Raw genomic sequence first — 115,343 nt, forward strand, 5'->3', positions numbered from 1 at the left:
TTGAAAGAACAATTCTTTCTTTTTGTGCCCTTAGCTCAGCTGGATAGAGCGTTTGACTACGAATCAAAAGGTCGGGAGTTCGAATCTCTCAGGGCACGCCATCATTATAACGGGAAGTAGCTCAGCTTGGTAGAGTACTTGGTTTGGGACCAAGGTGTCGCAGGTTCGAATCCTGTCTTCCCGACCATTTAAATATGCCGGTATGGCGGAATTGGCAGACGCGCGCGACTCAAAATCGTGAGGGAAACCGTGGGGGTTCAAGTCCCTCTACCGGCACCATACATAATCAAAACCTCGAGACGATGTTATCATCTGTCTCGGGGTTTTTTCCTTTTATGCCAACTGTATACTTATAAAAATATTCGCACATATAGATTGAACCTTAGGTAGTAGTATGGTACATTCGGTCATGGTAGAGTCATTAAGATGGAGTGATTACACGTGATTGGATATACAGAAGAGATGAAACAAAAAAATAAGAAAGCACTACAACAACGAGTGGAGCAGTTAGGTCATGTGGCACTGCTCATGCGCCAAAATGGTGATGAGACGCAAGCACTTAAAATAGAACAGCTTGTGACAAAAGGAAATGCTGAAGAGATGAGCATTGCTTTTTGTGGACACTTCTCTGCAGGAAAATCTACAATGATTAACACCATACTTGGACAGGAGCTATTACCTTCGAATCCAATTCCAACAAGTGCAAATGTAGTAAAGATTCGTGGTGGACAGCCTGCTGCTAATGTATATACGCGTCATAGCGGAGTTCTTCATTTTGATCCACAAACGAACTTGGAGGAATTAAAAAAATTTGCTGTAGATGGTGACCAAGTAGAATGGGTAGAAATATGCTATCCAGGACTGTTTCTTGATGAGAAATCAAGCTTATTGGATACACCGGGAATAGATTCCACGGATGCCGCACATAAAGTAGCGACAGAATCTGCTTTGCATTTGGCAGATGCAGTGATATATATGATGGATTACAACCATGTGCAGGCAGAAGAAAACTTTAATTTTACCAAAATGCTTACAGATCGTAAGAAGCCTGTCTATCTTGTCATTAATATGATTGATAAGCACGTTGATTTTGAATTGGATTTTGATGATTACAAGGACAGTGTAGAAGAGGCATTTGCCACTTGGAATATTAAACCAAACGGGATCTTCTATACCACTCTAGCTGAACCAGAGCATCCGGAAAATCAATATGAGAAATTCCGAGAAAAATTGATTAGCTTATATCATCACCGTACAGAATTGCTGGTAGACAGTATCCTACATGCGTCTCTTGCCTTGATTGAGGAGCATATTCGCTTTTTACGCCGTGCTAACCAGACCCAGCTTGAAGAAGTAATGGAGCAAATAGATAATGGCTTATCAGCTCTACAGGAAAAAGGATACGACGTAACAAATGAAGAGAGTCTGATGCAATTACTAGCTTTGACTGAAAAAGAATGGTCTCGCTTACAGCAAAATAAACAGCAAGCCTATAATGAAATGGAAAAGGAGCTTACAAGCTTATTACAAAACGCTCGCTTAACCTACTATAGTACAAATCAGGCCGCTGAAGCTTACGTAGAAACGCGCAAGCCGGGCTTTAAGGTAGGGTTCTTGTTTACAGCTAAAAAGACGGAAGAAGAGCGACAAGCAAGGCTACAAGCGTTGCTGGATGACGTAACAGAAAAAGTAGCCGGTAATCTCGACTTCCACTATAAACAACTACTGTTAGCCTTTGCTGATCGTTATAACATTCGTGATGAGGCTTACAATAAAGCTGTTCACGCTAATCAGATCGAGCTTACCTCCGAGTGGCTTGCTTCTCTAGTCAAAGAAGGAGCAGGAACTAGCGAGTATGTCATGAATTACTGTCAGGATATTTCTGATAGCATTAAAGCAAAGTATCGAAAACAAGCTCTATCATTCATAGATCAATTAAATTCAAAACTGGCTGAACAAGCGATCACTGAGGAAACCAAGGTAAAAGAACGTCTGGATGAAGTAAGAAAATTAGAAAAAGCGTTTAAGCAACAGAAGACTTATCTCGATCAGGAAACGAACACAAAACAAAAACTAACATCGTTGTTAGCAGGAGACATATAAAGGAGACCATTATGAACCAAGTAAAACAGATGTTACGTACAAGTGCAGGCAAGTTACGTCACGCAAGCGAGTTAATCAATCAGATTACTGGGTTAAAGCAACAGGCGCAAGCAATGACTGAGCGTGCGCAGCGTATGGAGGAAAATCGATTTACAGTTGCTTTATTCGGTGCGTTTAGTGCGGGAAAATCATCCTTTGCAAATGCATTAATGGGAGATATGGTACTGCCTGTCTCCCCCAACCCTACTACGGCAGCCATTAATAAAATAATGCCGCCAACCGATGAATATCCACATGGAACTGTACGAGTTGTGCTAAAATCACATGAATCGATCGAGCAGGATGTTCTGCGCTCGTTAGAGGTGTTTGGTAAGCAGGCGCATGACTTGACTAGTGGATGTGAGGCGGTGTCTTCCATTGACATATCAGACATCGCTCCAAATGCCAAGCCTCATTACACCTTTTTAAAGGCAGTAATAAAAGGGCTGCCAGAGATTGAAAAGCATCTCGGTCAGGAGCTCTTGGTAGATGAAAAAGAGTTTAAAAAGTTTGTTGCTAAAGAGGAAAAAGCATGTTTTGCCGATTATATTGAGCTGTATTACACGTGTCCGCTGACGGAGCAGGGAATGGTATTAGTAGACACACCAGGAGCTGATTCTATCAATGCCAGACACACAGGAGTGGCCTTTGAATATTTAAAAAATGCAGATGTAATTTTATTCGTGACTTATTATAATCATGCATTTGCCCAAGCTGATCGAGAATTTTTACTACAAATGGGTCGCGTAAAGGATACGTTTGAGTTAGATAAAATGTTCTTTATTGTCAACGCGGCTGATTTAGCCCAAAATGATGATGAACTACAAGACGTTCTTACGCATGTGGAGAAAAACCTGTTATCCTGTGGCATTCGACATCCGCGAATTTATCCGGTATCGAGCCAGACAGCATTGCTTGCACACCTGCATAAAAACGGGAAGCTCACCGCCTCTTCTGAGAAAATTTATCGACAGCGTATCGGCGTCAACGAAAGTGAATCACTGCCTGATTTTCACGAAGGATTAAAATTATCAGGCTTGGATAAATTTGAACAGGATTTCTTACAATTTACAATAGATGGTTTGGCTCATATGGCTGTAGCCGCAGCAGAGGGTGAGATTAACCGCGCTCGCACGATCTTAGCAGAGTTTCTAGACCTGTCGCAACAAGGAGAGACAGTCAGAGAAGAGAGACGTGCCCACCTTGAAGAGGAAAGAGCGACTGTAATCCAACGCGTGCAGGCAGCTCAAATAAGCTCAGTTTCTCGTTATATGGAACAGGAGCGAGTTGAACTTTTATATTATGTGAAGCAACGTCTATTTTTACGGTTGTCGGAGTTATTTAGTCAAGCATTTAATCCCTCTGTCTTAAAAGATGATGGTCGTAATCTGAAGAAAACGGCTCAAGCATGCTTGGATGACTTGCTGCGTTCGATTGGGTATGATTTAGCACAAGAGATGCGAGCTACCTCTCTACGATTAGAAAAGGTATTGCATAAGGAAGGAAATAAACGAGTACAGGCTTGGCAGCAGGATGTGAAGGAAACCTTTCACGGCTTGTTACTTGCCCCGTATACCCAACAGCAGATTGAAACACCAGCAGTGCCTGAGCAAATGAAAGAAATATCCACTCAATACTTTCAACCTGCCTTACAAGCTTTTAAAAACCCACGTGATTTCTTTGAAGGGGAAGGCAAAACCAGAATGCGAGAAATCATAGAAAAATTATTGCAGGAACCAATAGATCAGCAGCTTGCTTGGGGAAACCAGATTTTAGAGGGCGTGTTCACAAAAGCTGTAGAGGATATGTGGCAAAAGGAGCAGGCCAAAGTGGAAGAGCAAGTGGATGAATACGTGAACGGTTTGCTGGCAGCGCTAGATAGTAATATTGATATAGCCAAGCTTCAAGCTGTACAGGCAGAGCTTCTTAGCATTTCAACAGAGTCTGCAAGCTAGCTACTTCTTCATGCAAAGATTGATAAGAACAAGCTAAAGAACACCGCTTCTTATAAAGACGAAGTGAAATTTTCTTGCTTTTCCGTAAGCATTTGGGGAGATGCCTGCATAACATGCCAAGAAAGCATTTGTTGCTTTACTGATTGATGGTAAGGGAGGCATTTTTGAATGCAAGGAAAAGTAAAATGGTTTAACAAGGAAAAAGGGTATGGATTTATTGAAAGAGAAGACGGTACGGATATTTTCGTTCACTATACCGGCATTAATGGTACAGGGTTCCGTAATCTGGAGCAGGGTGAACAAGTAACATTTGATATTGTGGAGGGGCAGCGTGGTCCACAAGCAGCCAACGTTGAAAAAATGAATCCATAATGCTACACATAAATCACGACTACTTTTGCCTTTCGGGGCTTAAGTGGTCGTTTTACTTTTTGATAAGACTTTCGTATTGCTCATTGGTTTGTTATCATCAGAAAAAAGAGACAAAAGAGGAGTAATTGCTATGACCAGTCAAGTTGGAATGCCCTTAGGTGCATATTTGAAGGAATGCTTTACTCAAATGGTGGAGTGGCGCCGTCACTTACATCAATACCCTGAGCTGTCATTTAAGGAAGAGAACACACCTGCAATGATTGCCAGCATCTTACGAGAAATGGGCCTAGACCAAGTACGTGAAAAAGTGGGCGGTCGTGGTGTTGTGGGAACTCTGATTGGAGGAATGCCAGGAAAAACGGTTGCGATTCGCGCTGATTTTGATGCATTGCCCATTCAGGATCAAAAAGATGTCGAATATAAATCCAAGATTCCAGGTGTCATGCATGCATGTGGGCATGATGGTCATACGGCAGGCTTATTAGGACTTGCTAGTGTTTTAGCACAGCATCGTGAAGAGATTCCTGGTACTATCGTATTCTTGTTTCAATTTGCTGAGGAAGAGAACCCAGGTGGAGCAACCTATATGGTGCAGGATGGAGCTATGGACGGAGTAGATGCAGTATTTGGAGCGCATCTCTGGGCTGATTTTCCATATGGTAGTGTAGGGATTGCACCAGGTCCAGTAATGGCTAATGCTGATGATTTTACGATTAAAATTCAGGGCAGGGGTGGGCATGGTGCCATTCCACATCAAACAGTGGATTCTATAGTAATCGGCTCACAGATTGTCAATAACATTCAAACGATTGCTAGCCGTAATGTGGACCCATTGGAGAGTGTTGTTGTGACGATTGGAACCTTCAACGCTGGAGATAACTTTAATGTGATCGCTGACTCTTGCAAAATGACTGGTACTCTACGTACGTTCTTGCCAGAAATCCGTGATTTGAGTGAACGTCGATTAAAAGAAATCGTGGAAGGTACAGCTACTATGATGGGAGGAACCGCTGTTCTAGATTATGATAGAGGCTATCCAGCCGTTATCAATACAGCAGCGGAAGCAGAATTGGTACGTCAAGCGGCTATATCAGCGGTTGGGGAAGAGGGACTTATCCCTTTAAAGCCGACCATGGGCGGAGAGGATTTTTCATACTATTTACAAAAGGCTCCAGGAGCTTTCGTTTTTATTGGAGCAAGGAATGAAGAGATTGGCGCTTGTTATCCTCACCATCATCCACGTTTTGATATTGATGAGAGAGCCATGCTAGTTGCCGCTGAAGTATTGGGACGGGCAGCATTAGCTTTTCTACATGATCATCAGGGATAATTGGGGTAGGATGAATGAATATTGATAGATAACAAAATAGTGGGGGGAATTTATTATGCAACAAGCTTTTATGTTGCCTCTTGAAGACTCTTTTGTGATACGCGGAGATGTGCATACTACAGCGGGTCCAGGAGAAAAACAGCCTGTTTTGATTTTTTGCCACGGATTTAAAGGCTTTAAGGATTGGGGTAGCTTTCCTTATGTAGCAGATACCCTAGCCGCAAAAAATATGACAGTCATCCGCTTTAATTTTTCAGCAAATGGCGTTGGGGCGAGCCTGACTGAATTCGATGAGCTAGAAAAATTCGGAATCAATACGTATGCACGTGAGCTCGCTGATCTGCATGTACTCATGAGGGCGATACTAGAACGTGAGCTACCTTTGGCAGAGCATTTTGATACTGAACAAATTTTTGTAATGGGGCATAGCAAGGGCGGCGGTGATTCTGTTTTATTTGGAGCGGATCATCCAGCTATCAAGGGAATTATTACCTGGAACGGCATAGCCAACGTCAATTTATTTGATGAAAATGTACGTCAAGAAGTAAAGGAGAACGGCATAGCTTATATGATAAACGGGCGAACTGGACAAAAAATGCCAATCACGCCTGAGGTGATTGAGGATGTCGATCAGAATGCAGAGGCTTATGATTTGGTTAAAAAAGTGTCCCAGCTGGATAAATCTCTCTTGATTGTACAAGGTGAGAAGGATTCTGGCCGCCTGGTACAAGGCGCTAAACGATTGAAAGAAGCCTATCCGAAAGCCATTTTGCACTGGATTCATGAAGCGGACCATGTAATGAATACAAGACATCCGTTTACGGGAACGAGTGCGGAATTGGAAGAAGCGATTGAAGTTACTGCCCAATTTGTCCTACAAAATACTCAACTGTAATCAAGTAGTGGGGGAAGTCAGCGTTACATGTTTATTTTCGATTTCCCCTGCCATTCCCTTTCATTTTTAAAAATCTTGCTCGATTCATTCAAATGTCGATTGTTTTTCCGATAAATGCCTTTTTTTCGCTCTTTTGCTTATGATATACTGATAGGCAAAATAGAGGGCTTGGATTGGAGAATGATTTTTCTAAAAAATCAAAATAAAAAGATAGAGGATGGAGAGGGATCAGAATGAAGGGGAAAAAAATCTATCTGTACGATACAACCTTACGGGACGGTACCCAGGGAGAGGGCATCAGTCTATCTGTGGAGGATAAGGTTAAAATCGCTGTACGTTTGGATCAGTTTGGAGTCGATTATATTGAAGGCGGTTGGCCGGGAAGCAATCCTAAGGATATGGCTTTTTTCAAAAGGATGAAGGAGATAGGGCTAGAGCATTCGAGACTGACAGCCTTTGGTAGCACCTGCCGGCCTAATCTTCAAGCTTCTCAGGATGATAATTTACGCGCAATTCTGGAAAGTGGTGTGTCTGCAGCTTCAATTTTCGGAAAAGCTTGGGATTTACATGTATCTGACGCACTAAAAACTACGTTAGCCGAAAATCGACGTATGATTTATGATTCCGTAAAATATTTACATGAAAACGGGCTTGAAGTCATGTTTTTAGCAGAGCATTTTTTTGATGGATACAAAGCGAATCCTCTATATGCTTTGGATGTATTACAAGCAGCAGAAAAGGCTGGTGCAGACTGGATCGTTTTATGTGATACAAATGGCGGAACGCTTCCTCACGAAATGAAAGAGATTGTTATCCAGATAAAGGAAGCCTGTAGTAAGCCGATTGGAATTCATCCTCACAACGATTGTGAGTTGGCTGTGGCCAATGCGATTGCAGCGGTTCAAGCTGGCGCAGAGCAGGTTCAAGGAACGATAAACGGGATTGGTGAACGATGTGGAAATGTAAACTTAGTTTCTGCTATTCCTAATCTACAGGTGAAATTAGGCTATCATTGCGTATCTGATGATCGTTTAAAGCAGCTAACCAGTCTTTCTCGCTATGTTGCCGAAATAGCTAACATTACGTTGGCAGTTAATCAACCGTTTGTAGGTAATAGTGCTTTTGCTCACAAAGGCGGCATTCATGTGAGTGCCGTTATGAAAAACACAGCTACTTATGAGCATATTGAGCCGGAAGTTATCGGGAATCGCAGACGAATTCTTGTTTCGGAGCTATCAGGACAGAGTAATTTAGTAGCAAAGGCAGAAGAATTACAATTACGTTTTCATGAAGAAAAATCAGTGTCAAAAGAAGTGGTACAGCGTCTAAAGGACAAAGAGTATGCTGGTTACCAATACGAGGGTGCAGAAGCTTCTCTTACCCTCATGCTCTTACAGGAATCGGGGGAAGAATCTGAGCTATTTCAGTTAGAATCCTTTAAAGTATTTATGGAAAAAAAGCCAGATAAATCCATTGTCTCTGAAGCGATGGTTAAGTGTAAGATCAGTGGTCAAACCGTACATACGGTCGCAGAAGGGAATGGGCCGGTCAATGCGCTAGATAATGCATTACGAAAGGCATTAGAGCAGCACTTCCCAACTCTTAGTCACATGCATGTAAAGGATTATAAGGTACGTGTATTAGATGAGAGTGAAGCGACATCAGCTAAAGTGCGTGTGCTAATTGAATCCACTCATCAGGGGGAGAGCTGGAGTACAGTGGGAGTATCAACGAACGTGATTGAGGCTAGCTGGGAGGCACTTACAGATAGTATTCGGTATCTATTGTGGAAGCAAGGGGCAGAAGCTCTGGAGCTTGAGCAGGAAGAGGCACGGATAGGCATTGTTAATCATTAAACATACATCCAAGACACGACCTATTGCTTTTACGTAAGTCGTGTCTTTTTTTAGTAACATGCTTGAAAGTGCATGTGTGTTGTGTAGCTACATTATGAACATGAGGAGGAATGAATATGGTGACCAGAAAACGAAAGATGACTGCGGAAGATTTGTTGCGTTTTGAATGGTTGGAGGACCCGCAAATATCTCCTGATGGGAATAAAGTAGTATACATAAAAAGAACGATTGATTCTAACGGAAAATATATTTCTAACTTGTTTATCCGTTCTCTAGTAGACTCTTGGGAACAGCAGTGGACGTATGGTAACCATCGGAATTCTCATCCCAGATGGTCACCAGATGGCAATTGGCTTGCATTTGAGTCAGATCGTTCTGGAGATACACAGGTATGGCTCCTTTCTGTTAAGGGAGGAGAAGCTCGTCAGCTAACAACTAACGGACATGGTGCAGCAAAGCCAGTTTGGTCGCCAAATAGTGAAAAACTGCTAGTTCAAGTAAGATTATCTCCAAATGAAACGCTACATGAAACGCAGGAAAAGGAAACGACAGCTCCTGAGGGTTCACCACGCAGCTCTTCGCATGCTAAAACAACAAATATACCTGTCTTATCATCGGCATCGGATAAAGACAAAGGAAGCAATAGCGGGTCTAACCAGAAGGAAAGCATAATCAGCCCGTTACCCGCATTACAAGGAAAGCCAGTTTTACAGGTGGATTATATTCGTTATAAATCTGATGACGCTGGTTTTTGGGATGGAAAGTACAGTCAACTTGCAGTTTGCAATCGAATCAGCGGTCAATTGCATCAAATCACGAATGAAGAGCAGGACCATTCGATGGCCGCCTGGTCACCGGATGGCAAGCAGATTGTCTGTTGTGTTATAGAGCGCAAAAGCGAACGATTTTATCCAACCTGCGATTTATGGCTGCATTCAGTAGAAGATGGCTCTTGGAGTCATTTGTCTGGTTCAACGGGAACGTTCATGTATCCGACCTGGTCACCAGACGGCAAAACGATAGCGTGTGTAGGCTACGAGCGGATATTTGAACAGGAGAAATTAATGCATGTGTGGCATTTTCAGTTAGATACAGGGAATCGGTGCTGTTTGACTGAAAAATGGGATGTACACTTTTCAGATGCAATGGTTGGGGATATGCGCAGTAGGCACGTTCATCCAGGTGCTGTCTGGAGTGCAGATGGTCAGGGCAACTATATTACGGTTTCAAAGCAAGGTAGAGTGAGTCTTCATTATATTTCAGTCACGGGTGAGAACATTCCTATTGTAAGCGGTGAGCACCATGTATATGGATGGACTCTCCATCCTATGAGCGGGAAGGCTGTCGTGGCAATAAGCGATCCATTGACTCCTGGGGATTTGTTTTATATTGATATAAAAAAAGGAAAGAGCAAACGGCTAACAACAAGTAATCAGTGGTTAAAAGAAGTGGAGCTATCCAGCCCTGAGATGATTACCTACCAAACCGAAGACGGATGGGAGATACAGGGGTGGCTGCTAAAGCCGTCTTTTTATCAAACAGGTAAAACCTATCCACTGATCCTGCAAGTTCATGGCGGACCACATACAATGTACGGCTATACATTTTTTCACGAGCTACACTTTTTAGCAGCTAAGGGCTATGCTATTTTGTACACGAATCCACGCGGGAGCCATGGATACGGTCAAAAGTTTGTCAACGCAGTTCGTGGCGACTATGGAGGAAAAGATTATCAAGACCTGATGGATGGGGTTACTTATGTATTAACCCATTACGATTATTTAGATGAGCAGCGGATGGGGGTAACTGGTGGGAGCTACGGTGGTTTTATGACGAATTGGATTGTTACACAGAATAAACGGTTCAAAGCGGCGGTAACTCAGCGCTCTATTTCGAACTGGATCAGCTTTGCTGGAGTAAGTGACATAGGCTATTATTTTGCGAAATGGGAAATTCATGGTGATTTGGTTACGGACCCAGATAGGCTCTGGCAGCATTCTCCTTTACGCTACGCTCAAAACGTTGAAACACCCTTGCTCATTTTACATGGTGAACGTGATTATCGATGCCCTATTGAACAGGCAGAACAATTTTTTACTGCTATTAAACAGCATAAAAAAGCTTCTGTACGTCTTATGCGTTTTCCAGATGCAACACACGAATTGTCGCGAAGCGGTGACCCAGGACATAGAATTATCCGGCTACAAGCGATTGCTGGATGGTTTGACGAATATGTCTAAATGCTTATAACAGAAAAGGACCACATCCCTAGGAGACGTGGTCCTTTTGTTGTCTCATGCCGTTTCGGCACTAGTTACTGCATTCTAATCTGTTTTACGCATGCTACCTAACTCTTCAACAATCGCGGTCATTTCATTCACGCTAAAGCTGGTTTTCTTTTGCACCATGTTATAGAGATATAACAGGTCCTCATAGCTATCCATTTTAAAATCCTCTGGACGCATTACTTGGGTATTTGCCATGTTTAGCTTGCTTTTAATTCCCTCGATAATAACAGTCAGGTTTTCTAACGTTGCTTCTTGCAAATTGGCCATGATCTACTCTCCTTTGTTTTCAACTGTTTTGTCTATTTGGTTAGTTGTCCGCGTGTTACACCAAGCTGATTGGTTGCTTTTAACGTCTTCCAAACCTTTGTGCCAGAAATCTCTCCGCGTAGAGCTTTGCGATATAAGTGAATCACTTCTTGTACGCGAGAAGGTTCTTCCTCTAAAAATTCTATGCGGTATGCCCCTACTCCTAATCGCTTAAATTCTGGCAAATATTCGGCACCAGACTGGTCAATCGCATTATAAACCGTATTACGGCAGCCAGTATCTACACGGACTGGATGAGAGAAGCCTACGCGATCTCGCAAGGAAGCACGTGATGTTTCACAAGGAGTACCACAATTCGTGTGATCTGTCCCTTCACTCATGAATGTACAATAGATGCAATGCTCGGTATGGAACATTGGCAAATGCTGATGAATAACTAATTCTAACGGAGCGGCATCTGCATGTTCAAGCATGTCGACCATTTGTTGAATATTTAAGTCATAGGATGGTGTGACGCGCTCAAGACCATAGCCCATGAATAATTCAACAGCTTTATGATTAGCAATATTTAAAGAGAAGTCACCGATTAACGGAATCTTTATTTCATCACGGCGTGAGAGATAGTAGTACAATGCCCCTGTGTTACGGACTAGGATAGCATCTGGCTTACTTTTTGCAATGAGAGCCAGTACGCCATTTTCATCCGGCATATGAATACGCATAGTAGCAAGTCCAATTTTTTTTCCGTACTGATGTGCTAGTTTAACTGCTTGCGGATATTGCTTTACAAATTCGAAGTCTGCATAAATAAAGTCAACGTCGGTTTTTGCAGCCGCTTCTATCTGTTCCAATGAACGACAAAGCACAGTTAGTAGGGGATTTTCCACTGGTTTATTTTTTGCTACACTAGCATACACGTCTACTGGATTTTTTTTATAAACAGGCGGTTTACGGCGAAGATAAAGCAGTTGCTCGCTTGCTTCACGGCGCATTCGATTCAGCTCACTGACAGGAATGATAACCTCACCCTCCAAGTCTAAGGAGAGACGCTCCTCTGGCAGATGGAACAAGGTTCCTCCAAGTCTGCTAAATTGATCATATAAGGAGGCATGGGTCATTGGTCGCTTCATCGCTTGCTCTAAAGGCATTGCAGAAGCAATCGTTACCGCATGATTAGCCTGCTCATCGATCCACACGGTTTGTAGTGGCTCTCCTACGCGTCCAGAAACATGCAGGGCTACTGGGAAGGTTGTATAAGGCTTTTCGGTTTCAAAGGTTTTACGCAGACGCTTGTTTAATTCAGGATCATTCGTTTTCCACACTCGATCACCTACATGGATACGACCTAGCTTTACATCGTTTCGACCCATGACAATTTCATATAAACCTTCCTGCACCTGACCTTCTACTTTGTCACCATGCACTAAAATATCGTACACACGACCGCCTTCTTCTTTCTGAGTCGGATCACCTGCATCAAATACGATGCCATCTCCACGTTTTAAAGGAGAAGTAACTTCTACTAAGAGTGCGTGCTTTAACACCTTCTTTACAGTACCAAGGTAGACACCTCGGCTTTTCGGGAAGCTGCCGTCTAATAAGAGGCGGTTATTTGTTCCCTCAAGAAAACCATGAGTAAATCCGCGTGAAAAGCTTTGTTGTAGCTCACGAATTTCTTCCTTGTTTGGCTTAGCGTTATCTCCAGCAAAATATCTATCAATAGCTGCTCGATACTTGCTAACTACGTTGGCTACATATTCTGGTGTTTTTAAACGTCCTTCAATTTTAAAGGAAGTGACTCCTGCCTCAATTAATTCTGGCATGATATCAATCGCAGCCAAATCCTTTGGAGAGAGTAAATAAGCGATATTACCCATCTCTTTTTGGATTCCATCTACCATTAAATCATAGGGCAGACGACAGGCCTGTGCGCATTCACCACGGTTGGCAGAGCGACCGCCCCACATTTCTGAGGTAAGACATTGACCAGAATAGGAAACACAGAGGGCTCCGTGAACGAATACTTCCATCGGTAATTTTGCCTTTTCACCGATTTTCCTGATTTCTTTTAATGAGTTTTCACGACCTAATACGACTCGTTCCATGTTATATGGTTTAGTAAACTCGACAGCTTCTGGAGAGGTGATGGTCATTTGGGTAGAACCGTGAATAGGGAAGTCGGGGCTGATTTCACGGATTAGCTTGACCAAGCCTAAATCCTGTACAATTACAGCGTCTACACCAGCTTCAATACAGGCATCAATTAACTCTTTTGCATCTTCTAATTCATTTTCAAAGACAAGAATGTTAAAGGTAAGAAAGCCCTTCACCCCGTACATATGCAGGTAAGCCATAATTTCAGGCAGTTCTTTCATCTGAAAGTTTTCGGCACGAGCGCGAGCATTAAACTTCTCTACACCAAAAAAGATGGCGTTTGCTCCGTTGGCAACAGCGGCTTTTAGACAATCCCAATTACCTGCCGGTGCTAGCAATTCAATATCTTCTCGTCTGATTTGATTCTTCACGAATGGTAACCCTCCAAACAAATATGACGCTCTTTTTCATAGGATGAAAAATACGAAAAGAGCAATTGAGAATAGCAAAACAAAGCATGTAGTAAAAAACAGACATTTGCTTTTTGTTCGTAAGGCAAATGTCTTTGAGTCTGCGATATTATCGTTTCTTCAATAGGGATTAGATTTATTTTGCCCATGTCCTCATAAGGCTTAGACAGGCACAAATCTAGCAATCTAGAAAAAATCTCTACCCTCCATCATAGGAGAAGATAGATTGAGTCGCAAGAAAAAGATGTGCTGAAGAAGAAATTGGTCGTTGTTACTGCGCGTGATTATAATCTCTACTCATTCATTCGGCAAAATATAACATAAATTTACATTTTATTCACTTTTTTGTTTGTAATTTGTGGTAAACTTAGTATATTGTTGGTAGATAGTAAAAAAGGAACAACGGCGGTTCGTAAACACCTATTGTTCCTTATCTATTTAGCCCGCTTATTTTTTACTTCAACACTAATTCACGTTCATCGGCAGATACGTTCATGTGTAAAAATTGCTTCACATCAAAAAGTCCCATGTCAGTCAGCTTCAGTGCAGGGATGACGGGGAGAGCTAGAAAGGAAAGCGTCAGGAATTGAGAGAATTCCTGAGATGCCCCAATACGAAGTAGCGCTTGGTCTAATTGGTGGAGTTCTGCCATCACACGTTCTGCTGGACGTCTTGTCATTAGACCAGCAATTTCTAGCGAGAGGGAAGCTAGTACCTTTCCGTTTTCAACAATGACAAGCCCACCCTGCATCTCTTCTAGTGCTTGAATTGCAATCAGCATGTCCTCATCGTTAGTTCCGACAGTAATAATATTATGGGAATCATGTGCAATCGTAGTAGCCATTGCACCTGAGCGTAAGCCAAAGCCCTTTACAATCCCTACTCCGATATGACCTGTTTGGTGATGGCGCTCCACTACAGCCATTTTAGCCAGATCACGGTCGATGGAGGGCTGGAAAAATCCGTTGGAGATGTCTACGTCTTCAATCAGATGCTCGGTTACAATGCTATTAGGAATGACACCAATTATATGTGCTTTCTTCCTAGTAATAGGCAGTTGAAGCTCGCGTTTTGTCACCGGTTTGATACGTACGCTGTTGGTGATCGCAGGTGGTACATTTGCAGGAGAAGTGATATTTCCTTCGTAGCGACCATTTTTAGCAACCTGCTTACCATTTTTCCAAACATCGGTGATACGAACTTGTTCTAGGTTGTCCATGATAACTAGATCGGCTATATAGCCGGGAGCAACAGCGCCTTTTTCTGCAAGACCGTAGCATTCAGCAGCAGTAAGTGTAGCCATGCGAATTGCCGTAATTGGATCAACACCGAATTGAATAGCAAGACGTATGCTGTAATCTATGCTGCCTTCTTTAAATAGATCATCTAAATGCTTATCGTCAGTACAGAACAGACAACGCGCTGCTGTACGTTCATTTACTATCGAAATAAGATTCTTCAAGTCTTTGGCAGCCGATCCTTCACGAATGAGTAGGTACATTCCTAATTGAAGACGCTCCTTGGCATCTTGCAAGGACACCGCTTCATGATCTGAGCGGATTCCCGCTGTCATGTATACGTTAATTGCATCCTTGGAAAGTCCAGCGAGATGTCCGTCCAGTTTTTTACTACGTTGTCTGGCATCAGCGATTTTTTGAACCATATCTTCATTGCCGCTCATGACAGCAGGATAGTCCATGACTTCAGCTAGGCCAAGCACACGGGGATGATGATAAAAGGGAGCAAGGTCCTTGGCATACAGCTTCGCACCTGAGTGTTCAAAGGAAGTAGCAGGTACACATGAAGGGAGCATCACATATACATCAAGGTCAAGGCCTTCTGATGAATCTAGCATGTATTGAATACCAGCGGCACCTGATACATTGGCAATCTCATGAGGATCGCAGACTACAGTAGTTACTCCATGAGGGAGGACAATTTCGGCAAATTGAGCAGGTGTTACCATAGATGATTCAATGTGAACATGCCCGTCTATGAAGCCTGGAGCGATATATTTACCTGTAGCATCCCAGACATCCTTACCTTCATAGGCTCCGATCCCAATGATCATACCATCTGTAATGGCGACATCTGCCTCGACAATTTCTCCAGTGAAGACATTTATGATTTTGCCATTTTTAATAACCAAATCAGCTTTCGTGTGTTTGGAGGCTGCTTGGATACGTTTTTGTAAGGCAGAAGGTTGAATGTTCATTTGAATCGCTCCTCTAGTAATTAAAGTTTTTACATAACGAGAAAAACCCCAGGAATCGACCTGGGGCTCTATGAACACAGAAGCACGTGATAAGACGTGAAGGATGCAGGGGATTTGTTACAGGTATAACAAAATAAACCGCTAGATCATTCGCAGTCTTATTGGTATCATCCGCGTAGTCAGGCTATTTACGGTAACCCGGTAGAGACTTATAGGCCATATTCCTATGATTATACGTGGCTATCATGTTTATTGTTGTAAAGGCATTTATTGAGATCTTTTTAATATAGATATTGTTTTGTATTGTAGTAGCACAAGAAAGATAAGTCAATATAATTTATGGTTCGTTAAGCAAGGGAGCTATTGGAAGGGGGGGACTGCTATTTGATACAGAAATGAATAACATAAACAAACCGGCTACCACAAAGCTTCGGGTAACCGGTTCACTAGAAATCACTATTCTTATGATTGGGCAGATACATCAAGTCCTTCAAATACAATCGAGACCTTTTCTTCCATGATCTCTTCCAAAGGCCAGCCACCATCGCTACGTACCCAATCATATAAGGCATTGTAATAGATGTTTTCCAGCATATTGGCCGCAATTAATGGATTAATTTTACTTTTCAGTCTCCCTTTTTCTTGGGCATCTTCAATCAAATCAGCAAATAATTCTCTTAGCTCAAAGTACATATTTTTCTTCTCTGATTCCAGAACCTTACGATGCTTCATAGAGGATTCAATCAATACTTTCAGAAAATCATAGTTCTGTATATTTACTTCGTTTAGGATTTTATAAATGCGTAGGACGCGTTGTTTGCAACTATCTCCAAAATCCCATTCTTCGCGCCTATCTTCAATTTCCTGCAAGCGTTCATAGCCCCAATTGGCAAGAATCGCTTCTTTTGAGGTGAAATGTAAAAAAATGGTCCCTCGCGCCACATCCGCTTCCTCGGAGATCATATCAATTGTGGTCGCTTCAAAACCATATTCTTTAAACAATTTAATAGCGGCATTAAAAATACGTTCCTTTGTTTCACGCTTCTTGCGCTCTCTGCGAGTAATCAAGCTAACACCTCCTGGTAGAAGTATATCATAATCTTGCTGACTCACTAGGGAATCATCAAGAAAATTGTGCGATTATTTCAATAAAAAACACTTTACGTTGGCATAGTTTGAATGTATATTTATTATTAATTATGTATTTTTATACGTTACGAGTGGAGGAATAAAACCATGAGTATGACAGGTACACTGGTAATTCGCCAGGCAACTATAAACGATGTGGATCAAATGTTGGAAATTATTAATCATTTTGCCGCAAAAGGCTTAATGCTCCCCCGTACGAAGCTGTCCATTTGTGAGCATTTGCAATCTTATATCATCGTACATGATGGGCAAGGCGTAATGGGTATGGGTGGCCTGCATATTTTATGGGAGGATTTAGCGGAGATTCGTTCGCTTGCAATGGCTGAACGAGCGCAGGGAATGGGAATTGGGAAGAAGCTTGTGCTGGCTTTGGTAGAAGAAGCGGGAAAATTGGGAATTCGGCGAGTCCTGTCCCTTACGTATCAGGTTGAGTTTTTTCACAAATGCGGCTTTCAGATTGTTCAAAAAGAGGCCTTGCCGCAAAAGGTATGGAAGGATTGCATCAATTGCTCCAAATTACCGATGTGTGATGAAATTGCTATGGTACGCATATTAGAGCCAACTGAATATGAATAAATGAGGAGCAGAGCGGGAAGAATGTGCCAGACCTAATGGTGGCAGCTTTTTCTCGCTTTTTCACGCTTAGGATATACGTGAATAATTAATGTGTTTACATAATGTTGTAAGGGCTTTCAAAAGCAGGATATTCCTTATTACCTGTTGAATAAATATAAGGACAAGGAATCCAAGTCGGAGGGAAAAACGTGCAAAAAATGGATTGGGACTTGTATCTAATGCCTTATGAGCAAGCTGTAGAGGAACTAAAGGTTAAATTAAAAAATATTCGTAATGAATTTAAAAAACGGAAAGTTCACTCGCCGATTGAATTTGTTACCGGTCGAGTCAAATCAATTAATAGCATTTATAACAAAGCGACTCGCCTACATTTTCCTATCAATGATAATATTGCATGGGAAATTCGAGACATTGCTGGATTAAGAATTATTTGTCAGTTTATTGATGATATATCGTTTGTCGTAGATATGCTACGCGAGCGCAAGGATATGAAGATTTTTCTGGAAAAGGATTATGTGACACAGCCTAAAGAGACGGGATACCGTGGCTATCATCTAGCAGTGGAGTATCCGATCATGACCATAGACGGACAAAAAACCATACCTGTTGAAATACAAATTCGAACGCTGGGCATGAATTTTTGGGCCACGATTGAGCATTCCTTACAGTATAAATACGAAGGAATTATTCCAGAGGATATCAAGCTGCGTCTGGTTGAATCAGCCAAAGCTTCCTATACGCTAGATAACGAGATGAATAAAATTCGTGATGAGGTTAAGGATGCCCAGATTGAATTTACTAGGAAAAAGGAGTCCCCGATTGACCCATTACTAAGCATTGTGGAGCTTGATTTAGACGTGGACACTGAATCGGTCTATTTTGATGAGAAGCAAATCGAACTGCAAGAGGACAAGGAGGAAGAAAATGAACACAATTAATTGGCAGCAGGAAGTGGAAAAACGAAAAGACGAATTAATTGCTACGACACAGCGTTTTTTGCAGATTGATAGCGTGCTGGACCCAGATACGGCTGGGGAAGGGGCTCCATTTGGCAAGGGAGTTCAGGCAGCGCTGCAATTCGCTTTGCAAACATGTGAGGATGCAGGTATGACTGTCAAAAATATTGATGGATACGCTGGCCATGCTGAGTTTGGACAGGGTGACGAGTGCATTGGCGTTTTAAGCCACGTAGACGTAGTCCCTCCAGGGGATGGCTGGACGATTCCTCCGTTTGCAGCAGAGATCATTGAGGGAAAAATAATCGCACGTGGAGCCTTGGATGATAAAGGACCTGCTATGGCGGCTATTTTTGCTGCCAAAATAATTAAGGAGCTTGAGCTTCCTCTTCAAAAACGGATTCGATTGATTTTTGGTACGGATGAAGAGTCGGGCTGGGATTGTGTAAAACGTTATTTTGAATCTGAGGAAATGCCGACTATGGGATTTACTCCTGATGCTGACTTCCCGCTCATTTATGCTGAAAAAGGATTAACTCATCTAGTTTTACGCCAAACAAATGAAAGCTTTGCACAATTGACGAATCTGGCTCAGACGACTAGCAGTCAGGAAGGAACTGCGAAGCTTCTCTCCTTCCATGCTGGCATGCGTGTAAACATGGTGCCAGAGATAGCGGAAGCGGAGCTAGCCTGCTCGCCTGAACAAGCCGCGGCATGGACAGAAGCATACCAACTTTATTTGGAGAAAGAACAGTGTCGAGGTCATTTCACACAAACAGAGAAAGGGATAGCATTTTGTTTACAGGGAGTTTCTGTTCATGGAATGGACCCAGCGAAAGGGGTAAATGCAGGAGCTTATCTGGCCCACTTTCTCCAAAAATGTGATTTGGATGTACGGGGACGTGCATTCGTTGATTTTATAGCCAGTTATTTGTTCCAGCAGCATGATGGCGAGGCATTTGGAATTAAAGCAGAAGACCAGGAGATGGGAGCGCTCACGTTGAATCCTGGAATTTTTCACTATATAGCTGATGAGGACGTACGTTTTGATCTGAACATTCGCTATCCTCATTCTATTTTGTTTGAACAATGGAAGCCAAGACTTGAACAAGTCGCAGCTCAGCATGGTTATCTGTTGGAAATCATTACTCATAAAAAGCCGCATCGTGTAGACCCGGCTCATCCTTTAGTAACAACTTTACAGCGCGTCTATACGGAGCAGACCGGTGAAAAGGCTGAATTGTTAGCAATTGGCGGGGGAACATACGGGCGTGCCCTAGATGTTGGCGTTGCTTTTGGGCCGCTATTTCCTGGAAGACAGGATACAGCTCATCAACGAGATGAATACCTGCTAGTGGAAGATTTATTGAAGGCGACAGCAATATACGCACAGGCAATTTTTGAATTAGCCAAAGACTAAGCCATATCTTTCTTGTCTTTTAGGAAATACTTATATTACTATAGAGAAAGTGTCTTCTAGGACAAACATGAGCGAATAGGCTGGTAGATCCAGAGAAATTGGTAGCAAACTGGATCAGACAGTACGGTTTTCGTTAAGAAGGAAGTGAAAAGATGGCTAAGTTCGAACAATTTGGTTTGCGACCGGAGATTATGCAGGGGATTTCCGACCTGTTTTATAAAGAGCCGACAGCTATTCAAGAAGAAGCGATTCCATTGATTTTGGAAGGTAAGGATGTCATCGGACAAGCTCAAACGGGTACTGGGAAAACAGCAGCGTTTGTACTGCCGATCCTCCAAAAGCTACAGGAAGGAAAAAAGGATATTCAGACATTGATCCTTACTCCAACCCGTGAGCTTTCGATTCAGATTGCTAGTGAAATTGAGAAGCTGGGGAAACACCTGAACGTGAGTGTTTTATCCTTGCATGGCGGTACAGATATTGAGCGTCAAATGAATAAGCTAAAAGGGACTGTTCATATCGTAGTGGGAACTCCAGGACGCGTACTTGATCATATGCGTCGTGAAACACTACATTTTGGCCGCATTCATACGTTGGTATTGGATGAGGCTGACAAGATGCTAGAGATGGGCTTTTTAGAGGATGTGGAAAAGATTATTGTTTCCACGCCAAGCAGCCGACAGGTATTGCTATTCTCTGCGACTATGCCTGATATGGTAAAGAAGCTGGGACAACGTTTTATGAAGCAACCGCCGCATATTAAAATTGAATCAAAGCAAAAAACGGTTGCTAATATCACACAAGAATATTATGTAATCAATCAAACAGATAAAATCGATGCGCTTCTTGATCTCATTGAGGTCACTAAGCCATTCCTAGGTATTATTTTTGCTAACACACAACAGCGCGTAAAGATCTTAACAACACGTTTACAAGAGGCTGGCTATGATGCCAAGGCGCTATACGGTGATTTGTCTCAAAAGAAACGCGAAACCCTGATGAAGGATTTTCGGAATATGAAATTCCAGTTCCTTGTAGCTACCGATATTGCGGCTCGCGGACTTGATGTCGAAGGGGTTACTCATGTATTTAACTACGATATCCCAAGCGATGTAGAAAGCTATATTCACCGTGTTGGACGCACGGGACGCGCTAATCAGCTTGGAAATTCTATTTCTTTTGTGACTCCACGCCAAAAAAGCGTCATGGCTCGCTTTGGTTCTGCAACAAAGGCGAATATCGAAGAAAAATTACTTACGCATACTCGTCACTTGGATGCAGGGCGCAAAGCACGTGCAGCAGAGCGTGAGCAGCATTATGCTGAGCTCAAAACCGAGAAGAAGAAACAGCAGGAAATTGCAAAAGCAGAAAAAGAAGCTCCACTTAAAAAGGCTCTTGTGAAAAATAAAAAGGTAAAGCCTGGTTATAAGCGCAAGCTGAAGCAAGAAATGGAAGAGTGGAAAACACAATACGACCGTAATCAAAAGCGTGAAGAAGCAAAGAAAGCTGCTAAAGCAAATAAAGGTAAAGCAAAACCTCGTTCCGGAGGACAGTCATCGGCTGGTCATCCGGGACAGGCGCCAAGCAGACCTGGAAAACGCTTTGGCAAATAAGCGTCTTTTCGCTCGGACAAAGTAAAATAACGCAATGGAGAAGCTCTTTTCCTATTTATGTAACGGGACTAGGGCTTCTTTCTGTTACAGAAAAGGATTTTGACGAAATATGGCGAAATGTATCGGGTGTAGAGTGAGGTGAAAAGCATGAAAAACTCCCGATCAGAAAGACATCGAATGCGCCGCCGAGCTGATCGAGATGTGAGCCGATTTTGGATTATGGGCTTCATCTTTAGCTTAATAGTCTTAAGCGTCGAATTTTTTGTTACCATACCTGCTGAAGCAACGTGGCTGTTAGAAATGGAAATGATTTTGTTTAGCGCCAGCTTTACATTGCTTGCTTTTTATCTGCTGGGCTTAACCTTTGTTTTTTCCAAACAAGGTGAAGCTGGTGGGGTTAACCATCAAGTGATTATTTATGTGTGGTTGGGAGCTATTTTGTACCATTTGTTTGTACTAGTAACCAATATAACCAATCAGCATGTATATAAAGCAGGGATCATTCTTTTTTTAGGTCCTCTATTTTTAACAATCTATCATTTTATTACGTACCTGTCTGCTTTGCTTCAAGCACGGCGTGAGGAAGAACAAACTTCGGTAGCTGCTTTAGAACGATCTGCCTATCAACTAATCAGTGAAGCCACGAAATTATATGAAGAGATACGTAGGCTCAAAACGGAATTCCCAGAAGTAGAACAGATGCTTAATGCCAATCAATTTGCACACAAGCTCGAAAAATACACGCTTGAGATGCAACAGTATTTACAAGTTGATTCGTTCCAACGAAGAGATTTGGAGTTTCTGGAAGGGCATTATCTATTCATCGAAAATATTTTAATCATTGTAAAACAGCACCCCGGTATTTCAGAATCACGTAAATATCTAGCAAGAGAAAGAGTGCTATAACCCAAAGAATGGGCCGTGAACATACGGTCCATTTTTCGGTTTTTTTTTATTTGCAGATAGGAAAAGTGCATTTTTATTAAAAAATTTGTTGCATAAAATTTTTCTCTCCCCTATATTATTTCGTGTACGAAATTTTCGAGTGCGAAATAATAGTAGCGATCGCGAATATATGTAAGAGGTGGTACGAGGTGCCTAAAGGGCTGATCATACGTGATGGGGTAAGACAACTTAATAAAATCATTGGAATGATGATTACACAGGAGCTTAGCGAGGTAGGAATTACGATGCCTCAGATTAGTGTGATGCGCAAGATTAAGGATGGACCTATGACGATTGGCCAATTAAGCAAGGACCTCTATCTCTCTTGCAGTACAGTTTCCGGGATAGTCGATCGCTTAGAGAGGGAGGGGTACATCGAACGTGTACGAGATACTGCTGATCGGCGCGTAGTCTGGATTCACATCACAAACAAATTCGAGGAGATGGCTAATTCCATCCCGGTGATGCAAAAGGAATATTTTACAGAACTAATAAAAGACTTATCGGAAGAAGAGATAGACAAAATCGTCGATGCCCTGCAACTGCTCATTAGACAATTTGAGAAGAGGATTGAGGAGAGAACATGAAAAAGAAATTTATTCTATCCACCATACTATTGCTTATGGTTGTAGCAGGTGGAGGAATCGGTTATTACTATTGGTACCAAGGTACCCATTACGTAACTACGGAAGATGCTCGTGTTGCGGGTGATACGTATCGTGTAATGCCGCGGATATCTGGCAAAATAACTTCGCTAGACCTGGCAGACGGTCAAAGCGTCATAGCAGATCAAATTGTGGGTCAACAGGATACAACAAATATCGCTGGCAACATGTTAGATAATGCTACTTTGCGTGCTCCGATTACTGGTACGGTGTTAAAGGTAACGGCTAAAAGTGGAGAAGTGGTAGCTCCTGGTCAGTCCGTTGCAACGATTGTGGATATGAACAAGCTCTACGTGTCAGCTAACATTGAAGAGACAGATTTAGGCCGGATTCATGTGGGGCAACTTGTTGAATTCACCTTAGATTCATTTAAAGGTCAGACGTTTAGAGGACAGGTTTCCGAATTGGGAACAGCGACAGCCTCTACGTTCTCTTTGTTGCCTGCAACTAGCACAAGTGGTAACTTCACAAAAGTAACACAGCGAATACCAATTAAAATTTCTATTAACGATAAACAAAACAGCCGCATTTTACCAGGTATGAGTGCTGTGATTAAAATTCATTTGAAAGGGAATTAGGGTGAAGAGTATGAATAAAAGACAAAAAGGGATAGCAGGTACTTTTGCCATAATGGCGTTGTTGCTCGGTGGCTGTAGCAACAATAGCGACAATGAAGCAGCAAATGCTCCCATTGTACAAACGATGAAAGTTGTAGCTACTACGAATTCATCTGGCTTGATGGCATCTGGCAAAATTGTACCTGATCAACAGGTTCAAGTGGTTTCCAAATTGTCCGGTCGAGTAGCAAATGTCAACGTAAAAGAGGGCGATCGTGTCAAAAAGGGAACGGTGTTAGCAACTCTTGAAAACGCGGAGCTAGTACAACAAGTACGACAAGCTGAAGCTGGCATTGTAGCGTCTCAAGCAAAATTAAATGATACCAAGGCAGGTGCGCGTCAACAGGATTTGGACCGGCTAAACAGCGCCTTACAGCAAGCAAAAGTGGGATGGGATGTCGCTCAAAAAACATATGATCGCATGAAGGCTTTATTTGATACAGGGGCCGTGCCTCAAGCTGAATTAGATAAAGCATCGCTTGCATTAGAACAAGCTAAATCAGGATATGAGCAAACGAAAGCACAGCTTGATTTAGCCATAGCAGGTGCAACCTCCAATTCTATAACAGCTCTGCAAGCGGATGTAACGCGTCAAAAAGCAGGTTTGGATTTAGCGAAGACAACATTATCTAACTCAACGATCACATCACCAATCGATGGAATGATTGCGATTCGCAATATCGAGCCGGGGGAAATGGCAGCGCCTAGTATCCCGCTAATGACCATCGTCAACATGGATACAGTAGTAATAAAAGCGAGTGTTCCTCAAGAACAAGTAAATCATTTGAAAAAGGGACAGACGGTACAGGTTGTAGTAAATAAGGATAAGAAAATGGCAGGAACCATTGATTTTATCAGTCCTGTATCTGATGCAAACAGTACGACTTTCCCTGTTAAAATCAGAGTGAAAAATGACGGTTCGTTATTAGCCGGAATGATTGCTGAGGTCTATTTTGGCACAGATGCTCAAGTAGCTACAGGAGTTGAGATTCCGAAAAGCTCTGTCATTGATCAGGATGGTAAAAAATTTGTTTATAAAGTAGATGGAAATACCGTTCACATGACTCCTGTTGAAGTAAAAGAGAAAAATTCTGATTGGTTATATGCAAAATCAGGTGTTGCTGCTAATGATCAGATTGTTACACAACCAGCTAAAGATCTGCATGATGGTAGTCAGGTCCAAATAAACTAGGAGGCGATCAATTTGTCTGCTTCTAACAACAAGGAGAACGCTTCTTATAAATGGTTGGCGTTGGCTGCTATTGTAATGGGGACTTTCGTGGCCGTCTTAAATAATAGCTTAATCAACATTGCCCTGCCTAAGCTGGTAGCTGTATTTGGTTCCACCACTGACACCATTCAATGGGTGCTAACAGGGTATATGCTTGCTTCCGCGGTTGTGATTCCCATGAGCGGTGCGCTTGGAGATAAGTTTGGTTATAAGCGGGTATTCGTAACCTCACTTGCTTTTTTTACAGTCAGCTCAACGTTTTGTGGATTTTCATGGAATGATAGCAGCATGATTTTTTTCAGAGTGGTGCAAGGGTTAAGCGGTGGTTTCATTATGCCGATCGGGATGTCTATCATCTACACGATTATGCCACGGGAACAAATAGGGACAGCGCTTGGCTTATGGGGGATTTCGGCCATGGTAGCTCCTGCTGTCGGCCCTACGTTAAGCGGGTACGTCATTGAATATTTCAACTGGCGGTTTCTCTTCTTCATGGGTGTGCCAGTAGGAGTTCTAGCGGTAATTATGAGTAGCATGATTTTAAAAGAAACACCACTAAAAAAGGATTTAAAATTTGATTTTCCCGGGGCCATCTTATCTATCATTGGTTTTGCTTCGTTATTGCTAGCCTTATCAAAGGGACAATCAGAGGGTTGGACATCATTGTACATCGTTAGCCTATTATTTGTGGCTGTGTCTAGCTTAACGTTATTGGTCTATGTAGAGCTAACTACGGAGCAGCCATTGATTGAGCTCCGTATTTTAAAGAATGGAACATTCTCACTTAGTTTGCTGATTGTTAGTTTTCTTACTATGGGAATGTTCGGTGGTATTTTTATGATGCCGTTGTATATGCAGAATATCCAAGGTTTATCTGCCATGCAGACAGGTATTCTATTGATGCCCCAGTCAATTGCCATGGCATTAATGATGCCGTTAGGCGGTAAATTATTTGATAAATTCGGTGTTGTTCCATTAGGATTGATTGGATTGACGCTCGCGGGGATAACCACCTTCGAGCTCCAAAATTTAGCTCAGGATACTCCCCATCGTTGGATTGATGTGTTATTAACCATTAGGGGCTTGGGAATGGGGCTCTGTATGACGCCACTTTCAACAGTGGGGATGAACGCCATCGAGAAATCTATGGTTGGTCGTGCTTCTTCGTTATCTAATCTGATTCGGCAAGTGATGGGCTCCTTTGCTATTGCTATTTTGACAGCACTGATGAGTAATCGGCAAACCTTCCATGCCGTGCGGATCAGTGAAAATGTGCAAGTGACTAACGATACAGCAAATCAAATGCTGAGCATGCTATCAGAGGTATATGCACAAAGCGGGGTAGACTCCGCTACTTCAATGGGAGGCGCTTCTGCCATACTAGCTGGTTTGATTCAGAAAGAAGCCTTCACGAGAGGGATTGCCGACACGTTTATGGTATCGGCGTTGCCAATTCTTTTTTGCATTCCATTGGTGCTGTTTTTCCTAAAAAAACGAAAAGCGCCAGATGATTTCGTAGCAGCAAAAAGAGTTCCTGTTGAAAAACCAGCAGGGGCAACACCTCAAACCTCAGGTACTACCTCACCTGTGGAGGGATAAATGTAAATACTGGCTGCCTCAGTTCGTTTTTGCTAACTGAGGTCTTTTTTTTGAGGGGGAACAGAAAGAGAGAACAGCTTCTTCTAAAGGTAGAAGGTAGCTGTTCTCTCCCTTGCGATGGATACAGTTTACTGCTCTGCACTTGTTGGACAAGCTGTTTTCTTACTTAGTAGGCAATGCCCTTCACGCTGTCCCTTTTACTTTATTCAAGAATAGCTAAAACATGTACAGGACAACGTAATTGATTTCGAAATTCTTCAAGTAGCTCAACTGCCGCTGAAAAGATCACACAAGTAGAAGGGCCGCCAGATTGCTTCAGATCAAGAGGAAGAGGAGCGGTGGGACGATATGTAAGCGAGGCACTTGCAGCTAACTGCTCCATTTCATAAGCGATTCCTTTTGAGCCAACGGGCAACAGATCATGGACACCAGGATGAGCACGTAGTTGGATTAAGTCAGCTAGGGAAAGCATCTCGGGATCGTCTAATCGAACCTCATGCTTGGGGCCGCTTTTTGGAATACCCGCACACATGATAGCTTCTTGAGGCTGGGCTGTTCCTGGGGAAAACTGAGCTTGCTGTACCAGCCCAAGTACGGTTATACCAATCCCTGTCTGCGTGGTTGGAATGTTTTCCTCCGTACTTCCTGTAAACTGTATATCCTCTGTGACGCCTGCTTCTTTCGCGTATTCCTTAATTCCACGGAGAATTTCTTCCCCGTAGCCCTCAAGCTCTACCGCTAGCGTATCGCATATCATAAACGGAGTGGCTCCACAAGCAATCAATTCAAAAAGCGGTACACGAACAGCAAACCGTCCTAACAGATCGGGTGCTATTTGGACGATATCCTGTGGTTTGGTGCCGATGCCGCCATCTGAATCGCAGGCGATAACGATGCTTTGTGCTTCATTGATCCGAAGTAGCGTCAGATCACGTACCTTTTGCAAATGGTGTAATGGATTTGTGAGATAGGGTACTTGCATAGCTGGCTCCTTTACAAAATGAATGATTTGTTTAGAGATCTGGGTGCTTACGTAAGGCAAGCAAGGTTATAAAACTGACTGCTTCACGTAATTCCATGCTCAGAGAATGAGCGAGGTCAGGAGAGAAATCGTCTTTATACACATGTGATTCCTTTTGCAGAAAAAATCCATTCTCCTGTGCTAGCTGTTTTGCTTCCCAGGGCATGATCGTGTTCTGGATAGTGGTTTTCCCATACAAACGTGGGTAGCTGTGTGCCCGCGGGCCTGCTGTGGGTCCCAATACCCCCAGTAGCAGCAATCCGTCTGGTTGCAGGATGCGTCGAAATTCTTGAAGGACAATTAGGGGAGAGGAAGTAAACTCCATCGCGTTAATTGATAGGATACCTGCAAAGGATTGATCTGGATATGGCGTAGCAGAAATATCTCCCTCCATAAACTGTAAAGAAGTAGAATCGGTAAGCCGTTTGGCCTGCTTGGTGGCATAGGCTATCATTTCTGAGGAAATATCCAAGCCTGTTACATCATACCCTACAGAGGCTAGCTTGAAGCTAGCATATCCATCTCCACAGCCAGCATCCAGTATTCGACCCTTGCTGGCAGGAAGAAGCTCTGTAAATAAAGGTAGGATCGTTTTCCGACTGCCCTGTTCCCACATTCCCTTGCTTCGCTCATGCCAATCACCTGCCATTTGATTCCATTGCTGTGAAACAAATGTATTCCACTCCTGCATCGCACTTCGCTCCCTTCAACTATCCTTTTACCTATCATAACTGATTAGAGCAGATAGACAGAAGACTATTATTGATACTGCATGAAAGCGTTTAAGCGTTACTCCATATTCTTGCATGAAAAAAACAGACCATGTAATCTCAAATAAATAGGTTTAAAAATTCAGAATAGTCGGAGGTTGAGCGGTGTGAGCGTAACAGACTTTTTCCCTATTCAAGATTGGGACTATGTTGAGTTGTATGTAGGAAATGCGAAACAAGCAATGTACTATTACGCAAAGGCATTTGGATTTGAGCCGTATGCTTATCGTGGTTTGGAAACAGGGAGTCGCACTCAAGTCTCTTATGCGTTAAAGCAGAATCACATTCGTTTGGTGTTGACAGGAGCATTAGAGCCTGATCATCCGATTACTGATTTCATTAAGCTACACGGAGAGGGAGTTAAGGACATTGCTCTTCGCGTTGAAAATTGTGAAAAGGCTTACCAGGAAGCTATTTCCCGTGGCGCTACATCTATCATGGAGCCTACGGAATTTAGTGATGAGCATGGAACCATAAAAAAAGCAACGATTGCTACTTATGGAGAAACAGTCCATTCCTTTATTGAACGAAAGGATTATAAAGGAGTGTTTTATCCAGGCTTCCAACCTTATCAAGCTCCTTTTGCCTGTCAGTCTACAGGACTAATTGGTATCGATCATATCGTAGGGAACGTTGAGGTTATGGACGAATGGGTTGGATTCTATGAGAAAGTTATGGGCTTTACGTCTTCCCAAAACTTCAGCGACGATGACATTTCTACTGAATACTCCGCGCTCATGTCCAAGGTTATGCAAAACGGTACTGGGCGAATTAAATTTCCAATCAATGAGCCTGCGGAAGGCAAACGCAAATCGCAAATCCAAGAATATCTGGAATTTAACAAAGGACCAGGGGTTCAACATATCGCTGTATTGACTAATGATATTTTGACAACCGTTTCGCAATTAACGGCAAACGGGGTTGACTTCTTAAGTGTACCGGACACCTATTACGAAAATTTGGCGGAGCGTGTAGGGGCAATTGAAGAGGACATAGAGAAATTAAAAGAGCTAAAAATTTTAGTGGATCGCGATGATGAAGGCTACTTATTGCAATTGTTTAGTAGGCCAGTAGTAGATCGTCCGACATTATTCTTTGAGATTATCCAGCGTAAGGGTAGCCGTGGTTTTGGAAATGGCAACTTTAAAGCGTTATTTGAAGCACTGGAGCGAGAGCAGGAGTTGCGTGGAAATCTATAACAATCCCATAACTAAATAAGCAGGAAAGCCACTTTTTATGTCGATATGAAAAGTGGCTTCCTTTTTTATAATCAGCTATTTTTTGAAAAAAATGTATATTTTTCTAAAAAAAGCTTTTCAGCTTATCTACAAGTAAGGTATCATAAAAAAAGGTTCTGGTTATTTTATTAAAAATCAGATAATTTAGATTATTGTTATGTGTCTTACATTCTGAAAGGAGGAGCACTTTTTATGAAGCGAAAGATACTTTCCATAATCATTTGGACAGTCATTTCTGCATTAGGAGGCATTGGATTTGGAGCGTTGGCTTTATCCAAGGGAGAACAGGTAAGCTCTTTTTGGTTATTAACGGCTGCTTTATGTACATATGCAGTAGGTTATCGGTTTTATAGCCGTTTTATTGCCCGTAAAATAATGGGCTTGGATGACAGACGAGCTACTCCCGCCGAAATACATAACGATGGCAAGGATTTTGTGCCAACTAATAAGTGGGTTTTATACGGACATCACTTTGCGGCCATTGCAGGTGCAGGGCCGTTAGTAGGACCTACATTGGCAGCTCAAATGGGATATTTACCCGGTACAATCTGGATTATTGTAGGGGTTGTATTGGGGGGAGCAGTGCAGGATTTTATTATTCTATTTGGTTCGATGAGACGCAATGGAAAATCATTAGGTCAGATTGCCAAGGAGGAGATCGGGCCTATTGGGGGCGTCCTTGCGATGATTGGAATACTAGCTATCATGGTTATTCTTATTGCTGTATTGGCGCTTGTTGTTGTTAATTCTCTTACTCATTCTCCATGGGCAACCTTTACGATTGCCATGACGCTACCAATTGCTATTTTGATGGGGTTGTACATGCGCTATTTCCGACCGGGAAGAGTGCTGGAGGCCTCTGTTATCGGAATTGTGCTGTTGTTTGCATCTCTTTACTTTGGGCAAGCAGTGGCAGAATCGCCTACCTGGGCCCCATTGTTTGATTATGAAGGTACGCAGCTTGCTATTATGATTATTATTTATGGTTTTATCGCCTCTGTTTTACCAGTATGGTTTTTATTAGCACCACGAGATTACCTCAGTTCTTTTTTAAAAATTGGTACAATCGCTTTTCTAGCCATTGGCATTGTTTTCACATTACCTAACCTACAAATGCCGGCTTTAACAAAATTTATTGATGGTACTGGGCCGGTATTTACCGGTAACCTTTTTCCCTTCCTCTTTATTACGATCGCTTGCGGAGCCATCTCCGGCTTCCATGCCTTAGTCGCTTCAGGCACAACACCAAAAATGATTATCAAGGAAAGCGACGCTCCTTTAATTGGCTATGGGGCAATGCTGACTGAGTCTATGGTTGCTATCATGGCGATGATTGCGGCCTGCGTATTAACACCAGGCTTGTATTTTGCAGTAAATGCACCAGCATCAGCAATCGGAACTGACGCAGTAACAGCGGCAGCTACGATTACCAACCATTATGGCTTCCCAATCACTCCGGAGCTATTAACGGAAACAGCCAAGGATGTAGGAGAGACAAGTATTTTATCTCGAACAGGAGGGGCTCCTTCCTTCGCTTTGGGAATGGCACATATTTTTTCAGGTTTTATCGGCGGAAAAGCCTTTATGGCCTTTTGGTATCATTTTGCAATCCTGTTTGAGGCAGTGTTTATCTTAACTACCATTGATGCTGGAACACGCGTTGGCCGTTTCATGGTACAGGACATGCTGGGAAACGTGTTCCCAAAATTAAAACGCATGGACTACCTACCGGGCAATCTAATCGGGTCTGCTGCTGTGACAGCGGGATGGGGCTACTTTTTGTATCAAGGGGTTATTGATCCATTGGGCGGAATTAAAACACTTTGGCCATTATTCGGTATTGCCAACCAAATGCTAGCGGCCATTGCTTTTGTAGTTGGTACCACACTCATTATCAAAATGGGCAAGGCTCGCTACGCTTGGGTTACGTTAGTTCCAATGGCATGGCTTTCATCGGCCACCTTGTATGCGGCTTGGCAAAAGATTTTTTCTAATGATATTACGATTGGATTTTGGGCGCATGCAAACAACTTCAAGGAGACTTTAGCGTCAGGGCTGCTGCCAAAAGGAGTAACATCTGTCGAAGCAGCCGAGAAAATGATCTTTAATGATATGGTAGATACCATTGTCTGTGCGATCTTTTTACTTATTACAATTGCCATTATTGTCGATGGAATACGTCTATGGCTCTCTATTGCGAATGGAAAGAGATACGAGCTTAAAGAGGAACCTTTTGTGCTAACCAAACGTGATCATAAGGGGAATCTAATCGCTTAGCTAGACCAATAAAAAAGCGAAAAACCGCCCATGTGCTGGTTTTTCGCTTATCTTTAGCTTCGAAGGCTTGTTGCCAGTCCGCTTTCAGAACTGTTCAAAAAATGCTGTGAAGGAGAACTGTAGGGGTGCGTTTTAACGCAGTTTGGGATAAAGTTCTACACTTTAGGAACAGAGAGCGGACTGACAACAAAACTAAGAAAATGCTCAATCTATATCATAAAACAGTCTCAACAAAGAAATCTATATGTTTACCAAAAGAAACTTCAAAAAATATAGTAAAAAATAATATTTTTTAGTAGTGGAAATGTTTAATAAAGTTACGTTGTATAAAAAATAAACATGGTCAATCGTGGATATTATGTTGAAAAGTGAGGTGTGTAAGAATGCGAAAGAAAATAAGATACTGGAAACGGCGACTCAAAAAGGTGCGTTCCATCATTAAAACGATTTTTGGCATGCCCGATTACGATCGTTATCTGGAGCATTGGTATACAACACACGGAGTCCCTGGAATATTTCCGATGACAGAGAAGGAATTTTATCTTTTCGCATTAAAAAACAAATATGAAAGCGGCGAAGTGAATCGCTGCTGTTGATGGAGAATAGAGCTATGTAGCAAAAGGCGCTACTACACTAGTCCTATTTATTTTTATGCCAAAAAGAACGCAGGAAGATATGTGCCTGAGTCTCATCCTTGTGCAAGACTTCTACATAGGAGAGCCTTTTGTTCGTAAAAAGATGGTGATCTTCAAACAAAGTGGCGGGTACAGAATTACGAATTCGACAGCGAATACCCTGCTGGTGTAAAAACGTATATAATTCAAATGCCTCCCATTCAGGTCCCTCATACACCATGTGATATCGATAAGCACCTATCATGTCCATTATTTTCAGGCTACTAAATAGTACGACTATCAATACAAAAAAGGTCAAGTATAATCACTTCCGTTCTAATTATGTCGCGAAATGGAGATAGTATTACTAGTGTAGCATTTATGATAGATAAACTATTCATCGCCGTTGTTTAGGAATGTAAGGTGTAGGAGTAGGGAAAATATGATACACTAAAGAAAATTGGATGGGTTGGGTGGCGATATCTTTGCAACCGAATGAACTGGAACAGTGGAAAGAATTGGCGATCACATGCGCCAAAACAGCCGGTAAGCTAAGTTTGGAGAAAATGAATCAGCCCTATACAGTCAACTATAAAACCTCTGCCTCTGACTTAGTCACAGCTGTAGATGAAGAAGTAGAGCAGATGGTTATTGATATGATTCTTAAGCAATATCCTGAGCATGGCATTTTGGGTGAGGAAAATCGTTTTCAGGGGATGGCCCCTTCTGAATATGATACCCTGTGGATTATTGACCCTATTGATGGAACAACTAATTTTGTTCATCAGCAAATTAATTTTTCGGTTTCAATCGCCGTGTATCACAAAGGGGAAGCAGTTGTTGGTGTTGTCTATGACCCATCACGTGACGAGCTGTTTTATGCAACGAAAGGTGGAGGGGCTTATTTAAACGATCGACAGCTACGTATTCACCGTCAAGTAAAATTAGAGGAAGCCTTACTTTGTACAAGTGTGTTTTGGAATAAACGCGCTGAGCAGATAGGCATCGATGTTATTTTCAAAGAGTTAGCGGGTAAAGTTCGCGGTATGCGCTTGTTAGGAAGCGCGGCCTTGGAGCTATCTTACGTAGCAGCAGGACGACTGGATGGTTACGTCAGCTTGCAATTAAACCCATGGGATTTTGGAGCAGGCAAGCTTATTATTCAGGAAGCGGGCGGTACTGCTACCACAATGGAAGGCAAGGAACTTCCATACGATGCGAAAAGCAGTGTAATGGGGTGTAATCCGACGTTCTATGAAGAGTTACAACAGTTTATTCGCAGTAACATGAACCTGATTCGTTCCGCGCAAGATGCAAAAGATCATACATAGGTATTTTTCCATAGCAATCTGCCTTTTTTTCACTTTTCTATGCGCTTATCCAAGCATCACGTGACCGAAATTCATAGGGTACTAGCAGGAGTTTGTGAGTCTATGCATTCTCCGCTACTAGACCGTGAGAAGGAGGAAGGATCATGGGATGTGGTAGAAGAGGTGGTGTATTCGGCTTTAATGGCGGCTTTTTATGGATTATCATTCTTATTGTAATATTGGTGTGTTTCTGTAATGATTAATCACACGTAGTTTGCAGAAATAAAAAAGCCTTACCCTTTTTGGGGTAAGGCTTTTTTTTCTACTATGCTCTGTATGCGTAATTCGTTGAAACCCGCTCGTCAGTGCAGTCTTTAGAAGCTGTGGATAACTCCCATACATGAGCAGAATATTCCATCTCGACAATCATACGATTTATCTCTGCGTACAGGCAGCCAACCTCTCGTAAAGAGGAGATGCCGGCTGTTTCTATTGATGTGATGAACTGCTGAGATTGTTGTTGTTTTATCCTGTATAACAGATTCAGTAGCTCCTGATGAGCCTCTGTGGACGGATTTGCAACAAAGGCGCCGTATGTTGAAATGGCGGCACTAGCATCAAGCAAAGGCTGATCAAGAGTATGCCGAAGAGTGGGGAGATATTTTAATTCCTGAGCAGTATATAGGATACTGCATATAGAGATCAACATCTTTTGAACAGAATCAATTTGTTGTTCCAGATAATAGAGCGTATTAAGGTCTTTTCGGCAAAATACATTATATTTTAGGCTTTTCTTTGCATGCTTTAATGAAGCCTCCAGTTCATTATTCCATTTTAAAAGGGAGGCGGGATCGACAATCGGAGTAGTTGCACCATCAGAGTGATTATTTAGTGCAGTGGCCATAATTGTTAATGTCTGTGCTAATTGCTTACAAGATTCGGCATGTTTCTTTTGAACAGTAGGAACATAGTTCTCTGGTCGAATGACCATTTGAATGAAAACAGCCACGATTGCTCCGATAATGGTTTCTAAAATCCTGCCAGTCGAATAACCTTGCATTTGTTGAAAGGTCATTACCATCACAGAACTAACACCGATTTGTGAAATAATTTGTGGATTTAAGCGTAAAGCGGTAGCGGTACCCATACCTACCAATAGAACCAGGACGAGACCTAGTATTCCATTTTCAAAATAAGGAAGAATAATAATGCTAGAGACAACTCCGCCAATGACACCAATTACACGATAAATTCCCTTTTCCAAAGTGTCTGCAATGGTAAGTTGCATGGTTAATACCGCAGCAAGCGGAGCAAAGTAGGCAAAATGATTGCCGAACAATAATGAGGCGATCAACAATGACAAGCCGGATGCTAAGACGGTTTTACACACATGAAACGTGAGACCAAAGCGAGCGCACCAATTCATACTGCGCTGCACCATGGAACTCACCTCCTTGTTTTTCTAAGCTGTTTTAGTGTTTGTTACAACCATCATGGTAAACCAAAAATGTTGATACAAAAGCTTATAATTTTGACAGATTTTCGATAAAGTTCTTCTTTTCACAATTATAAGGGTTTGTTCATAAATGAAAGCGAATACATTTACAAACATGTACATTCTTCGCATTTTTGTACAGGAGAGCTTGCTTCGATATGCTAAAATAAAGGATATCTTTTGACAATCAGTCTAAAATGAAATAAGCAGAGTCGAAGATAATATCTGTTATTGATGTTGGATTATTTTGAACAATATTACTTTTATAAGGTTGAACATAATTGATAAAGGGGCGAGGCGATTGAACGATTGGCGCATGTACACAGATGAACGCAAAGAAGAAAGAAAACATGTGTCTTGGCACGAGGTGCTGCGAGAAATTGCGAGCTTGGATGGAAAAATGAGAACGTTGGTACATGCTGCCTATGGCGACCATGTTGATTTGGTTGTGTCGGGCGGTGATGAAGGATACGTCTTAGTTCAATGGAAAGAGTATGCGCGTGACATCAGTCATTATGTACTAACCACTAAGCAGGTTGATGCGGAAGTGGCGGGAAGAATCATCACCGTAGAAGGAGAAGGGCTGCCAGTACCAGCAGATTGGGCTATTTCACTTGAAAAGGCCATTCCTTTACTTGGGGATTTGTTGCAAACCTGCGAACAAAAAGAGAACGCAGATTTGCAATGGTTATTACTGGAGACAGAACCTGGGCAAATGTCATAGGAGCATCAGACATAAACATTGAATTTCGCCATACTATTATTGTAACAGGAGGGAAATTCGCTTGACCCTTGCACCATTGTTCTCATCTGTGGGTATGATGGCTGTCATTATTGGAATAGGGGCAATGATTGGCCGGATGAAACCAGTTACTGCTGAGGCTCGCCAATTGTTGATTACCATTGTTATCAATGTAGCCGTTCCATGCATCATTCTCAACGGAATTTTTCACACACAGATGAACCAGCAACTCCTGCATCATATTTTTCTCATCTTTTTTATTGCTGTTGGTCTAAGCTGTCTTGGAATGCTTCTTGCTTTTTTATTTGCAGTCCTATGTAAGGTGCCTATCAATAAGCGAAAAGAATTTTCCTTTATTGCTGGACTGGGCAATACCGGATTTATCGGGCTTCCTTTGTGTGTTGGGCTGTTCGGGCCGACGGGGGGACTGCTTGCGGCAGTCTATGATGCTGGACTTGATCTGATTCTCTGGACAATCGGTGTTATGGTTTTGAAGGGAAAAAAAGAATGTACATGGAAGAATATGAGGAGCATCGTAAATATTCCAATGCTGGCTATTGTAGTTGGGATGTTTTTGGCGTTAATGGAATGGCAACCGCCAGAGATGGTTAAATCACTTACTGCCATGTTATCTTCTATAGCTGCTCCCTTAGCCATGCTGTACATCGGTTTATTAATTCCCGATCTGTTGATACGTAAACAACAAACAGCACAAGCACTCCCAATTTTAAGTTTGTCTATGATTGTTAAGCTTTTCTTGTATCCAGTCATTGTTGCTGGTTTGCTTTGGAGCTTTCACTTAGCGACAGAAATTAGCCAAGTCACTTTGGTGATGGCAGCAATGCCTACAATGACGCTAGCCTCCATGTTATTCGCCAAATATGCGGCTGATGAAGATTTAGGAGCGATGGCGACCGTTAGTTCCACAATTATCAGCTTCGTTACCATTCCTTTGGTTGTTATGTTAGGTCAATTTATCTTGTCTGTATCACTTTTTTAAAGTGCGTAATCATGTAGAAAAAATATAAAAAATAGCCTAAATTACCACTTGTTTGATTCATGAAGCGATTTTTATGTTATAATGAAAATGTAACTTTACAATGAAAGGATCGGATAGTGATGTTACCGCGAAGGACAATCTGGAAACGGTTTGATCTCTCAGATACGTAGCGTAGTAGTTAGAGCGTTCCACTCTTGACCTGTGAACACTAACTACGAAAGAGAGATGCTTTATGATACAAGCAAGCGATCCTGTCAGGACCTGCTTCGTAGTTAGTGGAGAAAGTGACTAACTAACTACGAAAAGGGGAAGCCTCGATGAGGACAAAACCATACCAACAAACCTTCATGATTTTACTGGGAACTTTTTTATTGGCCTTTAGCTATTACCACATCAACTTTCAGAATAATTTAAGTGAAGGTGGATTTGTGGGGTTATCATTACTTGGAAAATACGCTTTTGATTGGTCACCGTCTATTACGATGCTAGCATTAGACATTCCAGTCATTTTAGTTGCAATGATGATCAAGGGACGTAAGTTTTTGATTAATACCATTGTAGCAGCGACATCTTTTTCCTTTTTCTATGAGCTATGTGAGCGTTTTTCGCCGCTAGTATTTGACTTTAGCAATGCCATGTTGCTCGCTGTTTTATTATCTGGAATCAGCACAGGCTTCGGTCTAGGATTGGTTCTTAGATTCGGTGGGGCAACAGGTGGAGACGATATTTTGTCTCTATTCATAAGTAAGTGGACGGGTATGTCAGTAGGTACCGTTTTATTAATATTTGACGTCCTTGTGTTATTGCTTTCGTTATTTTTCTTGCCAGTACCTCAAGTCTTGTACACGCTTCTAGCAGTTTCAATCGCTGGTAAAGTGGTTACATGGACCTACGAATATGGTACAAAAGAAAAACAAACGAAGCTGGCACACAGTGCGGCGTAACGAAAAAACCAGTTAATAGGGTGAATGTTAGTCTGCTTGGCAGCTAACAATGACCCTGTTAATTGGTTTTTTTATAGAAAACGTTTGACAATGATAATGAGAACCAATATCATCTTAAGGGAAGGTACTATAATTCAGGACATTATTGCGTGACATCGAAAGGAAGATGATCATGGTTCGCTTACATACACAACAGTTAAACATTGGCTATAATGATAATCTCATTGTGGAAGACTTAAACATATCGTTACCTGATGGAAAAATCATTGCTCTGGTCGGTGCAAATGGATCAGGTAAGTCTACCATTCTAAAAACGATGGCACGTCTTTTGAAACCGAAAAAAGGTGGAGTCTTCTTGGATGGTAAATCCATTCACCAACAGGATACTCGCAAAGTAGCCAAGGATTTAGCTATTCTGCCGCAAAATCCAGTAGCTCCGGATGGACTTACTGTAGAAGAATTGGTTTCTTATGGACGCTTCCCTCATCAAAAGGGTATGGGGAGCATGACGCCAGAGGATAAAAAAATTATACAATGGGCACTGGAAGTTACCGGTATCATTGAGTTTGCTACAAGAGGAGTCGACCAATTGTCAGGTGGTCAGCGTCAACGTGCATGGATTGCAATGGCGTTAGCCCAGCAGACGGATATTTTGTTCTTGGACGAACCAACGACGTTCCTTGACATGGCTCACCAATTAGAAGTGTTACAGCTCCTAGCTAAGTTAAATACAGAAGAGAAGCGTACGATTGTTATGGTTGTTCACGATCTAAACCATGCTACTCGTTATGCCGATCATGTTATCGCTATCAAAAAAGGGAAAGTAATGGCTCAGGGGACCCCTGCTGAGGTCATGACGCATCAAATGCTGTGGGATGTATTTGGCATTGAGGCTGACATTATTCCAGACCCTCGCAGTGGCGTTCCTCTATGCATTCCATACGGATTGGCTTCAGGAAGTGTTACTGGTAAACCAAAGAAAGATAGTGTCACTTTAGATTCAAATGAAGAGAACGCGACCTTGGCTGTAGCCCGTTAGCACCACAGATCAACAGAAGAATATCAAAAGCAAAGAGCTTGTTACCTCGAAAAAATGAAGAGGTGACAAGCTCTTTTTTAGTAAAGGATTTCCTACATAACCCCGTTACAGGGGAGTGTGAGCCCCCCAGAAGGATTATTTTTGAATATCTGCTAGAACACCATCCCATAAGGAAATGCGGCTGTTAAGGGATTGAATAGCTGTTGCTTCTGCTTCTTTCCATTTTTGGGCATCTTCTTTACAAAGAGAAGCAAGAAGTTTCTCAGCTAAAGGTCCATGTTCATCTCCATCTAGCTCAATGTGACGATTTAGATAATACAACAGGCAAGCAGGAGCTTCTCCTTTGGAGGTCAATTCCTGTACAAGTACCTGAAACATGTCTGGTATAATATCTTCACGACCAAAGAAAAAGGCAGCACAAACCTCGTGGGTTCCTCCCTCCTTAGCCAAGTGAAGGGTTTGTTTTACAAAACGCTGTACACTGTCAGGAGCGTTGCATAATGCTAGAGCTTCATCAGGAGAGGTTCCCTTTTCTAGCAACGCCAGAAAATGCTCGATCTTAGATGTATCAGCCCCTACTTCCTTCATAGCCTGCAAGTACAGCTCAAAGTGACTGGTAAAGCCGCCATTGCCATCTTCATCAGTTTCTTCTCCGAGTACAATTTCATTAATGAAACGAGCATATTCAGCATGAGGAGCAGGAAGCCAAGGTACACTTGTGCAAGTTACATCTAATTGTAAACGTTTTAATAAACTCATAAAATCCCATACAGCGAACACATGGTGTTCCATAAAGGTACGAACGCTTTCCGGTGTTTGCATAGCAATCGATATTGGATGAGAAATCAGTTGTTGGCGAACCACGTCAACCTGTGGCATGGACATAAGTGTTGTCATTTGAAAACTCCTTTGTTATCGAGCTTGGTTGGTAAAATCTTCTTCGTACCTTTAATTATCGCATAAATAAAAATAGGCAAAATAGCAGTGTGACAATTGTCACTCATTTGCCTTATTTACGTAGACGATTGGTAAAAAATGTGGGTAAATAGTAATATCAGCATGAAGAGAAAAAAAGATAATAAGATGTAGGGAAGAAAATGAAACATTATGGGGAATCTTTAAGTCAAACAAGTAGCATAAGAAAAATGAACAAAGTAACAATAGCGTAACCTGACGAAAAAAGCGAAGGGATTGAGTACAAATGTTACGAAAAACGACAGCAGCAGCCGTAATGGGACTTACACTTGTAGGCTCAGCTATACCAGGTATGGCTCAAGCAACAGTAAAACCGGTGTCCACTTCTCTTATGATAAATCAGCAGAAGGTAATCAAGCACTCACCATTGATTAGTGTTAACCAACGGACAATGATTAACCTACAGGAATTAAGTAATGTAACAGGCGGTCAGCTCACAGAAAAAGCAGGAGCCTATCAATTGAAGGTTCAGCAAAAATCTCTGATATTTCAGACAGGGAAATCTACTGTAACGGTGAATGGAAAAGAACAAAAGGTAGAGCAGGGAGCTGTTCTTTATCAGGGCAAGGTGTATGTGCCCCTGCGCTGGACAATGGAATCCTTATCTGCACAAGTAAAGTGGGATGGTAAAACAGATGAAATTCAGGTTACAAATCTACCCGTGGTTCAGGGAGAGAAGCCTGCTTCTGCATTCCAAACACTGACAGAAGAGCAATTAAGCGCAGAGGAGAAAGCTTTTATCGAAAGCGTTAAAGGTGAACGCGGGGTTCATCAACAGGGTGATTTGTATGTGATTGCCTATGGAGAAGCTCCTAATCCTGGGTATGGCTTAGTTGTGGATCATACTGAACAAAGCTGGGAAATGCTAAAAGTATATGTAAAACAGACCAAGCCAGAGGCAAATAAAATGTATCCGATGGTCATTAGCTACCCTTATGTCGCGGGCAAGATCAGTACACCACCTTATACAACGGTCACTTTCTATGATGTAGATACGGGCAACGTGCTATTTGAAGGGGACAAGAACACACCTCAGAAAGGAAAGTAAAGTGTGTTGCCTGAGGAGAAGCTTTGAGAGAAACTTTATAATAGTCGAAAACGCATCCGAATACTCAGGATGCGTTTTTGCTGTTACGTTTTATCAGCGGTGTAAATGTTCCATACGTCAACACACGCCAGCTCCATTCAAGTGGACCCATGGTAAAAATCGACAGCCATAGGTAGCTGAATAGCATTTGTAGTGCATAAATACCAAGACAGATTAGAGTAGTTTGCAAATGGCCCAGCTTGCCTGAAAGATTACATAAATCACGCAACGCGATAATGATCAGAGTTTGCCCGATATAGTTCGTTAAAGCCATGCGACCATAATACTTTAAGGGAGCTAACCATTTCTGCACAGTTGTTTGCTGTAGGAGGCGGATAATGGTAGTTACATAGAATACAGCCATCACGAGTCCAACAAAGACAATGCACAGGCCGTAATTGTGTAAGGCATGAATATATGAGTCATCGAAGTCAGTTGAAGCTGTTTTCGTTAAGAGCGCATACTGAACAAAAAGCCCGATTATCATGAGAATGAGAGAAACCATCTGCCATTGCTTTATCTTGGGCATAAAGCCTGGAATATTTCGGAAGACTCCGTATTGTCCGATAGCAAGCCCTAACAAAAATAATGGGAAAACAACAAGAACCTTTCCTCCCAAAATAGAGGTAGGAATAAGCAAAACTAATGAAAGTAGCAGATTTTTTTTGGCCGATAAACGATAAAAAGGCAGTAATACAAAGCCAAAAATAGCATAGATGAATAATGCTTCTCCCGGCTGCAATAACTGATGAAGATATCCAATTGCGAATAGGACTAGCAACCGGCGAATAAATAACAATGTGCTTTTGTGCCCTTTTGCTTGAGAGCGGCTTTTAAAAATATAAAATCCTACTCCAAATAAAAATGAGAAAATAGCAAAAAAACGAGATTCTACGGTGAAGTTAAGCATGTGCTCAATAAAAGCATTTGTACTGCTAACAGGGGCTGACTGTACTTTCATTAAAGCCAAGATATTAACAAGAAGAATACCCATCAGAGCAAAACCACGAAGATAATCAAGGGTATCGATCCGATCTTTTTGTGTGAAATCGTTCATTACTTACTCCTTCTTATGTGATGTCATCTCATCTCATCTCTAATTTACTATAAGGAAATGCAGTGTTTCGCAACATCGATCCAGCTTACCCTAAGCTTACAGGTTTGTAAGCATAAAAAAGGAACCAACTGGCATTCCAGCTCGTTCCTTTTTTATGTATACAGAAAATGAAATGGTTACTGAGAGGCGGGAGAATACGCGTCCGACTCAGATTCTGGCTCTGGTTCTGGCAGGTGATGCACTCTGCCTAAATAGATCGCTAAAAGACTGAAGCACAGTATGCCACTGATTATAAATGGCAAGCTATGTGAGAAGGTAAAGAGCCACCCAGCTAAAATTGGACCTGCAATTCTCCCCATGGTATCCATGGCGCTCATGTTACCGGATGTAGCTCCTTGTCCATCGGGCGTACGTTGCGAAATCATGGCGGTGTTGGTAGTTCGCATCATACCTTGACCTAGACCAAATAAGCAAAGGGTGAGTGCAAATTCTAGGAAAGTAGAAGCTAGTAAAACACAGAAGAATCCTAGAACATAAAAAAATATTCCTGCAGCCAGCAATTTTGATTCACCAAATCGTTTTACTAATTTGCCAATCCCGCCCTGTAAACTAGCAGAGATTAAGCCCATGATAAGAAACATATAGCCCATGTCCTTGGAGGTCAGATTGAATTCATATGATATGTATAAAGCAAAGACCGTCTCCATCGCTGCAAAAGCAAGCGATGTAACCAGCATAATCTGATACAATAATCCTAAGTTACTAAAAATGGCTCCCAATGAACTGATAGGCTTTTTCTTAAGGTATTTACCGCGCTTTTCCTTGGGCAAGCTCTCTGGAAGTAAAATCCAGGTAAAAACGAATGTAATAAAAGCTAGACCTCCTGAAACGAAGAATGGCAGTGACAAGCTAACGTCTCCTAGGATACCGCCGAGCGCGGGACCGAATACGAAGCTTAGACCTACACCTGCTCCTACAATCCCCATTCCTTTTGCCCGTTCCTTTGGCGGAAAAATATCAGCTACCATTGCTGTGATGGTTGGGATACCCGCAGCGGAAGTAATCCCAGCAAGTACACGGTAAAACAGCATTTCGTAATAGCTACTTGAAAATCCAAATAGAATAAAGCTGGCAGAAAATCCAAATAGGGCTAAAAGGATAAACGGCTTTCGTCCATAGCGGTCCGATAAGCGTCCCCAGATGGGAGCAAATATAAATTGCATGATATTATAGCTGGCAGATAATATCCCCAATTGCGTTGTGGTCGCACCGATTTCCGTAACGAAAAAAGGCAATATAGGGATAATAATTCCAAAGCCAAGCATCATTAAAAAGATAATGCTAAAGAGAAGGAAGAGATGTTTCTTTTCCACAGGAAAAACCTCTTTTCTATACAATAAAAAAGTTCAAGCTACTCTCCACCATACGAAATGGACGGAAAGAAGTCAAGGTGAGAACTGGGGTCTGATACAGTTGACATGTTATAATGAAAGCACTTGGAAGTAAGGCAAAAGGAGAATGAATGAAATGGCCAGTAAGATGTTATATTATCTCGCAGCAGAAGAGGATCATTGGTTGGATGAGCTGTTAGATTACTTTCCTATTATGAATGCAACGGTACCTACTAAGAAGTCGCTTCAAATGATAGAAGAGCAGTTGAAAGCAGGCGAAATTACTCAGTCTGTGCTTGTTATCAATGTCTCTGGATTGGAAGACCGCCTACCTGTTTTACTGGAAGAATGTCAAGATCTTGAACATGTGCAAAAGCAGCCTCTTTACCTGGTAGGCATAAAAGAGGGAGAAGAGGAACAGTGGAGAAGTAATTACCCACAGGCGAAACTTGTTGTCATTACTGGTTTCCTTGTCGAGTTTGACTTTGAAGCCGTATGCCGAGAAATGGAAGCTGATTTGGGAGGGAAATAAATGAGCGATAGAAATACGTTTAATCTTCCTGAGTTTTTGCGTCGTTTTCAAATCATGATTTATACCGGAGATCCGCTGGGTGATTGGTTGATGATTGAAGATGAGATCCGCGATCTACTGACATCTAAGGTCATTGATAAAGAAGAGTTTTCTCTTGCGATGAAAGAAATTGATAAGCGTAAAAGAATGTATGCTGATGAAACTCAATGAAAGTAGCGCCTGGTTTCCTCTCATAAAAAAGCTAGTTATGCAACACACTAACTAGCATGTAATGATAGGGAATTGTTACGTTTCATAGAAAATACTCTGTTTTTGTAAAGCGCTTTTACTCTATTCGCTTTTCCTATGTTATAATCACACTGCAGTTACTTGTAGGGGGGAATTAACCGTAATGACTACTCAACAAATGAATGTAGATCAATTGGCAATCAATACTATTCGTACATTATCAATCGATGCTATTGAAAAGGCGAATTCTGGACATCCAGGAATGCCAATGGGATCAGCGCCTATGGCACACGTGTTGTGGAGCCGTTTTATGAAAGTAAGCCCGAAAAATCCATCATGGATTGATCGTGATCGCTTTGTATTATCTGCTGGTCACGGTTCTATGCTGTTGTACTCTATGCTACATCTCATGGATTATGGCGTAAGCATGGATGACTTGCGCAACTTCCGTCAATGGGGAAGCAAAACGCCTGGTCACCCTGAATTCGGCCACACTCCCGGTGTAGATGCAACAACAGGCCCATTGGGACAAGGAATTGCGATGGCTGTTGGTATGGCGATGGCTGAGAGACATTTGGCCGCAACATACAACAAAGATAACTATGAGCTAATTAATCATTTTACATATGTTATCTGTGGAGATGGAGACTTGATGGAAGGTGTTTCTTCTGAAGCTTCTTCACTAGCTGCTCATCTTAAACTAGGTAAAATGATTGTTCTTTATGATTCTAATGATATTTGTCTAGATGGCGATCTAAGCCAATCCTTCACAGAAGATGTAGCTGCACGTTACAAAGCGTACGGCTGGCAATATATCCGTGTAGAAGATGGAAACAATGTGGATGCTATCGAAAAGGCTTTGGCTGAAGCACGTACAGATTTGGAGCGTCCAACACTGATTGAAGTGAAAACAACAATTGGTTTCGGTTCTCCAAATAAAGGCGGTAGCAGTGCCAGCCACGGTGCCCCACTTGGTACAGATGAGGTTGTTTTAACAAAACAAGCTTATGCATGGGAGCATGAAGCATTCCACGTGCCTCAAGAGGTAAAAGAGTACTACGCTACTCTAGTAGAGGCAGGTCAAAAGAAGGAAGCAGAATGGAATGAGCTGCTATCAGCTTATGAAAAAGCTTATCCGGAACTAGCTGCACAATTTAAACAAGCAAGTAATGGAGAGGTATCCAAAGATTTCGATGCTGATCTACCGACTTATGAAATTGGCAGTAAGCTAGCGACTCGCGCGGCTTCCGGTAATGCAATCAATGGATTGGCAAAACGCATGCCTAACTTAATTGGTGGCTCCGCTGACTTGGCACACTCTAACAACACTCTAATTAAAGGTGCTAAAGACTTCTTGCCGGGTTCTTATGAGGGTCGCAATCTTTGGTTTGGTGTTCGTGAATTCGCTATGGGAGCGGCTCTAAATGGAATGATGCTACATGGTGGAGTAAAGGCCTTCGGCGGTACGTTCTTCGTCTTCTCCGACTATGTTCGTCCGGCAGTGCGTCTATCTGCTCTTATGAAGCTGCCTACCACATATGTATTTACTCATGACTCTATTGCAGTTGGGGAAGATGGACCAACTCATGAGCCGATTGAGCATCTAGCTGCCTTCCGTGCTATGCCGAACCTTACTGTTTTGCGCCCTGCTGATGCGCATGAAACAAACGAAGCTTGGCGTTATGCGGCTATGAGCAAAGACGAGCCTATTGTACTAGCTTTAACTCGTCAAAACCTTCCTATCTACCAAGAGACCAAAGACTTGGCTCGCGAAGGTTTAGCAAAAGGTGCTTATGTTCTAAAAGAGGCATCTAATGGTGAACCTCAGGTTGTATTGATTGCTACCGGCTCCGAGGTATCTCTGTGCATGGAAGCTCGTGAAAAACTAGAAGCAGACGGCATTCCAACACGTGTCGTTAGCATGCCTAGCTTTAATCTATTTGATCGTCAATCTAAAGAGTACCGTGACTCTGTGATTCCTCCGCATGTTAAAGCACGCGTTGGCGTAGAGATGGGATCTCCTCTAGGTTGGGAGCGCTACACAGGTGAGCATGGAGCAATTATTGCTATTAACCAATTCGGTGCTTCTGCTCCTGGAGATATTATCATGAAAGAATACGGCTTTACTGTTGAAAATGTCGTGAAAACAGCACAAAGCTTAGTAAAATAAGAAATTTGCCACGTTTACTAAAGCCTCCTCTATTTTAAGTAGAGGAGGCTTTAGACATGATTTTTCCCCTATAGCCCGCTTTTATCCGATTTTTCGCATCTTTTCTCATTGACTTTTATTTCTGCTCTTCTTAAAATAAGTGAGAAACTTTTTAATTACAATGATGAGAAACTTGCTTGTATGACTACATGTAAGTGGCGAAATTTTCAAAAGAGATGATCAGATGTGCATTTCTTTTTTTCGTTCGCCCCCTATCCGTTGGATGGGGGGTTTTGTGTTTGCAAAAAATCGATGTAAGGAGAAAGGAAGGCAACAAAAATGCTTAAGTATGCTCTGTTGGTTTTTTTAGGGGCTTGTAGCTATGGAGGCTTGTCGACCATTATTAAGCTAGGCATGAAGGAAGGCTTTCAGGTAAGTCAGCTAGTAGGAAGTCAATTTTTTATTGGATGGTTACTGTTGATCCTTCTGACATTGCTGTTTAATAGAAAGCGTGTGCCTGTACGCTCTATTTTGCAATTAATAGTAGGCGGATTTGCATTAAGTGGCACCACCATCTTTTATAATTTGTCTGTAGCCGAATTACCTGCGTCGATTGCGGTAGTCCTATTATTTCAGTTTACGTGGATTGGCGTCCTATTAGAAGCTATCGTGGATCGGAAAAAGCCCAGCAAGGAAAAGATATTTTCCATCGTTGTATTGCTTATGGGAACAGCTCTTGCAGGAGGATTACTAGAGCGTGGATTTGAATCACTTTCGTTAGCTGGTATCCTATATGGGTTATTATCAGCGGTGACATTTGCGCTCTATATTTTTGCTAGTGGTCGATTGGGCTTGGATGTTCCCGTGTTTACAAAAAGCTTAACGATGGTTACAACGGCTGTGATTGTTGTATTTACGGTGTTTTCCCCATCCTTCTTAGTGGATGGAGCTTTAGGGCAGGGTCTGTGGATGTATGGATTGGCGCTGTCTTCCTTAGGTATAATTATTCCCGTTGTTTTTTTCTCGATAGGAGTACCAAAGGTTGGTTCTGGATTGGGGACGATTCTTGGTGCAGCAGAACTTCCAGCCGCAGTGATTGCCTCTGTAACCGTATTAGGAGAACATGTAAGCACGTTCCAATGGAGTGGTATTCTGCTGATTTTATTGGGAATCGCTATACCTCCTTTGATGCTAAATAAGCAAAAGAGTCGGCAGGCAAAAGCTGCTGTTCATTAAAAAGGAAGTACATTATATATTCTATAGCTTTTTTCTTCAGCTAAACGAACCTCTAAACGAAATTCTTTTGGCAGGAATTGTTTGGTGCAAAGCAGCCACTTTATACTATCATGGTAGAGTGGCTGTTTTGTATCTGTGGTTCAATTTTGGAAAGCAGGTGAATATACATGATACATCTAGACAAGCCAGATTATTTACAAACAGGCACTAAACGGCAAAAGCAAGCATTTATTGTGTTACAGGAGCTTGATTTGTTTAAACAGCTGTCTTCCTACGATCCGGTACTGGCAGGGACGATTCCACTTGGAATTGAGATAGCGACAAGTGATCTCGACATTATTTGTCAGGTGGATGATTCCGATCTGGATCTGTTTACACAGCAGGCTGTAAAGGCGTATGGAGATTGTGCAAATTTTCAACTGGAGTTTGTAGATGAACTACGAGGAGGAAGAGCCATCGTTCTATCGTTCTCTTATCAAGAGTGGCCCATTGAAATTTTTGGTCAATCGATACCTGTACGACAACAGAATGCATATCGACATATGATTGTTGAAGAACGGCTGCTGCATTTGGCAAAGGACTCGGCACGTGCTGATATTCAATTTTTGAAGGAACAGGGATATAAGACGGAGCCTGCTTTTGTTCACTATTTTCAACTGGGTGGGGATGAACCCTATGAGCGTATGCTAGAGCTTTACGACTGCACAGACAGCCAACTGCTTAAGCTCATACACCCATCAAAAAGAACCGAGGGCAGTTACTAATTAGATGCTGCATTTTTTCGGGTCAGAAACTTTTTTTTGACTTAATCGTCTAAAAAGGTGGAGAGAGGAAAGAAATCTGGAGGTAATATATGGCTCAAGCCAAGAAGAAAAAAAAGAAAAAACAAGTAAATAAATGGATATTGCTTATTATTGGATTTGCTGTCTTTTTAATTTTATCCGTCATCGGAGGTTACTTCGCTCTCTTATATGCGGGCGGTAAAATGGTGGAGATGGATGAAAATAAATTAAGAGACATTAAACTGGAAGCAACCAAAATAATGGATGTGAACGGTAAAGAGCTATCCAAATTATATGTCCTAGAGGATCGTGAATACGTCACAATCGACAAAGTGCCTAAAAAGTTGGTGCAAGCATTTGTGGCTGTAGAAGATAAACGCTTTTTTGAGCACAATGGTGTAGATATGATCCGGATCGGTGGAGCGATTTGGAAGGATATTCGAGCAGGTAGCGCAGTTGAAGGAGCAAGTACAATAACCCAACAGCTAGCGAAAAATGTGTTTCTCTCTCATGAAAAAACGTTCTGGCGAAAAACGAAAGAGGTTAGTATTGCCATTAACCTAGAGAACAGATTCACGAAAGATCAGATTATGGAGATGTATCTAAATAAAATTTATTTAGGTCATGGTGCTTATGGAATTAAGGCTGCGGCTAATTATTATTTCGGTAAAGAAAAGGCAGAACACCTGGATACTTTAACGACTTCTGAAATTGCTCAGTTAGCGGCGATTCCAAAGGGACCGTCCATTTATTCTCCATTTAACAATCCGGCTAAATCGAAAGAACGCCGTGATACGATCATTCGTTTAATGGCCGAACAAGGAATCATTACGGTGCAGGAAAAAGAGGCTGCTCAACAAGAACCGCTTCCTACTAAAAAAGTCACCGAGGGCAATTCATATCAGGCATTCCTTGATTACGTAGTTGATGAGGCCGAAGAACGCTATGGCATTGCTGAAAATGAGCTATATAGCGGAGGATATCAAATCTATACGACGCTAAATACCGATGTACAGGATGCAATGGTGAAGAATTTTGCTAATGCTAAGAATTTCCCGAAGGATGGAAGCACCAATCAGGTCGATGCCGGAATGGTAGTTCTCGATGCTAAAACCGGTGGTATTGCCGGCATTGTAGGTGGCCGGAACTATGTGCACAAGGGCTGGAATAATGCGCTGAGTCTGCATCAGCCGGGTTCATCCTTTAAACCATTAGCTGTTTTTGCACCAGCGTTAGATACGGGGAAATGGCATGCAGGCTCTCAGTTAAGTAACAAACGTCAAAGCTTTAATGGCTATGAGCCAAGGAACTGGAATAACCAATACAGCGAATCCATACGTATGGATAAAGCTGTTCAGATGTCACTCAATGTTCCTACGGTCTGGTTGTTAAATGAAATTGGAATTGATAATTCCTTGAAGTACATCAAGGATTTTGGTATTTCGCTTGATCCGACCGATCGTAATTTATCCATTGCATTGGGTGGTTTGCATAAAGGAACATCACCACTGCGAATGGCACAAGCGTATACAGCATTTACAAATGGCGGTGTAGTAAAAGAAGCACATGCTATTGATAAAATTAAAGACCTCAGAACAGGGAAAGAAGAGATTAGACCTGTAAAAGAAACACAAGTTATTTCACCTAATGCCGCTTGGGAAATGCACGAATTGCTGCGTAATGCTGTTCAAAGCGGTACGGGTACCAGTGCGAAAATGAAAAATTGGCCTGTAGCAGGTAAAACGGGGACCACGCAATCAGCCCTAAGCTCCAAGGCAAACAAGGATGCTTGGTTTGTTGGATATAACCCTAGGTATATCGGCTCCATCTGGATGGGCTTTCCAAAAGAGGATAAGGGCCACATTATGTATGATGGCAGCAGCAAGACGGCGCGTATGTTTAGCATCGTAATGCAGGAAGCGTTAAAGAATGAAAAACCACTGGATTTTGAACGACCAAATGGAGTAAGCGAACGTCACGAGGTAGAAGAGAATCAGGAAGTAGCAACCACACCACCTGCTCTGTCTGTTCGACTTACCATTGAAGGCTCTCAGCCAGTAGCCTTATTAATGTGGGATGATGCTAACGAAAAAACGACGGGTTATGATGTAATGCGTTATTTGAATAATCCTGAGTCGGCCGAAAAGATATCATCCAAGCAAAGTGGTAAAACCTTTGTTGATCAGGTTAAGGAAGGCGTCTTATACAAATACTTTGTTGTACCTTATGATGAAAATGGTAACCCTGGAAGCCCATCTAATATTGGAGAAGTAAATACCAAACAATTAGAAGAGCTTCTGCAAAATGGTGAAAATCAGCATGAGGAGAACAATAGCGGAGATAACCAAAACTCAACCGAGGGTGATCAATCTCCGAATAACGGTTCAAATGGACCTTCTGAGCAAGAAGGCCATGGCAACACTGATAACAGTGGCAATAGCAATTCAAGCGGCAATAACGGAGGAAATAATCAGGACAACGGACAAGGGCATGGACAGGTAAATGGCTCTTCAGGCAACGGTGCTGATCCCAATGCCAGTCAAAGACCAGCCGACATCCCAGACCCTAATCAATCAACTGATCCCTCCCAGTAAGGAACAGGTAATTAACAGAGACTATAGTAAGATGAATGATAGAAACTAACGAACAAAGATTGAAAAAGGCAACCGTAGCATAGGACGGTTGCCTTTCTTCATAAGCAAGGTATCCTATTCCATTTCATATAGTTAGATTGACAAGATTATGACTATTTTCACAGACTGCAGTGCGTGTTAGAATGGTGATATAAGTTTTGTTGATAACTCGGAATGACTTGGAATGGTTCATACAACGAAACTGTAAATGAAAAACTGGAGGGATTCATGTGTCTACCTTTTCTCAAAAGGATTTGCAATCTTACTTCCAGGAAAAACTGGAACACGCGAAAGTTCACTTTGAACGGGCTCTTGACTGTAAACATACAGAGTTTGATGATTTATATCCATATATGAATGAACAGCCGCAATTTTTCTGGTATAAGCGATATGTAGCTTGGTCAGAGCTACTCACGGTAGTGAAGATGGCGGAGGAGCTTCATGTAGAATGGAAAACCTGTTTTTCTGCCAATCAGATCGAGTTTATTGAAGGGCGTGTCCTTCAAGGCAAAGTATTGGATCATTGGCATCCCGAAGAGGAAAGAGAAGTTGAAGAGGTAAGCCAGCTAGAAGAATAGCTGATACAGCTTTACAGAAGGATATATAAAACGCGTAGCAATGATGTTGCGCGTTTTTTTATTTTTGTAAGACTGTACCTATATAGAAAAAAGAGCCCCCAACAAGTGGAGGCTAATGACCAGTTTTTTAAAAAGAGGGTAAAAAAGAGAGAATTTTTACAGCAAGTAATTATCCGAAAATTACTGTGCTTTTAAAAACTTCACCTTTTGTTGCAGATTGGATACCAGTTGCTGGTGTTGTAGTATCTGTTACTTGAATAGGAGCAGATACTGGAGTAAAGATAGAGAAATTTACTACTTCACCTTTTGTAGTGTCACTAGTAAATTCAGTTGGTACAACAACAGATGCAGGTGCAACTGTTTGTGGTGCTACCTGAACGTTAAAGAATGTTTGTGGTGCCATTGTTTCGTTTTTTGTTGCGTTCTCCTCAGCAGCAAATGCAGAAGACGCAGAGAATACACAGGCTAGTACAGTCATGCCTAAAATTAATTGTTTTTTCATAGAGTCCACCTATCCTTCCAAAAGTACATATATTTTTTGTATTGACCAGTCAGCACAAAAGTCCTTCAGCAATTATTATTTTACTCCTTTTATTTGATTTGTAAAGTAGTTATCTGCTGAAAAAGTGCTGTTCAATAAATTTTAAAATTTTGTAAAATATACAATCCATCATATATTATAAGTAAGTAATGGGAAATATATACTGGTTAAAACTAGTTAACACATAAATACTTGGATTTTTATTGTTTACTTAGGAAATTTTACACTAATTTTGAGAAAATGAAACAGCTTGAGTGCAAGAAAGTGCAAGTAACTATTCCCAATTTGTTAGTTGTTTTATTTTTCAGATAAATAGGATCGTTATATCTTTATATTTGAAATATTTTTGACATTATGGTGATCATATACAAAAAAAGCAACCATTCCAAAAGAATGATTGCTTCGCTTATGACTTTATTCGGTAAATAAGAATGATAAGTAGAAGTTAGTCTATTCAGCTTTAGATGATTAATTTGTGGGTGCTATTGGCTTACAAAGAGCCTCTGCGCGGAAGATGCATTGTCCGCGATTGGAAAAGCGTTCTTCATACTCAGTCATCACATTCGTTGCAGCCTGTTCGGATGAATGAAGATCAAATGTGATATGGCGTAATTGAAACAGTTCGTTAGCGAATTGATTGAGAGAGAATTCAAACAGATGTTGATTATCTGTTTTTAAATGAATTTCTCCATCTTGTTTCAGCACAGCTCGATATTGACGCAAAAAGGAGAAATGCGTCAGACGGCGTTTGCTGTGACGTTTTTTCGGCCAAGGATCACTAAAGTTTAAGTAAATCCGATCTAATTCCTCTTGCTCAAACAGTTCTGTAATTTTGAAAGCATCAAATTGAACCAATTTTAAATTAGGAATTTCCTTTTGTTCCGTACGTTGGGCTGTGCGATACAGCACTTCTGCTTTTAACTCGATTGCGATAAAGTTGATTGAGGGAAAGCGAGCTGCCAATGTATTAATAAAACGTCCTTTACCACTGCCAATCTCAACATGAATCGGATTGTTATTGCCAAAGCAGTCTGACCATTTTCCCTTATATTGACTAGGATTATCTACATAGGTTGGAAATTGGCGCAGCATATCTTCTGCACCAGGGATATTGCGTAAACGCATAAAAACCTCCTTGCGAGCATTTGCAATTCATCGGGTCTAACTCTTCTACTTTATTATGCATGGACGTTGGTTTCAAGTTAATTTTGTTGCCATTCTTTTTGTTCCAGATGAAAAAGACTCCCTTTTCATAGGGGAGTCCGGATATCAACGTTAGATTTTTAATACGCCGCCAGTTGATGCATTGGTGACTAGCTTAGAATAACGAGCAAGATAGCCCGTTTTTACTTTTGGTTCGAATCCTGCCCAGCTTTCTTTGCGTTGTGCCATTTCCTCGTCAGAAATTTCTAGCTGTATGGTACGTGCTTCCATATCTATGCTGATGATATCCCCATCATGGATAAATGCAATCGGTCCGGCTTCGGCTGCTTCGGGGGAAACGTGACCAATGCTAATTCCTCGGGAAGCGCCGGAGAAACGTCCGTCTGTTACGAGAGCTACCTTAGTACCAAGCCCCATCCCGACAATCTGAGAAGTGGGTGCAAGCATCTCCGGCATACCTGGTCCGCCTTTTGGTCCTTCATAACGAATAACCACAACATGTCCTTCTTTAATTTTTCCGTTTGCGATGCCTTCTAAAGCTTCCTCTTGAGAGTCGAAGCAAATAGCTGGCCCTACATGTTTTTTAATGGAAGGGTCCACGGCTCCTGTTTTAATGATGGAGCCTTCTGGAGCTATATTTCCAAACAGAACAGCAAGTCCCCCGCGTTCACTGTAAGGTTTATCAAGAGGATGTATCACAGCTTCATCTAAAATCGTTGCTTCAGCTGCATTCTCACGCAGTGTCTTACCAGTTACAGTAATGCGATCAGGATGCAGGATTCCTTCACGTTTCATTAGCTCCCGTAAAATGGCCGATACGCCGCCAGCATTGTGGCAATCCTCGATATGATAATCGGAGGCAGGAGCTAACTTGCATAGGTGTGGTGCGCGTTCAGCTACCTGATTGATTCTTTCCATCGGATATTCAAAGCCGGCTTCATGGGCGAGCGCTAATGTATGCAGAACAGTATTTGTAGACCCGCCCATCGCCATATCCAAAGCAAAGGCATCATCTAGTGCATCCTTTGTAACAATATCGCGCATTTTGATATCATGTTTAATTAAGTGCATTAGGGCACTTGCAGTAGATTTAACAAGTTCACGACGTTCAGGAGAGGTAGCCAAAATTGTGCCGTTTCCTGGGAGGGCAATTCCCAATGCTTCAGCCAAGCAGTTCATTGAATTAGCTGTAAACATGCCTGAACAGGAACCGCAGCTTGGACAGCCATATTGTTCTAATTCCAACAGCTTATCATCATCAATCAGGCCTGCTTGATGGGCTCCTACGCCTTCAAAAACGGAAGAGAGGGAGATTGAGCGTCCATCGCTAGTTTTCCCCGCTTTCATTGGACCACCTGTGACAAAAATGGTGGGAATATTAACACGTAAAGCTCCCATAATCATGCCTGGTGTAATTTTGTCACAATTCGGAATACAGATGAGACCATCAAACCAATGAGCCGAAACCACTGTTTCTAAACTATCAGCAATCAATTCTCGGCTTGGCAAAGAATACCTCATCCCGATATGTCCCATGGCAATTCCGTCATCTACTCCAATTGTGTTAAACTCAAAAGGAACACCGCCTGCTTCACGAACGGCTTCTTTTACTATCTTGCCAAACTCTTGCAAATGGACGTGGCCAGGAATAATATCTATATAAGAGTTGCAGATGGCAATAAACGGTTTATCGAAATCCTCGTCCCGTACACCTGCCGCTCGTAGTAAACTCCGATGAGGAGCCCGGTCAAAGCCTTTTTTGATCATATCGCTTCTTTGTCTCATGTCGCCTATCCTCCAGTATGGTTCAGATATCGTAAGAGTTATTTCATTGGGAATGAAGCCGTACGACAACACCCTATCCAAGTATTTTCACTATTGTAGCACTACACGAAAGCATGAAACAAGCAAAATGATCTGAACATTTGTTCATTTCGGACAAGAAAAAATTGACAAAGAGTGAAATTGACTCAGCCTGCTGCTCGTATATTTAAGAGGAGGGATCTTTATAATGAAGAAGTTACCAAAAATAGTTAGAGAGTGGCTACCCATAATAGCTATTGCTCTTGTGCTGAGCTTTACAATTCGTACGTTTGTGGTTCAAGCTGTTTATGTTCCATCTACGTCTATGGTTCCTACCCTGCAAGTGAATGATCGTCTTTTCATTGAGAAAATATCCAATCCAGAAAACTTTCAATATGGTGATATTGTTGTGTTTTCCCCACCAATTCAGGGAAATAAGGACTTGTTTATTAAACGCTTGGTTGGAAAAGGAGGAGATACCATCGAGATAAAACAAGGTTTCTTGTATCGCAACGGTGTAAAGATAGAGGAACCATACTTAAAAGAAGCGATGAATTATGATTTCGCTCCTGTCCATGTACCCCCAGACCACTACTTTTTTTTGGGAGATAATCGGAACGGTAGTTTTGATTCACATTTATGGCCAACACCATTTGTTGAAAAAAAAGCAGTGGTAGGTAAAGGTATCTTTTTATACTATCCGTTTAATCATATGCGAATCATGTAAAAAAACATGTGAAACAGAAGAGAAAGCTCGTGAAACAGCAGCTGGTTTCGCGGGCTTTTATTTTGATTGTTTTAGTATAATTATTCATCATTTTGTATAATATATTCAGTTTAATTTTATTTGATGTCTGCATAAACATTGTAATAGCCCAATACATAAACGCTTTTGCGTATGAAAGCAATGAATAAACGCGTAATTTTTAAAAAATTCAGATATACTAAAAACAGTGTTTCCAGGTGATACAATAACAACGAAACAAATCTGATTGTAACAAGTTCTACATATTTGATGGAAGGAAGGGGATCAGATTGGGTACTCAAGGTAAAAAAGCTAATCGGATCGTCTATTTGATTCCCCTGTTAGCAACTTTGTTATGGGGAAGTAATTTCTTGATTGGCAAAAATATTTTACATCATGTCCCGCCATTTACTCTTAGTTTTTTACGTTGGTCTTTTGCTCTTATCGTACTATTACCTTTTACATGGAAGTTATTGCGTGAAAATTGGCAATTTTATCTGAAGTTTTGGAAAGAAGTAGTAGTGATGGGCTTCTTGGGAATTGCTTTATTTACGGGATTGGTATATTGGGGGATGGAGCATACCAACACGGTCAATGCATCTTTACTTTCATCCTTATCGCCAATCTTTATCACTGTCGTTGCTTACTTTATGCTGCATGAGAGAATTACTAGCAACCAAGTAATTGGTATTCTTTTATCGTTGCTGGGAGTTTTGTGGATCGTCAGCAAAGGACACATTGGAACCTTTGCTGAAATTCGATTAAATAATGGCGATATCGTATTGATTTTAAGTAATGTTCTGATGGCCATTTATTCGGTTATGCTTCGTAAAACAGCAGACAAGCTACCGGGGTTGATCGGCTTTACTTTGGTTGTCTTTGCAGGTGTAATTACTACAGTGCCGTTGATGATGCTGGAGCTAAGCTATCGCCCTGTTCAGTTATTCCTCTGGGAAAATCTATGGTCAATTGCTTACTTAGGTATCTTCTCGTCGGTAATTGCTTTCTTTTGCTGGACGAAGTCAGTCCACTTTTTAGGACCAACAAAAGCTTCACCGTTTATGAATGTAGTGCCGGTTTTTGCTACCTTATTTGCTGTATTGTTTTTAAGAGAGGAATTGCTCTTGTCTCAAATAGTAGGCGGGGTGCTTGTGCTATTGGGTGTCTATTGGTCCTCGCGTCCAAAAAAAAGTCTTGCCTCGATTTCAAGCACGAATCCGCAGGTGCAGGAGTTAAAATTATAACCTTGTATGAATAAAGGAATTAAATTACAAACTATACTCTAGCTATCTCAGATAGGCGGTCTTGATCCGAGGCATTTTCGGAACAGAGATTGCCTGTTTTTCTATTCAGGGATAGGAATACCACATTTGGATATGCCTGCTTTTGTTTCTACTGCTTTTTTTGTATGATCGTAGAAGGTCATTGCCTATACCAATATGTCAGGATAGTAAAGGGGGCTTTATTAGATGCAGGAGGAGTGGCAACAAATTATGACGGAGGGCACCGATGAAGAACGTGAAATTCTTCGTTTAGCCCTACAAGCAATTAAGCAGAAGCGTGAGCGAAATAGTGCCTATCTATCTGGTTTCTTAGGATTACAAGGAGCCTTTATTGATGAAAGAACCTATCAATTTGAAGTTCCGATCACTCCATATATGCATAACTCCCTCAAGATTGTGCATGGTGGTGTTACGGCCACATTAATCGATAATACGATGGGGTCTTTGATCAATAAGGTAATGGCTGAAGAGGGAAAGGCTGCTGTTACGAGCGATTTGCAAATACGTTATCTACGTCCTGGTAAAGGTCAGAAGCTAAAGTCAGTTGCTAAATTGATTCATCGAGGTGGACTAATGGCCGTAATGGAGGGGGCTGTCTATGACGATCAGGATCGGCTAATTGCACATGGGACTGGAACCTTTGTCATCATTGACCGAGGAAGAATCTAGCTTATCCAAATAGAAAGTCTTGAATAAAGATATAGATTTGAAGATGAACAGATACAGAGTGAGGAGAATTAGCCATGCTAGAAATTGCAAAAGAGGCAGCACTTACAGCGGGAGCTTATTTAAAGCAACGTTTTTCACAACAATTGTTCCCTGAATTGGAATCGCACAATGATGTCAAGCTAGTAGAAGATAGAGAGAGTGAAAGCCGCATTATTGAAGTAATTCACCGCCACTTTCCCGATCATTCTATTTACTCTGAAGAAATCGGTATGATTAGTCGAGGTGACGAGTACTTATGGGTGATTGATCCAATGGACGGAACCAATAATTTCTTTGTGGGACATCCTTATTTCTCTGTTTCGATTGCGCTAGAGCACCGTGGAGAGCTGCTAGTAGGAGTGGTATACAATCCGGTAGCCGACCAATTATTTTGGGCAGAGAAGGGCAAAGGAGCCTATTTAAATGGCACCCCTATGCGTGTCAGTAATAAAAATGCACTCGCCCGTGCGACAGGTTCTTACGTGCGAGGCAGAGAGGCATTGACAAAAGAGCAAGAAATAGAGACCACTAGAGATTTGTTCCTACACACGAAACGTTTAATGAGAAATTATTCTCCTGCGCTAGATTTTTGTTTGCTGGCAAATGGCTGGCTTGATTACATTGTAATGGAAAAAACCAACATGATGGATGTGGCGGCTGGCGTCTTAATTGCACAAGAGGCAGGGGCGAAAATGACTGGTTGGTGTGCAGAAGCATTTACATATGAAGCTTATCATCCCGAATTACTGGTTAGCATGATTGTGAGTGGGGGAGCGCTGCAAGATGAGCTATGCAATATGATGCGAGATTATTGTTAGCTGTTTTTTTTCTTGAAAAGATTGCCAAAACCCCTAATTTCTGATTACAATACGGAAGGAATTCTTCCACAAATTAAGGGGGAGAGCTATGCCAAGATATAAGCGTGTACTGGTCAAATTAAGTGGTGGTGCTGTAGCTGGAGACAAAGGATTTGGTTTTGATCCAGATAGGCTGACACACATTGCGGATGAAGTAGAGGCATTGTTACGGTTAGGCGTGGAGGTAGCTATCGTCATTGGTGGAGGCAATATTTTTAGAGGGAATATGGCCAATGAATGGGGGATTGGCCGTGTGGAAGCGGATAATATCGGAACGATGGCAACTGTTATTAACAGTCTTATGCTCAGAGGTGTGTTGAACAACAGAACGGATCATGAGGTACGCGTGATGACTGCTAATCCAATTAATTCAGTTGCCGAGCCATATATTCGTCTGCGAGCGTTGCATCATTTAGAGAAAGGACATGTCATTATCTTTGCTGGCGGAAATGGTCAGCCTTATGTTACAACAGATTATCCTGCCGTACAGCGTGCTTTAGAAATGGAAGCTGATGCTATCCTTGTTGCCAAGCATGGGGTAGATGGTGTACTCAATGGAGACCCGCGCATTTTGGCAAAAACAAAGCTGTATGAATCGCTTTCCTATGATGATGTGATTCGTCAGGGATTGAAGGTAATGGATCAATCTGCCATCATTTTGGCGCGTGATTATACTCTGCCTATCCATGTTTTTAATTTTGATAAGAAGCATGTCATGAAGCGGATTTGTGAAGGTGAGAATCTAGGAACACTGGTTTCGGATCAGGTTGGTACTGTACTTTCATCTCATTAAAAAGGAAAGACGGGCTTTTTGCCGAATCTTTCTTTATAAAGGAAAGAAGAACCTCCTGTACATAGCGGGAGGTTTTCCTACACTCACTTATAATGAATCGGTTATTTATTATAAGTAAGAAAACTTTGAATCATCTGCAAAAAATACAGCGCTTACAACCAGAAAAGGTAGAGGGGAGAATAACATGAATTTGAATCAAACAGGAGTACGAATTGAACAGCAGCTCCAATTTTTAAGAGAAATTGATCAAATGAAGCATATCTACCGACAGACCTTACTTTTGAATGGCTCTAGGCGTGAAAATGATGCTGAGCATTCATGGCATGTAGCGATGTTAGCAACGGTTTTGCAAGAGCATGCTAGTGGTACAGAGGTAGATTTGCTACGAGTGATAAAAATGCTGTTATTGCATGATATTGTAGAGATTGATGCGGGAGATACATATGTGTACGATGATCGGGGGTATCTTGACAAAGAGGCACGAGAGAGGGCTGCTGCTGATCGAATCTATGCCTTATTACCTAACGATCAGGAGGTAGAGTTTAAGGGCTTATGGGAAGAATTTGAACAAAGGATTACTCCGGAGGCCCGATTTGCTGTTGCTCTCGATCGGTTTCAACCCTTGTTGTTTAATTATTACACGGAAGGGGCCACCTGGAAAACCAATCATATTACAAGGGATCAGGTGATTAAGCGAGTGAAGCAACCAATTCAGGAGGGGTCTGAATCACTTTGGACATATGCTGAAGAGCTGATTAACAGTGCGGTAGAAAAGGGGTATCTACTAGCGTAATAGATCAAGAAAGACCGTAGAGGAATCGCTCTACGGTCTTTTCTTACATCAGATGCTTATTTTGTTTTTGTTTCAGGAGCTTTTGGTTTTGCCTCAGGAGCTTTTGGTTTAGCTTCAGCAGCTTTGTCTTTTGCTTCAGCCGCTTTTTCTTTTGCTTCCAGGGCTTCCATTTCAGCTTCAAATGCTTTCATTTCTTCTTGTTGTGCTTGTACTTCTTTAATGAGCTTATGGAAGAAGCCTTTTTCATCAAAGTTTTTGATGGCTTCTTTATCTTTAGCTAGATCAGCGAAATTAACCACGTCGTTTTTGCTAGGAACTACGAATGGTGTTGCTTTGCCAAAGTTCCATTGGTAGCTATCGCCAATGAAGCCAAATGTAATTGGAGTTGCATCTTTCGCTGTAGCATTTGGATCTTTCATAGTAACATCAATTGTTACAGTAGAACGTACTGGCAATTTATCCTTATCGATCCAGTAGTCTAATTTCAGCTTCAGGTTTTGTAGACCGCCTTCTGTTTTAGCTAGCTCTACTAGTTTTTCAGGGCTGTTTTCTTTTTCAAAATCAGCAATGCCTACTTTTGCAGCAGCGATCATTAAGTCCACTTGATCAGTGGCATTTTTACGATACTCTTCGTCTTTTAGAAGAGTTTTCTTCGCTTCAATAGCTTTATCTGAGAACTTGGTAGCCATTGTGGTCAAATCAATAGCAAAAGAGCGAACCTCTGGATTAACTGTTGCATCTTTTGCAATGTAGTAAGCAAGTTCAATCAGGTTTTTCGTATCTAGCTCAATGATCAGGTGGGTTGCTTTTAATTCCTCACCGTTTGGTAATTTAACTGTTTCTTCGCCTTTGTTTTGTACAGAGGAGCCTTTAAAGTCGAAGCCCTTGATATATCTGTTAGCGAATTTCATTGAAAGGTTGTTTACATCTTCGCTGAATTTTTTCACAAGCTCCGGATCTACGTTATTTGTTTCAGCTAATTGCATATCTTGTGCATATTTCAAATATTTCTTATCGATAGGGGATTTCACATAGATATCTTGTTTATCTACGATCATTTCAATCGATGCTTTGTCTTTACCTTCCCATACTTTGTGGTCGCGTAAAGCTTTATCGTTGTTTAGAGACATTGTTAGTTTAGAACTTGCAGTGTCGCCTTTCACGCCTTCAAACGAAATGCCTTCTTTTATGCTTTCTAGAATTCCTACTTGTTCGTCTGTTAACGCCTTTTGTTTTTTCAAAACTTCATCAAAATTCCCAGTTAGTTTAAAGGAACCAGCAAGATTGTAGCTTCCTTTTTCCATACTATTTACGGTTGCATCTCGAAGTAGTGTCCCATCGGTTGAGCATCCTGTCATTACTAAAACAGATGATGCCAATACAGCAGCCCCTACAGTTGTTTTTTTCATCAAAAAAGCACCTCTTTTCAAATTGGGTAGTCATGGATGAATATTCTAGGTTGTAAAATAATTTCCTTCAAAAGGTTATACGCATGAGAATGCAGATGGTTTCGAATTTTGTTCAAAAAATTGAATTGACGCCTCTGTTTGCACTTTTCGTGATAAAATGGATGACGTACCCTTCTGTGCAACAATAGGAAGCAGAAGGACGAGGAGTAAAAGTAAATTCCTCAATATCGCTTCTCTGAAGTTTATCGGGAAAAGCAGCCAGTGACACAGTGAAAAAGACAGAAAAGCCAGCTTTTCTAAATTAACAGAGGAAGAGAGGACTAGTAGAGATGGCTAGTTTGTTTGAACGTCTAAAGAAATTTTGGCAAGAAATGATGGAAGTAGAGGTAGAAGTACATGAGCAGGATGATAATCGGGAAGCTAAACACGTTCCTATAGATGAAGAGCAACCGATAGAATTTGTTAGCCGTCAACCGAGGCAGACTTCTTCTACGAGGGCACGCACCAAAAATATTTACCCACGGAATCATAACGAGCAGGAGTTAAACGAGTTCATGGAAAGAACGCGTCCCCGATTCTTCCGATTTCCTGTAGTGCCGGACAGTGAGTTTGAAAAGCAGAGGAAAACGAAAAGGCGTTTAACTGATATTGCTTCCGATAAGATACCATCCCAGTATCAGCGCAATCAGAGTCAAAGTGAGCAGGGGCTGTGGGATTCCAGAGAAAGCAGGAACAATACAGATTATGCTTTTACACAACAGGAACGAATTGCGTCGGAATCAGAAGGCCGGCAGAGATGGAAAGCGGGTTCTTTAGAACAGCCTGTGACAGATAGCTACGCTCAACGAGGACAAAAGGAATCCGATTCACGCTACAGTAGACATTCCTCTCATGCTGCTTATCAGGAAGAGCATATGCCTAGCTCAACCTCAGGGGATAGTTACAATCAATCTGAGCCGAACAGCTTTAAAAAGCCTTTTGCACCTACAGAGCTGTTCTCACCGATCTATGGGAAAATTAAAGAAGGGGATAACACGGTTAAAAAGGAACAGATTCGACAAGCCCGAATTAACGAGGACGGGCAGATTGTGATTGTAACGGTGGATGAACCGGTTCGGGAAGCAGAACATGAGGAGCATGAAAAGCCAGAAGTCGATTCTTTAAGAGAACAGGCTGCTGCTTTGGCAGCTCAACGATTGCAAGCAGCAAGGCAAGGTAAAACGTCTGAGCTAAGCGTACAAGAGAAAGTATATCGTACAGAACTGGAAGCAGCAGAAATTAGTAAACCTGAGGCAGTTTTTGAGCAAGCAGAACCAGAAGTGTCAGAGGCTGTTGAACCAGAGATATTGGAACAAGCAGAACCAGAAGTGCCAGAAGCCGTTAAGCCAGAGGCAGTTTTTGAGCAAGCAGAACCGGTAATGTCAGAGGCTGTTGAACCAGAGATATTGGAACAAGCAGAACCGGAACTGTCAGAGGCTGTTGAACCAGAGACAGTGGAACAAGCAGAACCAGAAGTGCCAGAAGCCGTTAAGCCAGAGGCAGTTTTTGAGCAAGCAGAACCGGAAATGTCAGAGGCTGTTGAACCAGAGATATTGGAACAAGCAGAACCAGAAGTGTCAGAGGCTGTTGAACCAGAGACAGTGGAACAAGCTGAATCAGAAGTACCAGAGGCAGTTAAACCAGAAATAGCGGCCTATGAGCAGCCGGATACGCCAGCAGTTTCTAGCGGGCTAGTAGATTTTGAGCAACAGGAGCTAAAAAATATTGTTTCCGTTCGAAATGAAACGAGTGGGGAAGTCCATGCCGGGGATATAGTGCTCAAACAGGAGCATGTACACAACCTTTCCATCTCGGATGAGGAGAAAACGGTAGAGGAAAAGCAACCAGTCTTACCTATTCCCTTTTCCTATGTAGCAGCAAAAGAGGATAGTACCATTGATGAGGCCCATATAGACCGAGTAGAACAGGTACAAACAGTGGAGGAGCCGAAGACAACAGCGATATCTTCTGTTCAACCAGAAGAGCCTGTTTTTCCAGCAGCGCAACCAACAGAGTCCGAGCTAGTAGGAGAAGCATCCCTACAGATATCGCCTAATGCTTCTCAAAATCATTCGGAAAAGCTGACATCTAGAGAAGATTTACCCGAAGAACCACCAATGTATGAATTTCCGTCGACCTCGCTATTAACTCCTACTGAGGCTTTAACCGAGGATGATTACGAACATACATTGGAGCAAAAGAATCTACTAGAGGAAACGCTAAGTAACTTCAACGTAAATGCAAATATAGTGAATATAGTCAAAGGTCCGTCAGTAACACGCTTTGAGTTACAACCGGCACCTGGGGTTAAAGTCAATAAAATTACTGGTCTTTCGGATGATATTAAATTAAATTTGGCTGCTAAGGATATTCGGATTGAAGCTCCTATTCCTGGACGAAATGCGGTCGGCATAGAGGTTCCAAATAACAAAAGCGAGCCGGTCTTTATCCGCCGTATACTGGATTCAGAGAAATTCAAGAACCATCCTTCACCTCTTGCTATAGCGCTTGGAATGGATATTGGTGGAGAGCCGATCGTAGCTGATATTAAAAAAATGCCACACGGTTTGGTGGCAGGGGCTACTGGATCAGGGAAAAGTGTTTGTATCAATTCGATTATTATTAGTTTGCTATTTAAGTCCACACCAGAACAAGTACGATTGTTGCTGATTGACCCGAAAATGGTGGAATTGGCCCCCTATAATAATCTACCGCATTTGGTTACTCCTGTTGTTACAGATGCTAAACAAGCAACAGCGTCTCTTAAATGGGCTGTAGAAGAGATGGAAAAACGGTATGCTCTGTTTGTTGAGGCTGGTGTTCGGGATATTGAACGCTACAACCAAACGACAGATGATGAATTACCGTATATTGTCATTATTATAGATGAGCTAGCCGATTTGATGATGGTCTCTCCGCAGGACGTTGAGGACTGTATCATCCGTATTGCTCAAAAGGCGCGAGCTTGCGGTATTCATTTATTGCTTGCTACGCAGCGACCATCTGTAGATATCATCACTGGGAATATCAAGGCTAACGTTCCTACACGTCTTGCGTTTGCTGTGTTCTCGCAAATTGATTCCCGGACGATTTTGGATCAAAGTGGAGCAGAAAGATTACTTGGAAGAGGGGACATGCTCTTTTTAGAAAGCGGAGCGGCTCCGATTCGTTTACAAGGAAATTATGTCAATGATGACGAAATTGATGCAGTGACATCTGTAATCAAGAAACAACGCAAGCCAGAATATATTTTTACTAGGGAAGAATTAGAGGCTCAGGTCTCATCCATTGAGATGGGAGATGACCCACTATTCCATGAAGCACTTGTTTTTGTAGCCGAACAAGGGCAGGCATCGGCATCAAGCTTACAGCGCAGATTCCGTATCGGATACAATCGTGCCGCCCGTTTAATTGAAATGATGGAGGCTAGCGGTTACGTTGCAGGACAAAATGGAGGGAAGCCCCGTACAGTGCTAATTACGGCAGAGGATGCCCAAGCGTTAGGGGAAGGAAGTAATTTATTTTAGTGGTTCATAAAAAAAGCGGCCAACTATTAGGAGGTTGTGAAATGGAAGTGAATCATGATCAAAAGTCGTACCAGCTTGTTAACGACCAACTGGCGCTATTTAATGAAGAGTACTATCTTTCTGTATGGCGTATCTCGATTCCTACAACTCAAGACGTGACAACCGCTGAACGATTTAACACACTGTTTGCTTTTGAAGATCTTGATATCGAGCTTTCGGTAGATGTATCGGAGGAAGCGAAGGGAATCTGGTACTATCAACTGCTGGTGCCGGCCATGCTGACAACTCCCGATGCCGCTATGAGACGCATGGAAAAAGGAACAAAAGCTCTATCTGAATATCTAACGCAGCACAACATGCTAACTGAGTATGAGGTTTTACAAAGACAGCAAATATTTCATTACCTCAAACGCTACAATCCAGGTGTAACCATCGAGGTACAGTAAACAAGAGAATGCTTCAAAGGTATCCAACAGTGATCTGCTTCCAAGGAAGGGATCACTGTTTTTTTGGAAGGGAAAAATAGTTACAGCGGCCAATAAATCAGTTATACTTAATAAAAATAGAACATGGTTTCACTAGGTGGAACGACCGTGAGAAGGAAGGGAATAGTCATGGAAGAACCCAAGACAACCGTTCGTAGCGTAGAAAGGGCTTTAGATGTCCTTCTTTGTTTTACGGATGCAACGGAATTAGGATTAAGTGAAATCGCTGCTCGGATTGGTTTGCATAAAAGTACTGTACATCGGTTGTTGGCCGCACTTGAAAGCAAGGGATTTTTACAACGCAACGTTCAAACTGAAAAGTACCGTTTGGGATTTCGCGTGTGGGAGTTATCAGCTAATTTGACCCGGGAGGATGATCCGGCCGTCATTTTATTGCCAGAGATGGAAAAATTGCGCGACCTATTAGGAGAAACGGTGAGCCTGTATGTCATAGACGGGCTTGAGCGCATTCGCATTCAGGCAGTGCAAAGCAATCAACCGATTAGAAGAGTGGCTCCCGTGGGGGCTAAAATGTCATTGGCGGTAGGAGCTTCCAGTAAGGTACTGGTGGCTTTTGCAGATCAAAGGCTGCTGCAAGAACTATTGACGTCTCCGAATTGGCCTGATTCGGTAGAGAAGCATCAATATCAAGAACAGCTAAAACAGATTAAGCAAGTCGGATTTGCCACCAGTAGTGAAGAACGGGAGGTAGGAGCGGCAGCGGTGTCTGCCCCCATTTATGACAAACAGGGAAAGGTATTTGCTGCTCTATCTGTTTCTGGCCCATCAAGCCGATTAACGGAAGAGAAGATGAAGGAAATTGCTGCTCCCATCATGCATGCAGCCTTTCGGATGGGGAAAATGCTTATGTAGGCATAAAAAAGACTCGAGTATTATTAGCTCGAGTCTTTCTTATTAGTTGGAGACAGAAAAAGTACAGGATTATCGCTTTTTAGGAGCATCGCGCATCGATTTGTTTATTTGTTTCCAGCGATTCTTTTCTGCCGCTTGTGCCTGTCTGTTCTCTTTACGTGCTAGAAAGGCTAGCTCACGCTGTAGCTTTACATAGTTTTGATAGCGCTTGTCTGTGAGCGTTCCATCCTCCAATGCAGCTTTAATAGCGCATCCTGGTTCAGTTGTATGCCTGCAATCGTAGAAGCGACAGCGTTCTGCCAGTTCCTCTATATCTTTAAAGGTATCTGCTAAGCCTTCATTGGAATCCCAAAGCTGGAGCTCGCGCATTCCAGGAGTATCAATCATTAGGCCTCCAGATGGCAACAAGAATAACTCGCGATGGGTGGTCGTATGCTTTCCTCGATCATCACCGCTGCGGACTTCCTGTACAACCTGAAGCTGTTGATTGCTTAATGCATTGACTAGTGAGGATTTTCCAACCCCAGATGATCCAAGTAAGGCAACGGTCTGCCCAGTTTGAACATAGGGGAGAAGCTGCTCCAATCCCTGATGAGCGGTAGTGCTAATCGCATAAATCGGTACTCCCAATGCTACCGATTCCACTTCAGCGATCTTGCTTTCAATATCCTCACATAAATCAGCTTTGCTAAGCACAATAACAGGATTAGCGCCAGATTCCCATGTGACCAGCAGATAACGCTCAATACGACGAAGATTAAAATCTAAATTAAGAGCATTAACTAAAAATACAGTATTTACGTTGGCTGCAACGATTTGTTCTTCGAGAGCATTGCCAGCCGCTTTACGTGAAAACTTACTTTGCCGTGGTAAAATAGCATGAATCGTAGCTTTTTGCTCTTCCCAGCGAGGCTGCATGACGACCCAATCGCCTATTGCTGGATAATCTTCTCGATCAAAAGCCTGATACCGCATTTTTCCGCTAATTTCAGCCAGTAGCTCGCCGCCTTCAGTCATGACGCGATAGATACGTTTATGCTCTAAGGTAACTCGGCCTACAATACATGTAGGATCAGAATATGCTGCAAAATGTTGTTCAAAGTATTGATTCCAGCCTAATGTTTTGAGATCCAAAGTAGGACTCCTCCTCTAATCATGTATAAAGCTTTAGACATGACCACAGAAGAATCCGGTTTTAGGAAATATGCCCATGTTAACAGGATTCTCTGCGATCCCCACCAACAATTTGATTTTTGACAATGCTATTTCTCATAGTACACATCTCCTTTCTGGTAAAAGCAGTTTGTTTCCAACAACAGTTTACTACATTTTTCTTATAAAGGAAAAAGGAAGCTATGCCTTTTTTCAGAAAGTTACTGGAGCTTTTTTACTCCGTGGCATGAAGCAGTAAAAAATTGATTTTGCACCCTTTTTTCATGAAACCTTTGTATAAAAAAATCCCCCGCTTATCAGCAGGGGATTTAACAACTCTCAAGTATTATTTGCTTTCGTCAAATAATTGGCGAAGAACTGTTTGAAGGATACCACCATTTCGATAGTAGTCGATATCAACTGTGCTATCTAGACGAGCGATGGTTTCGAATTCAAATGTAGAGCCATCTTCGCGAGTACCTACAACCTTCAAGATCTGGCTTGGTTGAACATGGTCACTGAGGCCATGAATATCGAAGGTTTCGCGTCCTGTTAATCCTAGTGTATGCCAGTTAGTACCTTCCAGGAATTGAAGCGGAAGTACGCCCATACCTACCAGGTTAGAGCGGTGAATACGCTCAAAGCTCTCAGCAATAACGGCTTTGACACCTAATAGGAATGTACCTTTTGCCGCCCAGTCACGGGAACTGCCAGTACCGTATTCCTTTCCAGCAATAACTACTAGGTTTTTGTTGTCAGCTTGATACTTCATAGATGCATCATAGATTGACATCACTTCATCGGTAGGAAGATACTTCGTTACTCCACCTTCAGTACCCGGAGCCACTTGGTTACGAATACGGATATTGGCAAACGTACCACGCATCATGACGTCATGAGACCCACGACGAGCACCATAGGAGTTGAAGTCCTTTCGTTCTACACCGTTTGCTTGCAGATAAACACCAGCAGGGCTAGTAGGTGTGATGTTACCGGCTGGAGAGATGTGGTCGGTTGTTACGGAATCACCAAGGAGTGCTAGGACGTTAGCGCCTTTGATTTCTCCAATATGACCAACTTCTTTTTCCAGATTTTTAAAGAATGGTGGTTCTTGAATGTAGGTAGACTTGCCATCCCACTCATACAGATCTCCAGTTGGAGCATCAATTTTGTTCCAGCGTTCATTTGCTGTAAATACATGCTCATATTCAGCACGGAACAAGTCTGGATTCGTCGCTTTTTTCATTGCTTCATCCAGTTCAGATGGAGTTGGCCAGATATCCTTTAGATATACAGGCTTACCATCGTTACCAATACCGATAGGCTCTGTAGTTAAATCGATATTTACTGTACCGGCTAATGCGTAGGCGATAACCAATGGAGGTGATGCTAAGTAGTTCGCTTTTACCTGCGCATGGATACGGCCCTCGAAGTTACGGTTACCAGATAGTACAGCCGCTACTGTCAGATCATTGTCAGCAATAGCCTGACTGGTCTCTGCAGGCAATGGACCGGAGTTACCGATGCAAGTCGTACAGCCAAAGCCTACAATATTAAAGCCAATTTTATTTAAAGAATCGATTAGTCCTGCATCTTCTAAGTATTGAGCCGCTACGCGAGAACCTGGTGCCAAGGAGCTCTTAACGAAAGCAGGTTTGGTTAATCCGCGTTCTACCGCTTTTTTCGCTACGATCCCTGCGGCCAGCATTACGCTAGGGTTAGACGTATTTGTACAGGAAGTAATTGCAGCAATCACCACGGAACCTGTTTTCAGCTCAGCTTTTTCCCCATTTTCATAGGTAACGTTAGCAGAAGCGTTGATTTTCTCTTCACTTAGTCCAAACCCGCCTTTTTCAATTGGAGTGCGGATGCTGGAGTTAAAGGATTCTTTCATACTAGTAAGTTCAATGCGATCTTGTGGACGTTTTGGTCCTGCAAGGCTTGGTACTACTGTAGATAAGTCAAGGGAGAGCGTTTCAGAATATACAGGCTCTTCTGTGTCATCTGTGCGGAACAAGCCCTGAGCTTTGGTATAGGTTTCAACTAGATTGATTAGCTCTTCACTGCGACCTGTTTGACGCATATAGTCTAGTGTCAGGTGATCCACCGGGAAGAAGCCCATTGTTGCACCGTACTCTGGAGCCATATTGGCAACGGTTGCACGGTCAGCAAGAGAAATATTAGATAGACCAGAACCGTAGAATTCAACGAACTTGCCTACAACGCCTTTTTTACGAAGCATTTGTGTGATGGTAAGAGCTAGATCAGTTGCGGTAGATCCTTCTTTTAAAGTACCAGTCAATTTAAAGCCAACGACCTCAGGAGTAACGAAGTAAAGCGGTTGTCCAAGCATACCAGCTTCTGCCTCGATACCACCGACACCCCAGCCAAGCACGCCTAATCCATTGATCATGGTAGTATGGGAATCCGTTCCTACCAAGGAATCTGGATAAGCAAATGTTTCACCATTCACTTCACGATTAGCCACTACAGATGCTAAGTACTCAAGATTAACCTGATGAACGATCCCTGTAGCTGGTGGCACGACACGGAAATTATCAAATGCTGTTTGGGCCCAACGCAGGAAGCGATAACGCTCCTCATTGCGTTCAAATTCTAAATCCATGTTCGTTGCCAAAGAATTAGCTGAACCGAATGAGTCAACCATAACGGAGTGGTCAATTACCAAATCCACTGGGACAAGTGGGTTGATACGACGCGGATCTCCGCCGTTATTCTTCATTGCCACTCGCATAGCAGCCAAGTCTACAACCGCAGGTACACCGGTAAAGTCTTGAAGAACGATACGGGCAGGCATTAGCGGAACCTCTTGATTACTGTCGCGGCCCTTCGTCCAGTTTGCGAGAGATGTAACATGCTCCTTAGTTATTGCACGATTATCAAATTGGCGAACAGCTGCTTCCAACAAGATTTTAATGGAGAAAGGTAATTTAGATACCTCACCGATTCCTTGCTCTTCCAAACCTTGCAAACGATAGTACTTATAGGTTTTGTCACCTACTTGCATGGACGATTTTACTTTGTACTCATCTTGAAAAGCCAAAAGAATAACCCCCTTCGAGCAAATAAATTCAACTGTTACATAATTCCTTACCTGTTTGTTTCACTAGATGAAACCACGTTTCGTTTCCGTTGCAAATTTATTATACTCGAAAGCTTGTTACTCTTCCACCCTATTTTCACAAAATAGTAACAAAATTACCTAATTACCGATAAATTTGGCGAATAAGCTACGTGCAGTAGCGATATCGTCGGTATTTTGAACGAGCACACGTCCGTCTGGAAAGATTACTAAAGTGTAGGAATCGATGTGGAACCGCAATAAGAAACGATTCTGTTCCACAGTTCCTAGTGGAGCGAGTCGTTCTGCTAGTTGAGACAAATCAAGCGTAATTGCTTCACGAGGGCTTAGTTGTACCGTATCTCGACCACATAAGGCTGTAGCTAGCTCATCATCAGGGCTAGCCTCCAGAAACTCAAATTTTCGTTGTCCACAAGTGGGGCAGTCAGGACGCTTTGCCTTTAGAACTTTAATTTGCTGGTGGGTATTATTCCATAAATCGAAATGCTCCAGATGAGGATTGTAGGCATTTGTTGCCTGTAAAAGGATTTTAAAAGCTTCTGTCGCCTGATAGGAGGCAACCACATGTATGATTGGTCCAATTACGCCGGCTGTATCACATGTGGCGGTTGTGCCTGGCTTCGGTGCTTCGGGAAAAAGACAACGTAGGCAGGGTGTTTTACCAGGACGAATAGCAGTATATGTCCCAGTTGCGCTGACAGCTCCGCCATAAATCCACGGGATATTATGTTTAACCGCTACATCATTAATAAGATAGCGCACCTGAAAGTTATCGGTAGCGTCTAAAATAAGATCAATATCTGATAAATATTTTTCGGCATGAAAAGCAGTAACATCCGCTACGATAGGCTCCAATGCTACATCTGAATTTATTTTAGATAATTTTTCATAGGTGGCTATCGCTTTTGGCAAATGTTGTCTCGCATCTTCCTCGTCATATAGCATTTGACGTTGTAAATTGCTTGGTTCTACAAAATCTCGATCTATAAACCGTACAAACCCGACACCAGCACGAACGAGATGGTTGGAGAGCACTGTTCCCAGCGCTCCCATCCCAACAATGGCAACACGACTGTTGCGCAAACGTTCTTGTCCAGCCACTCCGATCGGGGCGAATAAAATTTGTCTCGAATATCTGTTATCATTCATGATTTCTATGCTCACTCCATCCTAACAATCAGAAATACACTACTTTTTCTCACTATCCAAGTCAGCGGTTGGATTCCAAGGCCCTAGCTGATGCCCTTTCCACTCGTTTCCATCCTCCCATATTTCCTTTTTCCATATCGGGACGATTTGTTTTAAACGCTCAATCGCATAGCGACCAGCTTCAAAGGAATCATTACGGTGTGGGGAGGAGACGGCAATGACTACTGCGATTTCTTCAATTTGAAGATCGCCAATTCGATGGTGGATGGCTACACGTACATTTTCCCAGCGCTCATGAATTTCTGACTCGACCTGTTTAAGCTTTTCGATGGCCATGGGAATATAGGCTTCATATGAGAGATAGACAGTACGCTGACCTTGCGTCATTTCACGTACTGTGCCGATAAAGGTTAAAATAGCTCCGCAGTTACGGTGAGAAACTTGTTTGATTAAAGGTTCTACCGAGAGAGGGGCTTCTGTTATCGCAAAACGTGGCTCTTCGCCTCCGCTTACAGGAGGGAGAATAGCTACTTCGTCGTTTTCCTTTATAATAGTATGGTGATCTGCGTACTCTTGATTGACTGATACAAAGCAACTGGATAGCAGTTCCTTCAAAGCTGGATATTCATGCGGCAGCTTATCGAGTAAATCTTGTACGGTACTAGAATCAGGCAATTCGATTTGTATGCTATTTTGTCCGGCGCGTTCTGCTAAACCGGCGAATAATAATAGGGTAACCTGCATGTTATTAGCCTCTTTTCTTTCGTTCTGCTTACTATTTTCCGTTTCCCTCTTGAACATACCATATCACTATGGCGAAATGAAGGGCGGAAGCTAAGTCATGAAACAATCGCTCCTTTCTTTTAGTGGAAAAAGACAAAGAAGGCGAAACGTGGAAGAGAGTAGTAGGAAGATTTGCTTATTTGATTAGTCAAATCGATTACAGTAGCATAGAATCAAGGAGAGATAGTACGTTTGTAAAAAAGGAGAAATCATTTATGTCTACACACGATCAGCTTACACATTTTAATGAACAAAACAGGGCGCGCATGGTAGATATCTCAGATAAAGATGTTACGAAACGTGAGGCGGTTGCTAGAAGCCGTGTTGTAATGAAGCCGGAGACCTTGCTACGCGTAAAAGAAGGGAAAATCAGCAAAGGGGATGTACTGGCTGTAGCACAAGTAGCGGGCATTATGGCAGCAAAAAAAACCTCAGATATGATTCCAATGTGCCACCCTTTAGCCTTAACTGGCGTAGATGTTACATATGAATTTGAAGGGGAGGATACTATCGGGGTATGGGTTAAAGTGAAAACAACAGGGAAAACAGGAGTAGAAATGGAAGCGTTGACTGCTGCGAGTGCTGTAACACTCACGATCTACGATATGTGCAAGGCAATGGATAAGGAAATGGTTATTGGTCCTACCTATCTGGTGAAAAAAACAGGTGGCAAGAGTGGGGACTATGAGCGGGTAGAGGGATAGATGCACATCATGCAGACAGAGTAGCCATCTTATAATTATGGATTCATCTATAGAAGGAGCCACCTTTTCTAGCAGTAGAGAAGGTGGCTGATTTATGATTAGTCTGTATCCTTTAGCAGTTGCCCCGTTTTTGCATCAATGGTATGGCGGTCGATATTTACTGGTAAAGAAGTATACACCAAACTAGGCGCTTCATTGTGAGTAGGCAAGATATAAGCTAGCTGAAACGGATAGGTCTTAATATAGGCCTGTGTGGCTTCTTTAATTGAAAGTATGTTTGTTTGTTTAGGTAACAATTCCGGATCAAAAGAGCTACCCTGATAATTCGTGATTGTACCTGTATTCATATCAATTGTGACATGATAAGGATGACTTATCACAGGGGCTCCTTCATAAACGGGATAAAAAGTAAAAGTAATAGAAGAATTATTAGTCATTTCCTTGCTGATGTCTAACTTAAGCTCTTTTATTTGTACGGGAACGATATGCTCTAGTAGAGTGATCGCCTTTTGCTGAGCTTCTGCTTTATTTATTTGAGTAGAAGCATGATTTGTTTCAGGTTTATAAAAATATTCTAGAAGCTGACCACTGGACCAATCTACCTCCATACTCCCACGTTTTCCTGTTTCGTCTACCCAAATATATTTTTGAGATTTTTTATAGGATGAACTACTCTGCATGCTAATTTTTTGCGTGTTCACAGTGAACAAATCAGCTAAGATTGACTGTGCTTCTTCTTCCGACTTAGCAGATAATTGCTCTGTTGAAGTAAGGAGAATAGTCCTTTCACTTGATTTATCAAGCTGTCTATATGACGAATCTAACCATTCACCGTTCTTTGCATCAATATATCCATAGATAGCAGGTTGGTATCCTAATACATACTGGTTTGCTTCTGTTTTCAAATAAACAAGGCGCATCTCTTTTTCAAGAAATTCTTCTACTTCTGTTTTTGGCAATACATCTTTAGGGAGAGGGAAATGATGTGGATCAATACCTTCCATAATATTACCTTGAATAGTAGAATATACGTTTTTTGTTTGGACACTTATTGATAGATTTATATTTTGATCGAGAATAGGAGTATTGTGAACCATTCGATAATATACTACTTGACCTGTTACTTTTCCTTTTGTACCAACAAAGCTTTGAAAGTTATTGATAGAATCTCCAAGCCTTGGTTTTAGATAATCGAACGCTATTTGTTCAAACTCAGTCATTTGGTGCTGTTCTACAAAAGGAACCTCTTTTTTATCCACAACCGACTCTGATATCTTTTCTTTAACTTGATCAGAATCAAGAATTGGCACTGGCTTGTGATCTCGATCTGATACTAAAGGTGGTGCTGGTACTCGATCTGGAACTTGGATCGGAGTGGGTGTAGGAACCGGAACAGTTGGACGAATCGTTGGCCCTTTTTTCTCTATAGGAGGTTTGGGAATAGAAGGTAGGGGCTCGTTATGTAACGGTTCGGTGACAATAGGCTCTGTTTGTGACCATTCCAATGGCTGATAACGCAGAGGAGAGCCAAGCCACATCACTAGCATGACGGCAGCGCCGATACAGGATATTTTCACAGTTCGAAGATACCAGATGTGGGTACGTTTCTTTTTTGCAAGCCTTTTGATAATTGCTACTTCACACTCTTCTACAAATTGAGATCGCGGTTGTAAATCTTCTCTTTGCTTTAAAGCGTGTAAAATCTCTTTTTCACTTGGCAAGTTCATCGTATAATCCTCCCATCGTGGGAATAAGACATTTCTTTTGCATAATCTTCAGGGCACGATGGTAGTCGACTTTTACTTTTGCCTCACTACACCCTAAAATTTCCGCAGTTTCTTTAATCGAAAGCTCGCGTAAACCGCGGAGGATAATGACCATTCTATGCTTCGGCTTCAGTGACTGAAAGATTTGCTGTAGGTTCTGCTGTAATTCCTTATGCTGTAATTCCTTTTCAGGTAATCCAAATGTGGCCGGTATTTTTTTTATCCAATAGTCTGAAAAGACATATTTAAGCTTTTTTTTACGATAATGATCGATTGCTGTATAACGAGCAATAGAAAGTATGTATAGCTTTAGCGGAGAACGTCCATCATAGCTGGACAAAGAGCGGAACAGACGAATAAAGACCTCCTGTGTCAAATCCTCTGCTTCGTTTTGATCGCCTGTAAAAAAGACTAGAAATTGATAGATGTCCTGATAATAAGTACGGTATATATGCTGGATATGTTCCTTTTCGTCTTCCGTCAAGGCATAATTCCCCTCCTGGATAAAAGCCATCCTCAACAAAAAGGATGGCTTTGGAGTGATTGGTTATTTATAGATTATTCTTCTTCTCGTTCTCCAGTAATTCCATTGATACGTACGTCTCTGTCTACTGTATAGGCAAGATATGCGTCTCCTTTGTTGCCAGTGGTGTTTGCAGTAATATAGACAAGCGTAAGTGGAGTTTCTTTAAGTAGAGCTTTTGTAGCTGTTTCAGGGTCAATAATAGAATCCTTTTCTGGTAGCTTGTCAGAAGTTGTACCTAGGCCGCGAATGGCTGTTACTTTGCCAGTAGCACGGTTCACTGTTACTGAATAAGTACGGTCGGAAACTAAAATTCCTTCATGAGCTTGATGGATTTCGTAATGGATTACAATGCCTGGTCCTTTGTTTGTTTTCCAAGATTTATTGATTAATTCTTTTACATCGTCACCTAAATACTTTTGAAGAGTTTTTACAGCGAGTTCTTGACCTTTCTCCGGAGAGATTGCAGCTTTTTCATCATCTTTGTTTTCATCATCGATTACTACTGACAGTACTTGGTCGTCTTTTGTCTTAACCATAGCAACAGCCTCGTCTTTTTTGTACCATCTATACACTAAAGTGTCCTTATCTGGTTCTTCAGCTAAGGTCAATCCTTTTACATCAAAGCCTAATACTGACTGTAGAATTTCAGCAGCCTCATCAGGTGTATGAGCTACTAATTTTTTACCACTTGCATTTGCTGGATAGGCATCAGAGTAGAAAGTATCTTGGAAGGTGCCGATTTTTTCTCCCGTTTCAGCATTCACGTAGGGAGTACTGTTAAAGAGATAGACTACTCTTCCATCATCTGCTGAAATATAAGAGAAAATCATTTTAGACAGTGTTTCTTCTACTTGTTTTTTACTGATTAGTTTTTCCGGCTTTGGTAGTTCTTCATCAGAACTGGTTGCATTTCTCTTTTCCATACCAATAATATCTCCATTTGGATTTATTTGAAAATAATATTGATCATCCTTAAGTTCAATGTCATCGATTACACGATTAAATGAGATGTTAATCCAAGCGTGTCTATCAGTAGTGCCATCTCCTCCTCCAGTTCCAATTTTTTCTCTGACTTTATACTGATCAGCGCGATCACCTAGAAGTTTTTTCAGAAAAGCTTCTCCTTTTTCCTTGGCCATTTCTTTGTCAGCTGGTTCATCGGAATAAACATCTTTTTTTCTAATATCAAATTCTTGAATAACCCCTGACTTAGAATCTATTATGATATCAGCGGATGGGAACTTCATGCCTTTTTCTTTAGAAAGAACAACTCTTGTTTTTCCTTCAGAATAAGGTAAAACCTCAATTCGAGTTAACTCTTTTAATTCAGGAAGAATTTCAGTCAATTGTTTGATGGATTTTTTTACTACCTGATCTAACTCCTGTATAGTTTGAATTTTTTCAGGTTCTTCTGAAATTGTTTTGGCACTAGCCCATACCGGAGTTGATGAAAGCATAAGGGCTGCCATAAGACTCAAGACTGTTTTATTCGTTGGTTTTTTCATAATTATCTTCCTTTTCTTTTCATTTTTCTTGCTCACATACAAGGTCGAGAATAAAAAAAGAAAAGTTACAATTATTTTTTAAAAAGGGAATTTTATAAAAACGAACTTCTTCAAGGGAGTGACAATAGAGGGGGCATACGGTGGTAAGAAGGGGTCCCCAGCTTGCTTTCAAGCTGAAGTTACGCAGATTTAATTGATATAAGGAAAAAGGGATACGGTCGACATTCTAATGAAAAAAAGATAAACTTTTCTATAATTCACACAAAAAAGCACATCAAATTATTGGAAAGAGAAATTTTTTGTAAGGAGTTACGTATTATCAGTTAGACCAATGACAGAAGCTGCTTTTAGGCATAAATAGCTTTGGAAATTTCTTGATACAAGGTAATCACCATGACATAATGTTTCGTATAGCGAAATAAAAAAAGTAGGAGGAGGTTGCCGTAATTCTATGAATGAGCTCACTGATCGATTGATGGACATGTGGAATTTATACATCGGTATTTTTACACAAGAGCTGGTGAAGAGCGGCATTACTAAACCTCAGATTATGGTAATTCATCAAGTAAAAGATAATCCGAAGACAATTGGAGAAATCAGTAAAAGTCTAGAATTATCCTATAGCACCGTTTCTGGCATCATTGATCGTTTGGAAAAAGCGAACTTGGTGACTCGCAAGCGAGATCATAACGACAGACGCATAGTCTGGGTTTTTCTTGCTCAAGATTTTTCTCAGCTTCAAAAACGATTTCCGCTAATGAAAGATCAGTACTTACCCGAATTATTTGAGGGGATGAAGGAACATGAACGAAAACAAATTACTCAATCTTTAGAATTGCTCAATCATTATCTTGAGAAAAAATATCATTCCTTATTAAAGGAGAGAGGGAACAAAGATGAACATTTCAAGGTTTGCGATTAATCGACCCGTAACCATCGTGATGCTGGCATTAGCCGTCCTCATTTTTGGATTCGTGTCGCTACCCAAATTGGCGGTAGAACTCTATCCTAACCTGAACCTGCCGGTTGCTGTTGTTGTAACCTCGGTTGAGGGCGGGACACCTGCATCAGTGGAAAAATTAGTAACAAAGCCTGTAGAGGAGGCATTAGGGACTGTTCCTAATGTAAGTAAGTTATCGTCGTTTTCCATGAGTGGAGCCTCACAGGTTATCGTCCAGTTTAATTGGGGCACAAACATGGACCAAGCCACGCTAAACATGCGTGACAAGGTAGATCAGGTGCGGGGAGCATTGCCAGACACGGCTAAAGCGCCGCGCGTTCTTAAGCTAGACCCAAATAGTGAGCCAATCATGACGTTTGCTTTAACAGGTAATAATGATATTACGAAGCTAAAGGAATTAGCTGATAATGTTATTAAATCTCGAATTGAACGTATTGATGGAGTCGCTTCTGTCGGAGTTAATGGTGGGAAGGAACGTATCATAGAAGTAACGCTTGATTCTGACAAAATCACTGCTTACGGTATTACTTTGGAACAAGTACAGCAGGCTTTAATGGGGACTAACCTTTCTGGAGCAGCTGGTATGGTACGTGAAGGTGATAAAAAGCTAAGCATTCGCGTCCAAGGAGAATATACAACGATTAAGGATATTGGTGAAACACCTATAGTGGTTGGTGCTTCAACTATTCCGCTAAAAAATATTGCTTTTGTCGAGGATACGTATAAGGAACAAACCCAGTTCAGTTATTATAATGGGAAACCAACTGTAGGAATTTCTGTTACGAAAGCTTCAGGTGGAAATACCATTAAAGTTGCAGATGCAGCCAAATTAGAGATTGAAAAGCTAAAGGAGAATCTGCCACCAGGAACTGAAATTTCCATGATCACGGATTCTTCACAGTTTATTAAAGATTCAATCTACACAGTGGCTGAGCATGCCTTGGTAGGGGCAGCATTCTCGACCATTATTCTGCTCTTGTTTTTAAATAGCGTTCGCTCTGTTTTAATTATTGCAGTTGTAATTCCGATTTCCGTAATTGCTACCTTCTGCTTAATGTATTTTACGGGTCAGACAATCAACCTGATCTCGCTTGGTGGTTTAACACTTGGACTAGGCTCGTTGGTTGACTTCGCTGTCGTTATCCTAGAAAATATTTTCAGACATCGACAGGAAGGCAAATCAATGGTGCAAGCTGCTCGCTTTGGTTCCCAAGAGGTGGGAACAGCGGTCATGGCTTCTGCTCTTGCGCAGATTTGTGTATTCTTGCCGATCATGTTCGTTGAAGGATTAGCTTCTCAATTATTCGGACCATTGGCACTAACGGTTGTGTACTCACATATAGCGGCACTTTTAGCATCTATTGCACTTGTGCCTATGATGTCAGCACGAATTTTGAAACGCATCCCGGATGAAGAAATCTACCATTCTGGAACGTATCGGGGCTTCAATCCGATCACATGGTTTAACATTGGCTTTACGAAACTTTCTCATTACTATGGAAGATTCCTAAAATGGGCAATCAATTGGCGTAAGACCGTTTACCTTGCTGTAGCCCTTATGTTTGTGGGTGCTATCATTTTGACACCGTTTATTGGAGCGGAATTTATTCCTTCCATGGACCAAGGAAAAATTACTGTAGCTGCGAAACTAGCTAATAACACGCGCATTCAGGAAACGGAAAAGGTCATTAACGAGCTTGAAGGAATAGTGAAAAAGGTACCTGAGCTAAAAGAATTGTATGTATCCATTGGGAGTGCGGGTGTATCTGTGCTAGCGAATAGTGCTACGAACCGCGGAGAGCTACAGCTTACCCTAGTAGATGCAAAAGAGCGTACACGTACCACAGATCAAATCATTGATGACTTACGAAATCAGGTCAAAAATATACCTGGTGCAGAAATTACGGTTAAACATTTGGATGGCATGGGTGGCATGGGCGGCACGCCACTGGAAATCAGCTTGCGTGGCGATGATTTAGAGGTATTAGATGATATCAGTAATATTATTATGGGTGTGGTCGGCAAGGTTTCTGGAACGGCAAACATAACCACCTCTTTAGAAGAAAAAGACCGAGAGTTCCAGGTAGTAGTCGATCGTGAAAAGGCAAGTCAATATGGCCTAAGTACACAACAGGTTCTGTCATATGTACGGACGGCTTTTGAAGGGCAAACCTTAACTCGTTATCAGACAGGTGACGATGAGGTTGACGTAAAAGTTCGTTTGCCAAAAACGATTCAGGATGAGCCAAAGCATTTAGAGCGTCTGACGGTTACTACTCCTAGTGGGGCGCAAGTATCAATAGGTGCTATTGCTAAAGTGGAAAAAGTGGAAGTAGCACAAATGATTAAACGTGCGGATCAGACTCGTGAGGTTACAATTACCGCAGATACTAGTGGTCGTGACCTGAACTCGATTATGGGTGAGGTTCAAGAAAAACTGGCACAATTGAATCTTCCAGATGGATACCATATTGAATACGGCGGTCAGTCTAAAGATATGGAAGAATCCTTTGGCAGTCTAGGTCTGGCGATTCTCTTGTCTATTGTTCTTGTCTACATGGTTATGGCAAGCCAATTTGAGTCCCTATTTAGTCCGTTTATCATCATGTTCTCTGTGCCGCCTACCTTTATTGGGGTTGTGGTTGGATTGTTTGTGACAGGTCAACCATTGTCAGTACCAGCCCTGATTGGTTATATCTTGTTAGTAGGTATTGTTGTAAATAATGCGATCGTTCTTATGGATTACATTATTACAGCTCGCAAGGACGGTTTAGATCGAGATGCTGCAATCTTAAAAGCTGGTCCAATTCGTCTGCGTCCGATCATGATGACTACGTTAGCGACTGTTCTAGCAATTACTCCACTAGCTTTTGCAGGCGGTTCCGGTAACGAATCCCAAGCTCCAATGGCAGTGGTGGTTATTTTCGGTCTAACATTCTCCACGCTAATCACTCTTGTACTTGTCCCTGTCGTATATGTCACATTTGATAACTGGGGCCGTAAGTTCAAGAATCGTTTTAATCGGAAAAAGAAGAATACGCCAACTGTAGTAGAAGAAGTGTAATGAGGTAAAGGAGGATTAACAATGGTAAAAAGTAAATGGGGCTTACCGCTTATACTCGTTGCTGCTTTGACAGTAACGGGGTGCACGGGCGAAGAACCGGCTGCAGCTCCTCAGGTTGCCGAGGCGGAAGCGCCTACTCCAGTGCAAATAAGCCCAGCAATAGAAGATTCTATCGCTTCAGGAGCAGGTTATACTGGTAAATTGGCTCCGAGCCAGGAAGTAAAAATCTCACCAAAAGCACCAGGTAAAATTCAAACCTTAAACGTAAAGCTGGGTCAATATGTACAAAAAGGATCTGTATTATTTACGCTAGACCAAGATGACCTCAGAAATGCGGTTCGCCAGGCCGAAGCCCAGTATCAGGTTTCGGTAGCAGGACTAAACCAAAGCGGTACTAGCACAGCACAATCTGTTGAAACAGCTAAGAATGCATTAGCACAGGCAGAGCGTGCCTATCAGGATGCAAAGCGTGACGCCACTCGAAGCCAGGAGCTATTTAATCAAGGAGCTCTGGCTCAGCAGCAGAATGAACAAGCGCAAGCAGCATTGAAGAATGCGGAAACTGCTTTTAATAACGCAAAGGTAGACTATAACTCAGCCTCTAAAAAATCAGGCATCGTGGTTTCAGAAGCTTCTGTTAACCAAGCGAGAGTTGCGCTTGCCAGTGCCCGTGAGCAGTTGAGCAATTCTACAGTAACAGCTCCAATCTCTGGCTTTGTAGCTCAGGTGGGTGGACATGTGGGAGAAATAGCTTCAGGGCAGGTCCCAGTTGTTGTCCTAGTTAACACCAATCCGCTCTTAGTAAAAGCAAACTTATCAGAGGATGAAATTACTAAGATAAAAGTAGGGGATCGTACAACGGTTGAATTGACTGCCTTGAATAAAAAAATAGAGGCTACAATTACTGCTATCAGTCCTACAATGGATCAACAGTTGAAAGCATATCCAATCGAAATAACCGTGCCAAATCCGAAAAACGAATTAAAGGCAGATATGGTTGTTAATTTAAAAATCCAATCAGCCTCCAGCAAAGCTCAGAAGGCTGTCGCCATTCCACGCAAAGCTGTGTTCGATGAAAACGGCAAAAAGTATATCTATAAAGTGGAAGGCGACATCGCTAAGAAAGTAGCTGTTGAAACTGGCGAGGAATCAAGCGATCTAATTGAAATTAAAAAAGGTGTTTCTTTGGGAGAAAAAGTAGTTATCAGAGGCCAGTCCATGCTTAAAGACGGAGGAAAAGTTGAGATTCAAAAAATGGATTGACAAAAACTAGCTACACTAACTAGTATAAAATCATTGTTACAAACGACTCCTTTCTTTGCTTACAAAAAGAAAGGGGTCTTTCTCTTACAGATCAAAAAGCTGTTTTTGATTACATAAATGTCAGTTTACTCTGAAAAAGAAAGTAGGGAAAGCGATGCGTATCACGCCTGCTTCCATGATGGAACAGTTACCAACCCAATTTTTTTCAACGATGGTAGCAAAGGTTAACAGGGTAATTAGTGAGGGTCATGACGTTATTAATCTGGGGCAGGGAAATCCTGATTTACCGACACCTCCCCATATAGTAGAAGAAATGGCAAAACAGGCGAAAGATCCCATGCATCATAAGTATCCACCTTTTCAGGGACGGCTGGAATTAAAGCAAGCCGTAGCTCATTGGTATAAGCAGGAATTTGATGTAGACCTTGACCCAGAAGAAGAGGTAGCCATTTTATTTGGCAGTAAGACAGGGCTAGTAGAGATTTGTCAGGTATTGATGAATCCGGGAGATGTCGCCTTGGTTCCTGATCCTGGGTATCCAGATTATTGGTCTGGAGTAGCTGTGGTAGGCGGACGTATGGTTCCCATGCCTTTGACTGCAGATAATCAGTTTTTACCTGATTATGGCCAATTAGATGCGGCTGATTTAGAAAAAGCTAAACTGATGTTTTTAAACTATCCGAACAACCCGACAGCAGTCAACGCACCTTTCGAATTTTATGAGGAAACCATCAAGTTTGCTCGAAAGCATGAAATTGTTGTTTGTTCTGATTTTGCATATGGAGCCATTTCCTTTGATGGAAAAAAACCAGTCAGTTTCATGCAGGTTCCTGGTGCAAAAGAGGTAGGAGTTGAGTTCTATACCCTATCAAAAACCTATAACATGGCAGGCTGGCGTGTAGGCGCAATGGTAGGAAACAAAGAGCTGGTTAAGCTAATCAATACATTGCAGGACCATTACTTTGTAAGCTTGTTCGGTGCTGTTCAAATGGCAGCGGCTAAAGCCATGATGGATTCTCAGGACTGTGTCCGAGAGCTGGTGGCTACCTATGAAAGCCGCCGAAACACCCTGTATACAGCACTGCATGAAATTGGCTGGAAGGCGACACCATCGCAGGGATCGTTCTTTGCTTGGCTTCCCATTCCAACTGGTTATACATCTGCCCAATTGGCTGATGAGCTCTTATTTAAAGCTCATGTAATGGTTGCTCCCGGGATAGGCTTTGGAGCGCATGGTGAGGGATATGTACGGTTAGGACTGTTGAACACAGAGGAGCGCTTGCGCGAAGCAGTGAAACGAATTCAGAAGCTACAGTTGTTTACGAAATAAGCCTCCAAAAAAGATCATGTACAGAAGTCTTCATAAATTAAGCTCATCTGGCAGTTTTACATACTGCTAGTGAGCTTTTTATTTTGATTTTTTTAAGCTAGATACGCATATATTTTTTACTTTTTGATAAAAATTGTTTACATTATGTAAAAAATATATTACATTCAAGTCGAGAGGATGTGGTTTTTTGGAAAAGGAAGGGAAAATACGAAATGAATTATTTATGCTACGTGCAAAGAAACGCTGGTCGCAAAAGGAGGTAGCTGACAAATTAGGTGTTAGCAGACAAACGATTGTGTCTTTAGAAGCAAATCGCTACAATCCGTCTCTTATGCTAGCCTTTAAAATTGCTCATTTATTTGAGGTTGATATAAATGAAGTATTTCAATATGAAGTAGATAAGGGAGATGTGCCAGAATGTTAGAGTTTCTATTTATTTTTCTTGTGATTACCTATGTCATTTCGGTGTCATACACCGTTGCTTTCACGAGGTCAGAAGGAAAAGATGAACGTGGTCAACAAATTTTAGCTAATGGATATACATTAGGGTATTCCATTGCTGTGATTGGAATCCTTCTTTCCTTTCTGACAACCAAGCTATCATTTGTTTCCCTTGGATATAAAGTTGCTTTAGATTTTGCTTTAATGTCTATTTGGTTCTCTGGCATTATGGTTGCTGTCTATATTTTTTATAAAAATAAAACTGCTTAATCAATAGGTATAACAATTTTAGCTTTGATAAGACTGCCTAATCGTAGCCGAGATGTAAATTCTGATCTGTCTACAATTAGGCCTTCTTTGTATGTTATGGGACTATAGATAAATGTTGGTAAATTAAGCGAATGGATATTGGACCATTTTTACAGATTAGATCTGAGCTATCGAGGAAAACCTATCTGGTAGATAGAAGCATTAGTTACAGTCTTAATATTGACTAATAATGATTTTCATTATACGATACAGATGGAGTTGATAATGAGTCTCATTAGCAGATAGGATAAGAATAGGAGTGAATTTCCGATGACGAGATACCAAATTAACGGTTATACCGATATGTATACGGTTGTATCCAACGAGCGTAAAATAGGTGGTGCTGTCGAAGCTGATACCATCAAGCTTCGCTCTGGAGAAGAGTATAAGCATGCGGTGATTACTCGTCTAGAAATGTCCGATTCTCAATTTTGTTCGCTTGGATTTGTTACAGAAGAGGGAAAACGTTTAATCGTTCATATTCAGGATATTAGCATGGTCGTAGATGCACGTCATGTCAATGTTTGTGATTTAGAAAATCAACATATGCGTGAGCAAAAAGTGAACGAGCGACTTAAACATTTAAAACGTCTATGTGAATTAAACGAAGGAAGCTGTACTTTGCCTTTCCGTGAAGAGGTAGATATCTTAGTCTGCGATATTGGCTATGAAATTGCGGCTAGCCACGTAGATATGCCTTTCTTACATACAACTGATCCTCAAAAGGTTGTTCGGATTGCTTAATTATTTTCCAAATGGAAAGGATTCTACCCTTAGGTTCATCCCTAAGGTTTTTTATCCTTAATAAAGACTGAATATTCAGACCCTAAAATACGTTAACGATGAAGAAATGAAAAGAGAGACAGCCTTCTGCTTACAAACGGCTATCTCTCTTTCTTGTATAACTCTTTTATTCCTCTGTCATTTCTAATGTGCAAATCGCACTTGGACGTTTAATGCGGAGAACAGCGCACTCATAAACACGCATTAGGCTGTTCATTTGTTCGTCTCCTAGGAAAGCAGAATCAAAATCCTCAGCAATGGCAAGGTCCAGGTTATGTCTTCCTGTAGCTACCAGAGCACCGCCTTTGATCACTGGAGATTGGAATACACCATCTGTAACCAAGTTGCGAATGTGATCAATCTCAAGGACATTGGTACCTTTGTGTACACGATGGAGTAATGAATACAGTTCTGGAGATACAACAAGGGCATAAGGACCGCTGTGCCCCATTTTTAATAGCTTATTACGAGCTTCTACGATGTCAGCAAAAGCATTTCCTGATTCCATCCAGTCACTCTTAATATGGGTGAGGCGTCCTTTCACATTCATGATACCTGGTAGGTCAAACTCAGGATTACCATTAAAGATCAGATCATCCTCCATAAGAGCGCAGCTGCTAGCGGCATTAGCAGCAGGGCTAAGGTCAATTGGCATACCCAATGTACGGGCTTGTGCCATATCACGCCAGTACAGCATGAAATCCTTGTATACGATCGGGATTGTTAAGCTAACACGTTTACTAGGTTGCGTTAGCTCTAGTGATTCACCGCGCAAGCTCATATTTCCAAAACGAGATTCATCATAAATATCGTTGGTAATGGTTTGAATACCTTCTCCTAATGGACCATAAATGTCAATGAATCGACGGCCTACCAGTTGGCGGCGAGCCATGTCAACGATGGTTTCATCTAATTGACGCCATTCTTCCTTAGATAATGGGGAGTCTGGGAATTTTTGTGATTTATCCATAAAATCCTCCGATCTTAACTTTTCTCTTATACATGACGATTGAGATGACGCAGACTTCCAACAGTAAGTCTCTTTTTCAAAACAGATGTTTCTGCTGAGTGGCTGTGAGTGTCGGCATGTACTGTTGCTGGCTGCTTAGAGCTGCTAGAATCCTGCAATGCAGACGAAGCCTCAAAGTGATTCACCTGATGGATATCATGTCCATGGTCATGATCATGCGTATCCACTTTTGCTGGAACGACATCGGAGAATTTCTCACTCAACTTTACCATGATCTCTTTGGTTGCTAAATAATCCTGATGTGTGTTTTCACGCATGCTATCTAGCTTTAAACGACTAGGCTCGTCTGTAAATTCATACAGCGCTAATTCCAAGTGCTCACGGAAATTGTGCAGGCCAAATCGTTCTAAGTTTAGGTCTGAGAGCAAATGAGACAGTTCGCGATCACTTAGCTGGTCCAAATTTTTTTCCTGAATGAGCTGAGACAAACGCGGAACGAGATCATGCAAACGCTCTTCCCGTTGTTCTTCTTCTTCAGAAATGTGGTGATAGTAAAGCTTCATATGTTCATCCCTAGCGTGATCGATTAAAGGTTGAACCATGGTGCGGAAAACATTGATGCCTTCTAATGTGCGGGTAAAGATGGTGTGGAGCTGCTTAATTTCCTGCAACATAAACTCCCACCTCCTTTTTTAAGAATTAGTGATAGCCTGATTATAACCGTGGGAAAACCATCCAATCAAGGATGGAGCTGTAGCTTGTAAAAATAGTGTGAACAAACGAGAAAAAAATAGTACAGAGTATTGTCAAACTTAATTGGGAATGATAATATTTATCAATAAGAATGATATTTATTCTCAATTAACTTTTCGCTTCAGAGACATATAACGAATAAACAGTGCTCGAACTGTTTTTGACCATCAGAGTCATATGCACACACTATCTAAAGGAGGATTTTTATTATGTCTATATTAATTATCGGTGGGGATAGGTTAGGTAACATCTTACAAATACTTGAAGAGGTTGGGTACAAAAAGATTCACCACATCACAGGTAGAAAAAGCTCAGAAACCAGTTTAAAAATTCCATCTGATGTTAAAATGATCTTGGTTCTAACCGATTTTGTTAATCATAACCTAGCTAAAAAGATCAAGTCTAAGGCCAAAGATAAGCAAGTACCTATTTGTTTTTGTAAACGTTCTTGCTCGGCTGTATCGCAAGTGCTTCAAATGCAAACCGTAAGTGCTTAGTTAGGAAAAATAACCACCCAATCTTTGGCGATTACATACGTGCATGCTTTCCTTCCTTTGGGGATATGATAAAAAATATCCTTAATAATTGGGAGGTGGGTGAGAAGATGGAACCGAATAAACAACTTAGTGAGATGCCATTTGCAGAGTTAGACTCTGCGCAGCTACAACAATTAAAGCAAATCGAACAAGAAATCAACACTCAAACCGGTCAGGAAGTCTATCTGATTGCGTTTTCTAAAAAGCAGGAAGTGTAATTATTAACTTCTGTGTACTATGACAATGAATATTACTATGAGAAAATCATTTTTTATAGAGAATAAAAGCAAGATGGATGAACCGATTCCATTTTGCTTTTTTTATTTTTTGATGAAAACGCTTTTTTGTAAGAATAATGCACTGCAAATGGCAAGATAGCTGGTTGGGGATGGAGTGAATTTTCCAACTAAGGAAGGGAAAACACAGGGATTAGTAGGAGAATCGCGATGTGAGAAAGAGCGTAGCCAGTCTTTCGAGTATGTGTCTTTTGGAACAAAGCGGTAAATAGGGAGAGCAACTTTTATTTAAGGATAAAAATTTATTACAATGATCGGAAAGAAGTATACAATAGGTTCGCGGCAATGATAGTAACTATGATTTCAGGAGCCAATGATCTCTCTAAATCCATTACATACGATGGGACAACAACTGGAGAAGCAAACTTATGTAAGACAATATCCCCCACTTTACAAGAAGAAGGTCAAGGGAAAATGATTTCGTGACATGTGGTAATGAAATCTTATGGAGACAGGAGGAGAGAAGATGGTTTATTGGCAATTATTTTTGGCATTCTTTCGGATTGGCATTTTTGGATATGGTGGTGGTCCAACCATGATACCACTAGTGCATGCCGAGTGCGTCAAGAAATATAAATGGGTTAGCGAGGAGGAGTTCGCCGATAACTATGCACTTGGCAATACCTTACCTGGGCCGATTGCCACCAAGATGGCTGCATATATTGGATACAAGGTAAAGGGATGGCTTGGTGCCATCATCGCTATCTCAGCCATGGTCTTTCCTGTTCTGTTCCTGATGGTTGTCCTGATGCAATTCGTAAATGTGCTGAAGACCTCCGAGACAGTACGGGGGATGATCGAAGCAATCCAACCAGTCATTGCGGTCATGATGGTAGTAATGACCTATGACTTTTTTAAAAAGGGCTGGAAGGATAGTAAAAATGGGAAAGAAAAACAAGGCTTACTAACGATGTTGTTCATTTCAGTAATCGCGTTAGTTCCTTTTCAAATTCATCCGGGTTTGTTCGTTGCTATAACGTTAGTGATCGCCTTTGCGTACTCTACCTGGCATACCAAGCGACAAAAGAACCAGCAGCAAAACTAAGCAAAGGAGTCTAACGCTATGATTTATCTACAGATTTTTTGGGCGTTTTTTATTACCAATATTCTCGGCTACGGGGGAGGGCCTCCGAGTATTCCGCTGATCCAAAATGAAGTCGTTACTCATTATAAGTGGATGACAGTTGAGGAGTTCGGGGAAGCGTTAGCATTAGCGAATGCATTGCCAAGTCCAATTTCCACAAAGCTGGGTGGGTATATTGGCTATCAAGTGGCGGGGATTCCGGGAGCTATGGTTGGTTTGTTTGCTACAGTTGCCCCAACTGCGATTGCTATGATTGGTTTATTAGGTGTATTTCATTTATTCCGCCAAGCGCCGCAAATCAAAGCTATGACACATTCGATTCGTCCAATCGTTACCGTTTTGCTTGGTACGCTGGCTGTGCAATTTATTCTTGGTTCCTACGAGCAAATTGGTTTATGGCACACACTGATACTAGGTGGTGCATCTTATTTTCTGATGGAACAATGCAAGGTTCATCCTGCCTTCGTTATTATACTAGCGATGGGCTACGGAGGATTTTTTATTAAATAATCGAGGGAAAGCACATCTTCTGTTCTGATCCTCAGCATGATAATTGCTTAGAACCTAATAAACATACCTCCCATGCAATTATTTTAGTCTTGATTATAAAAGAGAATGTACAGTAGGTTCTTTGGGCTGATGGGCATTTTATGCCGCCTCAGGGTCATGTGCAATCCTCAGGCCGCCTTGGAAGCCCTTAGATGGGATGAACGAAAGGGGATTGGAGGATTTCTTCTTTTCAACATCTAGCAACCGATCGCTCTGTGGTTGTTGATAAACATACACCGTAGAGTGAATCTCATAGATGATTTACGATTTCAACTAGTAGCAAAAAAGGGGTTGCCAGCTCTTTGAGGCGAGATGGCAACTCTTTTTTGTTTAGACGTTTATTGTTACGTGTGGTAGGAAAAAATGAAGTTATAAAAGTTGCTGAATCTTTTTCTTGATACTATCAATCCCAATGGCAAATCCGAGACATTGACTAGACTGGATGATGAATGCATTTAAGCCTATTACTTCACCGTGTAAATTAATTAAGGGACCTCCGCTATTACCTGGGTTAATAGCAGCATCTGTTTGAAAAATTTCATCGTACAAGCGTTTTGATACTTGAATACGCCTATTTTTTGCACTGATAATTCCCGCTGTTACTGAATTCTCTAGGCCAAGGGGACTCCCGACACTAATGACCCATTCACCTACGCGTGCCTCACCTGAATTACCTAGAGTTAATGGGCTAAGACGTATGTCGGATTCAATTTTTACGATAGCGTAATCTCGTTGAGGATCACTAAAAACAAGCTTTGCTTCAAATACTTTTCCATTCCACATTTTCACAAAAATCGATTTAGCTTTTCCGATAACGTGCTCGCTGGTGAGAATATAGCCTTTGGGATGAAAAATGAAGCCGGAACCAAAGCTCTTTTCTGTCTGGCCTGCTTCGAGTGGTTCCATGTCCAAAAAACTTTGCAAAATTTGATCGATGTCGGGAGGGGAGGTGTTGTCTTCGCAGATCAGGGAAACTACGCCGTGCTTTACCTGTTCCACTAACGGAACAAAGAAGTTGAATGGATGTAGATTACTCATCTGCTGATATTTTGTATTCGTATAGGACCAGCCTCTAGGTTTCACAACTTCATCTCCTTACTTCCCTGCAGATAGGTATACATCATCTTATGGAGGAAACGATAAAGGTGGAACGCCCAATTATGGAGAGAGACCAGTACAATAGTCTCAAAAACAAATGTAAGTAATCAGATATCACAGAAAATTCCTGAAAATAGATACAAAAACTAGGAATATAGGATGCTTTTACTATATGAAAGAGAGGGAAATAAGCCTAAAGAAACTTGTGCTATAACGATTTAAAGCGTTACTCTCGTAGGAAGGGGGAGAAGGATTCATTTCTTGGTAGAATGTTGCTAATATGAAGTTAAACATTTTATAATATTGAAATAAAGAGAGAATAATGTAAGTAAATTAGTGGAATTTTGTACAAAGCCTACATCCGGAGGAAATGTTATGGACGTCAAATCAATCATTTTAGGCTTATTACATTATCGTGAAATGAGCGGCTACGATATAAAGCAGTTCTTTACGAGTAGCATCGGTTTCTTTTACGATGCGAGTTATGGCGCAATCTATCCAGCTCTTAAAAAGCTGGAGCAGGAAGGACATGTTACAAAAGAAGAGGTCCTACAGTCAGGAAAGCCAAACAAAATCATGTATCGTCTGACGCAACAAGGACACGATCAATTTCATCAGGAACTAAAGACGGAAATTGAAGGGCCGATCGTTCGCTCTGATATGTTAACACGTTTATTCTTTTGTGATTTGCATACCGCAGAGGATCAGAAGCACTTTTTTGATGATTTGATTGCTTATCAGGAAAAGCGTCAAGAAATTATTCGAAACAGTTATCAAAAAAGCATGCAGGATTTAAATGAGTACCAAAAGATGTGCTGGGAGTATACCCTACATCAGCTAGAGGGGGCTATTGAATTCCTAAAGGGGAAAAAGCAAATGATGGACAAGGGGCAAAATGTTGCTCATATATCCTGAAGCTGAATATGACTCCTGCTTCAATTGAATACGGTCACACTAATAAAACCTCGGGGGTATTAGCCCTCGAGGTTTTATTAGTTTTGTTTTATTTAAGATTTTCAGGGTTGAGGCATTCTAGCTCTGGTAGGACAAAACGACCATCTTTACGGATTAAAACATCATCGAAGTAGATTTCTCCACCACCCCATTCTGGACGTTGAATTAATACCATATCCCAGTGAATGGAAGATTTATTTCCGTTAAACGCTTCATCATATGCCTGTCCAGGCGTAAAGTGGATGCTTCCGTCAATTTTTTCATCGAACAGGATATCTTTCATTGGATTTTGGATATAAGGGTTCACACCGATAGCAAATTCTCCAATGTAACGTGCACCTTCATCCTCATCGAAGATTTTGTTAATACGTTCTGTATCGTTAGCGGTAGCCTCAATGATTTTTCCATCTTTAAATGTCAGCTTTACATTTTCAAAGGTAAAGCCTTGATACGGAGAAGGAGTGTTATAGGAAAGGGTACCATTTACAGAGTCTTTCACAGGAGCAGTGAAAATTTCACCGTCTGGAATGTTACACTCACCAGCGCATTTGATGGCTGGAATGTCTTTAATGGAGAAGGTTAGGTCTGTTCCTGGAGCAGTTAAGCGAACTTTATCCGTTCTATTCATCAGCTCTACCAGGTTGTCCATAGCCTTGGACATTTTGCTGTAATCTAAATTGCAAACATCAAAGTAAAAGTTTTCAAACGCTTCTGTGCTCATGCTAGCCAATTGAGCCATGGATTCGTTTGGATAACGCATAACGACCCATTTTGTTTCAGGGACACGGATATCTGTAACAGGTCTTTGTAATTGCCGCGAATACATACTCATTTGGTCGCTTGGAACATCAGAAAGCTCCGTGATGTTATTGCTTCCACGAATTCCGATGAAACAATCCATTTTTTTCATAAAGGCAACTTCAGCATCTCGCATGACAGCCAGTTGTTCTTCGTTTGTGTTCATTAATAATTCACGTTGAATGGCAGGATCTTGAAGCTGAACATATGGGTGAGCTCCAGCTTCATATACTTTGCGAACGAGGGCTTTTACTAACTCAGGCTGATGACCGGTGGAGTGAATAAGAACGTGCTCGCCCTTTTGAGCGCGAATGGAATAATTGACCAAATTGTGTGCCAATTTTTCTAAACGTGGATCTTTCATATATGTATCTCCTCACTTTTATGACCTTGCTCATATTGTACACAAAAAAATTTGGAAAGCGAAGTACCTCGGTAAAAATATTTTTATTGATGTTTATTATTCTGAAAATGTGGAAAAGCTGAATGATAATAAAGACATTCACAAAAAGGCAGGGAATGGATATGATGAATCGAGATATCAATGCGTTACAACCAAACGAGCACGTGCATATGACTATTTGTGTGGGTGAGGATTTCAAATCGATTGCTTGGAAAGCTCAATACGATATGGAATTTAACTCAGAGTGTCTCTTTTGTTTCTCAGAAAAAATTACCGGTTATCGTGTAGAGGATGAAATTGGACATTCGGGTAAAATTGCTATTTGTCCTACATGCGAGAAAGTAAACGCTATTTATCACTAATTGTTGGTGCAAGAATACTGGTATCTTTGGCATTTATCTACCAAAATCAACGGATGGATGCCAAAGTTTTCATCTAGTTACAGAAAGTATGACATGTAAAAGTGAAAGGAAACCCCTACAATGTGTAGAGGATGCGCTTTTTACATATGGAGAAAGCGTTTGGGCGTTTCGCGTTAAAAATGACTGCCATCATGTACCAATCGATCTTCAGCAGGATTATGATATCCTTCACTTGAAATGGGTGACACAGACATAAGATCAATACACAGACAGATAAAGCTGGACGGAAGGCAGTTTTGAGAGAGGAGAAGAAATACAGATGAAATATTGCAGCAAATGTGGCAAAGAAATGGACATCGCGCTGCGCAGTGTAATCTATCGCAGTCGGGTGAAAATTCGTAATGTGCCTATTCATGTCTGCAAAGATGAAGCATGTGCTTGTACATCGGTTGTCGATCTCGTCAAGGATGATCTTAAACAACTGATGACTAACTTAGGAGATCAACCAAAAGAGCAAGAGGTTGCTTTCGAAGCAATCAGTGAGTTTGCGAATTTACTCGTCATCATCGCTGAACAGAGTGGGGATGAAGAATTAAAAGATAAGATTGATGAGAGAATAAACGAACTACTTGATTTATACTTGCTGGCTAAATCGCTTAATGATCAGCAATGGATTAATGAAATCCAAAGGAAGCTGACTCAAATTAAGATAGAAGTGTAACGGAAATAGGAAAAAATTTGCCTTTCGCTCGCTTTCTCTTTATCATAATGTTCATCTAAGGTATTGAGAAAGGAGTGGGCTTATTTGGCATTTCAACAGTTGCAATCCCAAGAAGACCTGCAAGAATTCTTAAAGAAACCAGGCAAACTACTGCTGTTTAAACATAGTACGGTTTGCCCGATCAGTACGTCTGCTCATGAGCAATTTCATGCGTATTTGCAAGCAAATAGCGATGTAGAGGCTGCCGAGGTTCTCGTTCGTGAAGCTCGCCCTGTCTCCAATGAGATCGCGGAGCATTTCCAGATTAAACACGAATCACCGCAAATCTTCCTTATTGAGGACGGTGCAGTATCATGGCATACTTCTCATTGGAAGATTACGAAGGATGCTATTGAGCAAGCTATGAAATAAGCAGATAGGAGAAAGACCCCATCTTCTGCATCGGGGTCTTTTTTATTTTACTCCCAGTATAGTTCTACTTTATCCCCACTTACTAAAGGGGTTTGGAAGGAAGCTACTACATTATTTACCTTCATGACGAAATTAGGCAGCTGGTTTGTTCCAATCGGCTGAGCGGGAATTTCTATGTAACGAAATATATCGCTTACCATAGGTGCTTCTCCTACTGCGGAGCGTATCGTTACAACATCGTTATGCTGTAGCTGGGTTTCAATGGTAGCAGGATTGCCATTGAGCTGTACATCCATGTGACCTGTTTCTAGGGAGATAAGCTGGTCGTTTACATAGACATTTACAGTTTCCTGAACCATATCCTCTGGAGTTATCAAATCACCGATTATTGGTGTCTCTAAATCGTGAACCTCGCAATGGATGGTATCTTGTGAATAAACCAAATCCAATAGAGCAGCCTTTTTGCCGTTTAAAAGAATATGTAATTCTTTGCGAGGAAGAGAATAGGTTTGATTATTACATGTAACCGTAAATAAAGGAGCTTCAGCTACCTCCTGTATCAATGTGGCAAACCTGCTGGACTGTATGGCTTCCCCGACGGTTTTAGGCAGACGCATCTCCAGATCCATCCGATCCGAAAGCAAGGCATCGCTTTTTAGAATGATGCTTTCATGTAAAACAATAGGAGGCTGTAACGACTCCTCACCATTAATTGTGAGGGGGAGTACCTGACTTGAATCAATGAGATTCTGAGCTAAAGCAGTTGCTTCCATACCATCCTCACCTGGACTTACACGAATGATGTCTCCATCCGAGATAAGAGAATCGAGCGAGCCTGTTCGACCATTGATTAAAATGGTAGGAGAGGTTCCATGTCCTCCTGGGATGATTTTAAGACGTCCATTCACATTGACTGACATAGCTAGACCTGGACGGCCATGAAGCCGCTTAATGTCCATGCCAGCCGCTAGGAGCGCGTCACCTAATGTCATTTTCCGAAGATCAAAGAGCCTTACAGGTGTATCATTAATAGTAACCGTTACATAACGAATCGGTTGGGAATGTGCAGCGAGAGCAATTCCAACAGGTGTGACAAATGCAGGCCCGTTTAGCAAGGGATGTTCACCAACAAATTGCTTGATGGCATCAGCACCTCGAACAGCAACACGATTAGCTGGCAATCCTAAATGCTGGGCTACCTTTGTTGGCAGAGTCGGAGTTAAGCTTCCGCCCCCAATTAACATAACTGCTTGAGGAGCCTTGCCATTAAGCTCCAAAATTTTATGAGCGATCTGTTCAGCAAGGGATTCGATTTCAGAGTCAATAGCCGCAATGACCTGATCTGTAGCTAATTCCTGTTCGATCCCTAAAATATCGTGGAACTGAACGGTTTCTTGATCGTGTAGCTGGCGCTTTACCTCTTCTGCAACAGGGAAATCAAGTAAATAAGCATTCATAAGAGCATCTGTAATCTCATCCCCGGCTGTTGGCACCATGCCATAAGCCGTTATGCTTCCATCTTCCGTTAAAGCAATATCAGAGGTCCCAGCACCGATATCAACTAGTGCTATATTTAATCGACGCATCGTGGTAGGAATCAATACATGAATGGCAGCAATCGGCTCTAAGGTAAGGGCCTTCATCTCTAGACCACTTCGTTTGAGGGCTGCTAACAAGGAATCTACAACCATGCGTGGGAGAAACGTTGCGATAACATCAACAGAAGCGTTTGTTCCTCGTTGATCGATTAGGCTACCGATAATCTCCTCATCCAAATAGTAGTTAACCACACTGTACCCTACGCAATAATAGCGTGTAATATCCAATTCATTCAGTTCTTGGGCTAATTCTGCCTGTGCCTTTTGTACCGCAGAAAACTCCAGAGTAAGCACATCGTCTTTGGTCAACACGGGTAAATGGGAGATAGGAAGCTCGAAGCGCACGCGCTTTGTTTTTAGCGAGCGTCCTGCTGCTGCTACTGCCACCTCTTGTAAGGGACCATGTTTTTGAGATAAATGCTGCTTGATCTTCTCGATGATTTCTGCGACTGCAAGTACATCGTGGATTTGTCCGTCCAGCATAGAGCGTTCCTTATGCTCTAAAATGTAACAGTCTTTAATTTGAAACTTGTCCTTCTCTTCAAGCGGTTCAACGATAAGTCCTACTACACTGCGAGTACCAATATCTAAAGCAAAAAGAGTGTTATTTTGCTTATCTGCATGTTCTTCTAGCAAATGAAATGTCTCCTTCCCATCTGGAATGGAAGATTTACGTATTTTCTCTATCATATACTAGCTTCTAAAGATAATAAAACCCCATTAAATTAACCTTTTTCAAAAAATTTTTGGCTTGTAACAATTACTTTCGCGCTTTTTGGTACTAAAGGGCTGGTCAAACGTCTAATCATCTACTATAATAACAGATAACTCAGAACGTCTTATGTATAACCATACTGTGATTTGCAAACGATAAGGGAAAAAGTAGAAGGGTGGAGTAGAGATGAGAAATGAACAAATTGAGGCCATTCGCCGCCAATTGGACACAATTAATTTGCAATTATTAGAATTGATCAACAAGCGTGCCTCTTTGGTTCAAGAGCTAGGCCAAGAGAAGAGCAAGCAGGGCGTGAATCGTTTTGATCCAGAACGTGAGCGTGACATGTTGAATCTAATTGTAGAGAATAACAATGGACCATTCAGCGACGAGGCTATTCGTCATTTATTCAAACAAATCTTTAGCGCTTCTCTTGACCTGCAAAAGGATGAGGATAAGAAAATTCTACTAGTAAGCCGTAAAAAACAACTAGAGGATACGGTTCTTACTATTAAAGGCGTGGAATTTGGTGGAAAAGAGAAGGTTCTGATTGCCGGCCCATGCTCAGTAGAAAGCTATGATCAAGTTCGTGCTGTAGCTGAAAATCACGTGAAACGGGGATTGCGTGTGCTTCGCGGTGGTGCATACAAGCCGCGTACCTCTCCATATGACTTCCAAGGGCTTGGAGTGGAAGGATTAGAGATTCTGAAACGTATCGGCGATGAGTTTAATTTAGTAACCATTAGTGAGATCGTAACACCTGCTGATCTTGAAATGGCGACAAAATATGTAGATGTTATTCAAATTGGTGCGCGTAACATGCAAAACTTCGAACTGCTAAAAGCGGCGGGTCGTACGAATCACCCTATCTTATTAAAACGTGGGCTTTCAGCGACCATTGAGGAATTCATTTACGCTGCTGAATATATTCTATCAGAAGGAAATACGCAGGTTATGCTTTGCGAACGTGGTATTCGTACGTATGAAAAAGCAACCCGCAACACCCTTGATATCTCTGCTGTGCCAATCTTAAAACAAGAGACTCATTTACCTGTATTTGTAGATGTGACTCATTCGACTGGCCGCCGAGACCTATTGCTTCCAACAGCGAAAGCGGGCTTGGCAGTAGGTTCTGATGGTATCATGGTTGAAGTTCATCCTGATCCAGATGTAGCATTATCCGATGCAAAACAACAGCTAACGATCCCTGCTTTCAATGAAATGCTAGATGAACTTTATGCTTCTGGTCTTTACAAACCAGAAACCGCTATTCTGAAATAAAAGCAGAACCAAAACGTGTGCAACCCTAGCAGGCCTCTCATTGGAGCGGTCTGCTTTTCTCTTATGGTAGGGTGAGTCAGGAGTAGATGTTATACATAGCTTGAAGAGAGAATCCAGGGTGGTGGTTTCCGGAGGGCTCTGTGCTAATGGAACCAGCATATCAAGAGACAAAAGGACCAAAAACGGCGAAATCATGCCGTTAATAGGAAAAATGTAGGCCGAGAAAACGGTTGCAACTATGGGTATCATATCGTATTATATGGCTATAAATTTATGAAAATAATACTGAAAGGTATAATCTGGAAAAGATAGGTGGACGTAATATGCCAATTACAATATATGATGTAGCACGTGAAGCAGGAGTATCGATGGCAACTGTATCAAGGGTAGTAAATGGCAATCCGAATGTAAAGCCATTAACACGTAAAAAAGTTATGACCGCTATTGAACGTCTAGGTTATCGCCCAAATGCAGTAGCAAGGGGTCTAGCAAGCAAGAGAACCACAACGGTAGGGGTTATTATTCCGGATATCTCCAGTCAGTTTTTTTCTGAGCTAGCGCGGGGTATTGAAGATATCGCTACCATGTATAAATACAATATCATTCTTTGTAACTCAGATCACCGCTTAGAAAAAGAATTGCAATTAATCAATACCTTATTAGAAAAACAGGTGGATGGATTGTTATTCATGGGAGCCGAGATCAAAGAAGATCATTTTCATTCCTTAAAAACGGCTTCCATTCCAACGGTTCTAGCGGCTACTCGCGATCCAGAAGGAAAGCTACCGGCAGTGACAATAGATCATTTCCAAGCGGCTTATGATGCTACTCAGGCCTTAATTAGACGTGGGCATAAACGTATTGCGATCATTACAGGGCCAATGTCATACCCGTTAGAAGGACTCGTGCGCTTTGAGGGCTATAAAAAAGCGTTATTGGATGCGGGATTACCGTATGATGAACAATTGGTTGCTAATGGTTCCTTCCGATATGAATCAGGTCTTCAAAGCATGGGAGACTTCATGAAATTAGCAGAACCTCCAACAGCCGTGTTCGCAGCTAGCGATGAAATGGCAATAGGTGCGATTCATGCTGTTCAGGATTTGGGGCACTCTGTACCCGAGGATGTAGAAGTAATTGGTCACGACAATGTGCGGTTAGCAGAGATGGTACGCCCTCGTCTTTCCACAGTTGTTCAACCAATGTATGATATTGGGGCCGTTGCGATGAGATTGTTAACCAAGTATATGAATAATGAACAAGTTGAAGATCATATTGTGTTATTGCCGCATCGGCTTGAGTATCGTCAAAGTACGAAGGAAATGGCAGAAGAATAGTAACGGGAGATAGAGGGTGAGAAGATGACTATCGGAATCATGGGAGCGATGGATGAGGAGATCGCTTTGTATTTAGAAGACATGCAAAATAAAGAAACCGTCACAAAAGCGGGTATAACTTATCATATAGGTGAATTTCTGGGGAAAAAAGTAGTGCTTTGCAAATCAGGGGTAGGTAAAGTAAATGCTGCTGTCTGCACACAAATCCTCATTCAGGAATTTCAGGTAAGTCAGGTGATCTTTACTGGTGTGGCTGGTGCTGTCCATCCAGATTTAAACATCGGTGACATTGTTATTTCCACAGATTGCATGCAGCATGATATCGATGCTACTTCACTTGGATTCAAACCAGGGGAGATTCCTTTTGAGAAAACATCGTGTTGGATTGCGGATGATAAATTGAAGAAATTAGCAATAAATGCTGGCCATCAGTTAGAAGCTGATATTCGGATTGTTACAGGCCGTATCCTCTCAGGTGATCAATTTATTGCAGATCGCCAAAAAGTCCAGCAATTATCGGAAACATTCCAAGCATCATGCACAGAGATGGAAGGGGCAGCAGTCGCTCAAGTATGCTCCATGAATGAGGTGCCTTTTGTAATTGTACGAGCGATGTCTGATTGTGCAGATGGTTCTGCTCATGTTAATTTCCTTGAATTTACGAAGCTTGCTTCCAAGCGTTCCTATCAAATGGTAAGGAACATGCTTCATACGATGAAAAAAGAGGGGGCTTAACAAGAATGAGTCAATCAAAGGCAATTGTATACTCAACAAAGGGCTGTATTGAATGCGATATGGTTAAAAAAATGCTGGATGAGAAATCCGTTTCTTATGAAGTGAGAGACGTTATGAGCAGTAGCCAGTATCAGGAAGAGGTAGAAGCATTCGGGTTTATGGGCGTTCCTGTTACTGTCGTGAATGGGAAAGCAGTAAAAGGATACCAGCCTGATGGTATTTTACAAATGTTAGGGAAATCAAAATAACATAAAAATAAGCAGATATACTCATACTTAATGGTAAGAGTCGCTTACATGACAAAAGCGGATTTGTATCGTATGCATCATGCATCGTACGAATCCGTTTTTCTTTTTCAGGCGGAGGAGGGGGAAATTCCTCATTGAAAATTTACGATAGATAATGAATTGACAAGGACATTGATATTATATATACTTACATTAAGTAATCAACTTACTTTTATTTAATAATTAAGAAGATGTTATTTCATTTATCGAGCAAAAGGGGTTGGAAAGAATGAATTTCCATGGCTATCCATATACATTTGTAAGTCAGGTTCACCTTATCATTGAAAATCTAGAGCGTTCTATAGCATTTTACAAAGACATGTTAGGGCTTAAGATTCTCGATCAAACAGAAACAAAAGTGGTTTTTACTGCTAATGGAAAAACGCCTCTGGTAACAATTGAGAAGCCAGATCATGTAACACCGAAAGAACCGTGGAAAACAGGATTGTATCATTTTGCCCTCTTAGTTCCTAATCGCGCGGACTTGGCTAATACTTTGTTACACCTCCTGCAAGAAGGATATCCGCTACAAGGAGCTTCTGATCATCTTGTCAGTGAGGCGGTTTATTTGGCAGACCCGGATGGGAATGGAATTGAAATTTATGCGGATCGACCATCTGAGACATGGGTTTGGGAGGGCGATTCTGTAGGAATGAGCACAGAACCTTTGGATATCGAGGGGTTGTTACAAGAAAATAAAGAGGATGCTTGGAGGGGATTGCCAAGCGGTACGATTATGGGACATATCCATTTGCAGGTAGCCAATTTACAGCAGGCAGAGGAATTTTATACGAAAGGGCTTGGATTTGAAGTTGTATCAAGATATGGGAACCAGGCACTCTTTATTTCTACAGGAAAATATCACCATCATATCGGTTTGAATACATGGGTAAGTGCCGGTGCATCTGCGCCAAGCCCAAATAGTGTTGGCTTACAATCTTATACGCTGGTATTACCTGACGAGGAATCGAGAGAAAGAATGGTTCAGCAGGTAAAAAACTTCGGGGCTTCTGTTACAGAAGAAAACGGGATCAAGATTACGAAAGATCCATTTGGCAATACGATTCATTTAGTGGTGTAATTATTTAAGTGTTATAGATAAGAGAAGAGGTATGCTGGAATTGGCATACCTCTTTTATCGTGTTAGAGAGGAGACGTAAAAATACTCTTCTCTTTTAGAGATTATATTGTAAAGAAAAATAAGAAGGCTGAGACAATCATTTTATAAATGAGGAGCATGCAAGATTGCTTTACCTAAGGAGAGGCGATTTTTTTCGCTAATTTCTCCACGTCTTGGTATCGTCATGAAGGTACTCACATCGTCAAATAAACAGGTAGGTAATGCTAAGGGACTGTTCGGAAGCCATTTTTGTAACCATTCAGCAGGCAGGGGACCATCTGATAGCCATTGATCTGTCATCTCGCTCCATAATAGAGTCCAGGCACGCGGAACAACACGCCAAATATCATAGCCTCCACCGCCAACGGCTACCCACCTTCCTTGGCATAACTCATGAGCTAGTTTATGGGCAAGTCGGGGGATGTGCTGATAGATGCGCATAGAGCAGCTCAAATGTGTGAGAGGATCGTAGTTGTGGGCATCGCAACCGTTTTGAGTAATGATGATATCAGGTTGAAAACCATGTGCGATTCTAGGGAGGAGCGATTCGTATATTTCAAGGAAAGAATCATCTTCAGTGAAAGCATCAAGTGGTACATTTACACAATAACCAAAGCCCTGGCCATCTCCACGCTCCGTAACATTTCCTGTACCTGGGAAAAGATATTTTCCTGTCTCATGCAGGGAGATCGTCATGACATTGGGGTCGTCATAAAAGGCCCATTGAACGCCGTCACCATGATGGGCATCTGTATCAATATATAAGACGCGGGCATCCCAATGTTTACGTATGTATGCGATTGCTACAGAGCAATCGTTGTAAATACAGAAGCCAGATGCTCTCCCACGAAAGGCATGATGCAATCCACCGGCAGGATTAAAGGAATGCTCCGCCTGTCCGTTCATCACGATATCGACTGCTGAAATAGTCCCTCCCACAATTAGAGATGTAGCTTCATGCATATTTGCAAATATAGGGACGTCTTCAGTGCCTAAGCCATAGCTGGCTGCAAGCGGCAATTCTTCTGGCTGAGTGCCCTGTCGTTTGACTATTTCTAAATACCTGGGATCGTGTACGAGCAGTAATTCTTCGTCAGTGGCATGGCGTGGAGCTATAATATTCTCTGGGGTGAGTAATCTATAAGCCTGCATGAGATCATATGTGAGTAATAAACGTTTTTGATTAAAGGGATGCTCCTCATGAAAAAAATATTTGGTATAGTCGGCTGAATAGATTAGACGGGGGGTACTAGTCACGTAGGAATTCCCCCCTGATCGGGTCGAGTACATGAAAGCCTTTGTCACGTAACATGCTTGTCACCGTACGAGTATCCATGGTTGTCACTCGAAAAACCAGATTTTTCTTCCCTTCTGTAGCTGAGGGAAACACAATGACGCTACTAACATTTACTTTAGACTCACGGATAACCTGACTTACCTCCGCTAACACGCCGTAGCGATCTTCTACTTCTATTTCTATCTGGGAGCTGGCTTTGTTTACACCAAACAGTTCAATCATTTTATATAAAATATCAGATTCTGTAACAATGCCTACCAATTTATTCTCCTCAAGCACTGGCAACGACCCGACCTTATACTCGTACATGGTCTTGGCAGCCTCCTCAAGAAAATCAAGAGGGTGAGCGGTTATCACTTCTGTATTCATAATCTCTTGTACGGGTTTGGTCATAATAATATGATCATCGGCTCGAGCGTATAAGGAAGAGGGGAGTGCATCACGTAGGTCTCGGTCGGAGACGATTCCGACAAGGATTTGATTATCTAGGACAGGTAGATGGCGAATGCGATTTTGCTTTAAGAGAGCCAATGCTTCGCCTATACTTGTGGTAGCGGTAGCTGTGACTACCTGTTTGCGCATAAAGTCTTCTAAACGCATAGACAAACTCCTTTCAATCAAGAGCGTAAATTCTCAATACATATAACGTGATTGAAAACGCATGCTGTCAAAGGTAGTCATACTTTCAAGCGGAACTCGTTTACCAATGCGTGTCATTAGACAGTTTGCTGGATGTGAGCAAATTTCAGGATCATCGGTGGCCGTCCACATCATACCGACACTGCCCATTAATTTCTCCATCACCTTGCGATAGTCCCAGACACTTAAACCTGTTCCTTGTAAATCCCAATGCCAATAGTACTCTGTTGATAATATAATGTAATCCTCCAGTGCATCGTCCATAAAGGCCACTTCTAGCATCTGCTTTGCTATACCGCCTTTACGAATCTTCGAGCTTACCTCAATAGCTCCCAGCTCCAGCAAATCGTCCATTTTAATCATAGACCAACGCTCCAGTGGGTCAGGATGTAGGAAGGTGACGTAGGCCAAAACTACATTTTCATGGCGTGCCACTATAATTCGTCCTTCTGGCAGGTCAGCAATTTCGACAAGTGCTTCTTGTTGTTGCTTGGGAGCGCGAAATGCTTTTAAGCCTTCATCAAATTCCATAGCAGCCAAGTCCTCAGAGCAAACTGGCCCTTCAATTATAATTTGGTTATCATGAACCCATACTTTTTTTTGATAAAATGTTTTCCTATGAATCACTAGGCCTCACCATCGCTTCCCACGAATCTACATGCTTAGTATATCTTATTCCACACAAAAGGAGTCTTATATTTTTGAAAATTCAAGAATCTGCCATGGATAAAAAAAGACTGCCGGGTGGATACCCCAACAGTCAATTTTTGTGGTTATTTATTTTACTTTCGCATGGGCTGAAGGAGCAGATTCACCATAGGTATTCACTGCAGTGATGTAGAAGCTACCTCCAGGCTCACTTGTGGTTAATACAAAGCTTGGTTCGGATACGGAATCCATCAATTGATAGTTCGTTGTACCATTCATAGCATAGTAAACGTTGTAGGCAACGATGTGATCTTTTGCTGGCCCTTTTTTCCAACTGACTTTAATTCCATCTGCGGTTTTAGAAGCACTAACGCCTTGGATTTTACTAGGTGCACTAGTAGCTGCTGGTGGGGGCGTTGTTTGACCGCCATCAGGTGGAGCAATAGGATCTACTTCAGTGCTTGGTTGATTGTGATCAGGATTTGGCTGTACAGGCGGATTGCTGTCACCTGGTATATCTACTCCTGCACCTGACGTAGAAGATGCCTGGGACTCGTTACCTGAAAGGTCAACTGCTGTTACATAGTAACTATGGTCACTACGTTTCGCATCAGTGTACGTTGTCGTTTTCGGGTCCTTAACCGTTGCGATTTTTTCAAATCCACCGTTTGCGCTTGCACGATAGATACGATAGCCCAGTACATCCTGCTCTGGGCTGGCATTCCACGTAAGGGTCGTGCCATTACCTGATTTCGCAATAGTAACGCCTGATGGAGCAGAAGGTGTTCCGTCTACAGCTACGCGTGGATCTTCTTTTTCTGGCATCCGCTCTGCCCAATCGGCAGGCTTAGTTCCAACCCTGCTATTTTTCGCAGAAATTTGATCAGACGATGGGAGTGGATCTGGACTCTTAAAGAAGACGCCCTCTGTTACAAAATCATCTGGTGTATTTTCCTGCGCCAGATAGAGAACCTCACCGATTTGAACAACACGAACTTTTTGATGAGAGTCGTCCACTTTGGTTGGTACAAATCTTTGATTAAATAAATCGGTAATCACGTGGCCGGTTTGTTTAGACAGCTCACTTGGCAACATGCCGGATTTGCTATCAATTGTTGCGCTGACAATGCCGCTTGGTTTACTAAACTTCGCTGATTTGTCAGCCACTTTTGAATCAATTTTAAAGACCTCTGTCATCACCTTGCCCCAAATTTCCATTGGTCGGCGTTGTGCTGAACCGGGAATGGTAGTTGGAACATCATAGCCTGTCCATACACCAAGGGTAACATCAGGTGTGTAGCCTACAAACCAAAGATCGTAGGAATCATTGGTAGTTCCTGTTTTTCCGGCAATATCTACGCCTTTTGGTACATATCTTCGCACAGAAGCACCAGTACCGGAGTTGACAACAGTACGCATCATGTCTGTCATCAGATAGGCGGTCTGTGGACTAAATACTTTAACAGGTGTGACATTGTGTTCATAAATGGTATTTCCACGGCTATCCACGATTTTTTGAATCATGTATGCATCTACAAAGTTTCCATCGTTGGCAAATGTAGAAAATGCATTGGTAATTTCTTCGCTGTTTAGACCGTAAGCTAGCCCACCAATAACTCCGGTAGCCGCATGGTTATCACTATCGACCAGAGTGGTGACACCCATTTTTTTCACATAATCTAAAGCGGTCGGAATTCCGACTTTCAAATACGTTTTAATAGCTGGTACATTCCAGGATTGACGCAGAGCTTCACGGGCACTCATCATACCATGGTATTTGCGGTCCCAGTTAAGCGGCAGGTGAGTACCTTTACTTCCATCTGCCAATAGTACAGGCGAATCGTCAATCGGGCTTCCCGGCTGTAAGATACCAAGCTCCAATGCTGGTGCATATGCGGCGATTGGTTTCATAGCTGAACCGGGTTGTCGTGAGGCGGTGGCGTGATTGGTTTGTTCAACGTTAAAGTCGCGGCCACCCATCATGCCGATGATTGCACCTGTTTTGTTATCAATGAGCGTTGCACCTACTTCTTCTAGAGCGTTTTCGATCTTTTCCTTTTTTCCACCACGTGTCACATAATAGGTACGATTGCTACCAAAGTTTTTGGGATTAGCAGCGATCTTTTCCATGGCGGTATTAATTTCCTTATGCACAGTCGTGTACACATGATAGCCCTTTTGTAGAATTTGACGTCGCTGCTCCTCTAGAAGCTGACGATATTCATTGCGGCCAATTTGTGATTTATCACGACCTTCGTTTGCTAGCTTTTGGTCCAACAGAACCTCAGCAGTACGTTCCTCAATTTCCATCATAAGGAATGGGTGCTCAGCGTATGCACGTTTTTCTGGTTTGGCGAGATGTGCCTGTAAATTAGTGGAGAGGACCTGTTGTTGTTGAGCAGCTGTTATGTAATTGTTCTCCCTCATCCGTTCTAGCACCATTTTCTGGCGCTCCAGTCCGCGACGATACCCTTCCTTGTTAAAAGGAGAGTAGGCCATAGGACTCTGCGGAAGTCCAGCTAAGTAAGAGGCTTCGGCAAGATCAAGATTGCTTGCATCTTTGCCAAAAATCCCTTTTGCGGCTGCTTGAACGCCATAAATGTTAGAGCCATTGGCATCCTTACCAAAATAAACGTCATTCATGTAAGCTTCTAAAATCTGATTCTTGCTAAACATTCTTTCGATTCGTATGGCATGAAGAATTTCTTTCGCTTTTCGTTTATGGCTTACTTCAGGTGAGAGGATGGTACGTTTAATCAATTGTTGTGTAAGAGTACTACCACCTGTTACGACACTTTGTTTAGTAAGCTCTTGAATGGTTCCGCGTAAGGTAGATTGAATAACTATTCCATTATGTTCATAGAAGTACTTGTCCTCTGTGGCAATGATGGCGTTAATGAGCGCGGGTGAAATCTCCGAAATCTTCACCATCCGGCGATCTTCTCCCTTAGCTCGAAGCTGACCGATCAAGGAACCATCTTGATAGTAGGCAAACCCTGTTTGAAACTTGCTAAACAAGAGCTCTTGAATCTCTTCTTTGCTTCGGATCGGCTCATCATTCACAAGAGCGGCTATGTAGCCCGTAGCAACTCCACCTACGAGAAACAGCCCCATAAATCCTAACAAAAAACAGTATGCAAGAACTACTCGTACAGGGTGCTTCTTTCTGCCGCGCTGCCCTATTTTACGTCTAGGCCTCTTGGCAGAAGCATCTTTATTCTGCATATACGTCCTTTCCCCCTTAAAAGATCAGCCCCATTATACCATAAGTAAAAATACTGGGGTAGAATCATGTCGAGCCATAGGTAATTTGATTGGAAAATGACCGATAACCCTGAATGAAGACATTTGCAGGTCAGAATCACATCCACATCTGGCAATGCTAGCTGGCGTATGAAAAATAGAATGATAGAGTAAGCTGAACCTCTCTTTTTCAGCAAATAAGCTATTGTTACTAAAACGAAAAAACTCTCCCTAATAATTGACGCAAATGTAACGTCAAGGTTTCGAAATACTAGGTTATTCCTCAAAATTTTGATGTTTTCTGACTTTACTCCAAGATAGCTGATGACACATAAGAGCCTTTATAAGCGCAATAGAGATAAGGAGAAGGAAGCGGGTATTTAATCGAATATTGTCGCGTAAAAATAAAAAAGCTCCACATCCAAAGGATGTGAAGCTTGATGTTTCCAAGTAAAGACTAACGGCTGTACCACTCAACGATCAGAGTTTCGTTGATTTCAGCAGGCATTTCAGAACGGTCAGGTAGACGTGTGAAAGTACCTTCTGCTTTGTTATCATCGAAAGTGATGTAGTTTGGTACGAAAGTGCGAGCTTCCAAAGATTCTTTTACGATAGCAAGGCCACGAGATTTTTCACGAAGAGTGATAACATCTCCTGGTTGTACGCGGTAAGAAGCGATGTCAACTTTTTTACCATTAACAGTCATATGACCATGGTTAACCAACTGACGAGCAGCTGGGCGAGTTGCAGCAAAGCCCATACGGAAAACTACGTTATCAAGGCGGGATTCAAGAAGCTTCATGAAGTTCTCACCCAATACGCCTCTCATTTTTTGAGCTTGTTCGAAAGTGCGACGGAATTGCTTTTCGTTTACACCGAACATATGACGTAGTTTTTGTTTCTCTTGTAACTGAAGACCGTACTCAGTCAATTTACGACGGCTTTGACCGTGTTGTCCTGGTGCGTAGTTACGTTTAAGATCTTTTCCTGTTCCATCTAGAGAGATACCTAGACGGCGAGCCAGCTTGTGGCGTGGTCCTGTATAACGAGACATATGCTCATTCTCCTTTAAGTTGGATTCGTAGGTGTTTACTTCCAAAAGGCAAGTTTCATCTTTATACACGAACTTCAGACGGTAGCGTTTCTGCATCGTGCTCCTCTTGAAAAACAGCCGCAGTCAAAAGGCAAAGGGGGTGAAACTAAAAGGCAAGCCTCGTATTCCTTTTGTTTTTACCTACAATCAATGCTACCCTATTCAAACATAACTCTTATTCTATATGCTGGCTCTAGGTAAAGTCAAGAGATTGTCTTAGAATAACAGCCGGAATCCGCTGGGAAAATCAAAGCTTGCTGATGAGACTAATGCCGAGACTTACTATATAGGAATTCTTCAGGCATCTTTTTATTGTAAACCTCTAAGAATTTCTGGAAATAGATAGCGGCCTCCTCACGAGTCACAGATGCATCTGGCTTAAAGCTTTGATCGATCGTTTCCATAATTCCAAGTGCGGTAACGATTGAAATAGAACCCTTCTCCTTTAAAGTGGCTGTATCCGTAGAAGATGCTACAAAGAGATTTGGTAGCTCAGCTAGGGAATGATAGCCGAGAGCTCGGGTGAACGATTCTGCTAATTCAGCCCTCGTAATCGGTTTTTCTGGTTGCAGGCTCTTGGTTTGGGGAATATATCCGCGTGCAAGGGCGTACTCAATAGCTCCAAAGTATGGAGAAGTGGCAGGGACATCATGAAAGCTGGCTTGTTTTGGTATAAATTCATCATCATAATCTCCATTGCTTAGGATAGCTACTAGCATCTTGATTATCTCACCGCGCTTTATGGGCTCTTTAGGCTTTATCTCTCCATCTATAGGTTCAATTGCATTGTATTCGTACAGAATCCGTAATGCTTTTTGCTTGTCAGTAGGAAGCTTCTGCAAATCCTCTGGTTCTGGCCGATTTACTTCCACGGGTTTATTAGTGTATAAATGAATCCACTTACCAGTGATTGCGTCTAGCGTAAGACTTTTGTTGCCAGAGGGTTGTAGTGTATAGACGAGAGTCAAGGGTTTTGACTTTGACGACTGTTGATTTTTATTACTATGATCCTCTTGTTTCACTTGATAAGTTAATTTGACCTCCAGTTGCTGTAGCCATTTTTCTTTCGCTTCTTCTAGAGAAAGGTAAGCAGGTGATTTTTCTGGGAAGTTAACTTGACTACTTGTTGAAGAAAATGAAAGTAATTCTCCGGTTTGTTGATCTAGAATGACACTGGCTCCCTCTGCTGAAAGCATGATTTTGTGAATATAGCGCTGGAACATAAAAGAACTTTCCAGCGTATCGTTATAGTCAGGTTTATCATCATGATCAACCTTATCTAAATATAAGGTTTGAGCTTGATAAGGAGCTAATTTTTTTACGGTCTCTATAGCAAGTTGTTGTAATTTCTCTGGTGCTATTGAAGCTTTGTTTGTATCTTTGTTCATTTTCCCCACGTTGAGGTAGTAATTCAGTACGTTTCCATTTTTTTCATCAATCATGAGAGAAATGGTGTCAATCCCATGATTTTGTGTTTTTCGTTCAAAAGATAGATCCCAGAAGGCTTCTTTCTCTCTGTCTTTCTTCTGATAGATTGCCTCTGTTAATTTCCAGTTCCCCAACGGAATCAATTTTTTGGCTAGCTCGATTGCTTGTGCTTGCGTTAATGGTTTTCCCTGATGCAAAGGAGGCAGTGGCTTGTCGATTATAGGTGAACGCTTGTTGGGATTACTAGAAACAGGTAAAGAAGGTTTTTCTAAAAATGTACCAGTGATCGCATCTATAGCTAATTCCTTTTCATAATCATAGATTAGTCGAGGCTCAGTTCTTTCCGTTTCTTTAGAATCTGGCATTTTATAGCTTAAAGTAATAAAAGGGCTTTCTTTAAAAATTTTAGTAGCTTCCTCAGGAGATATTTTCTTTGAATCAGCAGGGAAATTCAAATCTTCACTCCATGTAGAAAAGTAAGATACAATTGTCCCATTAGAGTTGACTGTAATTTTTATAGAATCATCGGGAAAAGGTATTCCGTTTATTTGTCTTTGATAGGTAAAAATGTATTCTGTAGAGATAAGTGCTGTTCTGTTATCTGACAGAGGTGTAGGCTTCAAGGAAATACTTGATAATTTCCTGCCGGCATTTTTACGTAAAAACGCTTCGGCTGCTTGTTGAGCTTGCTCTATTGAGATAGGATTCTTGCTTTTATTTGCTAAGAGAGAAGGATGTGAAATAGAATAGCTGTTTAATTCGCCTGAGTTTGCATTGATTTCGACTAGTAAAAAGAATGGCTTTCTTCGATCAATGTTGCCACTATTCTCCCAAGCAAACGTCCAAGTGGGAGACGAATTCGTATCTTCATTTAATGTAAAGTAACTATCGGTTGGAACTGGATTCATGCTGGACCATTCCTTTGCGAACTCAGACGCGATAGCGAGTGCTTGTTCTCTTGTTAATTGGGACTTGCTCACTTGAGGAGCTGTGGGTTGGACATGCTGTTGAGTTGATTTTGTGTTAGCTTCAACGACTGATCCTGAAAGCAGCAACATGCCTGATAAGCTAAGCAGGCTTATGGGGCGGATCAATGAATGCATAAATAAAACCTCCTAAATCTGCAACGTGTAATGTATGTACATGAAACTGACATATATATAACAATAACAACAGGGAGGCAATGAGACGAGGAAGTCATGCTGGCGTCCTATAAAGAACTGGGACGAAAGAGGAGTTTTGAGCGTTTCAGTGGAATTTAAAAATTAGGAAAAATGTGTTATTGAATTTTGAAGATTCTAGTATCTGGTGATTATATCCATTATAATTAAATTGTACATATTCATGCAAGGAAAGTAGGGTGTCTTACTATCATGGAAACCATCGTATACTTAATCCGACATGGAGAAACGGATTGGAATCATATACAGAAAATACAAGGTCATACGGATACCGATTTAAACGAGCTAGGGTATAAGCAAGCGGAAAAGCTGGCGAATCGTCTTGCTTCAGAAGGCTTTGCTCATGTGTATTCAAGCGATTTAAAACGTGCCTTTGAGACGGCGAAACGTGTAGGAGAACGTCAGCAGACTCCTGTTCCTGTCACGAAAGTGCGCGGATTACGTGAGCGTTGCTATGGCGATTGGGAGGGGCGCCACCTTGCTGATGTACAAAAGGATATGCTAGCTGTTGAGCCACATCAGTCAATCTGCGGGATTGAATCCTATCATGCTATGCAAAAGAGAGCTGATCGTGTCCTAAGCGAAATTATTGAGAAACATCCCGGGCAAAAAATTGCCGTGGTAAGCCATGGCGGATTGATTAATGCGTTTCTGCATTATATTACTGATGGTCAGCTTGGTACGGGGATCACTAAAATTGGCAATACGGGAATCACCATTTTGCATGTGGAGAATAAATCGTGGAAAGTTATGGAGATAAGTCGAATTGACCATCTAGAGGAAACCATAACCGATTAATGATTAATATAGAGGAAGAAGGAATCAGCATTGCGGACACGAACGCAAATAGGAACAGTAGGTAAATTATTTGATAGCGTTGTTCCCTTTTTTCTGCCTTCTTGGCCCATACAAGCACCAGGGCTCCTTTTCTTTGCTACTCCAGAGCGTGGTGTAATCGCTACTTATGAATTGGGAACACTCCCGGCACATTTGCCTCCAACTTTTTTTCAAGATGCTATGGAGGAGCTAGTTAAGCAGGAGGTACCCAAAGCTTGGAAAAACGGTCAGGTGATTAGTAAGGAGCGAGTTACTTCTGAGTGTGGTGATTACAAATGGCTGTTGCAAGCCTTAGGTCCTCAACCAGATGATATACATGCGATTGCAGGCATTCTTACTTGTGCACAGAAAGCTTTGGTCAATATACGAACCTACGGTGAAATGGTAAAAGGATTATATTCGCTTGGGTACAAAGGGTTTATTCAGCGCATGGCCAGTGAGATCGTAGTGGAAGCGTGCAAATGTAAGGAAGCCACCCCATTTATGAAGACAGTTGTTAACGGGTTACATGCTATGGTGGGGAGGGGGCATTGTTCGCTTATTAAATTGGATGAAAGTGGACATTTATTGCCGCAGGAGCGTTACACAACAGATCCCGCTGTATACACAGGCTCTAAAATACATCAGGTGTTACATTGCTTTGTATCTAAAAAGGCAGAGGTTTATCAAGAAGATTCGCGCGTTGCGATGTATCCAATTTATGTGGAGGATGAACCGATCGCGGCACTTATTCTTCATGTAGCCGATCAAGAAGAGCAATGCTTAGATAAATTGGATATCGAGATGCTTCATTCGACTGGGGAGCAGGTCAGCCATCAGTTGCATAGGACTTTACACATGCATGATATCTTACGAGAAACTCAAAAGAAGGAGCTTCTTTATCAACTGACAAAACAAATTCATGCCTCGATTGACGTAAATGACGTACTAGCCGGAGTGCTTGCAAGTATCAAGCAATTATATCCGTATTTTTCAGCGGAACTGTATCTTACTATGGAAATGGAAACAAATCTGCCAATCAAGACCTTTTCCTTAAAAAAACAACATAATCAGGTCAGTCAGCAGGCTTATCTGGAAGGAAAGCTAATGATGGGCCAAGAGATCATAGATGAGCAAGCGATTACATTTGTCGCTGCTCCGTTACATGGGAGACAAGGAATTTATGGGATTCTCCAATTAGCCACCCATGAAATCATTAATTTATCCGCTAAAGAAACCGAATTTATTTCTATTTTAGCGGAAACAGCCGGTAACGCCTTTGAAAACGCTCAGTTATATCAGCAATCACGCGACATGGTTCGTGAATTGCGCTTAATCAATGAGATGGCCCAGCAGATTAATCGTAGTTTGAACATGATAGATATACTTGAGTTCGTGATTAAGATGCTGCACCGAACGTTTGATGCGAGCTATTCCGCTATCCTGCAAAAAGCATCAGACGGTGAGCGGATGCAAATCATCTCTTCATCCAAGAGCGATCAGATCGGACAATTCGTACCGATTTCGGCTACTCCGATTGCTGAAATTTTAAATGATAAGCGGAAAATTCTGCCTTCTTCCGACTGCTTTACTAATTTACCTCATCATTTATTTCCCTATCATTCTGTGATGGGGGTTCCCTTGTTGCAAGATTCAGAAGTATCAGGACTCTTACTGGTAGCAGATCATAAGCCTAATTTCTTTACCTATGATGACTATAAGTTGCTGGAATTATTTGGGCAACACACCAGCCTAGCTATTACTAATGCTCTATTGCTTAGTGAAGTGGAACGCATGGTTATCACCGATAATTTAACAGGGCTTTTTACACGTAGATACTTAAATGAGAACGTGAAGAAATCCTTACTTGCAGATGAGCAGGGCTCCTTAATTTTAATTGATATTGATTACTTCAAGAGAATTAATGATACCTATGGCCACCTTGTTGGGGACGAGATATTGTATCAGGTAGCTTCTGTTATTAAGAACTGTATTAGGGAAAGCGATATTCCAGCAAGATGGGGCGGCGAAGAGATAGCGATTTACCTGCCGCATGTTGATGTGCTGATTGCCAGTAAAATAGCAGAACGCATTCGTATTCGTGTGCAGCAGGAAAGTAAACCAAGTGTCACGATTTCCTGTGGAGTTGCTATGTGGAGCAGGGATGTTCAACAAAATCGCTCGGCAGAAGAACTGTTCCACGATGCAGACGTGGCCTTATATAAAGCAAAGCAAGAGGGGCGAAATCAGGTAAGAAAGAGTGAGTCGAGTAAAATATGGTAGGCTATGAGAAAATGCTATCCGTAAAAATCTGGGGGAGATAGGATGTCTGCCGTATCAAAGAAGAATAGATTGTCAAAGGCCGCAACAGAGATAGCAAAGGGAGTGTATCAAATTTCTCTGCCTACTCCATTTACAGTAGGAGATGTGAACGTATATGTAATGGAAGGTCAAGAATGTATCACGCTGGTCGATGTAGGCCCGTTAACAGAAGAGGCGTGGAGCAGTTTAGAGAATGGACTAGCCTCGATTGGATATCGGCTGGAAGACGTGGGGCAAATTGTGCTTACACATCACCATGTGGACCATATTGGACAATTGGAGAAGGTAAAACATCTATCACAAGCAAAGGTATATGCCCATCCTCTGGCAGCACCATATGTTGAACAAGATGAGGAATTCATGCAGTTCCATGATGAATTTTTCATTACTTTGTATAAAGAGTGTGGACTACCAGAGGAATTGCTATCTGTTGTGGAAAAATTTCGCGGCATGATGGCCACCTTCCAAGAGAAAAGCAAGGTGGATGAATCTCTTGTTCATGAGCAAGCCCTGCCTCATTTTCCTGAGTGGCAAGTTTTATTTACACCAGGACATTCTCAGTCTCATTTATCACTATATCGGGCCTCTGATCAATTATTGATAGCGGGAGATCATCTGATCTCTTCCATTTCTTCAAATGCATTTATTGAACCACCACGAGATCGAAGCATGACTCGACCCCTAACATTAGTGCAGTACCGGACCGCCTTGGAGATGTGTGCAGGGATGGATATTAAGCTAGTGGTTTCTGGACATGGTGAACCGATCGAGAATAGTCGCGAGCTGATTTTTGAGCGATTGCAGAAGACCTGGGAGCGTACCAATGCGATCCGCCGTTTTTTGCTTGATGGTCCAAAGACCGCCTTTGAATTAGCTGTCCTTTTATTTCCGCTCCTCTACCTCAAGGAATTGCCGCTCGTTATTTCTGAAACCTTGGGACATATTGATTTACTAGTGATGGTTCATCAGATACACGTACAAAATAAAGAGGGCGTTCTCTATTATTCACTATAAACCTTTCCTTCAGTAAAAGTCCTTTCCTGTTAGACAAAGCGG

General features: G+C 41.8%; 98 protein-coding genes, 3 tRNA genes and 1 riboswitch. Of the genes, 68 read left to right on the forward strand and 33 right to left on the reverse strand.

Annotation, left to right across the window (positions count from 1 at the left end):
- The first annotated feature begins 24 nt into the window (after nucleotides 1-24).
- From AYJ08_RS07805 to AYJ08_RS07850, 10 genes are all read left to right on the forward strand, one after another.
- A tRNA-Arg gene (locus tag AYJ08_RS07805) sits at nucleotides 25-101 on the forward strand.
- 9 nt (nucleotides 102-110) lie between these two features.
- Nucleotides 111-187 (forward strand) — tRNA-Pro (locus AYJ08_RS07810).
- Between the two features lie 9 nt (nucleotides 188-196).
- Nucleotides 197-279: transfer RNA gene (locus tag AYJ08_RS07815), tRNA-Leu, on the forward strand.
- Nucleotides 280-441: 162 nt separating this feature from the next.
- A complete protein-coding gene (locus tag AYJ08_RS07820; protein ID WP_064017245.1) occupies nucleotides 442-2,103 on the forward strand; it encodes a dynamin family protein in 1,662 nt (553 codons plus the stop codon).
- An 11-nt stretch (nucleotides 2,104-2,114) separates the two neighbouring features.
- On the forward strand, nucleotides 2,115-4,097 hold the full coding sequence (locus AYJ08_RS07825) for a dynamin family protein (RefSeq protein WP_064017246.1): 1,983 nt from the start codon (nucleotides 2,115-2,117) through the stop codon (nucleotides 4,095-4,097).
- 168 nt (nucleotides 4,098-4,265) lie between these two features.
- Nucleotides 4,266-4,469, forward strand: coding sequence for a cold shock domain-containing protein (locus AYJ08_RS07830; RefSeq protein WP_064017247.1), 204 nt, complete (start codon nucleotides 4,266-4,268; stop codon nucleotides 4,467-4,469).
- Nucleotides 4,470-4,599: 130 nt separating this feature from the next.
- Entirely contained in the window at nucleotides 4,600-5,799 is a 1,200-nt protein-coding gene (locus AYJ08_RS07835; protein ID WP_064017248.1) for a M20 metallopeptidase family protein, read from the forward strand.
- Between the two features lie 55 nt (nucleotides 5,800-5,854).
- Nucleotides 5,855-6,694 carry an alpha/beta hydrolase gene (locus tag AYJ08_RS07840; protein WP_082890897.1) on the forward strand — a complete coding sequence of 280 codons (840 nt, stop codon included), beginning with the start codon at nucleotides 5,855-5,857 and terminating at the stop codon, nucleotides 6,692-6,694.
- A 233-nt stretch (nucleotides 6,695-6,927) separates the two neighbouring features.
- The gene (gene cimA / locus AYJ08_RS07845) at nucleotides 6,928-8,550 is read left to right on the forward strand and encodes a citramalate synthase (protein WP_064017250.1); all 1,623 of its coding nucleotides are present in this window, start codon (nucleotides 6,928-6,930) and stop codon (nucleotides 8,548-8,550) included.
- A 116-nt stretch (nucleotides 8,551-8,666) separates the two neighbouring features.
- A complete protein-coding gene (locus AYJ08_RS07850; protein WP_064017251.1) occupies nucleotides 8,667-10,790 on the forward strand; it encodes a S9 family peptidase in 2,124 nt (707 codons plus the stop codon).
- A gap of 84 nt (nucleotides 10,791-10,874) precedes the next feature.
- On the opposite strand, the gene AYJ08_RS07855 is transcribed toward AYJ08_RS07850, so the two are convergent.
- The 4 genes from AYJ08_RS07855 to AYJ08_RS07870 form a co-directional block, all read right to left on the reverse strand.
- Entirely contained in the window at nucleotides 10,875-11,105 is a 231-nt protein-coding gene (locus AYJ08_RS07855; protein WP_003334740.1) for a DUF1128 domain-containing protein, read from the reverse strand.
- Nucleotides 11,106-11,137: 32 nt separating this feature from the next.
- Nucleotides 11,138-13,630: a U32 family peptidase gene (locus AYJ08_RS07860; protein WP_064017252.1), complete on the reverse strand. Its 2,493-nt coding sequence runs from the start codon at nucleotides 13,628-13,630 to the stop codon at nucleotides 11,138-11,140.
- A 493-nt stretch (nucleotides 13,631-14,123) separates the two neighbouring features.
- Nucleotides 14,124-15,884: an adenine deaminase gene (gene ade, locus AYJ08_RS07865; protein ID WP_064017253.1), complete on the reverse strand. Its 1,761-nt coding sequence runs from the start codon at nucleotides 15,882-15,884 to the stop codon at nucleotides 14,124-14,126.
- A 156-nt stretch (nucleotides 15,885-16,040) separates the two neighbouring features.
- Nucleotides 16,041-16,142, reverse strand: a riboswitch (purine riboswitch).
- A gap of 204 nt (nucleotides 16,143-16,346) precedes the next feature.
- Nucleotides 16,347-16,952 carry a TetR/AcrR family transcriptional regulator gene (locus tag AYJ08_RS07870; RefSeq protein ID WP_064017254.1) on the reverse strand — a complete coding sequence of 202 codons (606 nt, stop codon included), beginning with the start codon at nucleotides 16,950-16,952 and terminating at the stop codon, nucleotides 16,347-16,349.
- A gap of 168 nt (nucleotides 16,953-17,120) precedes the next feature.
- On the opposite strand from AYJ08_RS07870, the gene AYJ08_RS07875 reads away from it, so the two are divergent.
- From AYJ08_RS07875 to AYJ08_RS07915, 9 genes are all read left to right on the forward strand, one after another.
- Nucleotides 17,121-17,609: an N-acetyltransferase gene (locus AYJ08_RS07875; protein ID WP_064017255.1), complete on the forward strand. Its 489-nt coding sequence runs from the start codon at nucleotides 17,121-17,123 to the stop codon at nucleotides 17,607-17,609.
- Nucleotides 17,610-17,797: 188 nt separating this feature from the next.
- A complete protein-coding gene (locus AYJ08_RS07880) occupies nucleotides 17,798-18,547 on the forward strand; it encodes a GTP pyrophosphokinase (RefSeq protein ID WP_064017256.1) in 750 nt (249 codons plus the stop codon).
- Nucleotides 18,534-19,985, forward strand: a complete 1,452-nt coding sequence (pepV, locus tag AYJ08_RS07885; protein ID WP_064017257.1) for a dipeptidase PepV — start codon at nucleotides 18,534-18,536, stop codon at nucleotides 19,983-19,985. The genes AYJ08_RS07880 and pepV overlap by 14 nt, the downstream gene beginning before the upstream one ends.
- Nucleotides 19,986-20,137: 152 nt before the next feature.
- Nucleotides 20,138-21,598 (forward strand): DEAD/DEAH box helicase, encoded by a 1,461-nt coding sequence (locus tag AYJ08_RS07890; RefSeq protein WP_064017258.1) that lies wholly within the window; start codon nucleotides 20,138-20,140, stop codon nucleotides 21,596-21,598.
- A gap of 147 nt (nucleotides 21,599-21,745) precedes the next feature.
- Nucleotides 21,746-22,504 carry a hypothetical protein gene (locus tag AYJ08_RS07895; protein ID WP_064017259.1) on the forward strand — a complete coding sequence of 253 codons (759 nt, stop codon included), beginning with the start codon at nucleotides 21,746-21,748 and terminating at the stop codon, nucleotides 22,502-22,504.
- A gap of 188 nt (nucleotides 22,505-22,692) precedes the next feature.
- Nucleotides 22,693-23,130 carry a MarR family winged helix-turn-helix transcriptional regulator gene (locus AYJ08_RS07900; protein WP_003334751.1) on the forward strand — a complete coding sequence of 146 codons (438 nt, stop codon included), beginning with the start codon at nucleotides 22,693-22,695 and terminating at the stop codon, nucleotides 23,128-23,130.
- A complete protein-coding gene (locus AYJ08_RS07905; protein WP_064017260.1) occupies nucleotides 23,127-23,786 on the forward strand; it encodes an HlyD family secretion protein in 660 nt (219 codons plus the stop codon). The genes AYJ08_RS07900 and AYJ08_RS07905 overlap by 4 nt, the downstream gene beginning before the upstream one ends.
- Before the next feature lie 10 nt (nucleotides 23,787-23,796).
- Entirely contained in the window at nucleotides 23,797-25,017 is a 1,221-nt protein-coding gene (locus AYJ08_RS07910; protein ID WP_064017261.1) for an efflux RND transporter periplasmic adaptor subunit, read from the forward strand.
- A 12-nt stretch (nucleotides 25,018-25,029) separates the two neighbouring features.
- Nucleotides 25,030-26,655, forward strand: a complete 1,626-nt coding sequence (locus AYJ08_RS07915; RefSeq protein ID WP_064017262.1) for a DHA2 family efflux MFS transporter permease subunit — start codon at nucleotides 25,030-25,032, stop codon at nucleotides 26,653-26,655.
- A gap of 202 nt (nucleotides 26,656-26,857) precedes the next feature.
- Here AYJ08_RS07915 and AYJ08_RS07920 read toward each other — a convergent pair whose 3' ends face one another.
- Together AYJ08_RS07920 and AYJ08_RS07925 are read right to left on the reverse strand one after the other, a co-directional pair.
- The gene (locus AYJ08_RS07920) at nucleotides 26,858-27,637 is read right to left on the reverse strand and encodes an AIR synthase related protein (RefSeq protein WP_064017263.1); all 780 of its coding nucleotides are present in this window, start codon (nucleotides 27,635-27,637) and stop codon (nucleotides 26,858-26,860) included.
- A 31-nt stretch (nucleotides 27,638-27,668) separates the two neighbouring features.
- Complete coding sequence (locus AYJ08_RS07925; protein WP_064017264.1) at nucleotides 27,669-28,367, reverse strand: class I SAM-dependent methyltransferase; 699 nt, start codon at nucleotides 28,365-28,367, stop codon at nucleotides 27,669-27,671.
- 186 nt (nucleotides 28,368-28,553) lie between these two features.
- On the opposite strand from AYJ08_RS07925, the gene hppD reads away from it, so the two are divergent.
- The 3 genes from hppD (at nucleotide 28,554) to AYJ08_RS07940 (ending at nucleotide 32,557) form a co-directional block, all read left to right on the forward strand.
- Nucleotides 28,554-29,645, forward strand: coding sequence for a 4-hydroxyphenylpyruvate dioxygenase (gene hppD, locus AYJ08_RS07930; RefSeq protein ID WP_064017265.1), 1,092 nt, complete (start codon nucleotides 28,554-28,556; stop codon nucleotides 29,643-29,645).
- A 231-nt stretch (nucleotides 29,646-29,876) separates the two neighbouring features.
- The gene (locus tag AYJ08_RS07935) at nucleotides 29,877-31,961 is read left to right on the forward strand and encodes a carbon starvation CstA family protein (RefSeq protein ID WP_031413054.1); all 2,085 of its coding nucleotides are present in this window, start codon (nucleotides 29,877-29,879) and stop codon (nucleotides 31,959-31,961) included.
- Between the two features lie 383 nt (nucleotides 31,962-32,344).
- Nucleotides 32,345-32,557, forward strand: coding sequence for a CstA-like transporter-associated (seleno)protein (locus AYJ08_RS07940; RefSeq protein ID WP_064017266.1), 213 nt, complete (start codon nucleotides 32,345-32,347; stop codon nucleotides 32,555-32,557).
- 43 nt (nucleotides 32,558-32,600) lie between these two features.
- Here the strand turns inward: AYJ08_RS07940 and AYJ08_RS07945 are convergent, their stop codons facing one another.
- A complete protein-coding gene (locus tag AYJ08_RS07945) occupies nucleotides 32,601-32,846 on the reverse strand; it encodes a hypothetical protein (protein ID WP_231929053.1) in 246 nt (81 codons plus the stop codon).
- 214 nt (nucleotides 32,847-33,060) lie between these two features.
- Between AYJ08_RS07945 and AYJ08_RS07950 the strand changes: the two genes are divergently transcribed.
- The gene (locus AYJ08_RS07950; protein WP_064017330.1) at nucleotides 33,061-33,906 is read left to right on the forward strand and encodes an inositol monophosphatase family protein; all 846 of its coding nucleotides are present in this window, start codon (nucleotides 33,061-33,063) and stop codon (nucleotides 33,904-33,906) included.
- A 304-nt stretch (nucleotides 33,907-34,210) separates the two neighbouring features.
- On the opposite strand, the gene AYJ08_RS07955 is transcribed toward AYJ08_RS07950, so the two are convergent.
- Entirely contained in the window at nucleotides 34,211-35,326 is a 1,116-nt protein-coding gene (locus tag AYJ08_RS07955) for an FUSC family protein (RefSeq protein ID WP_031413060.1), read from the reverse strand.
- A gap of 355 nt (nucleotides 35,327-35,681) precedes the next feature.
- On the opposite strand from AYJ08_RS07955, the gene AYJ08_RS07960 reads away from it, so the two are divergent.
- The 4 genes from AYJ08_RS07960 to AYJ08_RS07975 all read left to right on the forward strand — a co-directional run bounded on the left by AYJ08_RS07960 (nucleotide 35,682) and on the right by AYJ08_RS07975 (nucleotide 39,105).
- A complete protein-coding gene (locus tag AYJ08_RS07960) occupies nucleotides 35,682-36,104 on the forward strand; it encodes a hypothetical protein (RefSeq protein ID WP_031413061.1) in 423 nt (140 codons plus the stop codon).
- Nucleotides 36,105-36,165: 61 nt separating this feature from the next.
- Nucleotides 36,166-37,122: an AEC family transporter gene (locus AYJ08_RS07965; RefSeq protein ID WP_231929054.1), complete on the forward strand. Its 957-nt coding sequence runs from the start codon at nucleotides 36,166-36,168 to the stop codon at nucleotides 37,120-37,122.
- A 317-nt stretch (nucleotides 37,123-37,439) separates the two neighbouring features.
- Nucleotides 37,440-38,066: a YitT family protein gene (locus AYJ08_RS07970; RefSeq protein WP_064017268.1), complete on the forward strand. Its 627-nt coding sequence runs from the start codon at nucleotides 37,440-37,442 to the stop codon at nucleotides 38,064-38,066.
- A gap of 172 nt (nucleotides 38,067-38,238) precedes the next feature.
- Nucleotides 38,239-39,105, forward strand: coding sequence for an ABC transporter ATP-binding protein (locus tag AYJ08_RS07975; RefSeq protein ID WP_064017269.1), 867 nt, complete (start codon nucleotides 38,239-38,241; stop codon nucleotides 39,103-39,105).
- 135 nt (nucleotides 39,106-39,240) lie between these two features.
- Here the strand turns inward: AYJ08_RS07975 and AYJ08_RS07980 are convergent, their stop codons facing one another.
- Nucleotides 39,241-40,002, reverse strand: a complete 762-nt coding sequence (locus AYJ08_RS07980; protein WP_064017270.1) for a DUF3050 domain-containing protein — start codon at nucleotides 40,000-40,002, stop codon at nucleotides 39,241-39,243.
- A 304-nt stretch (nucleotides 40,003-40,306) separates the two neighbouring features.
- Between AYJ08_RS07980 and AYJ08_RS07985 the strand changes: the two genes are divergently transcribed.
- On the forward strand, nucleotides 40,307-41,128 hold the full coding sequence (locus AYJ08_RS07985) for a stalk domain-containing protein (RefSeq protein ID WP_064017271.1): 822 nt from the start codon (nucleotides 40,307-40,309) through the stop codon (nucleotides 41,126-41,128).
- A gap of 64 nt (nucleotides 41,129-41,192) precedes the next feature.
- On the opposite strand, the gene AYJ08_RS07990 is transcribed toward AYJ08_RS07985, so the two are convergent.
- Complete coding sequence (locus AYJ08_RS07990) at nucleotides 41,193-42,224, reverse strand: DUF418 domain-containing protein (RefSeq protein ID WP_064017272.1); 1,032 nt, start codon at nucleotides 42,222-42,224, stop codon at nucleotides 41,193-41,195.
- 176 nt (nucleotides 42,225-42,400) lie between these two features.
- Nucleotides 42,401-43,597 (reverse strand): MFS transporter, encoded by a 1,197-nt coding sequence (locus tag AYJ08_RS07995; protein ID WP_064017273.1) that lies wholly within the window; start codon nucleotides 43,595-43,597, stop codon nucleotides 42,401-42,403.
- A gap of 154 nt (nucleotides 43,598-43,751) precedes the next feature.
- On the opposite strand from AYJ08_RS07995, the gene AYJ08_RS08000 reads away from it, so the two are divergent.
- From AYJ08_RS08000 to AYJ08_RS08030, 7 genes are all read left to right on the forward strand, one after another.
- Nucleotides 43,752-44,147: a hypothetical protein gene (locus AYJ08_RS08000; RefSeq protein ID WP_064017274.1), complete on the forward strand. Its 396-nt coding sequence runs from the start codon at nucleotides 43,752-43,754 to the stop codon at nucleotides 44,145-44,147.
- Nucleotides 44,148-44,357 carry a YqgQ family protein gene (locus tag AYJ08_RS08005; RefSeq protein WP_031413073.1) on the forward strand — a complete coding sequence of 70 codons (210 nt, stop codon included), beginning with the start codon at nucleotides 44,148-44,150 and terminating at the stop codon, nucleotides 44,355-44,357.
- Nucleotides 44,358-44,538: 181 nt separating this feature from the next.
- Nucleotides 44,539-46,545: a transketolase gene (gene tkt / locus AYJ08_RS08010; protein WP_031413074.1), complete on the forward strand. Its 2,007-nt coding sequence runs from the start codon at nucleotides 44,539-44,541 to the stop codon at nucleotides 46,543-46,545.
- A gap of 318 nt (nucleotides 46,546-46,863) precedes the next feature.
- Nucleotides 46,864-47,760, forward strand: a complete 897-nt coding sequence (locus tag AYJ08_RS08015; RefSeq protein ID WP_064017275.1) for an EamA family transporter — start codon at nucleotides 46,864-46,866, stop codon at nucleotides 47,758-47,760.
- Nucleotides 47,761-47,927: 167 nt separating this feature from the next.
- Nucleotides 47,928-48,524, forward strand: coding sequence for a DUF4269 domain-containing protein (locus AYJ08_RS08020; protein WP_064017276.1), 597 nt, complete (start codon nucleotides 47,928-47,930; stop codon nucleotides 48,522-48,524).
- 89 nt (nucleotides 48,525-48,613) lie between these two features.
- Nucleotides 48,614-51,136, forward strand: coding sequence for a transglycosylase domain-containing protein (locus tag AYJ08_RS08025; protein ID WP_064017277.1), 2,523 nt, complete (start codon nucleotides 48,614-48,616; stop codon nucleotides 51,134-51,136).
- Nucleotides 51,137-51,405: 269 nt separating this feature from the next.
- The gene (locus AYJ08_RS08030) at nucleotides 51,406-51,753 is read left to right on the forward strand and encodes a hypothetical protein (RefSeq protein WP_003334785.1); all 348 of its coding nucleotides are present in this window, start codon (nucleotides 51,406-51,408) and stop codon (nucleotides 51,751-51,753) included.
- Between the two features lie 169 nt (nucleotides 51,754-51,922).
- On the opposite strand, the gene AYJ08_RS08035 is transcribed toward AYJ08_RS08030, so the two are convergent.
- The 3 genes from AYJ08_RS08035 to ilvD all read right to left on the reverse strand — a co-directional run bounded on the left by AYJ08_RS08035 (nucleotide 51,923) and on the right by ilvD (nucleotide 55,243).
- On the reverse strand, nucleotides 51,923-52,255 hold the full coding sequence (locus tag AYJ08_RS08035; protein ID WP_031413080.1) for a hypothetical protein: 333 nt from the start codon (nucleotides 52,253-52,255) through the stop codon (nucleotides 51,923-51,925).
- A 507-nt stretch (nucleotides 52,256-52,762) separates the two neighbouring features.
- Nucleotides 52,763-53,419, reverse strand: coding sequence for a tRNA (guanosine(46)-N7)-methyltransferase TrmB (gene trmB / locus AYJ08_RS08040; protein ID WP_064017278.1), 657 nt, complete (start codon nucleotides 53,417-53,419; stop codon nucleotides 52,763-52,765).
- A 150-nt stretch (nucleotides 53,420-53,569) separates the two neighbouring features.
- Nucleotides 53,570-55,243, reverse strand: coding sequence for a dihydroxy-acid dehydratase (ilvD, locus tag AYJ08_RS08045; RefSeq protein ID WP_064017279.1), 1,674 nt, complete (start codon nucleotides 55,241-55,243; stop codon nucleotides 53,570-53,572).
- A gap of 226 nt (nucleotides 55,244-55,469) precedes the next feature.
- Here ilvD and lepB point away from each other — a divergent pair, with 226 nt between their 5' ends.
- The 6 genes from lepB (at nucleotide 55,470) to AYJ08_RS08080 (ending at nucleotide 60,440) form a co-directional block, all read left to right on the forward strand.
- On the forward strand, nucleotides 55,470-55,988 hold the full coding sequence (lepB, locus tag AYJ08_RS08050) for a signal peptidase I (RefSeq protein ID WP_064017280.1): 519 nt from the start codon (nucleotides 55,470-55,472) through the stop codon (nucleotides 55,986-55,988).
- Nucleotides 55,989-56,296: 308 nt separating this feature from the next.
- Nucleotides 56,297-57,250 (forward strand): DMT family transporter, encoded by a 954-nt coding sequence (locus AYJ08_RS08060; RefSeq protein ID WP_064017282.1) that lies wholly within the window; start codon nucleotides 56,297-56,299, stop codon nucleotides 57,248-57,250.
- Nucleotides 57,251-57,475: 225 nt separating this feature from the next.
- Nucleotides 57,476-57,958, forward strand: coding sequence for a PaaI family thioesterase (locus tag AYJ08_RS08065; RefSeq protein WP_064017283.1), 483 nt, complete (start codon nucleotides 57,476-57,478; stop codon nucleotides 57,956-57,958).
- A gap of 74 nt (nucleotides 57,959-58,032) precedes the next feature.
- A complete protein-coding gene (locus AYJ08_RS08070; RefSeq protein WP_064017284.1) occupies nucleotides 58,033-58,815 on the forward strand; it encodes an inositol monophosphatase family protein in 783 nt (260 codons plus the stop codon).
- A gap of 88 nt (nucleotides 58,816-58,903) precedes the next feature.
- A complete protein-coding gene (pyrH, locus tag AYJ08_RS08075) occupies nucleotides 58,904-59,647 on the forward strand; it encodes a UMP kinase (RefSeq protein ID WP_064017285.1) in 744 nt (247 codons plus the stop codon).
- A gap of 184 nt (nucleotides 59,648-59,831) precedes the next feature.
- Nucleotides 59,832-60,440 carry an HD domain-containing protein gene (locus tag AYJ08_RS08080; protein WP_064017286.1) on the forward strand — a complete coding sequence of 203 codons (609 nt, stop codon included), beginning with the start codon at nucleotides 59,832-59,834 and terminating at the stop codon, nucleotides 60,438-60,440.
- A 56-nt stretch (nucleotides 60,441-60,496) separates the two neighbouring features.
- On the opposite strand, the gene AYJ08_RS08085 is transcribed toward AYJ08_RS08080, so the two are convergent.
- Nucleotides 60,497-61,849, reverse strand: coding sequence for a hypothetical protein (locus tag AYJ08_RS08085; RefSeq protein WP_064017287.1), 1,353 nt, complete (start codon nucleotides 61,847-61,849; stop codon nucleotides 60,497-60,499).
- Nucleotides 61,850-62,178: 329 nt separating this feature from the next.
- Between AYJ08_RS08085 and AYJ08_RS08090 the strand changes: the two genes are divergently transcribed.
- From AYJ08_RS08090 to AYJ08_RS08100, 3 genes are all read left to right on the forward strand, one after another.
- The gene (locus tag AYJ08_RS08090) at nucleotides 62,179-65,415 is read left to right on the forward strand and encodes a DNA translocase FtsK (RefSeq protein WP_064017288.1); all 3,237 of its coding nucleotides are present in this window, start codon (nucleotides 62,179-62,181) and stop codon (nucleotides 65,413-65,415) included.
- A gap of 41 nt (nucleotides 65,416-65,456) precedes the next feature.
- Entirely contained in the window at nucleotides 65,457-65,861 is a 405-nt protein-coding gene (locus AYJ08_RS08095) for a hypothetical protein (RefSeq protein WP_064017289.1), read from the forward strand.
- A gap of 168 nt (nucleotides 65,862-66,029) precedes the next feature.
- A complete protein-coding gene (locus AYJ08_RS08100) occupies nucleotides 66,030-66,773 on the forward strand; it encodes an IclR family transcriptional regulator (RefSeq protein WP_064017290.1) in 744 nt (247 codons plus the stop codon).
- A gap of 69 nt (nucleotides 66,774-66,842) precedes the next feature.
- Here the strand turns inward: AYJ08_RS08100 and rsgA are convergent, their stop codons facing one another.
- From rsgA to moaD, 4 genes are all read right to left on the reverse strand, one after another.
- Nucleotides 66,843-67,907, reverse strand: a complete 1,065-nt coding sequence (rsgA, locus tag AYJ08_RS08105; protein ID WP_064017291.1) for a ribosome small subunit-dependent GTPase A — start codon at nucleotides 67,905-67,907, stop codon at nucleotides 66,843-66,845.
- 364 nt (nucleotides 67,908-68,271) lie between these two features.
- A complete protein-coding gene (gene acnA / locus AYJ08_RS08115; RefSeq protein WP_064017293.1) occupies nucleotides 68,272-70,989 on the reverse strand; it encodes an aconitate hydratase AcnA in 2,718 nt (905 codons plus the stop codon).
- Between the two features lie 159 nt (nucleotides 70,990-71,148).
- On the reverse strand, nucleotides 71,149-72,177 hold the full coding sequence (locus AYJ08_RS08120; protein ID WP_064017294.1) for a ThiF family adenylyltransferase: 1,029 nt from the start codon (nucleotides 72,175-72,177) through the stop codon (nucleotides 71,149-71,151).
- A 39-nt stretch (nucleotides 72,178-72,216) separates the two neighbouring features.
- A complete protein-coding gene (moaD, locus tag AYJ08_RS08125) occupies nucleotides 72,217-72,921 on the reverse strand; it encodes a molybdopterin converting factor subunit 1 (protein ID WP_064017295.1) in 705 nt (234 codons plus the stop codon).
- A 254-nt stretch (nucleotides 72,922-73,175) separates the two neighbouring features.
- On the opposite strand from moaD, the gene moaC reads away from it, so the two are divergent.
- A complete protein-coding gene (gene moaC, locus AYJ08_RS08130) occupies nucleotides 73,176-73,664 on the forward strand; it encodes a cyclic pyranopterin monophosphate synthase MoaC (RefSeq protein WP_003334804.1) in 489 nt (162 codons plus the stop codon).
- 98 nt (nucleotides 73,665-73,762) lie between these two features.
- On the opposite strand, the gene AYJ08_RS08135 is transcribed toward moaC, so the two are convergent.
- From AYJ08_RS08135 to AYJ08_RS08145, 3 genes are all read right to left on the reverse strand, one after another.
- Nucleotides 73,763-75,391: a YcdB/YcdC domain-containing protein gene (locus AYJ08_RS08135; protein ID WP_064017296.1), complete on the reverse strand. Its 1,629-nt coding sequence runs from the start codon at nucleotides 75,389-75,391 to the stop codon at nucleotides 73,763-73,765.
- Nucleotides 75,375-75,914, reverse strand: a complete 540-nt coding sequence (locus tag AYJ08_RS08140; RefSeq protein ID WP_064017297.1) for an RNA polymerase sigma factor — start codon at nucleotides 75,912-75,914, stop codon at nucleotides 75,375-75,377. Before AYJ08_RS08140 ends, AYJ08_RS08135 begins: the two co-directional genes overlap by 17 nt.
- Nucleotides 75,915-75,988: 74 nt before the next feature.
- The gene (locus tag AYJ08_RS08145; protein WP_064017298.1) at nucleotides 75,989-77,461 is read right to left on the reverse strand and encodes a YcdB/YcdC domain-containing protein; all 1,473 of its coding nucleotides are present in this window, start codon (nucleotides 77,459-77,461) and stop codon (nucleotides 75,989-75,991) included.
- Nucleotides 77,462-77,912: 451 nt separating this feature from the next.
- Here AYJ08_RS08145 and AYJ08_RS08150 point away from each other — a divergent pair, with 451 nt between their 5' ends.
- The 7 genes from AYJ08_RS08150 to AYJ08_RS08180 all read left to right on the forward strand — a co-directional run bounded on the left by AYJ08_RS08150 (nucleotide 77,913) and on the right by AYJ08_RS08180 (nucleotide 85,573).
- A complete protein-coding gene (locus AYJ08_RS08150; RefSeq protein WP_031413105.1) occupies nucleotides 77,913-78,383 on the forward strand; it encodes a MarR family winged helix-turn-helix transcriptional regulator in 471 nt (156 codons plus the stop codon).
- Nucleotides 78,358-81,486 (forward strand): efflux RND transporter permease subunit, encoded by a 3,129-nt coding sequence (locus AYJ08_RS08155; RefSeq protein ID WP_064017299.1) that lies wholly within the window; start codon nucleotides 78,358-78,360, stop codon nucleotides 81,484-81,486. The genes AYJ08_RS08150 and AYJ08_RS08155 overlap by 26 nt, the downstream gene beginning before the upstream one ends.
- A gap of 21 nt (nucleotides 81,487-81,507) precedes the next feature.
- A complete protein-coding gene (locus AYJ08_RS08160; RefSeq protein ID WP_031413108.1) occupies nucleotides 81,508-82,749 on the forward strand; it encodes an efflux RND transporter periplasmic adaptor subunit in 1,242 nt (413 codons plus the stop codon).
- 154 nt (nucleotides 82,750-82,903) lie between these two features.
- Nucleotides 82,904-84,079 carry a pyridoxal phosphate-dependent aminotransferase gene (locus AYJ08_RS08165; protein WP_064017300.1) on the forward strand — a complete coding sequence of 392 codons (1,176 nt, stop codon included), beginning with the start codon at nucleotides 82,904-82,906 and terminating at the stop codon, nucleotides 84,077-84,079.
- 187 nt (nucleotides 84,080-84,266) lie between these two features.
- A complete protein-coding gene (locus tag AYJ08_RS08170; protein WP_003334813.1) occupies nucleotides 84,267-84,503 on the forward strand; it encodes a helix-turn-helix transcriptional regulator in 237 nt (78 codons plus the stop codon).
- The gene (locus AYJ08_RS08175; protein WP_003334814.1) at nucleotides 84,497-84,790 is read left to right on the forward strand and encodes a hypothetical protein; all 294 of its coding nucleotides are present in this window, start codon (nucleotides 84,497-84,499) and stop codon (nucleotides 84,788-84,790) included. Before AYJ08_RS08170 ends, AYJ08_RS08175 begins: the two co-directional genes overlap by 7 nt.
- A gap of 309 nt (nucleotides 84,791-85,099) precedes the next feature.
- On the forward strand, nucleotides 85,100-85,573 hold the full coding sequence (locus AYJ08_RS08180) for a hypothetical protein (protein ID WP_022585989.1): 474 nt from the start codon (nucleotides 85,100-85,102) through the stop codon (nucleotides 85,571-85,573).
- Nucleotides 85,574-85,739: 166 nt separating this feature from the next.
- Here AYJ08_RS08180 and AYJ08_RS08185 read toward each other — a convergent pair whose 3' ends face one another.
- Both AYJ08_RS08185 and AYJ08_RS08190 read right to left on the reverse strand, forming a co-directional pair.
- Complete coding sequence (locus AYJ08_RS08185) at nucleotides 85,740-86,582, reverse strand: family 1 encapsulin nanocompartment shell protein (protein WP_003334816.1); 843 nt, start codon at nucleotides 86,580-86,582, stop codon at nucleotides 85,740-85,742.
- A 26-nt stretch (nucleotides 86,583-86,608) separates the two neighbouring features.
- A complete protein-coding gene (locus AYJ08_RS08190; protein WP_064017301.1) occupies nucleotides 86,609-87,256 on the reverse strand; it encodes an IMEF encapsulin system ferritin-like cargo protein in 648 nt (215 codons plus the stop codon).
- A gap of 288 nt (nucleotides 87,257-87,544) precedes the next feature.
- Between AYJ08_RS08190 and AYJ08_RS08195 the strand changes: the two genes are divergently transcribed.
- The 4 genes from AYJ08_RS08195 (at nucleotide 87,545) to AYJ08_RS08205 (ending at nucleotide 89,761) form a co-directional block, all read left to right on the forward strand.
- The gene (locus AYJ08_RS08195; RefSeq protein WP_003334818.1) at nucleotides 87,545-87,832 is read left to right on the forward strand and encodes a DUF2325 domain-containing protein; all 288 of its coding nucleotides are present in this window, start codon (nucleotides 87,545-87,547) and stop codon (nucleotides 87,830-87,832) included.
- A gap of 107 nt (nucleotides 87,833-87,939) precedes the next feature.
- The gene (locus tag AYJ08_RS23935) at nucleotides 87,940-88,089 is read left to right on the forward strand and encodes a hypothetical protein (protein WP_197490613.1); all 150 of its coding nucleotides are present in this window, start codon (nucleotides 87,940-87,942) and stop codon (nucleotides 88,087-88,089) included.
- A gap of 544 nt (nucleotides 88,090-88,633) precedes the next feature.
- Nucleotides 88,634-89,212 carry a chromate transporter gene (locus AYJ08_RS08200; RefSeq protein WP_064017302.1) on the forward strand — a complete coding sequence of 193 codons (579 nt, stop codon included), beginning with the start codon at nucleotides 88,634-88,636 and terminating at the stop codon, nucleotides 89,210-89,212.
- 18 nt (nucleotides 89,213-89,230) lie between these two features.
- Nucleotides 89,231-89,761 (forward strand): chromate transporter, encoded by a 531-nt coding sequence (locus AYJ08_RS08205; RefSeq protein WP_064017303.1) that lies wholly within the window; start codon nucleotides 89,231-89,233, stop codon nucleotides 89,759-89,761.
- Nucleotides 89,762-90,169: 408 nt separating this feature from the next.
- Here the strand turns inward: AYJ08_RS08205 and AYJ08_RS08210 are convergent, their stop codons facing one another.
- Nucleotides 90,170-90,883: a S1C family serine protease gene (locus AYJ08_RS08210; protein WP_003334825.1), complete on the reverse strand. Its 714-nt coding sequence runs from the start codon at nucleotides 90,881-90,883 to the stop codon at nucleotides 90,170-90,172.
- Nucleotides 90,884-91,273: 390 nt separating this feature from the next.
- Here AYJ08_RS08210 and AYJ08_RS08215 point away from each other — a divergent pair, with 390 nt between their 5' ends.
- On the forward strand, nucleotides 91,274-91,813 hold the full coding sequence (locus AYJ08_RS08215; protein WP_064017304.1) for a PadR family transcriptional regulator: 540 nt from the start codon (nucleotides 91,274-91,276) through the stop codon (nucleotides 91,811-91,813).
- Between the two features lie 88 nt (nucleotides 91,814-91,901).
- Here AYJ08_RS08215 and AYJ08_RS08220 read toward each other — a convergent pair whose 3' ends face one another.
- Entirely contained in the window at nucleotides 91,902-93,014 is a 1,113-nt protein-coding gene (locus AYJ08_RS08220) for an aminopeptidase (protein WP_064017305.1), read from the reverse strand.
- Nucleotides 93,015-93,175: 161 nt separating this feature from the next.
- Between AYJ08_RS08220 and AYJ08_RS08225 the strand changes: the two genes are divergently transcribed.
- From AYJ08_RS08225 to ytxJ, 3 genes are all read left to right on the forward strand, one after another.
- Entirely contained in the window at nucleotides 93,176-93,415 is a 240-nt protein-coding gene (locus AYJ08_RS08225; RefSeq protein WP_369799673.1) for a hypothetical protein, read from the forward strand.
- A 319-nt stretch (nucleotides 93,416-93,734) separates the two neighbouring features.
- Nucleotides 93,735-94,136 (forward strand): hypothetical protein, encoded by a 402-nt coding sequence (locus AYJ08_RS08230; RefSeq protein ID WP_064017306.1) that lies wholly within the window; start codon nucleotides 93,735-93,737, stop codon nucleotides 94,134-94,136.
- 84 nt (nucleotides 94,137-94,220) lie between these two features.
- Nucleotides 94,221-94,547 (forward strand): bacillithiol system redox-active protein YtxJ, encoded by a 327-nt coding sequence (ytxJ, locus tag AYJ08_RS08235; RefSeq protein WP_064017307.1) that lies wholly within the window; start codon nucleotides 94,221-94,223, stop codon nucleotides 94,545-94,547.
- 47 nt (nucleotides 94,548-94,594) lie between these two features.
- On the opposite strand, the gene AYJ08_RS08240 is transcribed toward ytxJ, so the two are convergent.
- Nucleotides 94,595-96,781 carry a cell division protein FtsA gene (locus AYJ08_RS08240; RefSeq protein ID WP_064017308.1) on the reverse strand — a complete coding sequence of 729 codons (2,187 nt, stop codon included), beginning with the start codon at nucleotides 96,779-96,781 and terminating at the stop codon, nucleotides 94,595-94,597.
- 265 nt (nucleotides 96,782-97,046) lie between these two features.
- Here AYJ08_RS08240 and AYJ08_RS08245 point away from each other — a divergent pair, with 265 nt between their 5' ends.
- From AYJ08_RS08245 to AYJ08_RS08265, 5 genes are all read left to right on the forward strand, one after another.
- Nucleotides 97,047-98,141 (forward strand): bifunctional 3-deoxy-7-phosphoheptulonate synthase/chorismate mutase, encoded by a 1,095-nt coding sequence (locus AYJ08_RS08245; RefSeq protein ID WP_031413123.1) that lies wholly within the window; start codon nucleotides 97,047-97,049, stop codon nucleotides 98,139-98,141.
- 323 nt (nucleotides 98,142-98,464) lie between these two features.
- Nucleotides 98,465-99,478 carry a catabolite control protein A gene (gene ccpA, locus AYJ08_RS08250; RefSeq protein ID WP_064017309.1) on the forward strand — a complete coding sequence of 338 codons (1,014 nt, stop codon included), beginning with the start codon at nucleotides 98,465-98,467 and terminating at the stop codon, nucleotides 99,476-99,478.
- A gap of 24 nt (nucleotides 99,479-99,502) precedes the next feature.
- On the forward strand, nucleotides 99,503-100,213 hold the full coding sequence (locus AYJ08_RS08255) for a 5'-methylthioadenosine/adenosylhomocysteine nucleosidase (RefSeq protein WP_064017310.1): 711 nt from the start codon (nucleotides 99,503-99,505) through the stop codon (nucleotides 100,211-100,213).
- A gap of 5 nt (nucleotides 100,214-100,218) precedes the next feature.
- Nucleotides 100,219-100,461: a glutaredoxin family protein gene (locus AYJ08_RS08260; protein ID WP_031413126.1), complete on the forward strand. Its 243-nt coding sequence runs from the start codon at nucleotides 100,219-100,221 to the stop codon at nucleotides 100,459-100,461.
- A 268-nt stretch (nucleotides 100,462-100,729) separates the two neighbouring features.
- A complete protein-coding gene (locus AYJ08_RS08265; RefSeq protein WP_064017311.1) occupies nucleotides 100,730-101,581 on the forward strand; it encodes a VOC family protein in 852 nt (283 codons plus the stop codon).
- 141 nt (nucleotides 101,582-101,722) lie between these two features.
- On the opposite strand, the gene AYJ08_RS08270 is transcribed toward AYJ08_RS08265, so the two are convergent.
- The 6 genes from AYJ08_RS08270 to AYJ08_RS08295 form a co-directional block, all read right to left on the reverse strand.
- A complete protein-coding gene (locus tag AYJ08_RS08270; protein ID WP_197490616.1) occupies nucleotides 101,723-102,910 on the reverse strand; it encodes an acetoin utilization protein AcuC in 1,188 nt (395 codons plus the stop codon).
- A complete protein-coding gene (locus AYJ08_RS08275; protein ID WP_003334841.1) occupies nucleotides 102,870-103,517 on the reverse strand; it encodes a CBS and ACT domain-containing protein in 648 nt (215 codons plus the stop codon). Before AYJ08_RS08275 ends, AYJ08_RS08270 begins: the two co-directional genes overlap by 41 nt.
- A gap of 33 nt (nucleotides 103,518-103,550) precedes the next feature.
- Nucleotides 103,551-104,183 (reverse strand): GNAT family N-acetyltransferase, encoded by a 633-nt coding sequence (locus AYJ08_RS08280; protein WP_064017313.1) that lies wholly within the window; start codon nucleotides 104,181-104,183, stop codon nucleotides 103,551-103,553.
- 150 nt (nucleotides 104,184-104,333) lie between these two features.
- Nucleotides 104,334-107,429, reverse strand: a complete 3,096-nt coding sequence (locus tag AYJ08_RS08285; RefSeq protein ID WP_064017314.1) for a penicillin-binding protein 1A — start codon at nucleotides 107,427-107,429, stop codon at nucleotides 104,334-104,336.
- A gap of 475 nt (nucleotides 107,430-107,904) precedes the next feature.
- Entirely contained in the window at nucleotides 107,905-108,501 is a 597-nt protein-coding gene (gene rpsD, locus AYJ08_RS08290) for a 30S ribosomal protein S4 (RefSeq protein ID WP_031413134.1), read from the reverse strand.
- 305 nt (nucleotides 108,502-108,806) lie between these two features.
- Nucleotides 108,807-111,071 carry a YcdB/YcdC domain-containing protein gene (locus AYJ08_RS08295; protein ID WP_064017315.1) on the reverse strand — a complete coding sequence of 755 codons (2,265 nt, stop codon included), beginning with the start codon at nucleotides 111,069-111,071 and terminating at the stop codon, nucleotides 108,807-108,809.
- Between the two features lie 270 nt (nucleotides 111,072-111,341).
- Between AYJ08_RS08295 and AYJ08_RS08300 the strand changes: the two genes are divergently transcribed.
- From AYJ08_RS08300 to AYJ08_RS08310, 3 genes are read left to right on the forward strand one after another with little or no spacing between them, the layout of a single operon-like run.
- Entirely contained in the window at nucleotides 111,342-111,947 is a 606-nt protein-coding gene (locus tag AYJ08_RS08300; protein WP_064017316.1) for a histidine phosphatase family protein, read from the forward strand.
- A gap of 30 nt (nucleotides 111,948-111,977) precedes the next feature.
- On the forward strand, nucleotides 111,978-114,248 hold the full coding sequence (locus tag AYJ08_RS08305) for a sensor domain-containing diguanylate cyclase (protein WP_064017317.1): 2,271 nt from the start codon (nucleotides 111,978-111,980) through the stop codon (nucleotides 114,246-114,248).
- 42 nt (nucleotides 114,249-114,290) lie between these two features.
- Nucleotides 114,291-115,301: an MBL fold metallo-hydrolase gene (locus tag AYJ08_RS08310; RefSeq protein ID WP_064017318.1), complete on the forward strand. Its 1,011-nt coding sequence runs from the start codon at nucleotides 114,291-114,293 to the stop codon at nucleotides 115,299-115,301.
- Nucleotides 115,302-115,343 lie beyond the last annotated feature (42 nt).

The organism is Brevibacillus sp. SKDU10, assembly GCF_001645205.1.
GTDB lineage: Bacteria > Bacillota > Bacilli > Brevibacillales > Brevibacillaceae > Brevibacillus_B > Brevibacillus_B halotolerans.

What these genes read in the sequence shown, in the direction of transcription:
- lepB (WP_064017280.1), top strand. Translation starts at nt 55,470, where the DNA reads ATGAAGAAGTTACCAAAAATAGTTAGAGAGTGGCTACCCATAATAGCT.
- AYJ08_RS08200 (WP_064017302.1), top strand. Translation starts at nt 88,634, where the DNA reads ATGGTTTATTGGCAATTATTTTTGGCATTCTTTCGGATTGGCATTTTT.
- AYJ08_RS07840 (WP_082890897.1), top strand. Translation starts at nt 5,855, where the DNA reads ATGCAACAAGCTTTTATGTTGCCTCTTGAAGACTCTTTTGTGATACGC.
- AYJ08_RS07905 (WP_064017260.1), top strand. Translation starts at nt 23,127, where the DNA reads ATGAAAAAGAAATTTATTCTATCCACCATACTATTGCTTATGGTTGTA.
- AYJ08_RS07910 (WP_064017261.1), top strand. Translation starts at nt 23,797, where the DNA reads ATGAATAAAAGACAAAAAGGGATAGCAGGTACTTTTGCCATAATGGCG.
- AYJ08_RS08175 (WP_003334814.1), top strand. Translation starts at nt 84,497, where the DNA reads ATGTTAGAGTTTCTATTTATTTTTCTTGTGATTACCTATGTCATTTCG.
- AYJ08_RS08025 (WP_064017277.1), top strand. Translation starts at nt 48,614, where the DNA reads ATGGCTCAAGCCAAGAAGAAAAAAAAGAAAAAACAAGTAAATAAATGG.
- AYJ08_RS08190 (WP_064017301.1), bottom strand. Translation starts at nt 87,256, where the DNA reads ATGTTGCAGGAAATTAAGCAGCTCCACACCATCTTTACCCGCACATTA.
- AYJ08_RS07985 (WP_064017271.1), top strand. Translation starts at nt 40,307, where the DNA reads ATGTTACGAAAAACGACAGCAGCAGCCGTAATGGGACTTACACTTGTA.
- AYJ08_RS07970 (WP_064017268.1), top strand. Translation starts at nt 37,440, where the DNA reads ATGAGGACAAAACCATACCAACAAACCTTCATGATTTTACTGGGAACT.
- AYJ08_RS08085 (WP_064017287.1), bottom strand. Translation starts at nt 61,849, where the DNA reads ATGAAAAAAACAACTGTAGGGGCTGCTGTATTGGCATCATCTGTTTTA.
- AYJ08_RS07940 (WP_064017266.1), top strand. Translation starts at nt 32,345, where the DNA reads ATGCGAAAGAAAATAAGATACTGGAAACGGCGACTCAAAAAGGTGCGT.
- AYJ08_RS07975 (WP_064017269.1), top strand. Translation starts at nt 38,239, where the DNA reads ATGGTTCGCTTACATACACAACAGTTAAACATTGGCTATAATGATAAT.
- AYJ08_RS08205 (WP_064017303.1), top strand. Translation starts at nt 89,231, where the DNA reads ATGATTTATCTACAGATTTTTTGGGCGTTTTTTATTACCAATATTCTC.
- AYJ08_RS07895 (WP_064017259.1), top strand. Translation starts at nt 21,746, where the DNA reads ATGAAAAACTCCCGATCAGAAAGACATCGAATGCGCCGCCGAGCTGAT.
- AYJ08_RS08230 (WP_064017306.1), top strand. Translation starts at nt 93,735, where the DNA reads ATGAAATATTGCAGCAAATGTGGCAAAGAAATGGACATCGCGCTGCGC.
- AYJ08_RS08165 (WP_064017300.1), top strand. Translation starts at nt 82,904, where the DNA reads ATGCGTATCACGCCTGCTTCCATGATGGAACAGTTACCAACCCAATTT.
- AYJ08_RS08015 (WP_064017275.1), top strand. Translation starts at nt 46,864, where the DNA reads ATGCTTAAGTATGCTCTGTTGGTTTTTTTAGGGGCTTGTAGCTATGGA.
- AYJ08_RS08180 (WP_022585989.1), top strand. Translation starts at nt 85,100, where the DNA reads ATGACGAGATACCAAATTAACGGTTATACCGATATGTATACGGTTGTA.
- AYJ08_RS08255 (WP_064017310.1), top strand. Translation starts at nt 99,503, where the DNA reads ATGACTATCGGAATCATGGGAGCGATGGATGAGGAGATCGCTTTGTAT.
- AYJ08_RS08135 (WP_064017296.1), bottom strand. Translation starts at nt 75,391, where the DNA reads ATGAACTTGCCAAGTGAAAAAGAGATTTTACACGCTTTAAAGCAAAGA.
- AYJ08_RS08275 (WP_003334841.1), bottom strand. Translation starts at nt 103,517, where the DNA reads ATGCGTTTAGAAGACTTTATGCGCAAACAGGTAGTCACAGCTACCGCT.
- AYJ08_RS08150 (WP_031413105.1), top strand. Translation starts at nt 77,913, where the DNA reads ATGAATGAGCTCACTGATCGATTGATGGACATGTGGAATTTATACATC.
- ade (WP_064017253.1), bottom strand. Translation starts at nt 15,884, where the DNA reads ATGAACATTCAACCTTCTGCCTTACAAAAACGTATCCAAGCAGCCTCC.
- pepV (WP_064017257.1), top strand. Translation starts at nt 18,534, where the DNA reads ATGAACACAATTAATTGGCAGCAGGAAGTGGAAAAACGAAAAGACGAA.
- AYJ08_RS07935 (WP_031413054.1), top strand. Translation starts at nt 29,877, where the DNA reads ATGAAGCGAAAGATACTTTCCATAATCATTTGGACAGTCATTTCTGCA.
- AYJ08_RS23935 (WP_197490613.1), top strand. Translation starts at nt 87,940, where the DNA reads ATGGAACCGAATAAACAACTTAGTGAGATGCCATTTGCAGAGTTAGAC.
- trmB (WP_064017278.1), bottom strand. Translation starts at nt 53,419, where the DNA reads ATGCGTTTACGCAATATCCCTGGTGCAGAAGATATGCTGCGCCAATTT.
- AYJ08_RS07980 (WP_064017270.1), bottom strand. Translation starts at nt 40,002, where the DNA reads ATGACAACACTTATGTCCATGCCACAGGTTGACGTGGTTCGCCAACAA.
- AYJ08_RS08095 (WP_064017289.1), top strand. Translation starts at nt 65,457, where the DNA reads ATGGAAGTGAATCATGATCAAAAGTCGTACCAGCTTGTTAACGACCAA.
- AYJ08_RS08285 (WP_064017314.1), bottom strand. Translation starts at nt 107,429, where the DNA reads ATGCAGAATAAAGATGCTTCTGCCAAGAGGCCTAGACGTAAAATAGGG.
- moaD (WP_064017295.1), bottom strand. Translation starts at nt 72,921, where the DNA reads ATGCAGGTTACCCTATTATTATTCGCCGGTTTAGCAGAACGCGCCGGA.
- AYJ08_RS08005 (WP_031413073.1), top strand. Translation starts at nt 44,148, where the DNA reads ATGAGCGATAGAAATACGTTTAATCTTCCTGAGTTTTTGCGTCGTTTT.
- AYJ08_RS07920 (WP_064017263.1), bottom strand. Translation starts at nt 27,637, where the DNA reads ATGCAAGTACCCTATCTCACAAATCCATTACACCATTTGCAAAAGGTA.
- AYJ08_RS08070 (WP_064017284.1), top strand. Translation starts at nt 58,033, where the DNA reads ATGCTAGAAATTGCAAAAGAGGCAGCACTTACAGCGGGAGCTTATTTA.
- AYJ08_RS07955 (WP_031413060.1), bottom strand. Translation starts at nt 35,326, where the DNA reads ATGGTGCAGCGCAGTATGAATTGGTGCGCTCGCTTTGGTCTCACGTTT.
- AYJ08_RS08195 (WP_003334818.1), top strand. Translation starts at nt 87,545, where the DNA reads ATGTCTATATTAATTATCGGTGGGGATAGGTTAGGTAACATCTTACAA.
- AYJ08_RS08120 (WP_064017294.1), bottom strand. Translation starts at nt 72,177, where the DNA reads ATGAATGATAACAGATATTCGAGACAAATTTTATTCGCCCCGATCGGA.
- AYJ08_RS08100 (WP_064017290.1), top strand. Translation starts at nt 66,030, where the DNA reads ATGGAAGAACCCAAGACAACCGTTCGTAGCGTAGAAAGGGCTTTAGAT.
- AYJ08_RS08310 (WP_064017318.1), top strand. Translation starts at nt 114,291, where the DNA reads ATGTCTGCCGTATCAAAGAAGAATAGATTGTCAAAGGCCGCAACAGAG.
- AYJ08_RS07990 (WP_064017272.1), bottom strand. Translation starts at nt 42,224, where the DNA reads ATGAACGATTTCACACAAAAAGATCGGATCGATACCCTTGATTATCTT.
- AYJ08_RS07825 (WP_064017246.1), top strand. Translation starts at nt 2,115, where the DNA reads ATGAACCAAGTAAAACAGATGTTACGTACAAGTGCAGGCAAGTTACGT.
- AYJ08_RS07830 (WP_064017247.1), top strand. Translation starts at nt 4,266, where the DNA reads ATGCAAGGAAAAGTAAAATGGTTTAACAAGGAAAAAGGGTATGGATTT.
- AYJ08_RS08245 (WP_031413123.1), top strand. Translation starts at nt 97,047, where the DNA reads ATGAGAAATGAACAAATTGAGGCCATTCGCCGCCAATTGGACACAATT.
- AYJ08_RS08270 (WP_197490616.1), bottom strand. Translation starts at nt 102,910, where the DNA reads ATGTACTCGACCCGATCAGGGGGGAATTCCTACGTGACTAGTACCCCC.
- tkt (WP_031413074.1), top strand. Translation starts at nt 44,539, where the DNA reads ATGACTACTCAACAAATGAATGTAGATCAATTGGCAATCAATACTATT.
- AYJ08_RS08215 (WP_064017304.1), top strand. Translation starts at nt 91,274, where the DNA reads ATGGACGTCAAATCAATCATTTTAGGCTTATTACATTATCGTGAAATG.
- AYJ08_RS07945 (WP_231929053.1), bottom strand. Translation starts at nt 32,846, where the DNA reads ATGGACATGATAGGTGCTTATCGATATCACATGGTGTATGAGGGACCT.
- ilvD (WP_064017279.1), bottom strand. Translation starts at nt 55,243, where the DNA reads ATGAGACAAAGAAGCGATATGATCAAAAAAGGCTTTGACCGGGCTCCT.
- AYJ08_RS07875 (WP_064017255.1), top strand. Translation starts at nt 17,121, where the DNA reads ATGAGTATGACAGGTACACTGGTAATTCGCCAGGCAACTATAAACGAT.
- AYJ08_RS07855 (WP_003334740.1), bottom strand. Translation starts at nt 11,105, where the DNA reads ATGGCCAATTTGCAAGAAGCAACGTTAGAAAACCTGACTGTTATTATC.
- AYJ08_RS08265 (WP_064017311.1), top strand. Translation starts at nt 100,730, where the DNA reads ATGAATTTCCATGGCTATCCATATACATTTGTAAGTCAGGTTCACCTT.
- AYJ08_RS08035 (WP_031413080.1), bottom strand. Translation starts at nt 52,255, where the DNA reads ATGAAAAAACAATTAATTTTAGGCATGACTGTACTAGCCTGTGTATTC.
- rpsD (WP_031413134.1), bottom strand. Translation starts at nt 108,501, where the DNA reads ATGTCTCGTTATACAGGACCACGCCACAAGCTGGCTCGCCGTCTAGGT.
- AYJ08_RS08295 (WP_064017315.1), bottom strand. Translation starts at nt 111,071, where the DNA reads ATGCATTCATTGATCCGCCCCATAAGCCTGCTTAGCTTATCAGGCATG.
- AYJ08_RS08185 (WP_003334816.1), bottom strand. Translation starts at nt 86,582, where the DNA reads ATGGATAAATCACAAAAATTCCCAGACTCCCCATTATCTAAGGAAGAA.
- AYJ08_RS08090 (WP_064017288.1), top strand. Translation starts at nt 62,179, where the DNA reads ATGGCTAGTTTGTTTGAACGTCTAAAGAAATTTTGGCAAGAAATGATG.
- moaC (WP_003334804.1), top strand. Translation starts at nt 73,176, where the DNA reads ATGTCTACACACGATCAGCTTACACATTTTAATGAACAAAACAGGGCG.
- AYJ08_RS08155 (WP_064017299.1), top strand. Translation starts at nt 78,358, where the DNA reads ATGAACATTTCAAGGTTTGCGATTAATCGACCCGTAACCATCGTGATG.
- AYJ08_RS08225 (WP_369799673.1), top strand. Translation starts at nt 93,176, where the DNA reads ATGATGAATCGAGATATCAATGCGTTACAACCAAACGAGCACGTGCAT.
- AYJ08_RS08145 (WP_064017298.1), bottom strand. Translation starts at nt 77,461, where the DNA reads ATGAAAAAACCAACGAATAAAACAGTCTTGAGTCTTATGGCAGCCCTT.
- AYJ08_RS08020 (WP_064017276.1), top strand. Translation starts at nt 47,928, where the DNA reads ATGATACATCTAGACAAGCCAGATTATTTACAAACAGGCACTAAACGG.
- cimA (WP_064017250.1), top strand. Translation starts at nt 6,928, where the DNA reads ATGAAGGGGAAAAAAATCTATCTGTACGATACAACCTTACGGGACGGT.
- AYJ08_RS08220 (WP_064017305.1), bottom strand. Translation starts at nt 93,014, where the DNA reads ATGAAAGATCCACGTTTAGAAAAATTGGCACACAATTTGGTCAATTAT.
- ccpA (WP_064017309.1), top strand. Translation starts at nt 98,465, where the DNA reads ATGCCAATTACAATATATGATGTAGCACGTGAAGCAGGAGTATCGATG.
- AYJ08_RS08260 (WP_031413126.1), top strand. Translation starts at nt 100,219, where the DNA reads ATGAGTCAATCAAAGGCAATTGTATACTCAACAAAGGGCTGTATTGAA.
- AYJ08_RS08080 (WP_064017286.1), top strand. Translation starts at nt 59,832, where the DNA reads ATGAATTTGAATCAAACAGGAGTACGAATTGAACAGCAGCTCCAATTT.
- AYJ08_RS08300 (WP_064017316.1), top strand. Translation starts at nt 111,342, where the DNA reads ATGGAAACCATCGTATACTTAATCCGACATGGAGAAACGGATTGGAAT.
- AYJ08_RS07835 (WP_064017248.1), top strand. Translation starts at nt 4,600, where the DNA reads ATGACCAGTCAAGTTGGAATGCCCTTAGGTGCATATTTGAAGGAATGC.
- AYJ08_RS07890 (WP_064017258.1), top strand. Translation starts at nt 20,138, where the DNA reads ATGGCTAAGTTCGAACAATTTGGTTTGCGACCGGAGATTATGCAGGGG.
- AYJ08_RS08000 (WP_064017274.1), top strand. Translation starts at nt 43,752, where the DNA reads ATGGCCAGTAAGATGTTATATTATCTCGCAGCAGAAGAGGATCATTGG.
- AYJ08_RS07925 (WP_064017264.1), bottom strand. Translation starts at nt 28,367, where the DNA reads ATGCAGGAGTGGAATACATTTGTTTCACAGCAATGGAATCAAATGGCA.
- AYJ08_RS07850 (WP_064017251.1), top strand. Translation starts at nt 8,667, where the DNA reads ATGGTGACCAGAAAACGAAAGATGACTGCGGAAGATTTGTTGCGTTTT.
- AYJ08_RS08160 (WP_031413108.1), top strand. Translation starts at nt 81,508, where the DNA reads ATGGTAAAAAGTAAATGGGGCTTACCGCTTATACTCGTTGCTGCTTTG.
- AYJ08_RS08065 (WP_064017283.1), top strand. Translation starts at nt 57,476, where the DNA reads ATGCAGGAGGAGTGGCAACAAATTATGACGGAGGGCACCGATGAAGAA.
- pyrH (WP_064017285.1), top strand. Translation starts at nt 58,904, where the DNA reads ATGCCAAGATATAAGCGTGTACTGGTCAAATTAAGTGGTGGTGCTGTA.